This is a genomic window from Xanthomonas sp. F14 (assembly GCF_014199865.1).
The window spans coordinates 139,222-254,564 of the sequence record NZ_JACHOM010000001.1; the positions used below are offsets into that span (position 1 = coordinate 139,222).

Here is a 115,343-nt window from a genome sequence, read left to right on the forward strand (position 1 = left end):
GCTCGCCCCCCCCCCCCCCGCCCCCCCCGCCCCCCGCCCCCCCCCCGCCCGGCCCCCCCCCCCCCCCCCCCCCCCCCCCCCCCCCCCGCTCCTACGTCAGCGCTTCTTCGCTTACGGCGGCATCGCTGCGCACTGTCTTTTCGATGCGATGTAAGCGACACGCAAGGATCGTTTGGAAGACGATTGCGCACCGTGGCTCGCTACCTGATCGCCAACCCACTGCGCGCCGAGCTGGTCGAGCGGGTCGGCGATTATCCATTCTGGGATGCAATCTAGCTGCCGTAGGAGCGTGCTTGCGTGCGATTGGGCATCACCTGGAAAGCCTCATCGCGCGCAGGCGCGCTCCTACGCCAGCGCTTCTTCGCTTACGGCGACATCGCTGCGCACTGTCTTTTCGATGCGATGCCAGCGACATGCAGGGGTCATTTTTGCTGGCTACGGTGGCGTGCTTTCTCACAGGCGCGGCATTCCCGCTGCGCGATCTCGGGATTCCATGCAGCGCTCCGATTCTTACCGTTTGCACTTGTCCGTTCTCGCCGTTGCCATTGCGGCGTGTTCGCCAGCTCCGCAGGCTTGCGCACACGAGTGGGCGGCTATTGCAGCCGATGACTTCGCTCAAACGTCTGTTGCGGCCATGACCGCGACCGCGGGCGCATCAGCGAGCGCAGCTACAACTACAGATGCACCTACAGCTAATAATGACGAGGCATCCACGCCCGAGGCTGAAGTTGCGACTGCAAGGCAACGTTCTCCATTGCCAGCAGATGCATCCGCTGATTCCATAGACCCTGCATCCCCTGCATCCCCTGCATCGGCACAAGGCGAGGCATCCACTAGCGACGCACCGGCCACCCCCACCAAAACCGGCGTGCAGACTCTTGATGCCATGCAGGTCACCGGCGTGCGCCGTGCCAATGCCGCTGCGGTGGAAAGCAAGCGCGCGGCAACTAATATCACCGATGTGATCAGCGCCACCGATGTGCGCGCCTTGCCCGACAGCACCATCGTCGAAGCGCTGCGCCGCGTGCCCGGTCTGTCGGTATTGCCGGCCACCGACAACGAGCATCCGCGCGACGAGGCCGCTACACCGGTACTGCGCGGCCTGGGCCCGTCCTACAACAACGTCACCATCGATGGGCTGACCATTGCCTCGCCCGGCACGCCGAACGGCACGCTCGGCTCGATCACCCGCGGCGTGCGTCTGGACCTGCTGCCGGCATCGATGGTCAGCGAGTTGCAGGTGGTCAAGACCTTCACGCCCGACCTAGACCCCAACGCAACGGGCGGGGCCATCAACCTCAAGACACGCAGCGCGTTCGAAAACGGCGGCAAGCCCTTCTTCAGTGCCGAAGCGGCGCTGGGCCACGCCAACGATGTCGGCAAGCCGCGCGACCAGGACGACCCCCGCTATCGCCTGAACGCCACCGGCAGCCGCACCTTCGGCAGCGAGCAGCAGTACGGGGTCACCCTGTCGGCCAACTACCAGACGCTGAGCAGCTATACCGAAACCCATATGACCACCGACACGGTGCATTACGGGTTCTACGACAACAACGGCGTGCTGCAGACCGGCGCCAATCTCGGCAATGGCTGGGCGGTGCCGCAGCAGGACAAGTACTGGTACGTGCAGAACCAGCGCGACCGCTATGGCGTCACCGGCAAGTTCGAAGTGCATCCCAGTGCCGCACTGGAAGCCTATGCAACGGCCGGCTACTACTATTTCAAGGACAACATGGAGCGCAACGAGGTCATCATCGACCCGCGCAACCGTGGCCAGGTGTTCAATCAGACCGCCACCTCCGGCAGCTATCCCGGCGGCGATATCGAGGTGGGTTACTCGAACCAGATCGTCACCACGCGCACCAAGGTCGCGCAGCTGGGCACGATCTGGCGGCCCACCGATCGGCAACAGTTCTCTGCGCGCGGCGCGTGGTCGGATGCGACCTACGACGAGCCGATCCGCATGATCAAGTACGCCACCGGCATCACCCGCGCCGCACCGGTACCGGTGGGCCAGGCCGGCAGCGGTGTGACCATCAATGCCACGCCCAATTACGCATTCAACTACGACACCTCCGGCTTCGATCAGCGCTTCGGGGTGTCGCCGCAGGCCTACAACGATCTGGGCAACTACAGCCTGTCGTACTGGCGTCCGGACTACAAACGCACCGCGGCCGATCGCATCCTCACCGGCCGGCTGGATTACGGTTTCAACCAAGGCGAGAGCGATCAGGGCATCGGCTTTGCCGCGGGCGTGTCGTACACCACCGACAAACCGTCCTACGACATCTATCGCGTCGAATATCAGCCCAATACCAGTGCGCCGGCGTTTGGCCTGGCCGATGTGGCGGGTACCGGCCGGGCGCCGATGCGCTACGCCGGCCTGAACCTGATCACCATCGATCCAGACAAGGCCAATCGTGCATTGGCTGCAACGCCGTTGAGCGCGTTCAACAGCACCGACCAGCAGGCCTTCAGCAATCAGGACAACTTCACCCATACCGAAAAGACCTTCGGCAGCTATGGCCTGGTCAGCTATCGCAGCGAGCGTTTCAATGTGCAGGGCGGTCTGCATTTCGACAGCACCAGGCTCGATACGGTCGGCCGCCAGCGGCAGCTGGATGCCGCGACCAACCGCTATGTGTATGTCGATAACCCGACCAGTGCCGATTACCACTATCTGCTGCCCTCGGCCATCATGACCTACCACCTGACAGATGCATTGGACCTGCGCGCCGGCGCAAGCCGTACGCTCGGCCGCCCGCCATACGATGCGTACGCGGCGCGCACCTCGATCGGCTTCGTCAACACGGCCGATGCCGGCAACCCGAATGCGCAAGGCGTCACCGTCACCATCGGCAACCCGGACATCAAGCCGCGCGTGTCCAATAACCTGGATCTGTCGCTGGAATGGCGCCTGCCTGGCGACTTCGATGCGTTCGCGTCCACGGCCGTGTTCGACAAACGCATCCAGGACGAGATCTTTACGCTGTCGCGCACCGACAGCTTCACGTTCGACGGCACCACCTACGCCAACGCGCTGATCAGCACGCCGGCCAATGCCGCCAAGGCGCGTATCCGCGGGGTGGAGTTCAACGGCATCGTCAACACCCTGGCGCCGATCGCACCGTGGCTGAGTGGGGTCGGTTTCAGTGCAAATTTTGCGGTGCTCGATGGCAGCCTGGACGTGCCCTACAGCGTTGGCAGCGGCAGCAATATGAGCCAGCGCGAGCGCAAGCTCGACAACCTGGTCGGGCAGCCCGACTACACCGCCAATGCCACGCTGTTCTACAACACCGGCGGGCTGGAGCTGCGCGCGGCCTACAATCGTCAGGGCAAGGCCTTGCGTGCCATCGTCAGCAATATCGACTGGCAGGACCTGTATTGGTCGCCGCGTTCGCAGCTGGATTTCACCGCGACCTATGCGATCAGCAAGCAGCTCAGCCTGATCGGCCAGGTCAGCAACCTCACCCACAGCCGCATCACCAGCGTGACCGGCCCCGGGCAGAACCTGCTCAAGGACAGTTATTCGGTACCCACGACGTATTGGTTCGGTCTGCGCTTTACGCCGACGTTCTAGGCGCGGCGAAGCTGGCATGGCGAGCAGAGCTCGGGCAAGTGCGCGCGGTGCGTGGAAATCAGGATGTTCACCTGGCAGGGCGCCATGCTGAGTAACCGCCGCGCCTACCTGACCGACACGCAATAGTTCTGTTAATCCCTTCAATCGGAGTTGTTCGATGACCTTACGTACTGCCGCCACCGTCGCGGCCATGCTGTGCGCGGCACTGGCCACCCATGCGAGCGCGGCGCCCACCGGCGTGGCCGCAATCCAGGCCCGGCTGACCAATCCTGACGGCGGCATCGTGGTGGTGGCCCATCGCGGTTGCCATGCACCGGCACCGGAACATGGGTTCAAGGACAGCGCACCGGAGAACTCGCTGGCCGCGCTGGAGCGCTGCATCGCCATCGGTGCCGACGTGATGGAGACCGATGTGCGGCGCGCCGCCGACGGCACACTGGTGATGCTGCACGACGCCACCGTGGACCGCACCACCGACGGCACCGGCAAGCTGTCCGAGCTGACCTTGGCCGACCTGCAAAAATTGCGGCTGCGCAGCGACGAAGGTGGCGCGCAGGCGCCGCTGACCGATCAACGCGTGGTCACGCTCGAGCAGATGCTGGCCAGGTCCAAGGGCCACATCCTGCTCAACCTGGACGTCAAGGATGCGATCTACGTGCAGGTGGTCGATGCGGTTGCCCGTGCCGGCATGCAGCACCAGGTGATCGTCAAGGCCGAAGCCGGCATCGCCACGCCGCCGCTGGCGGCGATGCTGCCGTTCGACAAGGTGTATTTCTTCCCGATCCTGATCAACGCCCATGGCACTGCCGACCTGGCCGCGATCGCCACTGCGCAGACACGCAACGCGCATCCGGTCGCGTTCGAGCTGCCCAAGATGTCGGCAGCGCAATTGCCGGCGTTGGTTGCAGTGAGCAAGGCACACAAGGTGCGGCTGATGGTCAACTCGCTGTGGGAAGGCTTCATCGCCGGGTACGGCGGCGACGCCGATGCCGCGCGCGATCCTGACAAGGTGTGGGGCCGCCTGTACCGCGAAGGCGTGTCGATCATCCAGACCGATGCGCCGGAAGCCTTGCTGCGCTATCGCGCGTCGCTGGAGCAGCGGTGAGCGTCGCGTTGCATCATCGCATGCAGCTGGCCTGCGACGGGAGCGGATGTCGCCGCGCAATGTGATCCGTAGAACTGCGGCGGTGGTGTTGCCGTTATAGTCAGCGTTCGTTTGCACGCAAGGGCGTCTGCATGCCGCTCGATACATCCCTGCGCCGACTCACGCCGCATGTCGTCTGGTTGTTGGTGCTGCTGGTCGCGCTGCAGGTGCGTGATGTGGCTAAGGCCCTTGGTTTTCCAATCCCGAAAATTCCGGTGCCTTACGGCGGTGGGATTCTCGACAATCTGCTCAGCGTAGTGCTCGTGCTCGTCGCAGCGGCGTTGCTGCGTCCTGGCATGCCAGGCGAGCTCGCGGCGCGTCTGGGGTTGCGTTGGAACGGCTTACGCGGCCCGGCGCTGACGTTGCTGGCCACACTGCCGTGTTGGCTGGGGCTGTGGACGCAGTCCAGCTCGGTCGGCACCGACGATCTGCTTGGCCTGCTCTGGTTGGCGCTGCTGTTTCCGCTAGCGGAAGAAATCGTGTTTCGCGGTTTCGGTTTCGTCTTTGCCTGCCGTGCGCTGGCCTGGCGTCCGGCAGTCGCGGCGCTGGTGCAGGCGGTTGTGTTTGGCGGTGTGCATTGGCTCGGGGCCGGCGGTGGAGGTGGCGAGGCGTTATTGATCTTCGCCATTACCGGTATCGGTGCGCTGCTGTTTGCCATCGTGGACGCGCAGGATGGCTACACGATCTGGAGCGGCTGGGTGTTGCATGTCTCGCTCAACGCGGCCTGGACGGTCTTTGCGATCTCCGATTCGGCGGCCAGCGGCTGGCTCGGCATTGCGTTGCGCCTGTCTGCGGTATTCCTGGCGATGGGGTTGCTGCGGCTGTTCGTAAGGCCGCGTCGCTCGCCGCACGCGGACGTGGTGGGCTAGCGCACCTGTCGTCGCGCAAGCAGGAGCGTGCAGTCACGTTGATCGCTCAACGCCGCAGCTTGCCGCGCGCGATGGTGGCCGAAATGCGTTTTGCCCTGCATCCTTGGCAGGATGGATGAGCAGCAGCACGCGCAGGCAAGGATCGACCAGACGCAGGAACGCGTCGCTGGCAAGGAGGGTGTTGCTCGGCGCGGCCGGCGCTGGTTGACGGGGCTACGCTGGAGCGCCGTGGCCCTGTTGTCTGCGGTGTTGCTGCTGGACCTGGCCTTCCCACTGCCACTGCCCAGATCACGGGACACCTCCACGCTGGTGGTGGCACGCGATGGCACGCCGCTGCGCGCGTTCGCCGACCGCAACGGAGTGTGGCGTTATCCGGCCAGCCCGCAGAGTGTGTCGCCGCTGTATCTGCAGGCGCTGCTCAATTACGAGGACCGCTGGTTCTGGCGCCATCCCGGAGTCAACCCTTGGGGCCTGCTGCGTGCCGGCGGGCAATGGATCGGGCAGGGGCGCATCGTCTCCGGCGGTTCGACGCTGACCATGCAGGTGGCGCGCATCCTGGATCCGCATACGCGCACGCCGTGGGGCAAGGCCAAGCAGCTGCTGCGCGCGCTGCAGCTGGAAGCGCACCTGAGCAAGCGCGAGATTCTGACGCTGTATCTGGAGCGCGCGCCCTATGGCGGCACCATCGAAGGCGTGGAAGCGGCCAGCTGGGCGTACCTGGGCAAGCCGGCCAGGGCCTTGTCGCAGGCCGAGGCTGCGCTGCTGGCGGTGTTGCCGCAATCGCCCAGCCGCCTGCGCCCGGATCGCCATCCCGAGGCCGCGCAACGTGCGCGCGACAAGGTGCTCGATCGCATGGTGGAGCTGGGCGTGTGGTCGCGCGCGCAGGTGGACGATGCGCGGATCGAGCCGGTGGTGACGCGTTCGCTCAAGCCGCCGTTGCATGCGGCGCTGCTCGCGCAGCGGTTGCACAGTGCGCAACCGCGCGCGGCACGCATCGTGACCACGCTGGATGTGGAGCTGCAGCGCACCCTGGAAGAACGCGTCACCACATACTTTTCGCAGCTGCCCGAGCGCACCTCCGCGGCATTGCTGGTGGTGGACAACGCCACCATGGAAGCGCGCGCGTATGTGGGCTCGGCCAGCTTCGGCGATCGCAAGCGGCTGGGGCATGTGGACATGGTGCAGGCCTGGCGCTCGCCCGGTTCCACACTCAAGCCGTTCCTGTACGGCATGGCGTTGGACGATGGGTTGATCCACTCCGAAAGCCTGTTGGTGGATGCGCCGCAGAGTTTTGGCAGCTACCGGCCCGGCAATTTCGATGCGGCCTTCAATGGGCCGGTGAGCGCGGCGACGGCGTTGCGGTTGTCGCTGAACGTGCCGGCGGTGGACCTGCTCGACCGGATCGGCCCGGCGCGGTTTGCTGCGCGGCTGTCCAATGCCGGGATCGAGCTGCGCTTTGCGCACGGCAGCGTGCCCAATCTGGCGTTGATCCTGGGTGGCACAGGCGCGCAATTGCAGGAACTGGTCGGTGCATTTGCGGCGCTCAATCGTGGCGGTATCGCCGGGCGCGTGCGCTATACGCCGGACGATCCGCGCATCGAACGCCGGCTGATGTCGCCGGGTGCGGCCTGGATCGTGCGCGAGATCCTGCAAAGCAATCCGCGCCCCGGGTATGGCAGCGGTACCTTCGACACCGCCACGCGCCCGGGCGTGGCATGGAAGACCGGCACCAGCTACGGCTACCGCGATGCCTGGGCGATCGGCGGCACGCGCCGTTACACGGTCGGGGTATGGGTGGGGCGTCCGGACGGTACGCCGCTGCCGGGCCAGTACGGCGCCGTCACCGCGCTGCCGCTGATGTTCGAAGTCATAGACGCCTTGCCGCGCAGCGCTGGCGACAGCGCGCCGGTGCCGATGCCGGCCACCGTGCAGGCGCTGGACATCTGCTGGCCGCTCGGCGGCGCGGCCGAGCGCACGCCACCGGCGCAATGCGCACGCCGCGCCGACGCCTACGTGCTCGATGGCGCAGTGCCGCCCACCTTTGCCGAGCGCGACGCACGGCTATGGCAAAGCGGGCAGCTGCATTTCGACGTGGATGCGCGCAGCGGCCAGCGGCTGTCGCAGGAGTGCAGCCAGGCGCATGAACGCGTGCCGCATGCAGTGGCGCGCTGGCCGGCATTGGTCTCGCCCTGGCTCAGTACAGCCGAGCGCAATGCTGCGCAACTGCCGCCACTTGCGGCGGACTGTCTGCCGGATGGGCGCATGACCGGTGGCGGTGTGCTGCGTATCGACGGGCTGAGCGATCGCGCCACGCTGGCGCGTGCCAACGCCACCTCGCGTCCGGTGCGCCTGCAATTGCGTGCCCTGGGCAGCGACGCGCGCATCGACTGGTTGCTGGATGGCCGCTGGATCGCACAGACCAACGGACGCCAGGGATTTCAGCGCGAATTTGCCGAGGTCGGCACGCATACGCTCACCGCAATGGCCAGCGACGGTGCCTGGACGCAGCTGCGCTTTCGCGTATTGCGCTGACCGCGCACGTGCTGCGCCCGGCCAGCGTGCACACACCCGTAGGAGCGCACCTGGGCGCGACTGGGCGTTACCGGGAATGCCACGTCGCGCCCGGGTGCGCTCCTACCGCCGCAGGCAACCACACAGCATCCTGCGGCATAGAAAAAAGACAGGGCGCTCAAGGCGCCCTGTCTGCTTAAATCATCGAGTCGATTTCAACTTTCAACTTCAGTGTGAATGTCGATGCCGATCATCGATCACAACACATCGCTCCGTTGCAAGACTCAGCTCACTCGCCGATCCAGCCTTCCAGCAGGTCGGCGAACTCGTCGGCGTGCTCTTCTTCCTGGGCCAGGATGTCTTCCAGGATGCGCTTGGTGGTGGTGTCCTTGTCGCCGATGAAATCGATCATCTCGCGGTAGCTATCAATGGCGATGCGCTCGGCGATCAGGTTTTCCTTGACCATGTCGCGCAGGTCGCTGCCTTCCTTGTATTCGGCATGCGAGCGCTTGGTCAGCGTGTCCGGGTTGAGGTCCGGTTCGCCGCCCAGCTGCACGATGCGCTCGGCGAGCCTGTGTGCGTGCGCCTGTTCCTGCTGCGCATGCTCCAGGAACTCGCCCTTGACCGCGTCGGCAAGCATGCCCTTGGCCATGAAATAGTGGCGGTAATACCGCAGGGTGCACACGTATTCGGTGGCCAGTGCGGTGTTGAGCAGCTCGATCACCGCCTCGCGGTCGGCGTGGTAGCTCTCGGTGATGGCACCGTCTTCGATGCTCTGGCGTGCGCGGCTGCGCAAGGTGGCGGTATCGGTGATGCCGTCGGGGAGTTGCTTGGCTGGCTGGTTAGACATGGCTGGCCGGTTTCCTTCTGAGTGGTTGGGGGGAATCAATGCATCAATCGGGCAGGTGCTGCAGTACGTAATCGGCGGCAGACACCTTAAATTCGCCGGGTTCTTCGACGAACAAGGCCTTGACCACGGCGTCGTCGGCATACAGTGCGTAGCGGCGCGAGCGCAGGCCCATGCCCGAGCCGCTGGCGTCGATCTCCAGGCCCAGTGCGCGGGCCAGTTCGGCGTTGCCGTCGGGCAGCAGGTGCAGGCCGTCTGGGATCAGCTGGCTGCGGCCCCAGGCCTGCATCACGAACGGGTCGTTGACCGCGGTGCACAGCACCTCGATGCCGCGTTTGCGGAATGCGTCGAAGTGCTCCACATAGCCCGGCAGGTGCTTGGCCGAGCAGGTCGGGGTAAAGGCGCCCGGCACCGCGAACAGCAGCACCTTGCGGCCGGCGAACAGGCTGTGGGTATCGACCGCCTCGATGCCCTCGCGCAGGCGCTTGAGCACGACTTCGGGAATGCGGTCACCAACGTGGATGGTCATGGGGCGGGCTCCTGCGGCTGAACGAAGTCTAGAAAGGGGCGAGGGAAAAGCGCGTCAACGCGCTTGAAATCCGCAGCGGCACGCCTATCTGACGCACATGGCCGGCGCAACGGCGCACGCCGCGGCAGCCGGCCCCTCACCCAACCTTTTGGAGGCTCGCAATGAACATCGTTCGTTATCCACAGTGGCCCACCCATGCGCTGCAAAACGAGATCAAGCACGTGTTCGACCGTTTCTTCGAGCAGAACGGCGACACCGACGAATCGGCGGTGGTGACCGCGCAGTGGGTGCCGCGCGTGGACATCAAGGAAGAGGCCAACCACTTCGTGCTGTACGCCGACCTGCCGGGCATCGACCCCGCCCAGATTGAGGTGCAGATGGACAAGGGCATCCTGTCGATCAAGGGCGAGCGCAAGGGCGAGTCCAGCACCGAGACCGAGCGCTTCTCGCGCATCGAGCGCCGCTACGGCAGCTTCCACCGCCGCTTCGCGCTGCCCGACAGTGCCGACCCCGACGGCATCACCGCGACCGGGCACAACGGTGTGCTGGAAATCCGCATCCCCAAGCGCCCGGCGGCCACCCCACGCCGCATCCAGGTCGGCAACGGCCAGGACCCGGCCGGCAATACGGTGCAGTAAGGCAGCAAAACCTGGAGCGGAGCGGCATGCTTCGCTTCCCGGCGGCAACCGCACCGTAGAATAGGTGCGGTTGCCCGCCCGGCTGCGATATGACTGGCTCGTGGCCTCGGCTGCGGGCCGTTTTTTTCAGAGGTGATTAGATGGAATTCAAGGATTACTACGCAACGCTGGGCGTGGAGCCCAGCGCGGGCGATGCGGAGATCAAGACCGCCTACCGCCGGCTGGCGCGCAAGTACCACCCCGACGTCAGCAAGGAGGCCGGCGCCGAAGACAAGTTCAAGGCGATCAACGAAGCCTACGAGGCGCTGCGCGACCCGGCCAAGCGCAAGGCCTACGACCAGCTCAAGGCGCAGGGCTTCCGCCCGGGCGACGAGTTCCAGGCCCCGCCCAGCTACGGCGGTGGGCAGGGCTACGACTACGAGGAAGTGTTCGGCAACGGCGGCGCCGGTGGCGGCTTCAGCGATTTCTTCGAAAGCCTGTTCGCCGGCCAGCGCGGCGGCCGTCCGCGTGGCCCGGGCGCCGGCCCTGGTGCAGGCGCGGGTCCGCAGGCGCGCGGCGACACCCGCGCCAAGCTGGCAGTGCCGTTGGAAGCGGTGTATGCGGGCGACAGCGTGCGCATCACCATCAACGGCAAGCAGCTGGATGTGCGCGTGCCCAAGGGCGTGCAGCCTGGCCAGGTGATCCGCCTGAGCGGGCAGGGCAATGGCGGCGGCAACCTGCTGCTGGAGATCGAATACGCCGCGCACCCCCAGTTCGAAGTGGACGGGCGCAACATCCTGTACACCCTGCAGGTCATGCCCTGGCAGGCGGCACTGGGCACCACCATCAGCGTGCCGACCCTGGGCGGGTCGGTGGAGTTGAAGGTGCCGGCCGACTCGGACGCCGGGCGCAAGCTGCGCCTGCGCGGCCGCGGCCTGCCGGGCGCCACGCCGGGCGACCAGATCGTGGAGCTGGAAATCCTGGCCCCGGCCCCCACCGACGATGCGCAGAAAAAGGCCTACCGCAACCTGGCCAAGGCGTTCGGCGAATCGGTGTAGGCCGCGCGGGGTCGACGCGGGGATGAGGTGAGGGTTCGGCAGGCAGGTGGTGCGCCAGTGAACGTCGATCTGCGACGTTGAATCGCCGCCGTACCCTCATCCTGCGCTATGCGCCACCTTCTCTTGATGGGAGAAGGGAGCGATCGCCCTCTTTGTGGAGGGATTGGGGTGGGGGTTCGGCAGGCGAGTAGTGCGCCGGTGAACGTCGATCTGCGGCGTTGGATCTCCGCCGTCCCCTCATCTGGCGCTTTGCGCCACCTTCTCCGGGTGGGAGAAGGGAGCAATCGCCTTTCCTGTGGTGAGGGATTGAGTGCAGGGCGGCATGCACGCGTTGTGGCGGTGAACGACCTTCTGCAACGTTGTTGAATCCAGTTGCCCCCTGTGCAACGTAGTACGCGTTGACCAGGGCAACCGCAACGCGCCACCGGATCGCACGTCGCAACAGGATCTCCGGGCGCACCGCCTGGCCTGCTACCGAAAGCGCGGCCGGCGCACTACACTCGCCGCGCACACTAGGGGAAACACATGGCACGCATTCTGATCGTCGACGACTCGCCGTCGCAGCTGCTGGGGATTCAGCGCATCGTCGAGAAGCTGGGGCACGAAACCATCACCGCAACCGATGGTGCCGCCGGCGTGGAAGCGGCCAAGTCCTCGCTGCCGGACCTGGTGCTGATGGATGTGGTGATGCCCAACCTCAACGGCTTCCAGGCCACGCGCACGCTCAAGCGCGAGCCGACCACCCAGCACATCCCGGTGATCCTGGTAACCACCAAGGACCAGGACACCGATCGCATGTGGGGCATGCGCCAGGGCGCACGCGCCTACATCACCAAGCCGTTTTCCGAAGACGAGTTGCTGGAAGTGATGGAGCGCGTGTTCAACCAGAAAGACGAACCGCCGACCGTCTAAGCGCGTCGACGAGGTGCGACCGGGGCGCGGGTTCGCTCCGCAGTGCGATCAGCCGACGCGTTGACCGCGGCCGGTGCGATCGACGAAGACATGCGCACGGGGCCGCGTTCGACCGCGTCGGGCAGTGCCACTCGCCACCCGGGGCTGATGCCACCACCAACTGCGCGACCTTGCCATCTGCACGTGGGTGCTCTCTGGCCAACGGTTGCATTCCGCCCGATCGCCCGCGGGCGGCAGGTTGCTTGCATGCAGGTCCGGTCGTGTTGCTTGCCAGGGCCACGCGCGTCTGATGCGTGTCGGCCTCCAGGCGCGGCACTGCGGCGCGACATGCGCAAGGCGGCCCGACGGCGAGCGCGCTTCCGGCGCACGCGCATCAATAACTGACGGCAACGCATCCGTTGCGCAGCCTGGCCGTAGTCCTGTTTGATCCAGCTTCGCCCGACGTGCAATCGCTAGACCGGCAGGCGCCGCGGGCCTGCCCGCATCACGCGGTCACCGGCCGCAACGCGTATCGAAGGCCGCTCGCCTCCGGCCTTGCCTGCTCCCAACGCCAAGGTCATCACATGCGCGTCTTTCCGGCCCCCGGGACCGCGTCGACACGCGCCTGGACCGGACCGGGCCCTGCTGTCGCCCGATGCGTCGCCGCCCGATCCACCCCAGCGGCTAAACCGGGATGTGCCAATCGGGGCCTTTCAAAACGGTCGGTCTGCCCCATCTAGTAGAATCATCGAATCACACAACACGGCGGCACTGCGGGACTGGCCCGCACAGCCCCTCGATCATGGAGCGTGCATGGCCTGGAACACACCCGGCAACAAGGGCGGAGACGGCCCGGACCCCAACCGTCGCAGGTCCTGGGGCCCGCGCGGTGGTGGCAACGGTGGTGGCTGGGGCAATCTGCCCGCCCCGTTGAAGGAGCTGTTCGATGGCGGCGTGGGGCGCTGGATCCTGGTCGCGGTGGTGCTGATGGTGCTGTTCTCCAGCTTCCAGCTCATCGGCGAGCAGCAGCGTGGCGTGGTGCTGCGCTTCGGCCAGTTCTCGCGCATCCTGCAGCCCGGCCCGAACTTCAAGCTGCCCTGGCCGGTCGAGTCGGTGCGCAAGGTCAACGCCACCGAGATCAAGACCTTCAGCAACCAGGTGCCGGTGCTGACCCGCGACGAGAACATCGTCAACGTCTCGCTCAACGTGCAGTACCAGATCAGCGACCCGCGCAAGTACCTGTTCGGTTCGCGCAATGCCGACCTGGTGCTGGAGCAGGCCGCGCAAAGCGCCGTGCGTGAGCAGGTGGGTCGTTCCGACCTCAATACCGTGCTCAACAATCGCGGCCCGCTGGCCATCGCCTCCAAGGACCGCCTGCAGGCGGCACTGGATGCCTACAACACGGGTCTGTCCGTCACCGGCGTGACCCTGCCGGACGCGCGTCCGCCGGAAGAAGTGAAGCCGGCCTTCGACGAGGTCAACGGCGCCCAGCAGGTGCGTGAGCGCCTGATCAACGAAGCCCAGGCCTACGCCGCCAAGGTGGTGCCCGAGGCACGCGGCCAGGGTGCGCGCACCCGGACCGGCGCCGAAGGCTACAAGCAGGCGGTGATCTCCAAGGCCGAGGGCGACGCCGACCGCTTCACGCTGTTGCAGGAGCAGTACGCCAACGCCCCCGAGGTCACGCGCAAGCGCCTGTGGCTGGAAACGGTGCAGAAGGTGCTGTCGGAGAACCGCAAGGTGATCGGCAGCGATGGCCGCCAGGTCATCTATGTGCCGCTGCCGGCCGACGCCAGCAAGTCCGCCAGCAACAGCGGCACTGCGGGCAACGGCGGCATGCCGTCGATGGTGCCGCAGGATGTGCTGTTGAATCCGCCGCAAACCAGTGGCGGCAGCGAGGGCATCCGCAATCCGGAGCGCGGCCCGCGCCCGACCGGCCGTGAGGGAACCGAATAATGAAGAATTCGCTAGTCATCGGCCTGATCGTCGCCGTGTTGCTGACCCTGATGGGCTCGGTGTTCGTGGTGCGCGAGGACCAGACCGCCATGGTGCTCAACCTGGGCCGCGTGGTGCGTGCCGACCTCAAGCCCGGCCTGCACTTCAAGATCCCGGTGGTGGAATCGGTGCGCGTGTTCGATCGCCGCTTCCAGGTGCTGGACACCGCCCCGGCGCGCTACTTCACCGCCGAGCAGAAAGACGTCAGCGTGGACTTCTTCGCCATCGGCTACATCTCCGATGTGCGGGCGTTCTATCGCGCCACCGGTGGTGAGGAGTCGGTCGCCAATTCGCGCCTGGCCCCGATCATCACCGACTCGCTGCGCAACCAGATCAACTCGCGCACCCTGCAGCAGCTGGTCTCCGGCGACCGCAGCGAGTTGATCGCCAACCAGCTCAAGGGCATCAACGGCGCGATCAAGGGCCTGGGCATGCAGATCACCGACCTGCGCATCAAGCAGATCGACCTGCCGACCGATAGCCAGGTGATCACCGACGTCTACGAGCGCATGCGCGCCCAGCGCAAGCAGGAAGCCAGCAAGCTGCGCGCCGAAGGCGAGGAGCAGGCCCTGACCATCCGCGCCCAGGCCGACCGCGAGTCCACCGTGATCGTGGCCGACGCCGAGCGCGATGCGCAGAAGCTGCGCGGCGAAGGGGATGCCGACGCCGCCCGCATCTACGGCCAGGCCGGTGCCAAGGATCCGTCGTTCTACGCGTTCTACCGCAGCCTGGAGGCGTACCGCGGCTCCATGACCGACGGCAACGGCGTGGTGGTGCTGGACAAGAACGACCCGTTCCTGCAGTACCTCAAGAGCGATCGTTGATCGCTCTGCGCTGAATCGACAACGCCCGCGGAATGCGGGCGTTGTCGTATGTGCCTCTCGCTGCCGCGCGCCCACCGTAGGAGCGCACCCGGGCGCGACGGGCATGCCCGGTAAGGCGATCGCGCCCAGGTGCGCTCCTACGCAGGGCGTGCGTCAGCCGATGGATCGGGCGCACGGCGCTTCGTGCACTGCGATGCTGATGGTCACGTCTGGAATCCAACTGCCTAGAGCGCCTCTCCCGTAGTGTTGACTAGACTCGGCCCGGTAGGAGCGCACCCGGGCGCGACGGGCATGCCCGGTAAGGCAATCGCGCCCGGGTGCGCTCCTACGCAGGGCGTGCGTCGGCCGATGAATCGGGCGCACGGCGCTTCGTGCACTGTGATGCCCATGGGCATGTCCGGAATCCGCAGCTGCCTGGAGCGCCTGTCACGTCGTGTTGTCCAGACTCGACCCGGTAGGAGCGCACCCGGGCGCGACGGGCCTTACCGGCGGACCCCGCTGATTGCCGTTGATAGTCAGTCGCCATATGGATTCCCCCTAGCGCAGAACGCGGCAACCGCCGATATCCCGCGTGGTCCAAGGCCGCCAGCATCGCGCCATGGCCAACACCAACTCTCCAGGGCATCGCGCGCTGCGCCGCGGCAGGCAGTCTTCGCCTAACAGCGTTTACCTGCTGACCACCACGACATGGCAGCGTCGTGCCGTGTTCGCAGATTTTTTGCTTGCAGCAACCGCCTGCCGGGCATTCACCGCAGCAACGCCTTGCGATGCCAGGCTGCTGGCCTGGGTGTTGATGCCGGATCATGCACATTGGCTGTTGCAGCTGGGGAGCGTCACCGCGTTGGCCGACGCCGTGTCCCGCATGAAAGCGTGCGTAGCGCGTTCGGTGAACGATCAGTGGCAGCATCACGCACCGGTCTGGAGCCGCAGCTACCACGACCACGCGTTGCGCAAAGACGACGACCTGCACGCAGCCGCGCGTTACCTCATCGCCAATCCGCTCCGGGCCGGGCTGGTCACCCACATCGGTGATTATCCGTTCTGGGATGCGATCTGGCTCTGAGCGTCGAGCCGCCAGCAGGCCTAGTGCATGCCCACCGTTTGCCACGCGCCGCCGCGTAGGAGCGCACCTGGGCGCGACCGGCTTTATCGGGAATGCCTGTCGCGCCCAGGTGCGCTCCTACTGGGTGGGTTTGTCGGGGGTTGCCTGTGGTGGATCGGATGATGGTGCTTTGGGCGGTCTGCAGGTTTGACTAGGCTCGCTACGTTGCCGCGTAGGAGCGCACCTGGGCGCGACCGGCTTTACCGGGAATGCCCGTCGCGCCCGGGTGCGCTCCTACGGGGTGGGTTTGTCGGGGGTTGCCTGTCGTGGATCGGACGATGGTGCTTTGGGCGGTCTGTAGGTTTGACTAGGCTCGCCACGTTGCCGCGTAGGAGCGCACCCGGGCGCGACAGGCTCTACCGGGAATGCTTGTCGCGCCCGGGTGCGCTCCTACGCGGGGGGCGTGGAGGGCGCTGACGCGGCACACTGCAGTTCCCCACGTCCTGGTGTTGCTGATGCATGAATTTCTGTCCGCGTTGTGCCTGATCGCCGTCATCGAAGGCCTGTTGCTGTTTGCCGCGCCCACCGCCTGGAAACGCATGGTCGAGCAACTGTTCAGTCTGCCCACCGCGCAACTGCGTGCGATTGGTGGTGTGACGTTGGTGCTGGGCGCGATCGCGCTGTGGGTGGTGCGTCACTGAGTGGGTGGTCCATTCCGACTGCAGCGGGCAGCGTAGGAGCGCACCTGGGCGCGACGGCGTTACCGGTAATGCCGGTCGCGCCCAGGTGCGCTCCTACGAGCCATTGGGGTTGTCGCGACGGGATCTCCCGGGCTAGGGGCCGGCAGCGCTCGGAGCACCGCGTAACCGACGGCCAGCCGCAATCTGACCAGCCCCCGATCCGCCGGCCGCCAGGGGTAGTGCACGTCACCGGAAACCCGGATAATGCACAAAAGCCGGCCGGGCACGCTCACACAGGGCACCTCGTTCGGCTTTTTCCGTGTCAGGGCTTCACGCGCCGCTGCAACGCTCCCCGATGGAGCCGCGCGCCAGGCGGCGCCGCCAGCCGTGAACCGGTCCCATCCCGCGGCCCCGATGGCCGCAGCAAAACTCAGGAGTTCACCCGTCATGGGTCAGTCAGTTGTCGTGCTCGGTGCCCAGTGGGGCGATGAAGGCAAAGGCAAGATCGTCGATCTGCTCACCGAAGAGATCGGTGCGGTGGTCCGCTTCCAGGGTGGCCACAATGCCGGCCACACGCTCGTCATCAACGGCAAGAAGACCGTCTTGCATCTGATTCCGTCTGGCATCCTGCGCGACGACGCGCTGTGCCTGATCGGCAATGGCGTGGTGATCTCCCCGGCCGCGCTGATCAAGGAAATCAGCGAGCTGGAAGGTGCCGGCGTGGAAGTGCGCTCGCGCCTGAAGATCTCCCCGGCCGCGCCGTTGATCATGCCGTACCACATCGCCCTGGATCAGGCGCGCGAGAAGGCCGCCGGCGGCAAGGCCATCGGCACCACCGGCCGCGGTATCGGCCCGGCGTACGAAGACAAGGTTGCCCGCCGCGGTATCCGCATCGCCGACCTGCATTACCCGCCGCAGCTGGAAGAACTGCTGCGCACCGCGCTGGACTACCACAACTTCGTGCTGACCAAGTACCTGGGCGTGGAAGCGGTGGACTTCCAGAAGACCTTCGACGAAGCGCTGGCCTTCGGCGACTACGTGCAGCCGATGAAGTCGGACGTGGCCGGCATCCTGCATGACCTGCGCAAGCAGGGTAAGCGCGTGCTGTTCGAAGGCGCGCAGGGCGCGCTGCTGGACATCGACCACGGCACCTATCCGTACGTCACCAGCTCCAACACCACCGTGGGCGGCGCACTGGCCGGCACCGGCGTGGGCGCCGATGCGATCGACTACGTGCTGGGCATCGCCAAGGCCTACGCCACCCGCGTGGGTGGCGGCCCGTTCCCGACCGAGCTGGACGACGCAGTGGGCCAGGGCATCCGCGACCGCGGTGCCGAGTACGGCGCCTCCACCGGCCGCCCGCGCCGCTGCGGCTGGATGGACATCGTTGCGCTCAAGCGTGCGGTGGCCATCAACGGCATCTCCGGCCTGTGCATCACCAAGCTCGACGTGCTCGACGGCATGGAAAAGCTCAAGGTCTGCATCGCCTACGAATACCGCGGCAAGCGTACCGAATACGCCCCGCTGGACGCGCAGGGCTGGGAAGAGTGCACCCCGGTGTACCTGGAGTTCCCGGGCTGGACCGAAAACACCCACGGCATCACCGAGTGGGACAAGCTGCCGGTGGCCGCGCGTGCCTACCTGCGCGCGCTGGAAGAACTGGCCGGCTGCCCGATCTCGATCGTCTCCACCGGCCCGGATCGTGACCACACGATGGTGCTGCAGGATCCGTTCGCCTGATCGGCTGACGCCAGACGCGGCATCGTCCAACGGCCCGGCTTGTCCGGGCCGTTGGCATTTGAGGATTGCTGAGATTTGCCATGACTTCCGGCGGTGCCTGCGCGCACCGTTCCGGCGGATCATCCGCGGCCTGGCGCCGCTTGCCTGCCCACTTCGCCCACATCGAGAATTTCCCATGCGTCTTCCCCTGGTGACCGCCATCGCACTGGCCCTGGTCGGTACAAGTCCGGCCGCCTCCGTGCTCGCCGCCACGCCCGCGCCGCCGAGCGCCGCCGCCTCGTCCATCACCACCCAGTTGCCGCGCACGGCCAAGCCCACGCATTACGCGGTGGAGATCACGCCGCATGCGGACAAGATGACGTTCGACGGCAAGGTCGCCATCGACGTCAGCGTGCTGCAGGCCACCGATCGCATCGTGTTGCAGGCGGCCAACCTGAGCTTTGCGCGGGGCACGCTCACGCAAAAAGGCGGCAAGCCGCAAGCTGCCAAGGTCAGCACCGATGCCGAGGCGCAGACCGCCACGTTCGCGTTCGACAAACCGCTGGCAGTGGGCGAGTACGTGCTGTCCATCGACTACAGCGGCGTGATCAACACGCAGGCCAACGGCTTGTTCGCGCTGGATTACACCACCGCGCAAGGTGCGCGCCGCGCGTTGTTCACCCAGTTTGAAAACTCCGATGCGCGCCGCTTCATTCCTTCCTGGGACGAGCCCAACTTCAAGGCCACCTTCGACCTGGCGATCAATGCGCCGGCCGGGCAGATGGCAGTGAGCAACATGCCGGTGGCCTCGTCCAAGCCGGGCGCAAACGGGCGCACCCGCATCGCGTTCCAGACCTCGCCCAAGATGTCCACGTACCTGCTGTTCGTCAGCGTGGGCGATTTCGAACGTGCCACCGTCACCGCCGACAACGGCACCGAGATCGGCGTGATCGCGCAGAAGGGCAAGGTGGACCAGGCGCAGTTCGCGCTGGAATCCGGCCGCGACGTGCTGCACGAATACAACGCCTACTTCGGCATCCCGTACCCGCTGCCCAAGCTGGACAACATCGCCGCGCCCGGGCGCAGCCAGTTCTTCAGCGCCATGGAAAACTGGGGTGCGATCTTCACCTTCGAATACTCGTTGTTGCTGGATCCGGCGGTGGCCAACATCGACACCAAGCAAGGCGTGTTCACCGTTGCCGCGCATGAGATCGCGCACCAGTGGTTTGGCAACCTGGTGACCATGGCGTGGTGGGACGACCTGTGGCTCAACGAAGGCTTCGCCAACTGGATGGAAGCGCGCACCACGGCAAAACTGCATCCGGAATGGGATATCGACAAGACCGGCCCGGCGCTGAAGAGCCGCGCGGCGATGCGGCGCGATGCGTATGCGACCACCCACCCGGTGGTGCAGCACGTGGCCACCGTGGAGCAGGCCAGCCAGGCCTTCGACGCCATCACCTACCAGAAGGGCGAGGCGGTGATTGCCATGCTGGAAGACTACGTGGGCTCGGACCACTGGCGCACCGGCGTGCGCAGCTACATCAAGCAACACCAGTACGGCAACGCGGTGACCGACCAGTTGTGGCAGCAGATCGACGCGGTGGCCCCGGGCAAGCAATTCACCCAGGTGGCGCACGACTTCACGCTGCAGCCGGGCGTGCCGTTGATCAAGGCCAGTAGCCGCTGCGTCGGCGGCCAGACTGCGGTGACGCTGGAGCAGGGCGAGTTCACGCTGGACCGCCCCGACAAGCAGCCGTTGCGCTGGCATGTGCCGGTCGTCCTGCGCAGCGGCGATGGCGCGCCGGTGCGCGTGCTGGTAGACGGCACGGCCCAGGTGCAGGTGCCCGGCTGCGAGGCGCCGGTGGTGGTCAATGCCGGGCAAAAGGGCTACTTCCGCACCTGGTATGCGCCCGCGCAGTTCAAGGCGCTGACCGACAGGTTTGGACTGCTGCCGGTGGTGGACCAGGTGGGCGTGTTGAACGACACCAATGCACTGGCCGGTGCCGGCGTGCAGGCGCAGGCCGATGTGCTGGATCTCACCGCCCAGGTGGCGGCAGGCGCATCGCCCGATGTCTGGGACATGGTGGCCAGCATCTACGACGATGTGGATGGCAGCTTCGAGCGCGACCCGGCTGCGCGCGCCACGTGGCGTGCCTATGCCGTACCGCGCCTGTCGGCCGAATTCGCAACGCTGGGCTGGGACAACCGCGCTGGCGATTCGGCGCAGATCCAGCAGTTGCGTACCCGCCTGATCGCCACCCTCAGCCACATGGGCGATGCCGCCGTGATCGCCGAGGCACGCAGGCGCTTTGCCGCCTTCCAGGCCAACCCCGCCTCGCTGTCGCCGGAACTGCGCGACAGCGTGCTGGGCGCGGTTGCGCACAATGCCGACGCCGCCACCTGGGACGCCTTGCATGCCTTGGCCAGGCAGGAAACCTCGTCGATGGTGCGCGACACCTATTACGACTTCCTCTCCATGCCCAACGACGAGGCACTGGCCAGGCGCGCGCTGGAACTGGCGTTGACAGCCGAGCCGGGCGCCACCACCGGTGCGAGCATGATCGACCGGGTCGCTTCCCGGCACCCGGAACTTGCCTTCGACTTCGCGGTGGCGCATCGCACGCAGGTGGACACCCTGGTGGACTCCACCTCGCGTGCCCGCTACTACCCCGGCCTGGGCATGGACTCGGCCGAACTTGCCACCGCCGACCGGATCAAGGCCTATGCCGAGCAGTACATCGCGCCGACCTCGCGGCAGGCCGCAGACAACGCCGTCAACACGATCCAGACGCGGGTGAAGCTGCGGGCGGCGTCGCTGCCGCAGATCAAGGCATGGTTGAAGGCGCGCAAGCGCTGAGCGTTGCGGTCATCGCAGCACAGGAAACAGCCCGGTCTTGCCGGGCTTTTTCTTTGCCGCGCCGGCAGTCACCTGGAGGTGGGGAGCGAGGCCGCCGAGCAGCGTGATGCCGGCATCGTGGCGTCCGGGAAGACCATCGCCTGGGACGACATGCGTGGCCATCTGGAAAAGCGCATGGTCGGCGAGCCGGCAAAGCGTCCCACGGCTCGCAAACTAGCCCGGTAGCATGGTGCGTATCGCGCTGGCACCGGAGGTTGCACAAGATCTTGAGCGGATCTTCGACCAGCTCCAGCGCCATGAGGCCGCACATGTCGCAGCACGCCTGCACGAGATCATTGCGGCCATCGATGTGCTGGAAACCAATCCGCTGATCGGCCGGCCGGCGGCGGCAGGTGCGAACTGGTGATCGGTCACGGCGCGCACGGCAATCTGGCGCTGTACTGCCATGTCGCGCAGATCGACACGGTGTTTGTGCTGGCCGTTCGCTCGCAACGTGAGGCGGGCTTTGCGGGGCCGTGATGTTCGCAGTTCCCTCATCGCCGTAGCCAAGGCAGACGTCGCCGCGTCATGCCCCAAACGCACCATCGATCGTATGCATCGCCCCGGTGACAAAGCTCGCTTCCGGGCCAGCCAGCCAGGCCACCATGCCGGCCACTTCGTCGGCGCGGCCGTGGCGTTTGATTGCCATGAAGCTGTGCATCAGGTCTTTCATCGGCCCGTTTTCCGGGTTGGCGTCGGTATCGATCGGGCCCGGTTGCACCACGTTGATGGTGATGCCACGCGGCCCGAAGTCGCGGGCCAGCCCGCGCGCCAGCCCTTGCAGCGCGGATTTGCTCAGCGCGTAGGACGCCATGCCGGGCAGCGGCATGCGGTCGCCGTTGACCGAGCCGATCACGATGATCCGCCCGCCGGTCGGCATCTGCCGCGCTGCCTCCACGGCGGCGTGGTAGGGCGCGTGCACGTTGATGCGGAACAGCCGGTCCACCGCGTCCGGATCCTGGTCCAGCGCATCGCCGAACAGCGCGATGCCGGAGTTGACCACCAGCACATCCAGCGGCCCGCTGCGGCGCACCGTGTCGATGACCGCATCGCGGTCAGCGCTGTCGGCCAGCACCGCGGTGCTGCCGGTGTCACCGGCCAGGCGCTGCGCCGCCTCGGCAGAGCCGGCATAGGTAAACGTCACCCGCGCGCCCTCGGCCACAAAGCGCCGCACGATGGCGGCCCCAATCCCCCGGCTGCCACCAAGCACTAATACCGACTTGTCTTTGAACGCTGACATGCATAACCTCGCAATTAATGTAGCGAGTAATACATAATAGATTTCGCTTGCCGTCAAGATTTTTGTAACTATGACTACAGAAACCCCCCGGGCCCGCGGCCGGCCGCGCGCATTCGACCCGGACCAAGCGGTCGCCACCGCGCAGCAGCTGTTTCATGCGCGCGGCTACGACGCACTGAGCGTGGCCGACCTCACCCAGGCGCTGGGCATCAACCCGCCAAGTTTCTACGCCGCCTTCGGCAGCAAGGCCGGCCTGTACGCGCGCATCCTCGACCGCTACGCGCAGACCGGGGCCATCCCGTTGCCGCAGATTCTGGACGCCAGCCGCCCGCTGGCCGACGCCCTGGCCGACGTACTGGAGCAGGCCGCCCGCTGCTACGCCGCAGACCCCGCTGCCACCGGCTGCCTGGTGCTGGAAGGCACGCGCAGCAACGACGCGCAGGCACGTGAGGCCGCCTGCAGTTTTCATGTCGCAGCCCAGGAGTTGATTCGCTCCCACATCGCCAGGCAGTGCCCGCACGACGCAGACCGGCTGGCGGATTTCGTCAGCACCACCATGGCCGGGCTGTCCGCCAGCGCCCGGCATGGGCAGAGCCTGGAGCGTCTGTTGGCGAGTGCGCGGTTGGCGGGGGAGGCGCTTCGGGTGGCGCTGCGGGGAACTGGGTGAGCGTGTCTGGCTTTCGCTTTTGAGCGGTAGACCCTCGTTTAGTTAGAGCGCTCAGCAAAGATCGCTTGCAAAAACAGCTCGCTCGCTGGATATTCCATATTCCGGAATATGGAATAAGGCGGGCTGAGCTGTGGAACTGAAGCCCCAGGATCTGGTGGTGCTGTACAAGCGGGTCGCCCAGGCGGGTCAGGTCTGGACGTATGCATCCCTTGGAGAAGCGCTGGGCATGAGCCCGTCTCAGGTGCATCGCAGCGTCAAGCGCGCGGTGGCATCCGGCTTGGCGCTGGAAAAAGGCCGCGGCGAGTGGGAGACGGTACGCACGGCGCTGCATGAGTTCGCGGTTCACGGTGTGCGTTACGCCTTTCCTGCCGTCATCGGGCCGCTAAGGCGTGGCATTCCTACGGCCTTCGGCGTGCCCCCACTGTCCATTGCCATTTCCAGCTCCCCAGGGGATGCACCGGTGTGGCCAAGCGCGCAGGGCACGGCCAAAGGCCCCAGCTTGTTGCCGTTGTCGGCCGGTGTGCCCAACGCTGCGCTGGCCGACCCTGCCTTGCACCAACTGCTGGCGCTGCAGGACGCCCTACGTAGCGGGCGTGCCCGCGAGCGCACGCTGGCAGCAAGCTATCTCAAACAACTGCTGAGGCTTGGCGATGCGCTCTGACGATCCTAATTTGCCGCACCTGCTTGTGATTGCGAATGCATTGGGCGAGCTTTGCGAACACGTAGTCTTCCTCGGCGGAGCAGTCGTTGGCCTGCTGGTATCCGATCCATTGGCGGAAAGCGTCCGCGCCACCTATGGCGTCGATGCGGTGGTCAATCTTGATTGGTCCCGGTTCCGCGGTATCGAGGCGCGTGTGGAATCGCAGGGCTTTGCGCGCGAGATGCAGAGCGGTGTCGTCTGCCGCTGGGTACACGAAGCGTCGGGCGTCCTCTTCGACCTGATGCCGGTGGATGCCGGCGTGCTTGGCTTCTCCAACCGCTGGTACGCCCATGCTGTAGAGACGGCCCAAGTGGTGGCCTTGAGCGATCGCCTGTCCATCCGCTTGGTGACAGCCACAGCATTCGTGGCGACCAAGCTCGAAGCCTTCGTTACCCGAGGCAACAGTGACTTCCTTTCCAGTCACGACCTGGAGGACGTCCTCAATGTCGTCGATGGCCGGGCCGAGCTGGTAGAAGAGTTTGCCGTGGAGCATGCACACCTTCGGCATTGGGTGGCCGGCGTGTTTGTGGGGCTAGTGGATAACCCGGCGTTTGTGAATGCGTTGCCGGGATTGGTTGCCGAACCGGAGCGCGCAAGCGTCGTGCTTCAGCGCCTACGTACCATTGCATCAGCGTAGCTGCGACATCGTCGGCTTAGGTTTGCAAAGAAAACCTTGAAGCACCGCCGCCCGCTTGCGATGATGCATCGCAATTGCAACGCACTGGATCTGCCATGAAATCCGCATCTCTTCCATCGCTCCGGGTAGACCCGGCGCTGCGCCAAGCGGCCGAAGCCGTGTTGCAGGAGGGTGAGACGCTTTCCAGCTTTGTCGAGCACTCCGTGCGCGCCCAGGTGCAGCAGCGCCAGCAGCAGGAAGCCTTCATCGCACGCGGGCTGGCCTCGCGTGACAGCGCCAAGGCATCCAACCAGTACATCGACGCGAAGGATGTGCTGGCCGGGCTGCAGTCCAAACTGGACAAGGCGCGCAAGGGCTAAGCCAACGTGGGATTTTCTGTCCGCTTCACTCAGCAGGCGCGCGAGGATCTCGCGCGCCTTTACGACTGGCTGCTACAGCGTGCCGAAGGCGACCTCACCGTGGCCGAACGTGCGCTGCAGGCCATCGGCGACGGCGTCGCCGTGCTTGAACTGGCCCCTTTGAGCTGCCGCAAGGCGGGGGTGGCGGACCCGTTCTTGCGCGAGCTGGTGATCGGTTTCGGTGCCAGCGGCTACGTGCTGCTGTTTGAGGTGGAAAGCGATCAGGTCGTCACCGTTTTGGCAGTCAGGCATCAGCGTGAAGACGACTATTATTAAACACGGCGTTAGCGCCCACGTCGCGCCACAGGGGAAGTAGATGGCCAATATCAGCAGGCGCCGCACGGGGGAATTGACCCGTGCGCTGTTCCATATCCTCAAGACCCAGCCGGAGGGCATGCGCGCCGCAGACGCGCTGGCCGCACTGGAAAAGCAGGTCGTGCTCACCGAGTACGAAGCGGGCGACTACGAAACCGGCGGCCGTCGCTTCGAGAAGATCGTGCGCTTCAGCACCGTGGCGCCGGTCAAGGCCGGCTGGCTGGTCAAGGACAAAGGCATCTGGACCCTCACGCCAGAGGGCGAAGCGGCGCTGCACGCGTACCCCGATCCGGAGCAGTTCATCCGCACGGTGGGGCAGCTCTACAAGAAGTGGAAGAGCGCCCAGCCCGTCGCCGACGAGGTCGACGATCCCGAAGGCGAGCTCACCGAGGAATCGGCCAGCATCACGCTGGAAGAAGCCGAAGAAATGGCATGGGCCGAGATCGAGGCGTACCTCGCCGCGATGCCGCCGTACGACTTCCAGGAGCTCGTGGCCTCGCTGCTACGGGCGATGGGCTACCACGTCGCCTGGGTCGCACCGCCGGGCAAGGACGGTGGCACCGACATCATTGCCTACAACGACCCACTCGGCACCCGCCCGCCGCGCATCAAGGTGCAGGTCAAGCGCAATGCCAACTCGCCGAGGATCGATGTGACGGGCCTGCGCAGCTTTATGGCCGTTCTGGGAGATGGCGATGTCGGCCTGTTCGTGGCCCTGTCAGGTTTTACAAAAGATGCCGACTACGAAGCGCGCCAGTCGCATCGTCGGATCAACCTGATCGACGCGCGCCGGCTCGTGGAGCTATGGACCACGCACTATGCGCAATTGGACGATAGCGCGCGTACTCGCCTGCCGCTCAAGCCGGTGTGGTTCTTGGCTGGTGACGATTAGTAGCATGCCGGCTGAAATTTTTTTCGTCTGAATTAATCAGGCACGTCGTACAGAATATTGACTAGCAGGGCGCAATGAACAATCAGACTCACGAGGAACTCAAAGGGAAAATCTGGGAAATCGCCAATCGGTTACGCGGGCCTTATCGGCCGCCACAGTATCGTCTGGTGATGCTGCCGATGGTGGTGCTGCGCCGTCTCGATTGCGTGTTGGAGCCGACCAAGGCTGCAGTGCTGAAACAGCATGAAAAGCTGCTGGCGAAGGATACGCCAGAACCAGCAATGCACAGGCTCCTTGGCAAGGCGGCTGATCCAAAGCGGAAATTTCCGCTGTACAACGTCAGCGCGTACACCTTCGAGAAGTTGCTGGGCGACGCTGAGAATATCGCCCCCAATCTGTCGAACTACATCAATGGCTTCTCGCCAGAAGCGCGACGGATTTTCGAGCGTTTCAAGTTTGGCGATCAGATCGACAAGCTTGATGCAAGCAACCGGCTCTTTACCATCATCAAGGCGATGGCGAACATCGATCTGCATCCAGATCGCATCGACAACCTACAGATGGGTTACTTGTTCGAGCATCTAGTGATGCGCTTCAACGAGCAGGCCAATGAGGAGGCAGGTGACCATTTCACCCCACGTGAAGTGATTCGGCTGATGGCCAATCTGGTATACACCGGCGAGCAGGAGGTCTACAAGCCTGGCATCGTCCGCAGCATCTACGACCCGACCTGTGGCACCGGAGGCATGCTATCTGAGTCGGAGAAGTTCATCCTTGGGCAGAATGCCGCAGCGCATCTGCACCTGTATGGGCAGGAATACAACGACGAATCATGGGCCATCTGCTGCTCTGACATGTTGATCAAGGACGAAGACACGGCCAATATCGTCAAGGGTGACACCTTGGGCGATGGCAAGACCAAAGATGGTTTTGAGGGCGAGCGGTTTCACTACATGCTTGCTAATCCTCCATTTGGTGTGGAGTGGAAGGACCAGAAGACGGTTGTCGAGAACGAGCATGCCAATCACGGCTTCGCCGGTCGCTTCGGCGCCGGATTGCCGGCGATCAATGACGGGTCGCTGCTATTTTTGCAGCACATGATTGCGAAGATGCACCCTTACGACGAGGGGAATCCTGATAAGCCAGGATCAAAAATCGCAATCGTCTTCAACGGATCGCCCTTGTTTTCCGGCGACGCGGGGTCGGGACCATCCAACATCCGGCGCTGGATCATCGAGAACGACTGGTTGGACACCATCGTCGCGCTGCCTGATCAACTTTTCTACAACACCGGCATCTATACCTACGTCTGGCTGGTCACTAATCGCAAGCCGGAGGAGCGTCAGGGCTATGTGCAGTTGATCGACGGCACGCGTTTCTTCCGTAAGATGAAGAAAAGCCTCAACAACAAGCGCAACGAAATTTCTGATGAGCAGATTGAAGCGCTGACAGAGCTCTATGGCAACTACGGCGATGGCGAGAGCGCTGAGGTGGTCATCGATCACAAGACCAGCGAAACCGAAAATCGCGTAGTGTCGCGGGTTTTTGAGAATCGCGAGTTCGGCTTCCTCAAGGTGACCGTGGAACGGCCGCTGCGGATGAATTTCGAGGCCACGCCTGAGCGCATTGCGCGCCTGGACGGGCAATCCACATTTGCCAATTTGGCGACCTCAAAAAAGCGAAAGGACGAAAAAGCTGCGCGGCAGGAAATTGCCGAAGGCCAGGCCATGCAGCGGTCCATTCGCGAACTGCTCGCTGAGTTGGCGGCAAAGGGCATTTATAGCGATCGCGAAGTATTTGAAGCCGATCTTGAAAAGGCGGCGAAGAAAGCTGGTATCAAACTGCCCGCGCTCATCCGGAAAGCCATCTTCGCCGCACTGGGCGAGCGCGACCCGCACGCCGAGATCTGTCGTGATGCCAAGGGGCGCCCCGAGCCCGACAGCGAGCTGCGGGACACCGAAAACATCCCCTTGCCGGAAGGCACCGAGCTGCCGCTGCCCATGGCCTTTGGTCCGGACAAGCCCAACGATGACCTGGTGGAGGCATTCCGCGACACCATTGACGACTACATGCGCCGCGAGGTGCTCCCCCACGTGGCCGATGCCTGGGTTGATTTCAGCAAGACCAAGGTGGGCTATGAAATCCCGATCAACCGCCATTTCTACGTCTACAAGCCGCCGCGTCCGTTGCCGCAGATCGAGTCTGACATCCGGCAACTTGAAGGCGAGATCGCTGATCTGCTGAAAGGATTGCTGGCATGAGTAAGGGCGTGACTGCCACCAAAGAGGGCGAACTGCTGATCTATGCCGCAGGCGAAGGCGGCATCCGGGTGCTGTTGGCTGGCGAGACCGTCTGGCTGACCCAGGCCCAGATCGCCGCGCTGTACCAGACCACGCCACAGAACATCACCCAGCACCTGAAGGCGATCTATGCCGAGGGCGAGATGGACGAGGCGGCAACCTGTAAGGACTACTTACAAGTTCGCCAGGAGGGTGGGCGTACCGTCTCCCGTCGGCCCAAGCACTACAGCCTGGAGGCCATTCTGGCCGTTGGCTACCGGGTCCGGTCGGCGCGCGGCACCGAGTTCCGCCAGTGGGCCACGGCCCGGTTGTCCGAGTACCTGGTCAAGGGGTTCGTGCTGGATGACGAGCGCCTCAAGGGCAACGCCGGTCCGGCGGATCATTTCGACGAGCTGCTGGCGCGCATCCGCGAGATCCGCGCCAGTGAGGCGCGGGTGTACCAGCGCATCCGCGAGATCTTCGCCATGGCGGTGGACTACCGCGAGGGCGAGCAGGCCACGCAGCGCTTCTTCGCCATCATGCAGAACAAGGTGCATTTTGCTGCCACGCAGCTAACGGCGGCGGAGATCATCCGCCAGCGCGCCGATGCCACCAAGACCAACATGGGCGTCAACACGTGGAAGGGCAGCCGCGTGCTGAAGCAGGACGTGGGTACGGCCAAGAATTACCTGGATGCGCGCGAGATCGACACGCTCAACCGCATCACCGTGATGTTCCTGGACCAGGCCGAGTTCCGCGCCATGCGCCGGCAGGACATCCGGCTGGCGGACTGGGATGGCTTTCTGGACAAGTTCCTGCGCGATACCGAACTGCCGGTGCTGGACAACGCTGGCAAGGTCAGCCGCCAGCAGGCGCTGGACTGGGCCGAAGGGCAGTACGACGCGTTTGCGGAGCGGCGACGGCTGGAGGCGGAACAGGTCGCTGAAGCGCGATATTTGGAAGATTTGCGGGCAGTCGCTGAGGTAATCAAGTCTGGTAAAAGTGCAGAAGAGAATCGCGTCTCTAAAAGCAAGCGTAGGAGCAAAGAGAAATGAGCTACTTCGCTGGCAGTGATCAGTTGCCCGCCTGGGTTGGAAAGCCTCCGAAAGAGTGGAAGACGGATTGGCTTAAATGGCATGTTTCTCTATCTACAGAACGTCCTGACGAAGAACAACAGTCAAGACTGCCTTACCTTTCAAACGAAGACATTGCCTCGTGGACAGGGAAGCTATTGCGTGAGGAGTTGGAGCCATCCGAGGCGGACAGCAGGCTGTTTCGTTCCGGGGACGTATTATTCAACAAGCTGCGCCCGTATCTGGCCAAGGTCTTCAGTGCCAATTTCGATGGCGTGAGTTCCGGTGAGCTACTGTGCTTGCGTCCATCCGAGCGAGTCAATGCGCGGTATCTTTTTTATGTGTTGACGTCGTTTGGATTTATTGATGCTGTGGATTCTCAAACTTTCGGCTCAAAAATGCCGCGTGCGGATTGGGAGACAGTTGGACATCAGCCACTTCCTTTGCCGCGCATCGAAATCCAACAGCGCATCGCCCGCTTCCTGGACGACAAGACCGCGCGCATTGATGCGCTGATCGAAAAGAAGCAGGCGCTGCTGGAGCGACTAGCGGAAAAGCGGCAGGCCCTGATCACTTGCGCCGTCACCAAAGGACTGAATCCGGGCATGCCGATGAAGCCTTCGGGTGTGGATTGGATTGGCGACGTGCCCGAGCGATGGATGGTTGCGCCAGTAAAGCGGATCGCCAAACTGGAGAGTGGTCATACCCCTGACAAGAAGGTTGATGAGTACTGGCAGGATTGCGATATCCCCTGGGTGTCGCTGAATGACACGGATGCTCTGCGCTCAGGCGACTACATCGATGACACCGCCCTCAAGATCAACGAGCTTGGTCTGGCTAATTCATCGGCAAGAATGTTGCCACCACGAGCCGTTGTCTTTACCCGCGATGCCACGATAGGTGAGAGTGCTATCACTACGCGGTCAATGGCAGTGTCGCAGCATATTATCGCGTGGATATGCGATGTGGAGATGATGGTGCCCGAATATCTGCTATTCGCTATCTACAGTATGACTCAGGAGCTGATGCGGCTAACCAATGGATCAACTATCGGAACCATCGGCTTGACGGACGTGAAGAGCATCCACGTCCCTGTTCCGACTATTGATGAGCAGCGCGCAATCGTGCGGCACGTGTCGGAGGGGAAGGAACATGTTGGCCGAATTATTGTAGCGGCTCAGAGTTCGATAGACACACTGCGCGAGTATCGATCAGCTCTCATTTCCGCCGCCGTTACCGGTCAGATTTCAGAAATTAGCATGGAGACATTGGCGGGCAGTGATTCATGACGCTGGATGCGCTCACTTACCTGTCTCACCTCAAGGCTTACGTGAATCGAGAGTACGTGGTCCATGACGGAAGCGACGGCTTCGTCATTCTGAAGGAGAAATACTTTCGTGAAGGCGATACAAGGCCGCGTAATCGAGAGATAAAACTGCTACTTCCTGGTCCAGGAATCGCATTCAAGCTCGATAGCGACGATTTTGAGGCGGGCAAAGGAAATTCGAAACCGGCTCTATTCCACTTTTTGGACGACAACGCGAAACCGTGGTCAAAGAGATGTGATTTCGTGGTCTTTTATGTCAGTGGGCGGTTATTTCACGCCGACTGCATTGAATTTAAATCGAAAAGCCTCACTGCTGAAAAAATCGTTCCGCAGTTGAGGGTGGGGTTGTGCTGGGTCAGTAGCTTAAAAAAGACAATAGAAAATTACACGGGTGATAGTCGCAAAATTCGCATTAGAAAGTTCGTTTTCGCTGAGAATGAAAGCCCCGATGCATATCTGGATGCAGATAGGCAGCTAAACGCCGATCCTTCCATTCGTTATCATCACTTCGATGAAGTTGAGGGTCAGCAACTAGCTACGCTCAAAAACGTATCTTTTCAGGAGATTTGAATGTCCGGTCACACCGAGCGCGCCTTTGAAACCGCCATTGAAGTCGGCCTGCTCGCATCAGGCGGTTACCAGACGCGCCAGCCGGCTCACTACGACGAAACCCTGGCGCTGTTTCCGGCGGATGTGATCGGCTTCCTCAAGGACAGCCAGCCCTCGCGTTGGCAGCAGCTTGAAACGCTGCTGGGCGTGCGGACCCAGGCGACCGTGCTGGAGGCGCTGGCCAAGGAACTGGAGATCAAGGGCGCGCTGCACGTGTTGCGCCATGGCTTCAAGTGCTATGGCAAGACGCTACGCTTGGCGTACTTCCGTCCTAATTCCGGAATGAACCCCGAAGCAGCGGCAAAGTATGTGCACAACCGTTTGACCATCACTCGGCAGGTGTCTTTTACTTCGGTGCTCAAGCGGCCGGACGGCAAGCCAAAGCGTTGCGTCATCGACGTCACCCTGGCGGTCAACGGCTTGCCGGTGGTCACAGTAGAACTGAAAAATCCCTTGACCGGGCAGCCTGCAAGCGAAGCAATTCACCAGTATCAGCACAACCGCGATGAGCGCGATAGGTTGTTCGCCTTCAAGCAGCGGGCGCTAGTGCATTTTGCCGTGGACCCTGACGAAGCCTGGATGACCACCCGGCTCAAAGGCCGCGAGACCGTGTTTCTGCCGTTCAATCGCGGCCATGCGCACGGCGCGGGCAATCCGCCGGTGCCGGGCAACTGGAAAACCCATTATTTGTGGGATGAAGTGCTGAAGGCAGATAGCCTGCTGGACATCCTTCAGCGCTTCATGCACTTGGAAATCAAGGAACGCCAGATCACCACCGACAAGGGCGTGCGCACCGTGCGCAAGGAGACGATGATCTTCCCGCGCTACCATCAGCTCGATGCGGTGCGCCGACTGGTGGGCCACGCGCGCGCGCATGGCTCAGGCCATAACTACTTGGTGCAGCATTCGGCCGGTTCGGGCAAGTCCAACTCTATCGCCTGGCTGGCGCACCGGCTAGCCAGCCTGCATGACGCCAGGGAAGAGAAAGTGTTCCACTCCGTGGTGGTCGTAACCGACCGCCGCGTGCTGGACCAACAGCTGCAGAACACCATCTACCAGTTCGAGCACAAGACCGGCGTGGTTGAGAAGATAGACGAGGACACGCGACAGTTGGCGCGGGCTTTGTCTGGCGGCACGCCGATCATTATCAGCACCATCCAGAAATTTCCCTTCATCGCGCTTGCGCTGGCCCGGTTGGAAGCCGATGGCGAGGACGTCAAGCTTGATACAGCAGGCAAGCGCTTTGCGGTCATTGTGGACGAGGCCCATTCTTCGCAGAGCGGCGAAACGGCCATGACCCTGCGCGGCATGCTCAACCGCGATGGCATTGAAGCGGCGGTGGCCGCGCAGCTGTCCGACGAAGAAGATGACGAGCTTGATGAGGCTACCCGCGCGGCGATTCTGCGTGAGGCACAGAAGCGTGCCCGCCAGCCCAACCTCAGCTTCTTTGCATTTACTGCCACGCCCAAGTTCAAGACCAAGGTGTTGTTCGATACGCCGGGGCCGTCAGGCGAGTCGCCGTTCCACGAATACAGCATGCGCCAGGCCATCGAGGAAGGCTTCATCATGGACGTGCTGGCCAACTACACCACTTACAAGCGCTTTTTCGGCCTGATCAAGCAGGTGGAGAACGACCCGGAAGTATCGCGCAAGCAGGCAGCCAAGGCGCTGACCCGGTACATGGAGTTGCACCCGGTCAACATTGAGCAGGTGGTGTCCGTGATCGTGGAGCACTTCCGTCTGCACGTGATGCATGAACTGGGCGGCCGCGCCAAGGCAATGGTGGTCACGGGCTCGCGGCTGGCGGCAGTCAAGTACAAGCTGGCCTTCGACCGCTACATCAAGGACAACCACTACAACGGCATTCGCTCGCTGGTGGCGTTTTCCGGAACGGTGGAAGACCCGGAGGATCCGGGTGCGAGCTACACCGAGGTGGCCATGAATGACGGCTTGGCAGAAACCGAGCTGCCGGAAGCTTTTGAGCGCGACGACTATCGCGTGCTGCTGGTGGCCGAAAAGTACCAGACTGGTTTCGACCAGCCACTGCTGCAGACCATGTACGTCGTCAAGAAATTGGCTGGCGTGCAGGCGGTGCAAACGCTGTCGCGGCTCAACCGCATGGCGCCCGGTAAGAAGCGCACCTTGGTACTGGATTTCGTGAACAAAGAAGAGGACATCCACAAGGCGTTCAAGCCGTACTACGAGAGCACGCCGATCGGCGAGAATGCCGGGCCGGAGAAGCTGTCCGAACTCCAACACAAGCTGCTGGCGCCGGCGATTTTTACTCCGGCTGACGTAGATGCTTTCGCCCAAGTTTGGTACCGCCCGAAGCGCGAGCATTCCGGTAGCGACCACAAGCAGATGAACGCAGTGCTTGATGCTGTCGTGCAGCGCTTCAAGACGCAGTTAGAGGAGAAGCAAGACGAGTTTCGCGGGCTGCTGATGGCTTACCGCAACCTGTATGCCTTCCTTTCCCAGATCGTGCCTTATCAGGACAGCGATCTGGAAAAGCTCTACATATTCGTGCGAAACCTCATGACCAAGCTGCCGCCTGCCGACGATGGCAAGGCGTTCGTGCTGGATGATGAGGTGAGCTTGCGTTACTACCGCATGCAGCAGCTCACCGATGGATCCATTGATCTAACTCAAGGCGAGTTGTATTCGCTGAAGGGCCCCACCGATGTCGGCACGTCACGAGTGGCTGATGAAGCAGTTTCCCTATCGAGCCTAGTAGAAAAGCTGAATGTCAGATTCGGTACTGACTTCAACGAGGCTGATCAACTGTTCTTCGATCAGATCAAAGTGTCGGCCGAAGCCAGCGAGCAGATCAAGGAGGCGGCAAAAGCAAATAATCTCCGCGACTTCACTGCGTACCTGGGAAGGGTGCTTGATGAGCTCTTCATTGAGCGAATGGACGGCAACGAAGAGATTTTCTCGAGGATCATGACTGATCGTGAGTTCCGGTCTGCGGCCAGTGAGCATCTAGCTTTTGAAATTTTTGAAAAATCGCGCAGGCCCTTGCCTGGCGAAGGTGCTACTTCATAGGGTCAGCTGGGGAGAGCAGACGTGCTCAAGCATCTTGACGCGCCAGCCAACCAGTAGCACGATCACTGTACGGAGCCTCGAAACTCCGCAGACAGCGGTACCCACCTCCGACAAACCGGTGGGTTTTTTGTGCCTGCAACTTTGCAGGCGCAACCGACGCGATGCTCTGCGTCGGGAGGGCGGCTAATACAACACCCGCAAGGGGAATACGCCCGCCGGCTGTCTGCGGTTTCGAGCCTCCCGACTTCCCGTCCGTCGCTTTGCGGCGGGCGGGCTGATTCCATGGAATGAGGAGCAGGCCATGTCGGACGTTGTACGCGATGTGCAGTCACAGCCGGGCTACTACCTGCCAGAAGGCGCGCAGTACCGTTTGCAGCAGCTGCGCGACCACATGCGGTTTCTGGCGCGCCTGGCGCAGCCACGCACGCAGGCTGAAGAGCGGATGAGGCAGCCGGCCATTCGTATGGACGAGTTGGCGGTTTGTCTGGAGCTACTGGCGACGCAGGTGACTCATGTGCTGGATGAGGTGCAATGGCCTGCGGCGGTGGAGCGCAAGGTGTGATGGCTGGCAGACAAAAACGGCAGGCTGATTGCGCAACCTGCCGTTGATCTTCTACCGATGTCTACTCGCTTAGAAGCAGAATCTGCCGCCCAGGCTGATGGTGTCGACGTACACGTCGATGCCGTTGAACACACGCTAGTGGCAGGTGTTCCTGACGCTCAGCTCCTAGCTGCTGATGAAGTTGTAGCCGAGGTTGACGCTGTAGCGGCAGTAGAATGCGCATGGACTGTTGAAGCAGCCTTAATCGTAGAAAGAGGGCCAGCCATGCGCTGCGTAAAGGGCGCTTCATTGTCCGTCCTTGCGCATGTGCCTTGGTTCCCACGTGCTCTCAGGGGCGTAAGGACCAACAATCCATGATGCCGTCCCTGGTATGACGCGCTTGCCCACGATCAGGCGGCCCTTGTTTCCCTCAATCTCAAGAGTGAAAGATGGAGGAACCTCCGGGTCACTGGTATTCATGTACTTAGCACCGGCGCGTGTCATCGCCTTGTCCATGTAGTACTTCACTCCGTTGAAGGGTAGGCCCATGTGCTCGTAGCCCGGCCATGTGACCATTGCGCCCGCAATCCCGCCGCTTTCTTCGGAGCCGCCGCCGACGTAGAGCTCCACTTCGTATTGGTTGTCCGGCGTGTGGAAGGTGACTACCGTGCTCGTCGCACTGACCGACCAGCTGAAGACGGCAAGCGCTGCAAAAAGCGCTAGCGATCCAGCTCCCTTACTGAAGACTCGATCACGCATGGCATCCCTCCTTGGTATGTGGGGTGATCTTATCCGATCGATTCCCGGTGCCAAGCCATCCGCGCAGCGCTGTCCGTCAGATCCGGTGGCTTAGCGGCGCTACACCGGCGCAGACTTCAAAATCCCCGACAAACTCTCGCGCAGGATCAGCTGCAGATGCATGCGGTTGAGTTCCATGCCGCTGGTCATCACGCTGTGCAGGCCGCCGCACATGGCGGCGACGGCGAAGACGCGGGCCTGGAATTCCTGTTCGCTGCTGGCCGGGTCGGCGTGGCCGCGGAGCAGGCGTTTGAGCAGGGCGCTGAGGTGTTCGATCAGCGATGCGCTCTGCCGGCGCATGAAGGCGGCCAGCACCGGGTCGCGCAGGGTGGCCAGGTGCAGTTCCAGGTCGATGCGGGTGCGCTTGATGTTGATTTCCTGCAGCAGCCATTCTTCGAGCAGGCCGGCGATGAAATCCACCACGTGCACGTTGGCCGGGCGTTCCACCAGCCACATCTGGCGGATGGCGCGCATGTAGTTGCGCTCCAGCAATGCGCGCACCAGCGCGTCCTTGTCTTCGAAACGTTGCAGCAGGCTGCCGCAGCTGACCTTGGCGCGCTCGGCGATCAGCTCGAAGCTGGTGGCACTCAGGCCGATGACGTCGATGCACTGCTCGGTGGCGTCCAGCACCTCTTCCAGCAGCAGTTCTTCGCGCTCTTTTGCCGTGCGCAGCAACAGGACGTTGGACATGGGCAGCAGGGTGTCGGGGGGCTGCAGTATACCGGCGCGGCGTTACCCATCCGTTGCGTTCGCTTGTTGCTGTGCCATCAGTCATGGATGCGCGTGTGTATTGAAACACCGGTCACAGATGCGCTGGTCGACCATGTTTTCACGGCGGCTGTGCGACACGTGAGGTCGACGTTGTGCAGGAGAAGCATGTGAGTGAGAACAGTGCGGTAGCCGGTGTCTCGGCGCAGTGGCCGGCGCGGTTGTGGGTGGTGCGGCATGGGCAGAGCGCAGGCAATGTGGCGCGCGATGTGGCCGAGTCCAACGGGGCGGCCTTGATCGATCTGGAGCACCGCGATGCGGATGTGCCGTTGTCGGCGCTGGGCGAGCGCCAGGCCGAGGCGCTGGGGGCGTGGATGGCCGGTTTGCCCAAGCACGAGCGCCCGACGCTGATCCTGAGTTCCACCTATGTGCGTGCGCGCCAGACCGCCGCTGCGGTGGCGCGTGCGCTCGGGCAGCCGGCCGAGTCGGTCAGCGTGGACGAGCGTTTGCGCGAGAAGGAATTCGGCGTGCTCGACCGCTACACCACGGCCGGTATTCTTGCGACCTTTCCGGAGCTGGCCGAGCAGCGCAAGCTGGTGGGCAAGTTCTACTTTCGCCCGCCCGGTGGCGAGAGCTGGTGCGATGTGATCTTCCGCCTGCGCGGGGTGGTGGGCGATCTGCAGCGCAACCATGTGGGCGCGCGGGTGCTGATCGTGGGGCATCAGGTGATTGTCAATTGCTTCCGCTACCTGATCGAGCGGATGGACGAGGCCACCATCCTGGGCATCGACCGCGAGGGCGATGTGCCCAATTGCGGCGTCACCGAATATGCGGCTGCGGCCGATGGGCAATCGCTGGAATTGCTGCGTACCAAGTTCGTGCCGCCAGAGCTGGCCGACGAGCCGGTGACCACCGAGTCCGACCGCCCGGCCGGGGCGCGCTGATGGCCGCCCCGCGCATGCGCATGCTCACCGCCGCCGCCTTGCGGGCGATGCCGTTGCCTGCTCCGGGTGGCGACAAGGAGCAGCGTGGGCGCGTGTTGATCGTGGGTGGCTCGATGCGTGTGCCCGGTGCGGTGCTGCTGGCCGGCGAGGCGGCGCTGCGCACCGGTGCGGGCAAGCTGCAGATCGCCACCGCCGCCAGTGTGGCGCCGGGCATGGCCTTGGCGGTGCCGGAGGCGCTGGTGCTGGGGTTGGCGCAGAACGGGCAGGGCGAGATTGTGCGCGGGCATCGCGCGCTGGATGGGGCGATGGCGGCCTGCGATGCGGCAGTGATCGGGCCGGGGATGGCGTCGACGGCCACCACCACGGCGATGGTCAGGCGCGCCGCCGAGCAGGCGGTGTGCACCTTGGTGCTGGATGCCGGTGCGTTGTCGCGTGGCCTGCGGGCGCCGATCGGGCGGCCATTCGTATTGACGCCGCATGCGGGCGAGATGGCGACCCTGGCCGGCGACGACAAGGCGGCGGTGGAAGCGGCACCGGGCGCGTACGCGTTGAAGTTTGCGCAGAAGCTGCGCAGCGTGGTGATCGTCAAGGGCGCGGACAGTTTTATTGCCGGGCCGGATGGGGTGGTGTGGATGCATCGCGGGGGCGCATCCGGGTTGGGTACGTCCGGGTCTGGCGATGTGCTGGCGGGATTGATTGCCGGGTTTGCCGCGCGCGGCTGCGATGCGTTGACCGCTACGTTGTGGGGCGTGTTTGTGCATGCGGCGGCGGGCAGGCAGTTGGCCAGGCGGATTGGGCCAGTGGGGTTTCTGGCGCGCGAGCTTGGACTGGAAGTGCCTGGGATTTTGGATCGGTTGGCGCGCCGGTGATCGACGCTCGTCGCGTTGATGCGGCGCGCAGACCAAGCCCCTCTCCAGCGGGAGATGGATTGGGGTGAGGGTAGGTTTGCTGGAGTCGTGGGGCTGTCTTTCCAGTTGGGGTTTAGGTTGTTGCCTTGATTGCAGTGGGTTGGTTGCACTCTGAGCAGACGTACCCGCATCCGGCCCTTCGGCCCACCTTCTCCCGAGGGGAGAAGGGAATGTCCGACGGTGGAAGGGTGCATAGTTGCGCTCGTTTGTTGCGCGATGTTGCGCCGCGTTGGTCGGTTAGGCTTGGTCACCAACCTGGGAGGGTGCACGGTGAAGCGAACGATTGCGTGGTCGATGGTGGGGGTTCTGGGGGTTTGGGGTGCTGCGACTGAAACGGTGTTGGCATCTGCAACAGCGACAGCGATAGGAACAGCCGCAACGCCGATTCCGATGCTGGCATCGGCGGCATCGCCTGCATCGAAGGCGGTAGAAGCTGCGGTTGCGGATGCTGCTACTCCGCCAGCCGCCGTCGGCGCACTACGCGTTTACACCTCTGCCCAGGGCGCAACGCAGCAGATGCGTGTCAGCACTGTCGATGCGCCCACCGCCGGGCATGCGTTGACCGAGAAGGAGAACTCCATCTTCGTCAATCCGCAGCGGCGCTTCCAGGAGGTGCTGGGCATCGGCGGGGCAATCACCGATGCCAGTGCCGAGACCTTCGCCAGGCTGCCCAAGCCTGCGCAGCGCGCATTGCTCACTGCTTATTACGACCCGCAAAAGGGCATCGGCTATACGCTGGCGCGCACCACCATCCACAGCTCGGATTTCAGCAGCGGCAGCTACACCTACATCAAGGAAGGCGATGCGGCGCTGAAGAGCTTTTCGGTCAGGCACGATCAGCGCTATCGCATCCCGATGCTGCGCCAGGCCATTGCGGCGGCCGGTGGCGAGTTGACGACATTTGCCAGCCCGTGGAGCGCGCCGGCCTTCATGAAAGACAGCAACAACATGCTCAAGGGCGGCAAGTTGCTGCCCGCGTATGCGCAGGCCTGGGCCACCTACTACACGCGCTTTATTGCGGCCTACGAAAAGGCCGGCATCCCGATCTGGGGCATCAGCCTGCAGAACGAGCCGATGGCGGTGCAGACCTGGGAGTCGATGGTGTTTTCCGCCGAGGAAGAGCGCGACTTTTTGAAGAACCACCTCGGCCCGACGATGGAGCAGGCCGGCTATGGCGACCGCAAGATCATCGTGTGGGACCACAACCGCGACATGATGCTGCACCGCGCGCACGTGATCTTCGACGATCCGGAAGCGGCGAAATACGCGTGGGGCATGGGCTTCCACTGGTACGAGACCTGGGCCGGGTTCGCGCCGATGGTGGAGAACGTGGCGGCGGTGGCGCAGGCGTACCCGGACAAGCCGCTGTTGCTGACCGAAGCGGCGGTGGAAAAGTTCGACCCGGCAAAGCTGCAGTACTGGCCCAACGGCGAGCGCTATGGCACTGCCATCATCAACGATCTCAATCATGGTGCGGTGGGCTGGACCGACTGGAACATTTTGCTCGACCAGAACGGCGGGCCGAACCACGTGGGCAATTACTGCTTTGCGCCGGTGCATGCCGATACGCGCACCGGCGAGGTGATCTACACGCCGAGCTATTGGTATATCGGCCACTTTTCCAAGTTCATCCGCCCCGGTGCGCGGCGGGTGAGCGCGGCCAGCAGCCGCAGCAATCTGGCAACGACGTCCTTTCTCAACACCGATGGCAGCCTGGCGACAGTGGTGATGAATGCCAGCGATGTGGCGATCCGTTACAACCTGTACGTGGGCGAGGCATCGAGTGAGCTGGAGATCCCGGCGCATGCAATCCAGACGGTGGTGATGACGCAATAAGCGCAGGCCGTGGGCGGAGCGTTGGTGGGTTGCGTACCGTCATCCGCCCTTTGGGCACCTTCTCCCGGTGGGAGACGGGGAGCTTCACATGATCGAAGCCGTCTTTGCGTAGCTGGTCGAACTACCTTGCGGTTCGGTGGTGCTGATGCATCCGCATTCGAGACTGCCGCCAATACCAAAAACGCCATCGATGAGAACCCTGCGGACCGCTGCGCGTGCAGCGATCGGCAGGGTTCTAGTGGCATTACGCGAAAAAACGCGCTTTCAGCTTGCTTACGACAGCAGCAAGCCGCCGGTGGCACCAAACACTTCGCCGGTGACATAGCTGGATTCCTGCGAGGCCAGGATCACATACAGCGGCGCCATCTCCACCGGCTGGCCGGCACGCTTGAGCGGGGTTTCCGAGCCGAACTCGGGAATCTTTTCCGGCGGCTGGCCACCGCTGGGTTGCAGCGGGGTCCACACCGGGCCGGGCGCGACGGCGTTGACGCGGATGCCCTTCTCGGCGACCTGCTGAGCCAGGCCCTTGGTGAAGTTGACGATGGCGGCCTTGGTGGACGCGTAGTCCAGCAGCGTCGGCGAGGGCTGGTAGGACTGGATCGAGCCGGTGTTGATGATGGATGCGCCCGGGGGCAGGTGCGGGATGGCCGCCTTGCACAGCCAGAACATCGCGTACACGTTGGTCTTGTAGGTGGCGTCGAACTGCTCGGTGGTGATGTCGGCGATGTCTTTCATCGCGGTCTGCTTGCCGGCGATATTGACCAGCAGATCCAGCCCACCGAGCTCCTTGACCGCGCGTGCGACCAACTGGTTGCAGAAAGCCTCATCCTTGAGATCACCGGGGATGCTGATCGCCTTGCGGCCTTCGGCCTCGATCAACTTCACCACTTCCGCAGCGTCCTGTTCTTCTTCCGGCAGATAATTGAGCACGATGTCCGCGCCTTCGCGCGCGTAGGCGATTGCAGTGGCGCGGCCAATGCCCGAGTCGGCGCCGGTGATCAGCGCCTTGCGGCCCTTCAGGCGGCCGAAGCCCTGGTAGCTCTGCTCGCCGTGGTCGGCCTTGGGCTGCAATGCATGGATGGTGCCCGGCGCTTCCTGGGTCTGCTCGGGGAACTTGGGCTGCGGAAACTGGGTGAGCGGGTTCTGCATTTCGTACTGGTTCTTGGTGCTGGACATGCGCTGGCTCCTGCAGTGGGGGATGGCAGTGCCGCAGCGTGCTGCGGCCGATGCGGAGCAGTCTGGAAACCATGGCGATGCGTGCGGGTGAACGAATGTTGTGCATGATGTGAACGCGCCACGCAGATGGCGCGCGTGCGGTGCTGCTGCGCCGTACACGCAGGCCACGACCGGGAGGACCGCAATGCAGTGTGTAGGGATCGATGGCGCCGGCAGCGGCTGGCTGGCGGTGTGGCAGGCCGGCGATGGATTGCAGTTTGCCGGCTACCCCACGGTGGCCGCGGTGGCGAGCGCATTGGGGGACGTCGCTGTGCTGGGCGTGGACATTCCGATCGGTCTGAGCGAGCACGCGCCACGCGCTGCGGATGTGCAGGCGCGGCGCTTTGTGGGTGGGCGCCGCGCATCCAGCATCTTTGCCGCGCCCTTGCGCGGCATGCTGCATGCACCCACGCAGGTGGAGGCGTCTGCGTTGCATCGGGTGTTGGACCACGACGGGCAGCGCGGCTTTGGCGTGCAGTCGTTTGCGCTGCTGTCGAAGATCCGCGCCTGGGACGATGCCTTGCGCGCCGATCCGCCGTGGGCGGAGCGCGTGTTCGAGGTGCACCCGGAGGTGTCGTTCGCCGTGCTCGCCGGCGGGCACGGCCTGGCGGCGGGCAAGAAGAGCAGTGCGGGCCACCAACAGCGCGCCGCCTTGCTGGGCCAGTGCTATGGCGCCAGGCAGGTGGCCGCGTTGCTGGAGCGCGTGCCGCGTGCGCTGGCCAAGCCGGACGATGTGCTGGATGCCCTGGTGGCCTGCTGGAGCGCGCAGCGCATTGCCGCAGGTACCGCCGGCAGCCTGCCGGCGGTGGTGGAGCGCGACGCCTGCGGGCTACGCATGGGCATCCACTACTGACTCAGCGCGTCTGCGTCGACATCGAATACGGCCGCTGCGCCGGATCGGTGGCCCATTGCGTGTTCGGCGTGGCCTGCATGCGGAAGCGCAACTCGCCGCCGGCTTGAATTTCCTCGTGCGTGAGGTAAGCGCGGGTCAGCGGCTGGCCGTTGAGGGTGGCGCTGCCGACGTAGCTGCGCGCCTTGCTCAGGCCATCGGCAATCACGCTGAAGCGCTTGCCATTGGGCAGCTTGAGCGTGGCGCGCGGCAGGAACGGGCGGCCGATGATGTACTGGTTGCTGCCCGGTGCCACCGGATAAAAGCCCAGCGTGGTGAACACGTACCAGGCCGACATCTGGCCGAGGTCGTCGTTGCCGGCCAGGCCTTCGGGGCCGGCGTGATACTGGGTGTCCATGATCTGGGTCAGCCGCGCCTGGGTGCGCCAGGGCTGGCCGGCGTAGGCGTACAGATAGGCGACATGGTGGCTGGGTTCGTTGCCGTGCGCGTACCAGCCGATCAGACCGGTGATGTCTTCCATGTGCGCGAACACCTTGGGGTCGACCTTGGCGTCGAACACCGCATCCAGGCGTGCCAGCAGTTTGTCGTCGCCGCCATGTGCGGCGGCAAGCCCGGCGACGTCCTGCGGCACATACCAGGAGTATTGCCAGGCATTGCCCTCGGTGTAGTCGCTGCCGTAGCCGCTAGTGGATGGATCGAATGGTTCGCGGAAGTTGCCGGCACGCGTGCGTGCACGCATGTAGCCTGTAGCGGGATCGAAGGCGTGTTTCCAGTTGCCGGCGCGCTTGCCGAATTCTGCGGCGATGGCGGGCTTGCCGAGCTTGTCGGCCATGCGCGCGATGGTCCAGTCGTCGAAGGCGTATTCCAGCGTCTTGGAGGCGGCTTCGCCTTCTTCGTCGATGGGCACGTAGCCCAGCTCGCGGTATTGCGCGATGCCGTCGTAGGGGCCGTAGTTGGCGCTGGCGACCATGGCATCGAGCGCTTCGTCGGCATCGAAGCCGCCGATGCCTTTCATGTAGGCGTCGGCAATCACCGGCACGGCGTGGTAGCCGATCATGCACCAGGTTTCCAGGCCATGGAATGCCCACACCGGCAGGATGCCGTAGGCGCTGTCGCGGCGCGACGCGAGCAAGGAATTGACCATGTCGCTGCTGCGTTGCGGCGGCTGCACCAGGGTCAGCAGTGGATGCAGGGCGCGGTAGGTGTCCCACAGCGAGAAGGTGGAGTAGTTGGTCCAGCCATGCGCCTGATGCACGGCGTTGTCCGGCCCGCGGTATTGCCCATCGCTGTCCATGAACAGGGTGGGGCCGAGCAGGGTGTGATACAGCGCGGTGTAGAGCTGGGTGCGCTGTTGCGGCGTGCCTTGCGCATCGATCGCCGACAGCGCCTGTGTCCACTGCGCGCGCGCATCGGCGCGCACGCGGTCGAAATCGAAATCGGGCACTTCCGCGTCGAGATTGGCGATGGCGCCGGCCTCGCTGACTGGCGACAGCGCGACCTTGACCACCAGCGGCGTGCCATCGTTGGCAACGTCGAACACGCCGACCAGTTGCCGGCCTTCGATCTGTGCGCGCTGCGTGGGGTTCTTCTCGCCCGGCGGCGGAAAGCCCTTGTACGGGATGTCCTGCTCGGTGTCGTGCAATTGCGTGGCGGTGAGCGGGCGGGAGAAGCGCATGGCGAAGTACAGCTGGCGGCCGGGTGCCCAGCCGCGGGTTTCGCGAAAGCCGGTCACGGTGCCATCGCCGCGTACGCGCAGCCGCGACCACTGCACCTTGCCGGGGTAGTCGTACAGGCTGGTGCGCAGGTCCACCAGTACATGCGCCGGCGTGCCCTTGGGGAAGGTGTAGCGATGCACGCCCACGCGCGCACTGGCGGTGAGTTCGGCGCGGATGTTGCGGTCTTTCAAGGTCACCGCGTAATAGCCGGGCTGCGCCTGCTCGCTGGCATGGTCGAACTGCGCGGTATAGCCGCTACCCGGCGTGGCGGCGTCGCCGCGTTCGAGTCTGACCTGGCCGGTCTGCGGCATCAGCAGCACATCGCCCAGGTCCGAATGCCCGGAGCCGGAAAAGTGCGTGTGCGAGAAGCCGACAATCGTGGTGTCGCCATGCCGGTAACCGGCGGCCCAGCCATAGGCCTCCTTGCGCGGCTTGATCTGCGTGTCCGGGCTCAGTTGCACCATGCCGAACGGCAGCGTGGCGCCGGGATAGGTGTGGCCTTCGCCACCGGTGCCGATCAACGGGTCCACCGCGCTGAAACCCGCGTCGTCCCCACGTGGCGCCGCGTTGCCGGCGAAGCTGATGCAGGCGGCAAGCAGCGCCAGCCAACGCAGGGGAGAGAAGGCGATTGAGCGATGCTGCATGCGAACGGTTCCAGGCGGATGCAGCGCCGGACCGTAGCACAGCTGTCGGGCCTGATCGCATGACATCCATGCCTGCATCGTTGAGCTCGCTAACCCGTGCGCGGCGGGCGGCGGTGATGCGTGTGCCTGTCTTGGAGAGGTTGCCGGCGCTGCGCGCAGGAGACAGCGGATGCGCAGACCGGTCGCCTTTCTGCACGGAACGAGCGCAATGCCAGCAACTGCGACAGGGCGTGCGAATGCGGGGCTTCGGCTCCGGGCAATCGCAACGCCGGGCTGCTGAAATCGCGCAAACCGTCCGCATATCACCCGGATGGATCTGTTCGATACTCCCACCGCGCCCGTGCAGCTGCTGCACGATACGCAGGGCGGCGTGCGCTACTGGCCGCAGCTGCTGGCGCCTGCCGTGGCGCAGCAGTGCTTTGCCGCGTTGCGCCAGGCGACCGACTGGCGCAGCCAGCGCCGCGAGATGTACGACCGTGTGGTGGAGGTGCCGCGCCTGCTGGCCTCGTATCGGCTGGATGCACCGCTGCCGCCCGGACTGCCGTTGCAGGCGCTGCTCGATGCGGTGCAGGCGGTGTTGCCTGCGCCGTACAACGCGGTGGGCCTGAATCTGTATCGCGATGGCCGCGACAGCGTGGCGATGCATCACGACAAGCTGCAGACGTTGCTGGCGCCGTATCCGATTGCATTGGTGTCGCTGGGCGCGACGCGGCGGATGCAGCTGCGCGCAAAGGACGGCAATACGCGTGCGATCGGTGTGGAGTTGGCGCCCGGCAGCCTGCTGGCGATGAGCCATGCCTCGCAACTGAGCCACGAGCACGGCATCGCCAAGACCGCACGTGCGGTGGGAGAGCGCATCAGCGTGGTGTTTCGCGTGCGCCCGGCCGAGCGCATGGCCGCCGGCCAGCACGGGCCGCACTGGGAGGCGGTACAAGCGGAGCGTGGCTGACAAGGCGTGGTGTGGCTTCGTCGGCACGGTGCGAAGCAAGCCGGAGTCTCCCGGGCAACAGGAGCGACGGGATCACACGAGTGCCGCGTACCGGCTGCGGGCCCAGTGCCGTGTTCGCTTGACGGCCAGCGCGCCAGCTACGTCGGCCACCTTCTGCGCATACGGTTGCGGTTGATTGTGCCGATCACCGCTGGTGAGCCTGCGGTACCGCTGGCAGCCGCGTGAGGTGTTTTGCCTGTGCAAACACCGCACTGGTGCGCGCGCCGGTGCTGCTCGTGCATGCGCTCTGTCGCGCACGGCATGGCCCTTTCGGGTGATTGCCATCACCCTCACGGCTGGCCATGCTTGCATGTACTCCCCCCTCAGCGTCGCCACTCCATGTCCCTGGCCGATACCCGCCACCATCAGATGTTTCCCGAGCTGGACTCGGGCCAATTGGCGATCACGCGGCGGTTTGCCAGCGGGCCGGCGCAGCGTTTCGATGCGGGCGAGCTCGTCTTCGACGTGGGTGATGCGCACGCGCCGGTGTGGGTGGTGCTGGAAGGCGCCATCGAAGTGGTGCGGCGCGACGGGTTGGGCAACGAAAAGCCGATCACCTTGCAGACGCCCGGCCAGTTCACCGGCGAGGTCAGCCAGCTGGCCGGGCGCGCCTCACTCGCCGGTGGGCGTGCCGGGCCGCAGGGCTGCCTGGCGCTGCCGTTCGACACCGCGCATCTGCGCGCGCTGATGATCAGCTCGGCCGAAGTGGGCGAGGTGGTGATGCGTGCGTTGATCCTGCGCCGCGTCGGCCTGATCGAAGGCGATGCCTCCGGCTCGGTGTTGATCGGCGAGCCGGACGATCCGCATCTGACCCGTTTGCAGGGCTTTCTGACCCGCAACGGTTACCCGAACACGGTGATCGATGCCTCCGACGAGGAAGGCCGCGCGTTGGTGCAGCGCTTTGGCATCCAGGAGCAGGAACTGCCGGTGATGGTGTGCCCGAGCGGGCGGGTGCTGCGCCAGCCCAGCGATGCCGAAGCGGCGCATTGCCTGGGCATGACGCCAGACATCGACCCGGACAAGCGCTACGACGTGGCCATCGTCGGCGCCGGCCCGGCCGGTCTGGCGACGGCGGTGTATGCGGCCTCCGAAGGCCTGTCGGTGCTGGTGCTGGACCAGCGCGCCATCGGCGGCCAGGCCGGCGCCTCGGCACGCATCGAAAACTATCTTGGCTTTCCGACCGGCATTTCCGGCCAGGCGCTGGCCGGGCGCGCCTATAACCAGGCGCTGAAATTCGGCGCCGAGCTGGCGATTCCGATCGAGGCCGGCACGTTGGAATGCGGGCGCGACGACGGTGCGCTGAAGCTGGATCTGGCCGACGGCAAGCAACTGCTGGCCAGCACCGTGGTGGTCGCCTCCGGGGCGCGTTACCGGCGCCCGGAGATCGACGGGCTGGAGCGTTTCGAAGGCCATGGCGTGTCGTACTGGGCCTCGCCGGTGGAAGCGCGGCTGTGCGAGGGCGGCGTGGTGGCGCTGGTGGGCGGCGGCAATTCCGCCGGCCAGGCCGTGGCGTTTCTGGCACCGCGGGTGAAGGAACTGCACCTGATCATTCGCGGCGAAGGGCTGGAATCGTCGATGTCGCAATACCTGATCGACCGCATCGCCGTGCTGCCGAACGTGCAGCTGCATACCGGCACCGAAGTGTCCGCGCTGGAAGGCGACCCGGAGCGCGGCCTGCAGGCGGCGGTATTGCGCACGCGCGCCGATGGGCAGACCACGCGGGTGGAATTGCGGCACCTGTTCCTGTTCGTCGGCGCCGACCCCAACACCGGCTGGCTGCAGCAGTGCGTGGAGACCGATGCGCGTGGCTTCGTCGTCACCGGCAACGCACGCGGCGATGGCGTGCCGGCCTGCCTGCCGCTGGAAACCAACCGCCCCGGCGTGTTCGCCATCGGCGATGTGCGGGCCGGCTCGGTCAAGCGCGTGGCCGCGGCGGTGGGCGAGGGCGCGGCGGTCGTCGCGCAGATCCATCAATACCTGGCACACCAGGCCAACCCGGTGCCGGCATCCGAACTTGTCAGTTCCTCACAGGAGTCCACCACCTCATGAGCGACCAGTGCACACATACCGCGCAGATCAGCGAGGTCACGCCCAGCGCACGTGGCTGCGAAGACTGTCTGGCCATCGACAGCACCTGGGTGCATCTGCGCCTGTGCCGCAGCTGCGGCCACGTGGGGTGCTGCGATGATTCGCCGCACAAACACGCCACGGCGCATTACCACGCCACAAGCCACCCCATCATCGAAGGCTACGACCCGCCCGAAGGCTGGGGCTGGTGCTATGTGGACGAGGTGGAAGTGGAGTTGCCGGACCAGACGCCGCAGCTGGGGCCGATACCGCGGTATGTGTGAGGCGGCGCGGTGGTTTGGCGGGGTGTGGATGGGGGGCTGGGCGCCGCTGGGAATCGGGAATCGGGAATCGGGATTGGGGAATCGGGAATCGGGAATCGTAAAAGCGGTTTGCGTGCTGTTTGATTGGGTCGGGCGGGGATTTTGTGTGGGGCGATGGCAAGTCTGCTGAGGGGGACGGTTCGCTTGCTTCGCGGCGCCCACTTACTCCGGCCAGTGCACCTGCGGTAGTTCGCCGATCGTTGGGCGGGCGAACAGATAGCCTTGCTGCAGGTGGATGCCCATGTCGCGCAGGGTGCGGTATTCGTCCGGGTGTTCGATGCCTTCGGCGATGACGGCGATGCCGAGTTCTTCGCACATGCGGGTGGTGTGGCGGACGATGGCCTGGCGGCTGCGGTCGGCGTCGATGCCGCGCACCAGGGCGATGTCCAGCTTGAGCAGGTCCGGCTGGAAATCGGCCAGCAGGCCGAGGCCGGAATAGCCGGCGCCGAAGTCGTCGATGGCGGTCTTCAGGCCGCGCGCCTGGTAGGTGCGCATGATGTCGAGCAGATGCGCCGGCTCGGCCAGGTGTTCCTGTTCGCTGACCTCGAAGATGATGGCGTCCAGCGGCCAGCCGTACTGCGCAGTGGCCGAGAGCGTGGCGCGCAGGCAGTGTTCGGGGTTGTAGACCGCGTTGGGCATGAAGTTGATCGACAACAGGGCCGGCAGCGCGATCTGCGCGGCGCATTCGATCGCCTTGATGCGGCAGGCCTGGTCGAAGGCGTAGCGGTTGCGCTCATCCACGGCGGCCAGGATGCTGCCGGCCGATTCGCCGTTGACGCCGCGCACCAGCGCCTCACCGGCATAGATGCTGCGGGTGGACACGTCCACGATCGGCTGGAACGCCATGGTGATGGCGGTGGGAAAGTCCTGGCCGTCGCGGCAGGCGTTGCAAACGGGGAGCGTGGGCATGGCTGAGCAATCGTGCGGCGTGGAGGTAGCCTAGCGGTATCGGCCGCAACAGCGCGTCATTGAGTCTGCACACGCATCCTCGCGCCATCCTCACCTGGGGCGTCACCGGGCTCGGCGATAATGCGCCATTCCCCGCATCGGACGCCCCATGACCGCTCTCACCGAACGTTACGCCCTGGCCGTGGATTACGCGCGCATCGCCCATGCCGGGCAGGTACGCAAGGGCACGCAGATTCCGTATCTGAGCCATTTGCTGGGCGTGTCCACGCTGGTGCTGGAATGCGGCGGCGACGAAGAGCAGGCCATCGCCGGGCTGCTGCACGATGTGGTGGAAGACTGCGGCGGCGGTCATGAGGCCTCGATCCGCGCGCAGTTCGGCGATGCGGTGGCCGACATCGTGATGGCGTGCACCGATGCCACCGCCGAAGACAAGGCCGAGGTGGACAACACCGCCAGCGCGCGCAAACGCGACTGGCGCGAGCGCAAGCTGGCCTACCTGGAGCACCTGCGCAACACGCCCGAGCGCGCCTTGCTGGTGTCCGGCTGCGACAAGCTCTATAACGCGCGCACCATCGTGCAGGACCTGGAAAACCCGGACGTGGGCCAGGACATCTTCAACGTGTTCACCGCAGGGCGCGCCGGCACGTTGTGGTACTACGGCGAGCTGGAGGAGATCTTCCGCACACGTGGCGCGGCGACTGCACGGCTGTTCAGTGGTGTGGTGGCGCGCATGCAGGCGCTGGCGGAGACCGGCGAGCAGCCGGTGCCGGCGCACGCGCTGGGGTGATTGTGTTGTAGAGCGGCTGGTTTGTGAGTTGGCTGCGGGGCCCTTGCCCGCCCACCATCGCAGGACACGCCGCAAGTACGTCCCTGTAGGCTCTTACGCGGCGTCCATGCCGCGTAAGGTCCCGCGACGGTGGGCGGGCAAGGACCTGTCGGGATGGCCGGTGTGTGTGGTTTTCGATAAGGCAACCGACTGAGTTTCTGGTGAGGTGTTCTCGCCGCGCTCTTGGCGCTGTGGGTTTGCTGCAGGGCCCTTGCCCGCCCACCCTCGCAGGACACGCCGCAAGTACGTCCCTGTAGGCTCTTACGTGGCATCCATGCCGCGTAAGGTCCCGCGACGGTGTGCGGACAAGGACCAGTTGAGTTGGCCGGCGCGCATGGTTTTCAACAAAGCAGCCGGCAACTGTCTTGTGCGGTGTCCTCGCGGCTTGCGGGACCGTGTGGTGGCATGGATGCCGCCATCTAGCCCCCACGAACGGGTTTACGGCATAGCCCGCGAGCGGTGAGGGCGCCGCGCCTTCGACCGATGCATTCCAGGGTGATCAGCGGGTTGCTTGATTGAAGCACCGCAGGACTCGCTGTCAACACTGACACCGGCTGTATGCGGCACGCGGTAGGCTGGCGCATTGTCGAATGTCGGTGTGTCACTCATGTCCAGCGCAGCGTCGTCTTCCTCCGGCCTGGTGCGCGTGCGCGGTGCGCGCGAGCACAACCTCAAGAACGTGGACGTGGACATCCCGCGCGACGCGCTGGTGGTGTTCACCGGGGTGTCCGGCTCAGGCAAGTCGTCGCTGGCGTTCGGTACCGTATTTGCCGAAGCGCAGCGGCGTTACCTGGATTCGATCTCGCCGTATGCGCGACGCCTGATCGACCAGGTCGGCGTGCCGGAAGTGGATTCCATCGAAGGCCTGCCGCCGGCGGTGGCCTTGCAGCAGGCGCGCGGCGCGCCGAGTGCGCGCTCGTCGGTGGGCAGCGTCACCACCATCTCCAACTCCCTGCGCATGCTGTATTCGCGTGCGGGCAGCTACCCGCCGGGGCAGGACATCATCTACGCCGACGGCTTTTCGCCCAATACACCGGCCGGTGCCTGCCCTACCTGCCATGGCCTGGGGCGCATCTACGATGCGACCGAGGCGACCATGGTGCTGGATCCCACGCTGAGCATCCGCGATCGCGCGGTTGCCGCCTGGCCCGGTGCCTGGCATGGCCAGAACCAGCGCGACATCCTCACCACGCTGGGCCACGACGTCGACCTGCCGTGGCACAAGCTGCCCAAGAAGACCCGCGACTGGATCCTCTACACCGACGAGCAACCGGTGGTGCCGGTGTACGCCGGCTACAGCCTGGACGAGGCCAGGCGCGCGCTGCGCCGCAAGGAGGAGCCCAGCTACATGGGCACCTTCACCAGTGCGCGGCGCTATGTGCTGCACACCTTTGCCACCACGCAGAGCGCGCAGATGAAAAAGCGCGTGGCGCAGTACCTGATCAGCACGCAGTGCCCGCAGTGCGACGGCAAGCGGCTGCGGCGCGAGGCGCTGTCGGTGACCTTCGCCGGCCTGGATATCGGCGAGCTGTCGCGGCGGCCGCTGGACGAGGTGGCCGACCTGCTGCGCCCGGCTGCGGAAGGTGCCGGTGGCCAACGGACGCGCAACGACAGGCGCAAGCAGGCCGACACGCATCCCGAGCAGGCGATTGCCGCGCAACGCATCGCCGCCGACCTGCGCGCGCGGATCGAGGTGGTGCAGGCGCTGGGCCTGGGTTATCTCAGCCTGGAGCGCAGCACGCCGACGCTGTCGCCGGGCGAGCTGCAACGGCTGCGGCTGGCCACGCAGATCCGTTCGCAGTTGTTCGGCGTGGTGTATGTGATGGACGAGCCATCGGCGGGCCTGCATCCGGCCGATGCGCAGGCCTTGCTGGGCGCGCTGGATCAGCTCAAGGCCGCCGGCAATTCGGTATTCGTGGTCGAACACGAGGTGGATGTGATCCGCCACGCCGACTGGATCGTCGACGTTGGCCCGGCTGCCGGCGTGCACGGCGGGCAGGTGCTGTACAGCGGCCCGCCCGCGGGATTGGAGCAGGTGGAGGCCTCGTCCACGCGGCGTTACCTGTTCGGCACCCCGCCGCAGGTGCACAGCCATGCGCGGGCGGCCACCGGTTGGCTGCAGTTGCGCGGCATCACCCGCAACAATGTGCGCGAGCTGGATGTGGACCTGCCGCTGGGGGTGTTTACCACCGTGACCGGTGTGTCCGGCTCGGGCAAGTCGTCGCTGGTGAGCCAGGCATTGGTGGAGTTGCTGGCCGCCCATCTCGGACAAACCCAGGCAGAGGAAGACGAAGCGCTGGACCCGCTGGAGCGCGGCACGCAGGTGCCGCTGGGTGGGGCGATCGTCGGCGGGCTCGACCAGGTGCGCCGCCTGGTGCGGGTGGACCAGAAACCGATCGGCCGCACGCCACGTTCGAACTTGGCCACCTACACCGGCCTGTTCGATCCGGTGCGCAAGTTGTTCGCCGCCACACCGGCCGCGCGCCGCCGCCGTTACGACCCGGGGCAGTTTTCGTTCAACGTCGCCAAGGGCCGCTGCGCCACCTGCGAGGGAGAGGGCTCGGTGCATGTGGAATTGCTGTTCATGCCCAGCGTGTACGCGCCATGCCCCAGCTGCCACGGCGCGCGCTACAACGCCAAGACCCTGGAGATCGCGCTGCGGGGTCACAACATCGCGCAGGTGCTGGCGCTGACGGTGGACCAGGCCGCCAGCTTCTTTGCCGACGACCCCAGCGTGCTGCGCCCGTTGCAGGTATTGCGCGAAGTGGGGCTGGGCTATCTGCGGCTCGGCCAGCCGGCCACCGAGCTGTCCGGCGGCGAGGCGCAGCGCATCAAGCTGGCCACCGAGCTGCAACGCGCGCAGCGGCGCGACACCGTGTACGTGCTGGACGAGCCGACTACCGGCCTGCATCCGGCCGATGTGGATACCTTGATGCGTCAGCTGCAAGGCCTGGTGGAGGCCGGCAATACGGTGATCGTGGTCGAGCACGACATGCGCGTGGCCGCCAGCAGCGACTGGGTGCTGGACATGGGCCCGGGCGCGGGCGGCGCGGGTGGCGCTGTCGTGGCGGCGGGTGCGCCGGAGGCGGTGGCGCGGCAGCGCGGCAGCCGCACTGCGCCGTTCCTTGCAGAGGTGTTGCGCGGAAATAAGATCGGCTGACAAACCTTTCGAAGGTTGTAGCGATGGCGTCAGCATGTTGGCCAGACGCACCTTCGATGACGCGTGAATCGATGTCGGCATGGCAGCGAGTTGCTCGCATCGAAGAACTGATCAGACCGCACTGCATCGCATCGCATCGCAGGGCACGGCATCACCGCTCCTGACCACGCACACCGACCAACCCGATGGGTTCTTGCCCGCCTACCGTCGCGGGACCTTACGCGGCATGGATGCCGCGTAAGAGCCTACAAGGACGTACTTGCGGCGTGTCCCGCGAGGGTAGGCGGGCAAGGACCCCACAGCAAACCCGCAGATCGTCCGCTGCAAACCGAGGCACACGCACCGTCCAATCCCCCTCAAGACCCAGTTCCCTCTCAATGCGACCGAGAGCGTGAGCGCAATAGGGATGTGTTCCCGAGCCAACCTGGGCGCGATGCCCTCTGCGTGAGCGGGATACGCCGCATATCCATCCCCTGAGCTGAGCCATTCCGATTGCCGCTGGCGCTCAGCCCATCAATTCAAAACTCGCAGACACGCCCTCGGCCTCTGCAGAGGGCGCTACCCAGAGATCGAATACGCCAGGCTCTACCGTCGGCTTCAATGCCTGGCCGATAAACAGCAGGTCCTCACGGCGCAGCACGAACTCCACCACCGCGCTGCCGCCCGCCGGCACCGCCAGCTTGCGGAAGTCCTTCAGCTCGCGCACCGGGCGGGTGATGCTGGCGCTGCGGTCGCGGATGTAGAGCTGCGCCACTTCCTCGGCATCGCGCGTGCCGCGGTTGTGGATGCGCGCGCTGATGCGCAGGCTGCCGGCCGCCGCCATGCGTGCATCGCTCAAGCGCAGCTCGCCGTATTCGATGCGGCCATAGGTCAGGCCGTGCCCGAACGGAAACAACGCGGCATTGGGCGCGGTGCGGTAGCGGGTCTTGAACGGTTGCAAGGCATCCGGGCGCGGGTCGGCACGGCCGCTGGGCTTGTGCGCATAGCTATAGGGCACCTGCCCGGCGGTGTGCGGAAAACTCACCGGCAGGCGCCCGGACGGACCGTGCGCGCCAAACAGGATGTCCGCCAGCGCGGCGCCCGATGCCGAGCCCAGGAACCAGCCGACCAGGATCGCCGGCGCCTTGAGCACCGGGCCATCGATCACCAGCGCTCGGCCGTTGCTGAGCACCACCACCACCGGGGTGCCGGTGGCTGCCACTGCAGCCAGCAGCGCTTGCTGCACGGCGGGAATGACGATCTCGCTGCGCGATTGCGCTTCGCCGGAGTAGCGCATCGGCTCGCCGATCGCCAGCACCGCCACATCCGCGGACGCCGCTGCGGTGACGGCCGCCTGCACGCCGCCGGGCAGGCCATGTTCGAAGTCGCAGCCTTCCACCACCTGCAGGCTGTCCGGGTTGCCCAGCCGCGCGCGCACGGCGGTGGCCAGGTCGTTGCCGCTGTCGTCGCCGCCGAACAGCGTCCACGGGCCGGCGCTGTCGGTCCAGTTGCGTGCCATCGGCCCGATCAGCGCGATGCGTTGCCCCTGCGTCTTCAGTGGCAGCAGCTCGCCATCGTTCTTGAGCAGCACGATGGATTTGCGCGCCGCCTCGCGCGCCAGTGCCAGGCTGTCCGGGCGCCGCTGCCGCGCCTGTGCGCGTGCCGGCACGATGCGCAGGAACGGATTGTCGAACAATCCAAGCTCGGCCTTGAATTGCAGCACGCGCCGCACCGAGGCATCCAGCTGCGCCATCGTCACCTCGCCGGCGGCCACCAGCGCCGGCAGATGCTGCAGGTACAGCCCGCTCTGCATGCTGATGTCTACACCGGCCAGGAACGCCAGCCTGGTCGCCTCGCGCGCATCGCTGGCAAACCCGTGCCCGATCAGTTCCAGATCGCCGGTGTAGTCGGACACCACCAGGCCGCGGTAGTCCCACTCGCCGCGCAATACCTCGCCCAGCAACCAGCGATTGGCGGTGGCAGGGATGCCGGCGATCTCGTTGAAGGCCACCATCGTGGTCACTGCGCCAGCATCGAAGGCAGCCTGGAACGGTGGGAAATAGACCTCGCGCAGGCTGCGCTCGGAGATGTCGACGGTGTTGTAGTCCAGCCCCGCCTCGGCGGCGCCATAGGCCGCGAAATGCTTGGGGCAGGCCGCAAGTGCATCGGCATGATCCAGGCCCTCGCCCTGGAAGCCGCGCACGCGGGCCTGCGCAAAACGCCGGCCGAGCAGCACGTCTTCGCCGCTGCCTTCCACGCCGCGCCCCCAGCGTGCATCGCGCGCGATGTCCACCATCGGCGCGAAGGTCCAGTCGATGCCGACCGCACTGGCCTCCAGTGCGGCCGCACGCGCGGTGCGTTGCGCCAGCGCCGGCTCGAAGCTGGCGGCCTCGGCCAGCGGCACCGGAAACACCGTGGTGAACCCGTGGATCACATCGGCGGCAAACAGCAGCGGAATCTTCAGGCGGCTCTGCAGCGCGGCCTGTTGCAGTTGCTGATGCCACAGCACATTGGAGCCATTGAAGATGCCGCCGACCCGCCCGGCACGCGCGGCGGCAAGCTGGCCCTCGGCCGTGGGCACGGTATTGATTGGATTGGCCGCCGCGGCCGCATCGGTCTGCTGCGCCGAACCGGACAGCGTCAGCTGGCCGGCCTTTTCCTCCACGCTCATGCGCGCGATCAACGCATCGATAAAGGCCGGCGCCGCGGCCGCACGACGCGGCAGCGCAACTCCCACCGGTACCTGTGCCAACACTGCTGCCGAGGCGGTGCCCAGCAGCAACCCACGACGCGTGATCCCTTTCCGCATGCCCGCCATCCCCGTCTGTCCATGCCAGACGCTAACGGATCGCCAGCGAAAAGCCGTGATGCGCTGCACGATGGGTGCCGGGCGGGCGGACTCGGCAACGATGGCGACAGCACGGCGCCTTCACCGTTTCCGCACTAGCGTGCGCCATCGATCAACGGCGGTCAGGACACACGATGCTGGACGTGGAAACACGCGTGCGCTTTTACGAAATGATGCACCTGGGCATGCCGTGGTGGGAGTTCGTGCTGCGTGCGGTAGCGGTCTATACCGTGGTCCTGCTGTTGACGCGCATGACCGGCAAGCGCGCGCTGGGCCAATCCACGCCGTTCGACGTGCTGCTCATCGTGCTGCTGGGAACCGCGGTGCAGAACTCGTTGATCGGCAAGGACGTCTCGCTGCTGGGCGGCATGATCCTGGCGGCCACCTTGCTGGTGTTGAACTGGCTGGTGGGCATGGCCACCGCGCGCAGCCGGCGGATCGATACCTGGGTGCAGGGCACCCCGGCGCTGCTGGCGCGTGGCGGTGAGATCTACTGGAAGGAACTGGTCCGCCACAATGTCAGCTACGCCGATTTCGAAGTGGCAAAACGCAAGGCCGATTGCCGCGACGATGCCGATATCGACATGGCGATCCTGGAGACCTCCGGGGAGATCAGCATCCTGAAAAAGCGCTAGTGCGTCGGCAGACCGGCGTGCAGGCCGGCGGTGGCGCCGCACCAGCGTGGCAGCCAGCCTGGCGCATGCGCGCCACTGTGTGGCGACCGGCGGATCAACGGGCCTTGCAGAACAACGACAGGTCCACCGATTCGGCCATGCGCTGGTAACCGGCATCGTTGGGATGCAGGAAGTCGCGGGTCAGCGCGGCGGGTAGCCACTCCGGCCTGGCCGGGTCGCGCAGCGCGGCGTCGAAGTCGATCACCGCATCGAATGCCTGACCGTCGCGGATGAAGCCGTTGAGCGTCTGGCGCGTGGCTGCCGCCACCGGTTCGTAGCGGTCGGAGTTGCCGAACGGGGTCAGCGTGGCGCCGATCACCGCGATGCCGTGCTGCTGCAGCCGGGTCACGATCTGGCGATATCCCAGCACCATGTCGGCGGCATTGCGGCCGGCAATCGCATCCGGCGGACCGCTGTGGCGGATGTCGTTGATGCCTTCGAACAGGATCACCTGGTCCACGCCGGGCAGTGCCAGCACGTCGCGATCCAGCCGCGCCAGCGCGCTGGGGCTGCGGCCGTCGTCGAGCAGCTTGTTGCCGCTGATGCCGGCGTTGAGCACCACCACGCTGCCGGGGCAACGCTGCTCCAGCCGCCTGGCCAGCAGGGCCGGCCAATCGCCATTGGCGCCGCGTGTGGCGGTGGCGCCTTCGGTGATCGAATCGCCCAGCGCCACCACCACCGTCTGGCGTGGATGCGGTGGTTGCACGTAAAGGGCGGAGATGACGTTCTGGCGATACGCCAACGCCTTGCTGTCCGGCACCTCGGCCTGGCCCTTGACCACCCGCACCGCCGTGCGGCGTACCGCCGGGCGCGCCGGCGTGGGGAAATACAGGCTGACCGCCACCTCGCCCAATGCCGGTGCACGCAGCGGCACCGGGTCGCTGAGCAGCACGCCACCGGACGGCACGGTCACGCTGGCGCGCCCGTCGAAGCGCAGCGGTTGCGCGCCCCCGCCGCCGCCGAGCAGGCGCGCGGTGCCCGCAGCGATGGTCAGCGGTGCGGTGCCCAGCTCGTTGCTGATGCGCACGCGCAGGGCCACTGCCGCACTGCCCAGGCGCATGTCCTGGCGCACCGTTTCATCGGCAAATTGCAGCGGCGTGTCGGTACCGCCGTCGAGCCGGTCCGGCGTTGCGGAAGCGATCCAGGCCGGCACCCAGCGTGGCGCGGGGTGCGCCGTGGCCGGGCCTGCCAGCACCACACTCAGTGTCGCAGTCATCATCCATCGCCAGCGCATGCGCAGGACTCCTTTGTCGGTCAGGAAAAGAACACGCCGCCGTTGACGTCCAGGTTGGCGCCATTGATGAAGCTGGCCGCATCCGAGGCCAGGTACAACGCCGCATCGGCGGCTTCCTCCGGGCGGCCTTCGCGCCGCAGCGGGGTGGCATTGGCGACGAAGGCACGCACTTCCGGCTTGGTGAAGTCGTCATGGAAGCGGGTGGAGATCATGCCGCAGCACAATGCGTTGACGCGGATGCCGCGCGGGCCCAGTTCCTTGGCCATCGCACGCGAGAAGGTCATCACCGCCGCCTTGGCGGTGGCGTAGATGGCCGCGCCCGGCCCGCCGCCATCGCGCCCGGCAAGCGAGGCGAAATTGACGATCGCGCCGCCTTCGCGCATATGCGGCGCAACCGCCTGGGTGGTCAGGTAGACCGATTTGAGGTTGAGGTCCATCACCTGATGGAAGAAGGCCTCGTCGATGTCGGCCAGTGGCTTGCGCGCCAGCATGCCGCCGGCCACGTTGATCAGCACGTCGATGTGCTGGCCGAAGGCGGTGCGCGTGGCGGTCAGCAGGCCGGCCACGGCGGTGGCATCGGTGACGTCGGCGCGGTGCAGGATGCCCTGGCCGCCGGCGGCCTGCAGCTGTGCCAGCGTGTCGCGCGCGCTGGCGTCGTCGTTGGCGTAGTTGATGCAGACCTTGGCGCCGGCCGCGGCCAGCTTGAGCGAGATGGCGCGGCCGATATCGCGGCCACCGCCGGTGACGATGGCGACCTTGTCGTGGAAGTGCATGCGGGTGCGTCCTGTTGGTGTGGGGAAAGCGGGGTAGGCAGCGGGCACGCTCAGGTGTCCGCTGCGTCGAGTCGGTGGATGCGGCCGGTGACCAGCCACAGCGCGGCCAGCGAGGCCGGCACCAGCGCGGCGACCAGAATGAACATCGGTGCGTATGAGGTTGCGGTCATCACCGGGACCAGCCAGGTGGTGATCAAGGTGCCGGCCACCGCGGCCATGCCGCCGATGCCGGCCAGCGAGCCGACCGATTTACCGGCGAACAGATCGCCGGGCAGCGTCTGGATGTTGCCGATGGCGATCTGGAAGCCGAACAGCACGGCGGCAATCGTCAGCACCGCCATGCGCGGGTCGGCGGCCTGCACGGCGCCCAGCAGCGCCGGCGCCATGATGGCCCCGCCCAGGGTGATGGTCCATTTGCGCGCGCGGTCCACGCTCCAGCCGGCCGCGATCAGGCGCCCGGACAGCCAGCCGCCGCACAGGCTGCCCAGCATCGCGCCGACGAACGGCACCCAGGCGAATGCGCCGATCTGCTTGATGTCGAAGTGGAAGGTTTCGGCCAGGTAGATCGGCAGCCACGACACGAACAGCCACCAGATCGGGTCCAGGAAGAACCGCGCCAGCACGATCCCCCAGCTTTGCCGGTGCGACATCAGCTGGCGCAGCGTGGGCAGGTAGGCCGGCGGCGGCGCGCTGCCGGCGTCGGGCGCATCCAGGATCAACGCACGTTCGGCCGCGTCCACCCAGGGATGCCGGTCCGGCCCGGCGCGGTAGATCACCAGCCACGGCAGCAACCACAGCATGCCCAGCACGCCGATCAGCACGAACGTGCCCTTCCAGCCGAACGACAGGAACAGCAGCGCGATCAGCGGTGCCGAGACGATCGCGCCGATGGAGGCGCCGGCATTGAAGATGCCCTGTGCCAACGCACGCTCGCGCGCGGGAAACCATTCCGCATTGGCCTTGACCGCGCCCGGCCAGGCGCCGGCTTCGCTGATGCCCAGCAGCGCGCGCACCACCGAGAACGCCATGATGGAGTGGGTGACCGCATGCAGCGCGATGGAGAGCGACCACACCGCGATGGACAGGGCAAAGCCGAGCCGGGTGCCGATGATGTCGAACAGCCGCCCGAACACGAACTGCCCGGCGGCATAGAACAGCATGAAGATGGTGACCAGCAGCGCGTAGTCTTCCTTGGTGGCGCCGATGTCGCGCGAGATCGCCGGCCACATCACCGCCAGCGCGTTGCGGTCGATGTAGTTGATCACCGTGGCCACCGCGATCAGCGCCACGATCAGCCAGCGCACCGCCGAGCGCTTGCCCGTGGGGCGCGTGCGGGTGGAGGCGGTGCTCATTGCGCACCTGCAGTGCGATCGAAGCGCGCGTAGCCGCCGCGCCAGTTGTAGCGCTGACCGGCGGCCTGCACCTGGTGGCTGCGTTGTGCGTCGGCGTCGTCGGCCACCGCCAGCGCGATGCGCTGGCCGCCGACCAGGGTGAGCACGATCACCTCGGCATCGTCGCCGCGCACGCGCTCGATGGCGCGGATGCGGCTATTGGCGCCGTGCACGTATTCGGCGGTGCCGTTGTATTCGCCATGCGGTTCCAGCACGCCGAAGAAGCTGACATTGGCCTGCCCATCCACGCGCTGAATCAGCGCCGGTTCGCGGCGCAGGTTGAAGTTCGGGTCGTTGGCTCCGCTCTCCACCAGCAGGGCACGCGCCGGCGCGCTGCTGCCGAAGCGGTAGCTGTAGAAGCGGCCGGCGAGCAGCCAGCTCAGGCTGCGCGTGTCGGTGCTGGCGTCGCTGGAGGCGTCCACCCACAGGTGCTGATAGCCGTTGGCCTTGCCCAGCACCGGGCGTTGCGTCAGTGCGCGCTCTGCGGTGAAGCCGACCTGCATGATCTGCCCGTTGAAGTGCAGCGGCAGGTCGTAACGTGCCGGAGCGCTGGCGTTGACGCGCAGCAGGTCGATCACCACCGGCAGGGGCAGCTGCGGGTGCGACAGCAGCGCCTGGGTGCGGGTGAAGCTGACTCCGTCGTAGGCCTGCTGCATGCGCGCCGACACGATCTGGGTGTCGGCAGTGCTGGCGAACAGCAGCTGCGTCGGCGCGTGTTGCTCGCCCACCTTCCAGTCGCCGTTGAAGTGGCTGGTCTCGTTCACCACCAGCGTGTTGTGCGCAACGGTCTGCTTGGCCCAGCTGGTGTTCTCCGGTAGATAGATGCCGCCGGCCTTGGCTTCCACATTCAAGAAACGCGCCGCGCCGTAGTCGGTGACCACGCGCTGGCCGTTGTCGTAGAACAGCCAGTTCAACTTGTCGAAGTGGCCGTGGCCCATGCCTTGCGAGGTGTTCTTCATCACCAGCGTCTGGCCGTCTTCGCCGCCGCTGCGCAGGATCGCCAGCGCGCCCCGGTCGCCCTGTGCGCCATCGCGCAGCAACACGCTGCCGAAGGCGAACGGTTGGGCGCGGCCTTGCGCGAGCGCGGTGGCCACGGCCAGGCCTTCGGGGGTGAGCAGCACGCGGCGCTGGCGTTGCGCGATGGACAGCAGCTGCGCGTCGTGGGTCTGCGCGTAGGCGATGCCGATGCCGGCCACCAGTTCTTCGGTGTCCAGGCCCTTGTCGAGGATGGCGTCGTTGATCGGGAAGAAATAACCGCCGTAGCTGCTCTGCACCAGGCTGTTTACGGCCTTGAGCAGCACGCCGTCGCGGCGCTGGAAGATGTGCTGCTGCGGCTGGTTGCGCTCGATCGCATTGGCGAACAGCACGAACGGCGCCAGGGCATAGCGTTGGTAGTACGGGCCTTCGGCGTAGTAGCCGTCCGGCGAGAACAGCTGGTCCACCTGCGCCAGGAAGCCGGCCTTGCCATCGCGCCTGCTGCCGCGCAGTGCCTTGTCCACCAGCGCCTGGTCGCGCAGCACATAGCCGGTCATGCCGACTGCGGCCACTGCCCAGGTGGCGTGGTTGTGGATCTTGTCGAAGTTGTCGGCGCTTTCGTCGCACAGGAAGTGCGCCATGCGCGCGAACACGTCGCGGTCGATGGTGGCGCGGTCCTGCGCGCTGAGCGTGTCGCGGATGGCGTCGTAGCCCTGGCTTGCGTAGACCAGCCACACCGAGTCGTTCAAGGACTGCCAGAACAGCCGCCCCGGCACCTGGCCGCGCCCGGCCGGGTGTGCGCCCAGCGTGGGATACAGGCGTGCGTAGGCCAGCAGCACGTCGCGCGCATAGTCGGCATAAACGCGATCGCCGGTGAGTCGGTACAGCGCGCCGGCGGCCTGGATGGCCTGGTAGTTGCGTTTGTGCTGCTCGTGGCTGGCGCCGCCGCCGGGATCGCTGGGCACCGGCACGTCCACGCCGGCGCGCATCGCCGCGCGCACGCTGGCTTCTGCGCGTGCCTGTTCGCGGGCGAACACCGGCAGCCTGGCGCCGGCGCTGGCCATCTCGCGCCATTGCTGGGCGGTGACCAGCACCGGCGCGGCGTCGGTGGCGCGCGGTTGCGGCTGCGCTGCTTGTTCGGCCGCGGGTGACGGGGCGGCGCTACAGGGCAGGGCGCTACTGGCGCCTACCAGGACCAGCAGCAACAGGCGGGTGGAACGGGTCATAGCAGGGGCTCCGCTGCGTCGGCGTGCAAGGCCGGGGTGCCGACGAACTGATTGCCGCTGGCGATGAGGTGAGGTGTGCCGGTGGTGTGCTGCGCCAGGATCGCGGCGCTGTCGACGAAGCGGTTATTGCGCAGCGCAATGCGCTGCACGCCGTGCAGGCGCAGCGACGCACCTGCGTTGCGGCCGACCTGCGTGAAGTGCGAGTCGCTCACCTGCAGCACCGGGCCGAAGGTGCTTTCGTCGCGGCCGCCGCGATACAGGTCCAGCACCGGCCCGGCGACGCGGTGGAACTGCGACTGCTGCACCGTGACCTGTTCGACGTTGTAGGTGCCACGGTCGTCGGTCTCGGCGTGCGCGGACAGCACGCTGCCGGAGACGTCCTCGACCAGCAGCCGGTCCAGCAGGATGTTGTCGGCCAGGCTGCCCTTGCCGAGTGCGATCACATCGAAGCCGGGTTGCGCGTCCAGATGATGCAGGTGCGTGTCGCGCAAGGTGAGCTGGTACTGCGCCACCGCTGTGCCGGGTGCGGTGCGGATCACCGCATTGCCCGGCTGCGCGGGTGCGGCGCGGCCATCGATCTCGAGCCGGGCCAGGTGGAGCGAGCCGCCGGGCGCGATCTGGAACAGCGCCGGCTGCGAAAAGCGGATGCGCGCGCGGCCGCGTTGCGGGCCTTCCAGCGTCAGCGGCCGGTCCACGTCGAGGATGTCATCGACCTGGTAGCGGCCTGCGTCCAGTTGCAGGCGGTCGCCGGGGCTGGCCTGCGCCACGGCGTCGGTCAGGCTGGACTGCCCCGGCCGCACGCGGGTGCGGCGGCCGCTGTCGGCGACTGCCTGCGCTGCCTGCTTGGGGTACCAGCTCACGCCCACCTGTGCGCGCGCGATGTAACTCAGCGCCGGGTCGGCGCCGACGCCAGTGGCGTTGTCGGCGACCAGCAAGCCGGTGCTGGCGCGGGTCATCGTCACCTGGCGGCTGTTGACGCCGCCGGGCAGGCGGGTGGAGGCCAGCGGGCTTTGCAGGTTGCTGGTGAAGGCAATACCGGACAGGTCGCCCAGCACGCGCACCGGGTCGCTGGCGGCCACGATCAGGTTGCCGGCAAAGCGGCTGTTGATCGGCGCGGCGGTGCGCTCGGCATCCATGCCGGCACCGAAGTACAGCTGGTTGACGGTCACGAAGGTGTTGCGCTCGATGCGCGCCTGGTCCACCTGCACGTAGCGGTTGGCAGGCGAGTTGGGCACCCCGTACATGATGCTCAGCGCCGACGAATAGCCATCGCCGGCCAGGTTTTCCAGGTAGTTGTGGCGCACGGTCTGCTTGCGGTTGATCACGCGGATGCCGCCGGTGTTGGCCTTGCCGTCGCCGAAGAACACGTTGCGCTCGACCAGGTTGCCATCGCCGTGCCGCAGCACCAGCGCGCCGCGCGATTGCTTGAACACATTGCCACGGTAGGTGTTGCCGCCGGACTTGTTGGAGACAACCTCCACCTCGCCGTCGCAGCCTTCGAACCAGTTGTTGTCCACCACCGAGTTGGAGGCGCTGTCGGCATCGCTGCTGGTGCCGATGCGTAGCGTCTCGCCGCCATTGGCGCCCAGGTTGGGGCGTGGCCCGAACCAGTTGTGGTCGATGCGATGGCGATTGTCCAGGCCCTGGGTGGCGTCGCGCACCACCACCAGGGTGGGGCCGGCATTGGTCTTGCCGACCAGCTGGTTGTGGTCGAAGCGGTTGTCGCTGTCGTACAGCGCCACCCAGTTGTCCGAGTCACTGCGGGTGGGCTTGCTGAAGCCATCCACCACCACCCCGGTGATGCGGCTGTGGCGCGCGCGTTCCTTGCTGGAGATGCGGTACGACAGCACCGCATCGCCGGGGCTATGGCCGTCGCGGAACACCAGGTCCGACACCACCAGGTAGGTGCCGGCCATGTGCAGGTCGGAGGTGCCGCTGATGATCACCTTGCCCGGCGTTTGCGCGGTGAGGGTGATCGGCTGCTCGGCAGTGCCTTGCCCGCGCAGCACGATGGCGAAATCCCGCCACTGCCCATCGGCCAGCACGATGCGATCGCCGGCACGCAGCGCGGCCGCCGCCACGGCGTACTCGCTCTGGTCGTGCACCAGGTACGAGGTGGCCTGGGCCGAGCCGACCCAGGCGGGCGCACACAGCAGCAACAGGCAGGCAAGGGAGACGGGGGATCGCATCGGGATGCTCCTGGACGCTGGCGCGTCGGTGATGGCCGAGGGTAACAGTGCAAACTGGTTCGTCAACCAAAACGATAGTCCAGTTGGTCTGTATTGAAGCCCGCGATCGGCTCGATGTCATGCTGCAATTGCACAAAATAATCTACATAACTGGCCTAGTCAGGTGGCTCGTTGGATAAATTGCAGAAATGGTTGACTTGACGTTGATCCGCGTAGAGTCTCCACCTCGCTCGGTCTCGAGCGTCCTTTGGGAGGAGGAATTGTGCGGTATCTAAAACCAGTCCAATTGCGTAGACCAATTATTCGGAATGCCTTGGCCCAGGCGCTACTGACTGCCGTTGCACTGGCAAGCGCGCAGGCAGCCCTGGCCCAGCAAAGCGACGCGGCCCAGCAGGCACCGGAGCAAGCGCCCACCACGCTGGACCAGGTCAAGGTCACCGGCATCCGTAGCTCGATCCAGTCGTCCATCGACAGCAAGCGCGAGCAGACGGTGGTGGCCGACGTGCTGTCGGCCGAGGACATCGGCGACCTGCCGGCGCTGTCGATCGGCGAGGCGATCGAGACCATCACCGGTGCGGCCACGCATCGCGAAAAGGGCGGCGCGTCGGAGATCTCCATCCGTGGCCTGGGGCCGTTCCTGGGCTCGGCCACCTTCAATGGGCGCGAGGCCAGCAACGGCAGCGGCGACCGTTCGGTGAACTTCAACCAGTTCCCCTCCGAACTCATCAACACCGTGGCGATCTACAAGACCCAGCGCGCCGACTTCGTCGAAGGCGGCATCGCCGGCACGGTCAACATGCAGACCGTGCGGCCGCTGGAATTCGGCAAGCGCCGCGTGCAACTGGACGGGCGGGCGACCTATGCCGATGGCGACAGCAAGTTGCGCGATGCCGATGGTGTGGGCTGGCGCGGCACCGTCAGCTACCTGGACCAGTTCGATCTGCGCGGGGCCGGCAAGCTGGGGGTCTCGCTCGGCCTGCAGCGGCTGGAAGGCACCAACCCGGAAGAGGTGATGAGCAGCAGCTCCACCTGGACGGCCTGCAACGCCAACGAGGTGGTGGGCGCCAGCCGCAACTGCACCGCCGTGACCCCGGCGCAGGTGCAGGCGGGGACGCCGTATTACCTGGCGCCCGGCAGCCGCGTGTACCGCCAGATCAGCGAGCACGATCAACGCGACGCGGCCTTCGCCGCGCTGCAATGGCGGCCCTTCGACGGCCTGGAGGTGGCCCTGGATTACCAGGATTCGCAGCGCACCGTGACTGAAGACCGCGCCGAGCTCAACTTCTCCGAGACCCTGCGCAACCTCAACAACCGCCAGGTGGGCGACAACGGCGCCTTGCTCGGCCATACCGGCAGCAGCACGGTGGAATCCTCCACCGACTACAAGGTGCGCGACGAGCAGTACCGCGGTGGCGGGCTACGCGTGGAATGGCGCCCGAACGCGGCCTGGATGCTGTCCACCGACCTGTCGTATTCGCGCACCGAGCGCAGCGAAATCGACCGCCTGATGCGGCTGCGCTCCAATGCCACCGACATCAACGGCAACCGCGTGCCCGGGATCAACGGGCAACGCGTGGACTACACCTACACCTATGCCGGCGATGTGCCGGGGATCGTGGTCGATCCCGCGTTCGACCTGAACAACCCGGACAATTTCAGTGCCGCTGCGCGCGCGCGGCGCGACGAGTTGCGCCGCGAGCACACCATCCGGGCCTGGCGCTTCGATGGCGCCTTCACCCCGGAGAGCGGGCTGCTCACCTCCATCAAAGGCGGCGTGCGCCTGTCCGAGGCGACCTACCGCGACCTGGACGACCGCGTCGAACGCAACGTCACCGATCCGGCCACGATCCGCGCCGCCAACCTGGCCTGCCGGCAACCGTTCCCGCAGGAGGATTTCCTCTCCAGCGCCAGCGGCAACACCATCCAGCAGTGGGCCACCTTCGACAGCCGCTGCCTGTTTGGTGCCATCACCGGCGTGGACGACACCGGCCGCAATGCCGACCCGCGCGGCACCGCCGACTCCGACGTGGAAGAAAAGACCCGCGCGCTGTATGTGATGGGCGAATTCGCCAGCACGTTGTTCGGGCTACCGCTGGACGGCAACCTGGGCGTGCGCTGGGTGCGCACCGACGTCAGCTCGGTGGGGTTGCGCGGCGAGCTGGACGTGGTCGACAACCCCGACGGCACCATCCAGCTGGTGGAAACCGGGCGCTTCGCCGCGCAGACGGTGCGCGCATCCAACCGCGTGTTCCTGCCCAGCTTCAACGCCAACATCGGCCTCACCGAGCAGACCCAGCTGCGCTTCGGGCTGTACCGGGCCATGGCGCGCCCGGATCTGGTCGCGCTGTCTGCCGGGCGCACTTTCATCCTGGAGCCGGGGACCGAATTCACTACCGTCGGCGAGGCGATCGGCAGCATCACCGCCACCGGCAACCCACGCACGCAGCCGCTGCTGTCGTCCAATGCGGACGTGTCGCTGGAGTGGTATCCCAATGCCGACTCCCTGCTCAGCGCCGCGGTGTACTACAAGCAGTTCACCGGTGGCGCGGTGCCCACGGTGGTGGACGAGCGCTTCGTCATCGACGGCACCGCGGTGGTGGTGCCGGTGGTGCAGGACGTCACCACCCGGCAAAAGAGCGATCTCACCGGGCTGGAGCTGACCGGCACCCACCGCTTCTCCTACCTGCCGGCGCCGTTCGACGGCCTGGGCGTCAAGCTGAGCTACAACTACGCCGATTCCAACTACAAGACCCAGGATCTGCGCCTGGGCGACCAGATCGACCCGGCAACCGGCCTGGTGAGCAGCGGCATCGTCGCGCCGGCCAATATCTTCGGCCTGTCGCGGCACGTGTTCTCCGGCCAGCTGTATTACGCCATCGGCGCGGTCGACCTGCAGGCCATCTACAAGTACCGCTCCGAGTATTTCCAGAAGTTCGTCGGCGCCCCGGCGCAGAACCGCTACGTGCGCGACAGCGGCACCCTGGACCTGCGTGCCAGCTACCGCGTCAATGCGCAGCTGTCGGTGTCGTTGGAGGCTTCCAACCTGACCAACGAGCCGCGGATCTCCGACATGCCGGTGCCCGGCAGCTTCCGTGAGTACAACACTTACGGGCGACGTTATTATTTGGGGGTGCGCTACCGGTTCTAGCGTCGCCCACCTGTCCGGCACCCGTGTGCCGGGCCGATCACCCTGAGGGTTTGAGTCGCCGATGTCCGAAAACCGCCTGTACCACTCCGTTGCCGCCAAGATCCGCGCGCTGATCGACACGGGCGAATTCCCGGTCGGCTCGCGCCTGCCGGGCGAGCGCGAGTTGGCCGAGCGCTTCGGCGTCAGTCGCGTCACCGTGCGCGAGGCCGAAATCGCGCTGGAGGCGCAGGGCCGCATCGTGATCAAGATCGGCTCGGGCGTGTACGTCAAGCCACGCCTGGCCTCGGACGAGGGCGCATTGCCGGATGTCAGCGCGTTCGAGCTGACTGCCGCGCGCGCGGTGATCGAGGCGGAGGCGGCCGCATTGGCCGCCAGCCACGTCACCGATGCTGAGCTGGATGAGTTGAACGGCATGATCCAGGCGCTGTCCGCACCGGGGCTCAGCGATGCGGCCGCTGCCGACTACGACCGCGCCTTCCACCTGGCGATCGCGCGGATTAGCGGCAACCCGGTGGTAGCGCACTGCGTGCAGCTGATCTGGCGCATGCGCAACGAATTGCCGCGCGTGCGCGAGGTGTATGCGCGGGTCTGCCACGACGACGGCGCCACCCGCGTGGACGAACACACCGCCATCCTGCAGGCCCTGCAGCAACGCGACCCGGTGGCGGCACGCACGGCCATGCGCAACCATTTCCAGCGCCTGTTCGAATCCATGCTGGAAGCGACCGAGAACGATGCACTGGCGGAGATCCGCCGCCGCACCCAGCAGGACCGCGCGCATTTTCTGGCGGCCACGCGCACCTGAGTGCATCTAATGGCTGGTGGACGCGCTGCGTCGCCCACCAGCGGCACTTTCGTGCCGCTGACGCTGGAGCCTCCGAAAGACACATCCTCCAATCAGCTGGACGCGCCGTCTGCGCCGGTTCGGCGCCACCGACACGCGGCTGATCTGAGTGTCGCGCCTGCGGTCGTCGCGGACGCTGCAGCGACAACACGCTGCAGGCGCGTCCGCCCTCAGGCAGATCGCTCTACCTGATAGGGCGTAGGCACCTGCAAGTGCAGGTCTCAGTCCGCCATCACCTTGTCCGGCGTCATCGGGGTGCTGCGGATGCGTTTGCCGGTGGCATGGAAGATCGCATTGCAGATCGCCGCCGAAACACCGACTAGGCCGATTTCGCCCACGCCTTTCGCCCCCAGGCTGCTGACGATGCGGTCGTCCTCGTCGGCAAAGATCACATCGATATCGTGGATGTCGGCATTGGCCGAGACGTGATACATCGCAAAATCGTGATTCATGAAACGGCCGAAGCGGTGATCGGACTGGGTGTGCTCGTGCAGTGCCTGGCCGATGCCCCAGACCACGCCGCCGACGATCTGGCTGCGCGCGGTGATCGGGTTGAGGATGCGCCCGGCTGCAACCGCGCTGACCACGCGGGTGACGCGGACCGTGCCCAGCTCTTCGTCCACCCGCACTTCCACGAACACCGCACCATGGGTGGCACGGGTGTACTTGCGTTGCTTGAGCACATTGGGCAGCAGCAGGAACTTGTCTTCGATCTGTTCCAGTTCTGCTGCACGCAACAATTCGGTCAAGCCAATGGTGGTGCCGGCATCGGCGCGCAAGGCCAGCGTGCCATCGGCAAACACCACCTCGTCCAGCTTGGCCTTGGTAAAGCGCGAGTTCGGCAACGCCTGCGCCAGGCGCAGCAAGCGTGCGCGCAGCTTCGCGCACACCCCATCCACCGCCGAGCCCACCGTGGTCACATGCGACGATCCGCCTTCGATCGGTGCGACCGGCAGGGTCGAATCGCCGAGTTGGAAGGTGACCTGTTCCAGCGGCAGGCCCAGTGCTTCGGCCGCAATCATCGCCATCACCGTATAGGTGCCGGTGCCGATATCGCTGGCTGCGCTGCTCACCACCAGCCGGCCATCGGCGTGCAGCACCGCATGCGCGCGCGCAAACATCTGCATTGCATCCCATTGCCCGGTGGCCATGCCCCAGCCGACCCACTCGTTGCCTTCCTTGCGTGCGCGCGGCTGCAACGGGCGCTGCGCCCAGCCGAAGCGTTCGGCACCTTGCTGGTAGCACGCGCGCAGCGCCTTGGTGGAGTAGGGCTTGTCGTCGGCCGGGTTGACCTCGGCATAGTTCTTCAGGCGCAGCGCCAGCGGATCCATGCCCAGCTCATAGGACAGCTCGTCCATCGCCACTTCCAGCGCATGCACGCCGTGTGCGGCACCGGGTGCGCGCATGTCCATCGGGCTGAACTGGTCCAGGCTCACCAGGTTATAGCCCAGATGCACGTTGTCGCAGGCATACAGCTGCCCGCTCCAGTTGACCACCACCTCGACGTAATCCTCGATGCGCGAGGTCTCGGCAATGGCCTCGTGCCAGATCGCACGCAGGCTGCCGTCGCGGTCGGCGCCGAGCTTGAGCCGCTGCAATGTCTCCGGGCGATGGCCGAAGGTGAACATCTGTTGCCGCGTCAGCACCACGCGCACCGAGCGGTCCAGCAGGATCGACGCCATCACCGCCAGCGGCAACTGATACTGCGGGCGCAGCCCGGAGCCGAAGGCACCACCCACGTACGGATTGCGCACGGTGACCTTGCGCTTGCTCAGGCCGAACACATGCGAGACATACCAACGGCTGTTCTGCGAGCCCTGGGTCTTGTCGTAGATGGTGAAGTGGCCATCGGCATCGCGGATCACCGTGGAGGCAAACAGCTCCATCGGATTGTGGTGCTCCACGCCGCTGTAGTAGTCGGCCTGCACCTGGACAGCGGCATTGGCAAAGGCGGTGTCCGGCTCGCCCTTGTCCTTGGGCGGCGGCGAGAAACCAGCCTTCATGGCCTTGGGCTTGTGCGCGCGGTCCAGGTTGGTCATCAGGTTGGTGTCGTGCGGGTCCTGCAGCAGTTCCACCTCCACCAGGTGGGCCGCGTGGCGCGCCGCTTCAAAAGTGTCGGCCACCACCAGGGCGATCGGCTGGCCGCTGTACAGGATCTTGTTGTCGTACAGGGGCCGGAACGGCGAACCGGCCGGTGCGGTCATGTCCTTGTAGAACACATCCATGCCGCGCATATGCGGGCGGTTTTCATGGGTAACGATCTCCAGCACGCCCGGCACCGCACGCGCGGCATCAAGATGGAAGGCGACGATCTCGCCCTTGGCGATGCTGCTGTTGACCACCACACCATAGGCCAGATCCGCCACCGGCCATTCGGCGGCATAACGTGCCTGGCCGGTGACCTTGGCGCGTCCGTCGATGCGGGTGACGCCGGTGCCGGTGGGGCGATAGCCGGTGCCGCTGTCGGCAACCGGCGGGATCAGGTCGTTGTCGGGTAGATCGGTGCTGCGTGCGTTCATGGCGCTTCCTCCAGCGCGCTGGTTCGCCCGCGGTTGTCGATGGTGCCCTCGCGGGCGACGTCCAGGGCACGCACGATCGCGCGGCGTGCCATCGGCAGCTTGAAGGCGTTGTTGCCTTGCGGTTGCGCACCCTGCAGCAAGGCATCGGCCAGGCTGCCGAAGCTCTCGGCCGTGGCCGGTTTGCCCACCAGCTGCGCTTCGGCGTCGGGGTTGCGCCAGGGCTTGTGCGCCACGCCGCCCAGGGCCACGCGCACCTCGCGGATGCTGCCGTCCTCGGCCAGGTCCAGCGCCGCCGCCACCGACACCAGCGCGAAGGCATATGACAGGCGCTCGCGGATCTTCAGGTAGGCGCTGTGCGCGACGAAGCGCTGTGCATCGGGCAGGTCGATATGCACGATCAACTCGTCCGGGGCCAGGGTGCTGTCCAGCTCCGGGTGCTCGCCGGGCAGGCGGTGGAACTGCGCGAACGGGATGTCGCGCTCGCCGTTGGGGCCTCGCACGTGCACCACTGCGTCCAGCGCAGCCAGCGCGACGCACATGTCCGACGGGTGCGTGGCAATGCACTGCGCGCTGGCGCCGAGGATGGCGTTATAGGTGGTGAGCCCGCCGATCGCCGAGCATCCGGTGCCGGGCGCGCGCTTGTTGCATGGGGTGGCATGGTCGTAGAAATACAGGCAGCGCGTGCGCTGCAGCAGGTTGCCGCCATTGCTGGCCATGTTGCGAATCTGTGGCGAGGCGCCGGCCAGGATCGCCGCGCTCAGCAAGGGATACCGCGTCTCCACGTCGGGGTGATAGGCGGTGTCGGCATTGCGTGCGAGTGCGCCCAGGCGCAGGCCGCCTTCGGGGAGCGTACTGATGCTGTCCAGCGGCAGGCGATTGATATCGATCAGGCTGCCTGGCCGCATCAATTGCAGCTTCATCAGGTCGGTGAGATTGGTGCCGCCGGCGATCAGGCGCACCGGGGCTTCGGCGGGCACCGGGTGCGGGTCGCTGCCGCGCACCGACAGGGCAGTCAGCGCCGCATCGACACTGTCCGCGCGCGTATAGGTGAGCGGGATCATGCCGGCACCGTCCCTGGGGTCCACGGTGTGGCGGCGCTCTCGCTGCTGTCGCTGGGCTTGCCCATGACCTGCATCACCGCATCGGTGATCTGCGGGTAGGCGCCGCAGCGGCACAGATTGCCGCTCATCAACTCGCGCACCTGGTCGCGATCATGCGCCTTGCCTTCATTGATCAGGCCCACTGCCGAGCACAACTGCCCGGGCGTGCAATAGCCGCACTGGAAGGCATCGTTCTCGATGAAGGCACGCTGCAGCGGATGCAGCTGTTCGCCCTCGGCCAGGCCTTCGACGGTGGTGATCTCGGCGCCGTCCTGCATGACCGCAAGCGTCAGGCAGCTGTTGATGCGGCGCCCATCGACCAGCACCGTGCAGGCGCCGCATTGGCCGTGGTCGCAGCCTTTCTTGGTGCCGGTGAGGTCGAGCCGGTCGCGCAATAGATCGAGCAGGCTGACCCAGGCTTCGAGCTGCAATTGGTAAGGCTGGCCATTGATGCGCAGGTTGACCGGGTAGGTGGGCGCAGCAGTGGCGGTGGCCGGCGCCAGATGAGTGGCAGTGGCGGGTGTGGCATTCATGCGAACCCCGTGGCGATGGCTGAGAGGAGGACCCTCACCTTGATGCCTGCGTGGTCAAGGTGTGGTGTAGGTGAGTGAGGTCTCTTTCACGCGTGCGTGAAGCCTGAGCGTGGTCATGCGCGAAACATGGCGGCGTTGCTGCGCATGACATCGCTTGATCGCAGGCCGGTGCCATCGTCGGTGCGTCATCGTGGTGTCACCTGCATTGGCCAGGCTAGCCGGCCAAGCGCACAGGGGAACGCGCCCGCATGAAAGCCAACGCCACCCGCGCCTGGACGCAGGTGTTCACCCAGCACGGATCGGTGCTGCGTGGCTTTTTCGTGCGTCGCGGCGCCAACGAGGATGCCGAAGACCTGGTGCAGGAAACCTATCTGCGGCTATTGCGTGCGCATCAGGATCAGGGCGAGGCGATCGCCAATCCCGAGGCGTATCTGTACACGGTGGCGCTGAATCTGGCGCGCGAGCAGGCCGCGCGACGCAAGCAGGCGCCACTGCGCATCGACGAGATGGAACAGTTTTCGCAGCTTCTGGCCGCAGGCGACGACGTGGAAGACGCCGCGCACCGGCAGCAGCGTCAGCAACGCCTGCAGGCCCTGCTGGCCACGTTGCCGGAGCGCACCTGCGCGGTATTGGTGATGCAGTACCGCGACGGACTCAGCTACAAGCAGATCGCCGAGCGTATGGGGGTGTCTGCGCATATGGTCAAGAAGCATGTGGTGCGTGGCTTGTCGGCCTGCAGACGGGCGGTTGCCGACAGCGGGGACAGCTGGTGAGCAAGCCGGTGTTACCGAGCCGCAGCGTTGTCGGTGAAGCCGCGCACTGGCATGCGCTGCAACGCATGCAGGTGCTGGATGCGACGCAACAGGCAGGCTTTCTGCAATGGCTGACCGCATCGCCGTTGCATGTGCGCGAATACATGGCGGTGCTGCGTGTGGCCGGCGATCTGGGCGATGCCATGCGCGGCATGGACCTGGACGTGGATGCCCTGCTTGCTGCCGACCGGCGCAAGACTGCCGATGCCGCGCCGCCCAATGTGATTGCGCTGCCGCTGCGGTCACGAGGGCAGCCAGCACCGCAACCCGCTGCCCGGCCGCGCCGCAGCGAAGGCCAACCCAATGCACGCATGCGTAGCTGGCGCACGGGCCTGGCGGCGGCGCTGTGCGGCGTGGCGATCCTGACCGGCTGGGCCTGGCCACGCACGCAGACCTACGCCACTGCGCACGGCGAGCAACGTAGCGTGCAGTTGGCCGACCGCAGCGTGGTGCATTTGAATGGGCAAAGCAGCCTGCGTGCCACCATGACGCCGTGGAGCCGCCGCCTGCAGCTGCTGCGTGGCCAGGCCAGCTTCGTGGTCGCAGCGGACCGGCGCCCGTTGCAGGTGCATGCAGGCCATCTGCGTGTCGAGGATATCGGCACCACCTTCGATATCGCCCTGTATCAACACCAGGCACGCATCGAGGTCGCCGAGGGCCGTGTCCATGTCTGGCGCGACGCGCGCGATGGGCAGCCGATGCTTGCCAACCTGGGGGCAGGGCAGAGCGCACGGATCGATGCGGCCACCGGCAAGATCGAACTGGCCAGCGAAGAGGTGGCCGCCATGCATGCCTGGCGGCAGCGGCGCATCGTGTTCCGCGATGCGCCGCTGGCCACGGTGGCCGAAGACTTCAATCGTCTCAACCGCACGCGTTTGTCGATCGACGATGCTGCCGCCGGTGCGCTGCGGCTCACCGGCAATCTGCGCGGTGACGATCTCGCCGCGCTGCGTGCCTTCCTGGATGGCCAGCCGAACCTGCGCGTGGTCAGCGCGCCGGGGATGCTGCGCGTGAGCAGCCGGCCTACGCCGGTAACGGCGACACGATAGCCACGGCGCTGCACGACGCCGTGATGCCTGCAGCGGGTGCGCATGCCGCATCGCGCGCGTAGCGTACATGCATTGATCCTGCGCGCAGTGGATGGGGTTGCCGATGCCATTGCGCCGCGTGCATGCCGATGGCCGTCTGCGGCTGCGTCCACGCACATGCAAGACCTCACGTCCTCGTGCACGCAAGGCGCAGCGCGATGCAGATGCCGTGCGTCGTGCCCGCACCGTTCGGTGCCTGCGCAGATGTCACAGAAAATTCATCAAAAAACGGTGCCCGATCGTCGCTGTCGATGCTCGTAGTCCAGGTACAACGCAGCATTCCCCGCGTGGCGGGTGGTGTTGCGCATTGCTTCCTCCCCTACTGGATTTCACGATGCGCCGTACGTTGTTTCTTTCGATCGCTCTCGCCCTGCATGCCGGTACCGCTGGCGCCCAGACGGCTGCTGCCACCGTCGCGGTCGAGGCGATTCCGGCCCAGCCCCTGGCGCGCGCGCTCAATGCGCTGTCGCGCCAGACCGGGCTGCAGTTTGTCTATGCCGCCGGCGTGGCCGGCAACCCGCAGACCCGCGCCACCGCGGCCGGCGTCGCACCCGAGCAGGCCCTGCAGCAATTGCTCGACGGTACCGGCCTGCGCTACCGCTATCTCGATGCGACCACGGTGACGATCGAAACCGCCGAGCCGGCGCCCGGCCTGCCGCCAGCGGCTCCGGCAACGGCCGCGGTCGCCACGGCACAGGTGCCGCGTGCAGACGCGCCGGTGCAGGAACTGGACAGCATCCAGGTGCTCGGCAGTTACGCCGGCAGCCTCAGCGCCGCGTTGCGCCAGAAACGCTACGCCGACAGCGTGGTGGATGTGATCGCCGCCGAAGACATCGGCAAGCTGCCCGCGCAGAACGTGGCCGAGGCGCTACAGCGCGTGCCGGGCGTGTCGATCGTGCGCGACCGCGGCGAAGGCGTGTACGTGCGCGTGCGCGGCCTGGGTCCGAATTTCCAGGTCACCACGCTCAACGGCCAGACCATGGCGGTCAACGAGAACGTGCGCACCTCCGGCCAAACCGGGCGCCAGTTCCGCTACGACACGCTGCCGGCCGAACTGGTCTCCGGGCTGGATGTGATCAAGAGCCCCACCGCCGATCTGGACGAAGGCGCCATCGGCGGCATCGTCAACGTGCGTACATTCCGCCCGCTGGAGCTGGGCAAGACACTGACCAACGTATCGCTGGAATCCAGCCAGGCCCAGCGCACCCAGGCCAACGATCCGCGCGTCTCCGGGCTGTTCAACTGGGTCAATGCCGAGGGTACCTTCGGCATGCTGATCTCCGGTGCATATGCGCAACGCACGCTGCGCCAGGACCGCGTCAACGAGGTGAGCTGGGACTACTACCGCAACGGCGTGCCGGGTGTGCCCGGTGCCAATTATGTGCCGACCGGCCTGCGCCCGACACTGGAGCTGGAAGAGCGCGAGCGCACCGGCGTGGCGGCCTCGCTGCAATGGAAGCCCAGCGCGGCATGGGAGACCAATCTGGATCTGCTCTACGCCAAGCAGACCGTGCATTACGACGAATACAGCATGGGCGTGGGCTTCGACAGCCTGGCCAAGCTGAGCAATCTGCGGGTACAAAACGGCGGTATCACCGGCTTCGATTATCGCAACGGCCAGGTGCAGATCTCGCGCGAGACCTCCGGCATCACCGACGACAACCGCAGTGCACGCCTGTCCACTACCTGGAGCGGCGACCAGTGGACACTGGGCGCAGTGGCGTTCCACTCGCAGGCGCACAGCTACGACTCCGACCCGATCCGGCGCACCCGTCTGCGCAGCGGCACCAACCTGTCGATGCGCGTGGACATGCCGCAAGCCGACGGCGACAACGTACCGGACTGGAGCTTCACCAACGGCTTCGATCCGACCAACCCGGCCACCGTGGCAGGGCGCCGGCTGGAATGGCGCGAGATCGATGCGCGCGACAAGGAAGACGCGCTGCAGTTCGATGCCAGGCGCACACTCGACGGCAGCTTCTTCCGCGATTTCAAGGTGGGCGCCAAGTACCGCCAGCGCTCGCGCACCTACGATCGCGCCGACCTGCTGCTCAACAGCATTGCCGGGGTACGTTTCCCGGGCAGCTATTTCACCGCGTTGCCGGTGGGCGACATGCTGTCGGACGCCAACGGCAACCTGCCGCGGCAATGGCTGGCGCCGATCGAATCCGCGTTCTGGGGCAATTGGCCGACCAGCGCCGATCTGAGCAACACGCCCAACAGCGCCGACCTGCAGAATTCCTACGAGGTGCAGGAAAAGATTGCCTCGGCGTACGCGATGAGCAACTTCGCCACCCAGCTGGCGGGCCGGGAACTGCGCGGTAATGTCGGCGCGCGCGTGGTGCGCACCGAGCAGGCCACCGATGGCCATGCCGATGTCAACGGCAGCGCACAGCCGGTGCATTTCGAGCGCAGCTATACCAATGTGCTGCCTTCGTTCAACGCGGCCTGGGACGTGCGCGAGGACATGGTGCTGCGGACTTCCGCGGCCAAGGTGATCACGCGCCCGGACCTTACCGATCTGTCGTCCAAGCTGACCTTCAATTCCAGTGGCGAACGCCTCACCGCCAGCGGCGGCAACCCAGCGCTGCAGCCGTTCGAGGCATGGCAGTACGACCTGACCTTCGAGTGGTACATCGACGGCACCTCGGCACTGACTGGCGGTCTGTTCTACAAGGACATCTCCAGCTTCATCCAGACCCAGATGTCCAACCTGGTCTACCAAGGTCAGACCTATCTGCTGTCGTCCAAGACCAACGGCAGCAAGGCGATGGTGCAGGGCGCTGAGGTGGCGTATCAGCAGGTCTTCAGCGGCCTGCCGTCGCCGCTGGACGGCCTGGGCATGCAGCTCAACTACACCTGGACCGACAGCAAGGCGACCTATCACGACGGCACCGGCAGCTTCACCGACAGCCTGGAAGGCGTGGCCAGGAACACCTACAACGCCGTGCTGTTCTACGAGAAGGGGCCGTTGATGGCACGCGTCAGCTATAGCTGGAGCGACGACATCCTCAACGCGGTGGGCACTGCCAATGTGGCAACGCTCAACAGCGACCGGTTCGGCAGCCTGGATGCCAATGTCGCCTACAAGGTCAACGACACGCTGTCGGTGTTCGTCAACGCGATCAATCTCACCGGCGAAGTGCAGCGCCAGTTCGTTGGCGATCACCTGTTCGGCGGCTATACCGACTACGGCCGCACCTGGTCGCTGGGGTTGCGCGCGCGCTTTTGACAAGGGCTGGAGACCTGACGGGCAGTTGCCAGCGACGTGCGGTGTGCATCGGGGGCGCTGTGTTTGCGGGTGACATGCCGCCACGGAGGCCTTGCGACGAGCGCAGCCGTCGTGATCGCCGATCCAGTTTGTTGGCGGCAGCCAATGCCGCCACCGGGCGCCTTGCTGCAAGGCGCCATCTGCAAGGGCCATGGCTTCGGCTATGGCGCTGTTGCCAGCCGCACATCGCCGCGTATCGCGGTGTGCAACAGCTGCATCACGTGTTGAGACCACTCATGTCATTACTGCTTCGTAGCTGTATCGGTTTTTTTGTCTTGGTCGTGGCCGGCCTGGCCATGCCGGTAGCGCCTGCCGCCACCACGTCGGAGACGCTTGAGAAAGTCGTCATCCTCAAGCGCCACGGCGTGCGTGCGGCGATGTCCAGCCCGGAGCAACTGGGTCGCTATTCCGCACGTCCCTGGCCCCGCTTCGATGTGCCGGCCGGCCACCTGACCGCAAACGGTGCGCGTCTGGAGGCATTATTCGGTGCCTATTACCGCGCCCGTTACATGCCGTTGGGTCTGTTCGATGGTGATGGCTGCGCCAATGTCTACTACTGGGCCAATCGCACCCAGCGCACCATCGCCTCGGCGCGTGCGTTGGCAAGCACGCTCACCCCGGGGTGTACGAACACGGTGCACCACGTGGCCGATGACGCGTCCGATCCACTGTTTGACGGCGCGCCGGCATTGCGACAACCCGCTGCGGCGGCGTTGATGCGCGCGGCCATTGCCGGCCGCGTCGGTGGCGATGTGGTCGCCTGGAATGCGGCGCAACGCGATGCGATCGACAGCTTGCAGCAACTGTTGCTGCAATGCGCGCAGCGGCCGTGCCTGACCCAGGCCGGTGCCGGCAAGCAACGCCTGGATGCGGTGCCCGCAGGCATGGGCGCTGCCCACGACGGAATCGCCGGTGTCCAAGGCCCGGCACCGGCAGCTTCCGGCATCAGCGAAAGCCTGTTGATGGGCTGGGCCGACGGCCAGGACTTTGCCGCGTTGGGATGGCAAGGCGTGGACGAAGCCAGTCTGCTGCGCGCGTTCGCCCCGCATCAGGCCGAGTTCGCGCTGCGCCTGCGTGCGCCGACGGTGGCGCGCATGGCCAGTACGCCGCTGGCGGCGCGGCTGCTGGAGACGCTGCAGCAAGGCAGTGTCGCCAGTGGCAATCGCAATCCACCGCAGGCCATGCCGATCGGTGGCGATGCACGGCTGGTGGTGCTATCCGGTCACGACGGCACGCTGACGCTGCTGGCCGGCATGTTCGATCTGCATTGGCAGTTGCCCGGTTACCAACCCGACCAGACCGTGCCTGGAGGCGCCTTGGTGTTCGAACGCTGGCGGCGTGCCGATGGGCAGCGGGTGATCCGCCTGCGCTATACCGCGCAGACGCTGGCGCAACTGCGCGAACGCCGCGCGCTGACACCGCAGGCGCCGCCGCCGTCGTCGCCGGTGTTCATTCCCGGCTGCAGCAGCGCCACCCCGGAGTACGACTGCCCGCTATCAACCTTGGCGACGTTGATCGACGCCGCGATCGACCCGCATTACCTGAGCGAATGACGCCGCGCGCGCCGGCCGCGGTCGGCGCGCGTGGTTGCATCGGCGCATCGGCGCCGTTTCCCTGGCCACCGTGCCAGCCGCTGTTTCTCACCACTGCAAGAGGCGATTTATGCTCCACCAGCGACGTACTCTCGTCAGTCTCGGAACCGCTCTGAGAGCAACTACCAAAACTACTGCGCGTTCGCCAGGCGGGCGCGGCCGGTGCTCGGAATCCTCATGTACCACTCGTACACTGCGGTTCCTCCGCGCCGTCCGCACCCACCTGACAACCGCTCGCTACGTTTTGCTAGCTGCTCTCACACTTGCCTGTGCAGGCGTCGCACAGGCGCAAACGGACGTCGGCGTACTCGACGTACTGACCTACAACGTCGCCGGCCTGCCCGAAGGCCTGTCCAGCGGAACGCCGGCCACCAGCACCGCACTGCTCGCACCGAAACTGGCGCCTTACGGGCTGGTCAACGTGCAGGAAGACTTCAACTACCACGCCACGCTGTACGCCGGCGACGCGCATCCCTACCGCACTGCCACCAGTGGCGGTGCCGCGTTCGGCGACGGCCTCAACACGCTCAGCAACTATCCCTTCAACGACTTCACCCGGGTCAAGTGGAACCAGTGCAACGGCACCGACTGCCTGACCCCGAAGGGTTTCAGTTACATGCGCGTGCGTCTGGCAGACGGCGTGTTACTGGACGTCTACAACGCGCACCCCAATGCCGGGGTCGAAGCGGGCGACCTGTCCGCACGTCGCGCCAATATCGGCCAGCTCTCGCAGTTCATCCAGACCTGGTCGGCCGGCAATGCGGTGCTGGTGATGATGGATTCCAATACGCGCTACACCCGCAGCGACGACAACATCCGCGAGTTGATCGCTTCCAACGGTTTGACCGATCCGTGGGTGGAACTGATCAAGGGCGCAGCACCGGCGGCCGGCGCCGCACCGCTGTTGTGCGGCACGCCGCCGACCAACAGCTGCGAAGTGGTCGACAAGATCCTGTACCGCGACGCGCCGCAATTGACCCTGGTGGCCAACCGTTACCAGCTCGATGGCGGCGGCTTCTATGACAGCGCCGGCAAGCCGCTGTCCGACCACTACCCGCTGCATGCGCAATTCGGATGGGCCGTGGGCGACCGATTGCGTACCAGTGACCAGTTCGGTGGTCCGCATGGCGTTCCGTTCAACGATCTGGCCGGCAATCCTGGCGTGCGTCCGCTCAGTGGCGTGACCCTGCGCGGCGGTGCGCGCCTGGATGGCGTCGGCGTGATCCTGGACAGCGGCAAGCTGCTCGCGCACGGCGGCAGCGGCGGGCAGGCGACCACACTGTCGCTGGGTGCCAACGAAACGCTGTCCTCGGCCACCTTCACTGTGGGCAAGTACAACGACCGCACCCGCCTGTTCTCGCTGAGCCTGCGCACCAACAAAGGCCGCAGCGTGCAGGTGGGCAGCCCGACCAGCGAGAGCTACACGCTGACCGCTCCCAGCGGCTGGCATATCGCCGGTTTCACCGGTCGCGCGGGTGAGGAGATCGACAAGCTGGGGGTGGTGTATGCGAAGGACTAGGCGCTGACGCTGTTTTCAGTGGCAGCGGGCAGGGCAGCGATGCGCGCCATGGATGGCTGCTGCACTGTAGGCTTGCCGGGCTACCAGTCACTCATATGACGGCGCCGATTCGTGCACGCGGTCTGGATGCCGCAAGCGCAGGCGTGAGCGCAACCACGCGGCGCAGGCCGCTTCATCGAGTGAGCCATCGGCCAGGCCGATGTAGAAACCGTAGAGTTCCAGATCATCGGCGGCCAAGGTCGCTCCGTTGAGCACGATGAAGGTTTCGCAAGCGACGGCGGCAGTGCGCTTGTTGCCGTCGACAAACGGATGGTTGCGGCCCAATCCGTAGGCAAGACTGGCGGCAAGCGCAGCCAGGTCCGGTGGCGGCTCGCCGTAGGACCGCAGTTGCTTTGGCCTGGCAAGTGCCGAGTCGAGCAGGGCGTCGTCGCGCACGCCGCTGCCGCCGCCGTGTTCGGCCAGTTGGCGATCGTGGATGGCCAGGACAAGTGGCCGCTCGATCCAGACGATCATGGTCGAGCCTTATTGCGCCAGCTTGTGCAGCAACGCGCGGCGGTTGCGCATCACCTGCTCGGCCACATCCATCTGCGCGGCCAGGGTCGGGTCGAACGCGGTCAGCTTGATGCCGTCGGGCGTTTCCAGTGCATAGAGTTCATCGCCCTTGCCCAGGCGCAGGCGGGCGAGCAGTTCCTTGGGCAGGATGACGCCAGCGGAATTGCCGATGGAGGTGATCTTGAGCTTCATGGTCGACGCCCTCGTTAGTACGTAAGTTATAACTCCGTCTCCAGCCGATCACAAGCCTGTCCTGGCTGAAGCGGCTCAGCAACCTGCATGGGCCGATCTCGCCTGCTGCGACCGACAGGTGTACAAATGTACACCTTGTCCCGGCCGGCCGTTGCACTCCCATGGAACCTCTCTCCCCCAAGCGTCAGGCGGTGCTGGCTTTCCTGCAGGAACAGGCCCGTGCAGGGGTATCCCCCAGCCTGGCCGAGATTGCGCAGGCGTTCGGGTTCGCCTCGCGCAATGCCGCGCAAAAGCACGTGCAGGCGCTGGCCGAGGCCGGGTTGATCGAGCTGCAGCCCAATCAGAAGCGTGGCATCCGCATGCCGGGCGGGGCCGCGCGCGATGCCTTGCTGGCCTTGCCGGTGCTGGGCCGGGTGGCGGCCGGTGTGCCGATCGGGGCGGATATCGGCCTGGACCGGCAGTTGTGGCTGGACCGCACGCTGTTCTCGTTGCGCCCGGACTATCTGCTGCAGGTGCAAGGCGATTCGATGATCGACGACGGCATCCTGGACGGCGATCTGGTCGGCGTGCATCGCAGCAGCGAGGCGCGCAATGGGCAGATCGTGGTGGCGCGGGTGGATGGTGAAATCACCATCAAGCGGCTGGAGCGCGGTGCCGAACGCATCCGCCTGTTGCCGCGCAACCGCGCGCATGCGCCGATCGTGGTGGCGGCCGATGCCGACTTCGCGATCGAAGGACTGTACTGCGGTCTGATCCGGCAGGGTTGAGATGAGCCAGGAGCCCGCCCGCATCAGGCAGGACGGCAACGCGGCAATCGCCCTGCCGCTGGACGCCCTGCTGGCCGCGCGCACGGTGTGGCGCGCGGGTCGTGGCACCGCCATCGCCCATGGCGGCGAATCCACCGGGCATGCGGCGCTGGATGCGCTGCTACCCGATGGCGGCTGGCCGCGGCGGGCACTGACCGAGTTGCTGCTGCCCGCGCATGGCGTGGGCGAGATCGCCCTGCTGTTGCCCACGCTGGCGCGCATGACCGGCGCCAGCAGCCGGGTGGTGCTGGTGGCGCCGCCGTTCATTCCCTATGCGCCGGCCTGGCAGGCGGGCGGGGTGGTGCTGGAACATCTGGAAGTGGTGCAGGCCGAGCCGCGCGATGCCTTGTGGGCGTTCGAGCAATGCCTGCGCAGTGGCGCATGCGCGGCAGTGCTGGGCTGGCCGCAGACCGGCGATGCACGTGCATTGCGGCGGCTGCAGGTCGCCGCCGACAGCGGCAACTGCTGCGCGTTCGCGTTGCGCGATCGCAAGCATGCGGTCAATGCATCGCCGGCGGCGTTACGGCTGGAATTCCTGCCCGAGCGCGATGCCTGGCAGGTACGCAAGTGCCGCGGCGGGCAGGTCCCGTCGCAGCCGTTGCGGCTGGCGCATTGAGGCGCGCGCATGTTGTGGGCCTGCATCTTGCTGCCGCAGCTGGCGCTGGACGCCGTCCTCCGGCGTCTGGAAGATCCGGACGCACCGCTGGCGTTGGTGGAAGGGCCGGCGCAGTTGCGCAGCCTGCACTCGGTCAATGCAGCGGCGTCCGCCGCCGGCCTGAAAGCCGGCATGCGGCTGTCGGCGGCGCATGCGCTGATGGCCCATGTACGCACCATCGATTACGAGGCCCAGGCTGAGGCGCGCACGCAGCGGTTTCTCGCGGCGTGGGCGTACCGGCACAGTTCGTTGGTGAGCCAGCAATGGTCGCGTGCCATCGTGCTGGAGGCCGGTGCCAGTTTTCGGTTGTTCGGTCCATGGCCGCGTTTCGAGCGCCGCCTGCGCGATGAACTGCAGGCCTTGGGCTTCCGGCACCGGCTTGCACTGGCACCTACGCCGCGCGCCGCGCGCGTGCTGGCCGGTTTGCGCGATGGCATGGTGGTGACGCAGTTTCCGGTCTTGCACGCCACGCTGGACAAGGTGCCGGTACGCCGCGCCGCGTTGCCGGGCGATGCCGGCGAGCGCCTGCAACACATGGGCGTGCGCACGCTGGCGGCGGTGCGCGCGTTGCCGCGCGATGGGCTGCGCCGGCGGTTCGGCGCGGGCCTGCTCGAACATCTGGACCGCCTCTACGGCCAGGTCGACGACCCCCTGGAGTGCTACGCGCCACCGGACCACTTCGACCAGCGTGTGGAACTCGGCTACGAGGTGGAAATGCATCCGGCGCTGCTGTTCCCGCTGCGGCGCCTGATCGGCGACCTGTGCACCTACCTGTCCATCCGCGACGGCGGCGTGCAACGGTTCCTGCTGCGGCTGGAACACGAGGAAGGCGCCACCGATGTCGAGATCGGCTTGCTGACGCCGGAGCGCGCGCCGACGCTGTTGTTCGAGCTTGCGCGTAACCGGCTGGAGCGGGTGGAGATTCCACGCCCGGTAGTGGCGATGCGCCTGCTGGCGCGGCAGCTGCCACCGTTCGTGCCGGCCATGCGCGATCTGTTCGATCAACGTGCGCAGCAATCGGTGGAATGGCCGCAGCTGCGCGAGCGCTTGCGCGCGCGGCTGGGCGATGAGGCGGTGTATCGCGTGCTGCCGGCCGACGACCCGCGCCCGGAACGTGCCTGGCGGCGCGCCATTGGCGATGCGGTGCGCGACGTTGCGGCGCCGCCGCGTCCGCCGCGCCCGACCTGGCTGTTGCCGCAGCCGGTGCCCCTGCACGAGACGCAGCTGCGCATCATCTCCGGCCCGGAGCGGCTGGAAAGCGGCTGGTGGGACGACGACGAGGCGCGCCGCGATTACTACGTGGTGGAAACCGCGCGCGGCCGGCGTGGCTGGGCGTTCGCCGCTCCTGGCCGTGTCGATGGCTGGATGCTGCACGGGTGGTTCGCATGACCGGTTGCATGCCCTTGCAGCAGCGGTGCATTGCCTGCGGCGCTGGTCATCGCAGCGGTGCCGCACGCGTCCGATGCCACGGACCGAAGAGGCAAACGCAGCGCGTCGATCTGCAGCACATGTGCGGTGGCAGCACGATGTCGAAGAGGTGCGCGCATGAGCTGGGATGACGCCGTCGACGGCGTGGACCGCGATACCCCCGGTGGGCGCATGCCGCGCGCCTGGACGGTCGCCGCGCGGTTGCGCGCGGCAAACGACGACATCGCCCATGCCATGGTCGCCGATGGGCTGCCTGCCTATGCCGAGCTGCACTGCCTGTCGGATTTTTCGTTCCTGCGCGGCGCCTCCAGCGCCGAACAATTGTTCATGCGCGCGCACCACTGCGGCTACAGCGCCCTGGCGATCACCGACGAGTGCTCGCTGGCCGGCATCGTGCGCGGCCTGGAAGCCTCGCGCGCCACCGGCGTGCGCCTGATCGTCGGCAGCGAATTCACCCTGGTCGATGGCACCCGCTTCGTGCTGCTGGTGGAAAACGCGCACGGCTATCCGCAGTTGTGCGCGCTGATCACCACCGCGCGGCGTGCGGCAAGCAAGGGTGCGTACCGGCTCGGGCGTGCCGAGGTGGAGGCGCAGTTTCGCGCGGTGGAACCGGGCGTGTTCGCGCTGTGGTTACCCGACGCGCAGCCACAGGCCGAGCAGGGCGCCTGGCTGCAGCAGGTGTTCGGCGAGCGTGCATTCCTGGCGGTGGAACTGCACCGCGAACAAGACGATGCGGCGCGGTTGCTTGTCCTGCAGCTGCTGGCGCAGCAACTGGGCATGACCGCTCTGGCCAGCGGCGATGTGCATATGGCGCAGCGGCGCGAGCGCATCGTGCAGGACACCCTGACCGCCATCCGCCACGGCTTGCCGTTGGCCGAGTGCGGCGCGCACCTGTTCCGCAACGGCGAGCGCCATCTGCGCACGCGGCGTGCCTTGGGCAACATCTATCCGGATGCGCTGTTGCAGGCCGCAGTGGACCTGGCGCAGCGCTGCAGCTTCGATATCTCCAGGCTTGAATACACCTATCCGCGCGAACTGGTGCCGCAAGGGCATACGCCGGCGAGTTATCTGCGACAGCTCACCGAAGAGGGGATGCGTGAGCGGTGGCCGGATGGAACGCCGGCAAAGGTACGCGCCGACATCGAGAAGGAACTGGCGCTGATCGCGCATAAGAGCTACGAGGCCTTCTTTCTCACCGTGCAGGACGTGGTGCGCTTCGCCCGCGAGCAGCACATCCTCTGCCAGGGCCGTGGCTCATCGGCCAACTCGGCGGTGTGTTATGCGTTGGGCATCACCGCGGTCAACCCGGATGAAACGCGTCTGTTGATGGCACGCTTCCTGTCCGAAAAACGCGACGAGCCCCCGGACATCGACGTCGATTTCGAACACGAACGCCGCGAGGAGGTGCTGCAGTACGTCTACAACAAGTACGGCCGCGAACGCGCGGCATTGGCGGCGACGGTGATCTGCTATCGCGGCAAGAGCGCCGTGCGCGATGTGGCCAAGGCGTTCGGCCTGCCGCCGGACCAGATTGCGTTGCTGGCCAATTGCTATGGCTGGGGCAATGGCGAAACGCCGATGGAACAGCGCATCGAAGAGGCCGGGTTCGATCTGGCCAACCCGCTGATCAACAAGATTCTTGCGGTGACCGAGCAACTGCGCGATCACCCGCGCCATCTGTCGCAGCATGTCGGCGGATTCGTCATCTCCGACCAACCCCTGTCGCTGCTGGTGCCGGTGGAAAACGCCGCCATGGCCGACCGCACCATCATCCAGTGGGACAAGGACGATCTGGAAACCATGAAGCTGCTCAAGGTCGATTGCCTGGCGCTGGGCATGCTGACCTGCATCCGCAAGACGCTGGAGCTGGTGCGCGGCCACCGCGGGCGCGATTACAGCATTGCCACGCTGCCAGGCAATGACGAGCCGACCTACAAGATGATCCAGCGCGCCGACACCGTGGGCGTATTCCAGATCGAGTCGCGCGCGCAGATGGCGATGTTGCCGCGGCTCAAGCCTGCGGTGTTCTACGACCTGGTGATCGAAGTGGCGATCGTGCGCCCCGGCCCGATCCAGGGCGACATGGTGCACCCGTATCTGCGCCGGCGGCAGGGGCGCGAGGACGTGAACTACCCCTCGCCAGAGGTGGAGGACATTCTCAAGCCGACGCTTGGAGTTCCGCTATTCCAGGAACAGGTGATGGAGCTGCTGATGCACGCTGCCGATTACAGCGAGAGCGAAGCGGACAATCTACGCCGCTCGATGGCCGCCTGGCGGCGCGGCGGCGACATGGAACAGCACCGCGCGCGGGTGCGCGAGCGCATGCAGGGCAAAGGCTACGCCTCCACCTTCATTGACCAGATCTTCGAGCAGATCAAGGGCTTCGGTTCCTACGGTTTCCCGCAAAGCCACGCCGCCTCGTTCGCCAAGCTTGTCTACGCCAGCTGCTGGCTCAAGCGCCATGAGCCGGCGGCCTTCGCCTGCGGGCTGCTCAATGCGCAGCCGATGGGCTTCTACTCGGCCAGTCAGATCGTGCAGGACGCACGCCGCGGCAGTCCCGAGCGTGCGCGCGTGGAGGTATTGCCGGTGGATGTGCTGCACAGCGTCTGGGACAACACCTTGGTGGGCGGCCGGCCGTGGCGCAGCGCTACCGACCCTGGCGAGCAACCGGCGATCCGGCTGGGCATGCGCCAGATCGCCGGGTTATCGGAAGTGGTGGCCAACCGCATTGTCGCGGCACGCGCGCAGCGGGCCTTCGCCGATATCGGCGATCTGTGCCTGCGCGCCGCACTCGACGAAAAGGCGCGCCTGGCATTGGCCGAAGCCGGCGCCTTGCAGGGCATGGTGGGCAATCGCAATGCTGCGCGTTGGGCGATGGCTGGCGTGGAAGCGCGTCGGCCGTTATTACCGGGCAGCCCCGAAGAACGCACGGTGACGTTTGAAGCCCCGCGCGCAGGCGAAGAGATCCTGGCCGACTATCGCTCGGTCGGCCTGAGTCTGCGCCAGCATCCGATGGCACTGCTGCGCCCGCAGATGCAGCAGCGGCGCATCCTCGGCCTGCGAGAACTGCAGGGCCGCCGTCACGGCAGCGGCGTGCATGTCGCCGGCTTGGTCACCCAGCGCCAGCGCCCGGCCACCGCCAAGGGCACCATCTTCGTCACCCTGGAAGACGAGCACGGCATGATCAACGTCATCGTCTGGTCGCATCTGGCGCTACGCCGCCGCCGCGCACTGCTGGAATCACGCCTGCTGGCCGTGCGCGGCCGCTGGGAACGCGTGGACGGCGTGGAGCATCTCATCGCCGGCGACCTGCACGACCTCAGTGACCTGCTCGGCGAGATGCAGCTGCCCTCGCGCGATTTTCATTGAAACTTTGTCTGGTCTGCGATTGCTGGTAAATTTCGCGCTCAGTTTGCACACGACATGGAGCAGTACGTGCGGAAAAGGATTTTCATTGCGGCCTTGGGGTTGCTGATGGCTGCCGGCAATGCCGCAGCGCAGGTGGATGTTGGCGCCTATATCAAAAAAGACAAGTTTGCCGATATCAAGCTATCGCCCAGCGGCGCGTTTTTCGCCGCTACCGTACCGATGGAAGACAAGACCGCCCTGGCGATCGTGCGGCGTTCGGACAACAGCATGGGCGCGACCTTTGTGCTGGAGAAGAACACGTATGTGAGCGACTTTGCCTGGGTCAGCGAGACGCGTGTGTTGATCTCCATCGCACAGAAATACGGTCTGCTCGACAAGCCGTTGCCGACCGGCGAGCTGTATGCCATCAATGCCGATGGCACTGGTGTCGAGTTGCTGGTGGGCTATCGTGCTCGAGGCACCGGGCTTGGCACCAATATCAAGGTCAAGAAAACCGAAGCAGTTGCCGCATTCCTCACCGATACCTTGCCCGACGACGATCGCAACGTGGTCGTCGGCATCTGGCCGTTGTCAGGGCAGGACCCGTACACGCGCGCAGAAAAGCTCGACGTCAACACAGGTCGGCGCCTTCCGCTGGCGCGTGCCCCGATTCAGCGCGCCAGCTTCACCACCGACCACCATGGCGAGGTGCGTTTTGCGCAGGGCGCAGGCTCGGACAATGTCAGCAAGCTGTATTACCGCGTTGGTGGTGGAACCGAGTGGACGCTGCTCAACGACGAACAGGCCAGCGGCCGCATCGAAACCCCACTGGGCTTTTCGCAGGACGAGCGCATTGCCTACCTGCGCGTGCAGGCTGCCGATGGCCCCGATGCGATCGTGGCTTGGGACATCCAGGCCAATCGCCGTGAACAGGTGCTGCGTGACGCAGTGGCCGATCCCCTGGGCGTCATCTATCGCAACGGCACCACGATCCCGGTGGGTGCCATTTTCATGGCTGACCGTCCGCGCAGCCGCTTTTTCGACGAGCAGGGCCCCGAGGCGCGGATGTATCACAGCCTGGAGGCCGCCTTCGCCGGCAACGCCGTGCGTATCACCTCCAGTACCAGCGATGGCCGCTACGTCATGTTGCAGGTCGATTCGGGCAGCAACCCTGGCGATTTCTATGTGTTCGATACGCAGGAGAAAAAAGCCCAGCACGTGATCAGCCGACGCGACTGGTTCGATCCCGAGCGCACCGCGACCGTGCAGCCCATCGCGCTGCAGGCACGCGATGGCGTGCCGTTGCATGGCTACCTCACGCTGCCGCGCACCGGCGCGGCAAAGAACCTGCCGATGGTGGTGATGCCGCATGGCGGCCCGTTCGAGATCTTCGACAGCTGGCAGTTCGACGACGACGCGCAGTTGCTGGCGCAGGCCGGCTATGCGGTGCTGCAGATCAATTTCCGTGGTTCCGGCAATTACGGTCGCGCTTTCCAGTATGCCGGCGCGCGCCAGTGGGGCGGCACCATGCAGGATGACGTCACCGACGCCACGCGCTGGGCGGTGACGCAGGGCTATGCAGATGCGCGCAAGATCTGCATCTTTGGTGCAAGTTATGGTGCGTATGCAGCCCTGATGGGGGCAGCCAAGGAAGCTGGGTTGTATGCCTGCGCGGCCGGCTATGTCGGCGTCTACGACCTGCCCATGATGTTCACCAGCGGCGACATCCAGAAGCGCGGCTCAGGCGAAAACTATCTGAAGCAATGGCTGGGCGATCCGGCAACTCTGGCCGCACGCTCGCCGGTCCATCTGGCCAAGCAGATCAAGGTTCCGGTGTTCCTGGCGGCCGGTGGCGAGGACGAGCGCGCGCCGATCCAGCACAGCAAGCGAATGGAGGCGGCATTGCGCCAGGCCGGAACGCCGGTGGAGACCTTGTACTACGACACCGAAGGCCACGGGTTCTATACCGAGCCGCATCGGCGTGCGTTCTATACGCAGTTGCTGGCGTTTCTGGCCAAGTCCCTGGATGGTGCCAAGGCCAAGTAGTGGTGTCGACGCACGCATATCCGGATCTTGACGGCCGCGCTGTCCATGATGGCCGTCGCTACGCGACCGGCGGGGCAGCCCGCCGCAAGGCGATGACGCAAAAGCGCGGGTGAATAGCGGCCGTGACGGGGCAGCGTCATCCGGCCGGTCTGTGCTACACCATGCAGGCCGGCGCGGCCGCGCTGGCTTACCTTTCATCCACGAGGCGATCATGAAGTTGGAGGCGTTGTTCGACCAGTTGCACACCTTGCCCACCGTGCCCGAGGTGGCGCAGGACCTGATTGCCCGGTTCGACGATCCGGCAACCAACATCGATGTGCTGGCGCACACCATCGAGCGCGATCCGGTGATCGCCGCCAAGGTGCTGCGGCTTGCCAATTCGGCGCGCTTCCACGGCCTGCGCGACTCCACCAGCGTGGAAGACGCGGCCATGCGGCTGGGCTTCAACACGCTGCGCACCCTGGTGCTGGCCTCGGCGATGACCGGCGCGTTCCGCGCCGGCCCGGGCTTCGATCTGAAGGCGTTCTGGCGGCACAGTTTCGAGGTCGCCGGCATCTGCCGCCTGTTGGCGCGCCAGCACGGCGTGGATCCGGAAACCGCCTTTACCTGCGGCATGATGCACAACATCGGCGAGCTGCTGATCCAGTCCGGCGCGCCGGATTACGCCAGCCGCATCAATCACGACAGCTCATCGGCCGGCCATGCCGCCGAAGAAACCCTGCAGTTGGGCTTCGGCTACCCGGAAGTCGGCGCCGAGCTGGTGCGTCGCTGGCAGCTGCCCGCCGTCATCCAGGAAGCGATCGCCTATCAGGTCCGCCCGGCCGCTGCGCCGGAAGGTGCGCGGATGCCGCTGCTGGTCGCCCAGGCGGTGCAGGTATCCGATGCGCTGCGTGCACATGGTGGCGCCACGCCGGCGGCGTTGGAGGCGGTGCGCGGTCCGTTGATGGACACGGTGGATCTGGATGCCTTGTTCGCCGCATTGCCGGACGTGATCGAGGCCGACCGCGCGTTTGCCGAACTGCTGCATTGATTGGACAGCCGCGCCGACGCCGCCAGCGTCGGCGCAGCCGCTGACGCTGACGCACCATCGCCGGCAGCAGATCCCTGACGTGCAGGAAAAACGGCAACGCCCAGCAATCACGGCGACAGCGATATACGGCAACGCGTGCCCGCCGCTGCAGCAGCAGACCAGTCGGCCCTTACGGGCGCGCGGCCTCATCCGCGACCCCTCATCAGCGCATTGTCCCGCCAGCACGGGCGGCAGGCGACCGCCGGTACGAGCGATGGGCGTGATGACGAGTCCATCGCTCGTTGTCACCTGTCGGCCATGGCGCGCGTCGCTCATGGCGCCTCCGTCGGTCGACGAGCCGGAAGACCGCATCGCCGCACCCTGACGCCGTATGCCGCTGGTCTGCATGCCATGCAGCAGTGTCCGCCACCTCCATACCGTGCGACCTATGCGCTTGCAATCCGCATGCGCGATGCAGTCGCCGACACACGCTGGTACACGCCTATCGTCCCCGTCGCCACATCCCCGGGCATTCCAGCCGCCACAGCAGGCACAGTGTCACGCCGCGGCGCAGCTGGACGGAACCCCGTGTAGGCGCTAGCGTGGTCCGGATTTTTTGCCACAGGGGAACTGCCCATGAGCCATGACGCGCAGCCGCGCCAGCTCACCTTCCGCGCCGTCGTGCTGGCCATCGTGCTGGCGGTGGTGCTTTCGGCCGCCAACGCCTATCTCGGCCTGTTTGCCGGCCTGACCATCGCCACCGCCATTCCGGCTGCGGTCGTCTCGATGGGCGTGCTGCGCCTGCTCGGCGGCGGCACCATTCTGGAAAACAACATCGTCCAGACCGGTGCCTCGGCCGGTTCGTCGATCGCGGCCGGGGTGATCTTCACCATCCCCGCGTTGGTGATCATGGGCTACTGGCCGGACTTCAAATACTGGTGGGTGCTGGGCATCGCCGGTATGGGCGGCTTGCTCGGGGTGCTGTTCTCGGTGCCGTTGCGGCGCTCGATGATCGTCGAAGACCCGCTGCCGTTCCCCGAAGGCAAGGCGGCGGCCGAGGTGCTCAAGGCCGGTGAAAACCCCGGCCCGGGCCTGAAGATCCTGGCGATGTCCGGTGCGATCGGCGCGCTGGTCAAGCTGGGTGCGGCCAGCGGCCTGCGGGTGATCCCGGACACCTGGGCGCAGGCCACCTACCTGGGCAGCAGCCGCCTGGTCGGCTATCTGGGCACAAACCTGTCGCCGGCGCTGCTGGGGGTGGGCTACATCGTCGGCCTGAATGTCGGCATCGTGGTGCTGTCTGGGTCGATCCTGTCCTGGCATATCGCCATTCCGCTGTATCAGCAGTTCTTCATGGGCAGCGACCCGGCCCTGGCGCAAAGCCTGGTCGGTGCGCCAGCGGCCGATGCGGCATTCGGCATCTGGGGCGCGAAGATCCGTTACCTGGGTGTCGGCGCGATGCTGATCGGCGGCGTGTGGACGCTGTTCTCGCTGCGCAAGTCGCTGTTGTCCGGCGTCAAGAGCGGCTTTGCTGCCGCGCGCAAGAGCGGTGGCGGTGTGGTCGCCGAGACCGAGCGCGACCTGCCGATGAAGTGGATGCTGGCGGCGCTGGTGCTGTGCACCTTGCCGCTGCTGGGCCTGTACCAGGCGATCGTGCAGCAGTGGCACGTGTCGATCCCGATGACCATCATCATGATCGTGGCCGGCTTTCTGTTCGTGTCGGTGTCCGGCTATCTGGCCGGCTTGATCGGCTCGTCCAACAACCCGGTCTCGGGCATCACCATTTCCACCATTCTGTTCGCCTCGGCGGTGCTGGTGCTGTTGCTCGGCAAGGATGGTCTGGTGCCGGTCGGCATCGGCGCGGCGCCGTTGGGTGCGGTGGCGGCGATCATGATCGGCGCGGTGGTGTGTTGCGCGGCAGCGGTGGGCGGCGACAACCTGCAGGATCTCAAGGCCGGCTATCTTGTCGGCGCCACGCCATGGAAGCAGCAACTGATGCTGGGCATCGGCGCGTTTTCCTGCGCACTGATCATGGCGCCGGTGTTGAACCTGCTGGCGCAGGCCTACGGCATTGGCCCGGCCACGCCGCAGCACCCCAACTCGCTCGCTGCACCGCAGGCCACGCTGATGGCCTCGGTCGCCAAGGGCCTGTTCGGCGGGCAGCTGCCGTGGTCGATGATTGCCATCGGTGCCGCAGTAGGCGCGGCGATCATCGCGCTGGACGAATGGCTGAAGAAGACCGGCAAGCGCTTCCGCGTGCCGGTGCTGGCGGCGGCGATCGGTATCTACCTGCCGCTGGAGCTGATGGTGCCGATCTTCCTCGGCGGCCTGATCGCGCACCTGGTGGAGCGCTTCCACAAGATCCGCTCCGACGACGAAGATGGCCGCGACCGTGTGCATCGCCCGGGCGTGCTGTTCGCCGCCGGCCTGATCACCGGCGAGGCGTTGATGGGGATCGCCATCGCGGTGCCGATCGTGCTGTCGAGCCGCGCCGATGTGCTGGCGTTGCCGGCCAGCCTGCAGCTCAACCAATGGTTCGGCCTGGCGATTCTCGCCCTGGTCGGCTGGCTGCTGTACCGCGTCGGCAAGCGCGGCGAACAAACCGCCTGAGGGTGACGCTTCACCAAGGCATGCGCCTGCGCGCTGCCTCTCGACGGACACGCATCGCTGGATGCGTGTCCGTTTTTCGTTGTGGTGTTGCGACTGGATTGCCGCAGTTCTGATTGCCTTGCAGAAGGCGCGGTTCGAATGCGGCCCTGCTGCCGAACGCGCGAGTGCAGCAGCATGCCGGTAAGACACGGGGCACCAAATCGTCGCTGCGACCGCATAGCGTCATATCCAGTTCGAACATCCCTGCAAGCTGGTGCATTGCCACCGTGAGCGGACCTGCCTTGCCGCTGCAGGGCAACGTCATTGGCGCATCTGGCCAATCGGCTGACACGACGAGAGCAGCTGCACCGCGCCGACGCATCAAGCACCTGCCGATCGCACAGCGCACGCACAACGCTCAGGCCGTCGCGTCTGCACCACCGCAACGCCTTTGCGCCGGCTTTACGCCCCACCCAGGCCTCGTGCATAGCGACTTTATGCGGCTGCTCCGTATCGTGCCGTCTCCCGCACCGATGGGTGCACCACGGCGACCGCATGCCTCGATCGATCCCGGTGACGCGCCACGGCGCAGGTCATCGCTCCGCCTGACCCCCATTAATGATGGGTGTGGAAAAGCGACTCATATCACGCTGTGCGACATCCGCACACTGTTGAGGCCGCTTTTGTTACCGACAGCGTTTTCGGACCTGCCGACGCCTATAAGATCGATTGGCAACACGCCGCCCTCCAGCGGCCATGCAGTCGTTCGACATCCACGCGCATTCCCCCTCCCACTGCTGGCCGTTCACGCGATCTGGCCAGCGTCTTGCCATGGAAACCACTGCAATGCTGACTGCTGCTATCTCCCACCGTTCCACCCGCGCACGCCGTGCCCCCGTGTTTAGCATCGCCCTGGCCGGTGTGCTGTGCAGTCTTGCGCTGCAGGCACAGGCACAGGAGGCCACCGACGCGGCGCTGTGTACCGATCGCCCGACCAAGGCCAATTCCACCTGTACCGTGCCAACCGGCGCCTGGCAGCTGGAAACCGACATCGGCAGCTACACCCGCGACAGCCAGCCCGGCACGCGCATCGAAACCTCGGTGTTCACCAATCCCACGCTCAAATACGGCGTCAGCGACCGCATCGATCTGCAGCTCAACTGGGCGCCGCAGCTGCAGGTCAAGACCACCGACCGCGCCACCGGCGCACGCAGCAGCCTGAGCGGCGGCGGCGACATCTATCTGCGCATGAAGGCGCGTTTCTACGAAAGCGACACCGCCAGCGTGGCGTTGCTGCCGTTCGTCAAGGCACCGACCGCGCGCACCGGCCTGGGCAACGACGAGTGGGAAGGCGGCGTCGCATTGCCGATCAATTTCGCGCTGCCCAACAGCTTCTCGCTGACCTTCGGGCCCGAGGTGGATTGGTTGGCCGACAGCGATGGCAGCGGCAAGCATGTTGCGCTGATCAACGCGATCAACCTGGCGCATCCGCTCACCTCCAAGTTGTCGATGGCGGTGGAAGTGTGGTCCTCGATCAACCGCGATCCGGCGCAGACCATCGAGCAGTATTCGGCCGACATCGCCGCTGCGTATCTGCTCAATCCGCTGCTGCAGCTGGATGTGGGCGCCAATTTCGGCCTCAACGACCGCACCCCGGACGCGCAGGTGTATGTGGGCATGTCGCACCGTTTCTGACGCGCGAAGCGCGCGCTGCGCACACAAAACGCCACTGCGGTCCGCGTCTGTGCGGACTGCAGTGTTCCGCAGGAAACCGCTTCAGATATGTAATAAATACCCGGTGCGGTGCGACACTATGTCGTCAGTCTGCCGGGCATGCCGGTGCCGGTCTCGCCAGAGGTACGCGGGCCGGGGAGGGGAGTGACAGAAAGTGGGCAGTGATGCTGCCTCTACTGGCCGTCGTGCGTGCGCCTTGCAGCATCCAGATCGGAATGCCGGGCGCAGTGCAGCGCGGAATCTCCTGATCGAGGTGTTGCAACGTGGAAACGAAATCGAAGTTGCCGGTCCCGGGCCGGGCATTGCTGCTGGTGCTGGGCATGCTGGTCGCGCTGGTGGGGCTGATCTTTCTGCTGGGTGGCGCGAGGTTGGCCAGCCTGGGCGGCAGCTGGTACTTCCTGCTGATGGGCCTGGCGACCGTCGTGGCCGGGGTGCTGATCGTGCTGCGTCGGCCGGCCGGTGCGCTGGTGTACGGCGTCGCCTTCGCGCTGACGCTGGTGTGGGCGCTGTGGGATGCGGGGCTGGAGTTCTGGCCGCTGGTCTCGCGGCTGATGCTGCCTGCGGGGTTCGCCGTGCTGGTGGCACTGGCCTGGCCAGCGCTGCGGCGCAGCCGGGCGTTGCCGACCGGGCGCACGGCCTATGGCGTGGCGACGGTACTGGCGCTGGCAGTAGTGGCCGGAATCGGCGGCATGTTCGTGCCGCATCCGCCGGTCGCAGGCAACGCGGGGCCGGGCGTGACGGCGGTGCCGCCTGGAAGCGTGCAACAAAACTGGTCCGCCTACGGCAATACCGATGGCGGCAGCCGCTTCGCTGCGCTGGACCAGATCAACCGCAGCAACGTCGACCGGCTGCAGGTCGCCTGGACCTATCACACCGGCGAGATCGCCAACAGCGACGGCAACGGTGCCGAAGACCAGCTGACCCCGCTGCAGGTGGGCGAGAAGGTGTTCCTGTGCACACCGCACAACAATCTGATTGCGCTCGACGCCAGCACCGGCAAGCAGCTGTGGCGGCACGAGATCAATGCGACCTCGTCGGTCTGGCAGCGCTGCCGTGGCCTGGGCTACTTCGACGCCGACGCGGCGTTGCCGACGCCGAGCGTGGCCAACCCCTCGCCGATTGCCGCAGTGACGGTGGCGCAGGACGCCAACTGCCGTCGCCGCCTGTTCACCAACACCATCGATGGTCGCCTGATCGCGGTGGATGCGGATACCGGCGCGTTCTGCCAGGGCTTCGGCAGCAACGGTCAGGTCGATCTCAAGGCCGGCCTGGGTGCTGCGCCGGATCCGTTCTACCAGCTGACCTCGCCGCCACTGGTGGCCGGCACCACCGTGGTGGTGGGCGGACGCGTGGCCGACAACGTGCAGACCGACATGCCTGGTGGCGTGGTGCGCGGCTTCGATGTGGTCACCGGCGCGCAGCGCTGGGCCTTCGACCCGGGCAATCCGCACGACCGCCAGGCGCCGGCCGCCGGCAGCAGCTATGTGCGCAGCACGCCGAACGTGTGGGCACCGATGTCCTACGACGCGGCGATGAACACCGTGTTCCTGCCGCTGGGCGGGCCGTCGACCGATCTGTACGGCGCCGAGCGCACCGCGCTCGATCACCGGTACGGCGCCTCGGTGCTGGCGCTGGATGCCACCACCGGTGCGGAGAAGTGGGTCTACCAGACCGTGCACAACGATCTGTGGGACTTCGACCTGCCGATGCAGCCCAGCCTGATCGACTTCCCCAAGCAGGACGGCAGCCACACCCCGGCGGTGGTCATCGGCACCAAGGCCGGGCAGATCTACGTGCTCGACCGCGCCACCGGCAAACCGCTGACCGAGGTCAGGGAAGTACCGGTGAAGGACTCGGATATTGCGCGCGAGCAGTACGCGCCGACCCAGCCGTTGTCGGTCGGCATGCCGCAGATCGGCACCAAGCACCTGACCGAATCGGACATGTGGGGCGCCACTGCGATCGACCAGATGCTGTGCCGCATCGCGTTCAAGCAGATGCGTTATGAAGGCCTGTACACCGCGCCGGGCACCGATGTCTCGCTGAGTTTTCCCGGCTCGCTGGGCGGCATGAACTGGGGAGGCTTGTCGACCGACCCGGTGCATGACGTCATCTTCGCCAACGACATGCGCCTGGGCTTGTGGGTGCAGATGATTCCTGCCGACACCCGCAAGGCCGAGGCGGCCGGTGGTGGCGAGGCCGTCAATACCGGCATGGGCGCCGTGCCGCTGAAGGGCACGCCGTATGCGGTCAACAAGAACCGCTTCCTGTCGGCACTGGGCATTCCGTGCCAGGCGCCGCCGTACGGCACGCTCAGCGCGATCGACCTCAAGACGCGCAGCATCGCCTGGCAGGTGCCGGTGGGGACGGTGCAGGACACCGGCCCGTTCGGCATCAAGATGCATCTGCCGATCCCGATCGGCATGCCGACGCTGGGCGGCACGCTGTCCACCCAGGGCGGGCTCGTGTTCATTGCCGGCACCCAGGACTACTACCTGCGCGCGTTCGACAGTGCCACCGGCAAGGAACTCTGGAAGGGCCGCTTGCCGGTCGGCAGTCAGGGCGGGCCGATGACCTACGTCTCGCATAAGACCGGCAAGCAGTACGTGGTGATCAGTGCCGGTGGTGCGCGGCAGTCGCCCGATCGTGGCGATGACGTGATCGCCTACAGCTTGCCTGACGCGCACTGACACCGCCCACTCTTGACCACGTCGCCAGCTGCGTCGGCGTGGTCACGGAGCGGCCGACAAACCTCCGCGTGCCCGGCTGACCGCTGCGCACTCGCGTCAGCCGCTGTTGGCTGCAACCCGACGGCCGGGTGTCTCGCATATCCCGGCCAACGTTCCCGTTACCGCAGCGGCGCTTTGGCACACCGCCATGCATCGGCACCGCTGGCCGTGCACGCTGCCCCGATCAGAGAACCACGATGCATCGTCTGTCTTTCCTCCCGCGCCGCAGTGCGCTGGGCTACGCCTTGTTGCTGGCACTGCCGGCCACCGCAGTCGCCGCGGGCGATACCACGCTGACCGGCGACTGGGGTGGGCGCCGTTCCGCCTGGGCCGAGCAAGGCGTGAGCGTCCGCGGCGACTACGTGTCCGAGACGTTTGGCGTGGTGGACGGCGGCTACGAAAACACCAGCGCGCGCTATGCACAGCAACTGCGGGTGGGCGTGGATCTGGACATGGCCAAGCTCGCCGGCTGGGGTGGTGGCAGCCTGCATGTCACCATCAACGACCGCCGCGGCCGCAGCACCTCCGCCGACCTGGTCGGCAATCGCTTCCCCATCCAGGAAGTGTACGGAGGCCAGTACACCCGCCTGAGCGAGTTCAGCTACGACCGCAGCTTCAACCAAGGCAGGACGTATCTGAAACTGGGCTTCTATGCGATGGGCAACCAGTTCGCCTCGCACACGTTGCTGGTGAACTTCGTCAATGCCGCGTTCTGCGCGCATCCGCTGGCGTTTTCGGCCAATAGCGGCTGGTACAACTATCCGGCCGCGCGCTGGGGCATCGAAGGCGCGCAGCAGCTGACCCCGCAGCTCAACCTGCATGCCGGCTGGTTTCAGGTCAACCCGAATCTGGGCTTCGGTGCCCGCGACACCTACGCGTTCGAGCCGTTCGCCAGCGGCACCACCGGTGCGATCTTCCCGCTCGAATTTACCTGGAAGCCGGCCGCCGCGCGCTACCCGGGCGTGTACAAGTTCGGTGGCTACTACGATTCCTCGTCGGTGCCCAGGCGTGGGCTGGATACCAGCCGCAGCACCGGCCGCGACGGCGCCTATCTGCTGGTCGAACAGAAACTGTTCACCCCGGGAGCGGACCCCGGCATCGGCCTGACCGGATTCGCCCAGTACATGGCCAGCGACCACGACAGTGCGCTGATGACACGGTGGTATTCGGTCGGCGGGGTGTACCAGGGCATCGGCACACGCACGCAGGACCGCATCGCACTCGGCTATGTGGCCGGCAGGATCAATCATCGGCTGCTCGATGCACGCCGCGCAGAACTGATCGATGCCGGCGTGGCGGCCGATTCGCCATTGGTCGGGCTGAGCGCTGCCGAAGAGCTCTACGAGCTCGCCTACAGCGCGCAGATCACGCCGTGGCTGATGTTGCGCCCGGACCTGCAATACATCGTCAACCCCGGGACCTACGCCTATACCCACACGCGCAATGCAGTGGTGGTCGGGCTGCAGGCCAAACTCACGTTCTGAGTGCGTGCCCACAGCGTGGCGCGCCGTTGCCGCACGGCGCACTGCGCGCTGTGCGCATTCGGCGCCTTGCAGGGCGGCCACGTGCGGCGCCTGCGGGCGCATGACCTTGTGCCTTTGCGCGTGCGCCGCAGCAACGCCTACCATCGACGTTTTGCCGTTGCAGGAACTCTCGATGAAGCTTCGTTACGCCGTGCTGCCCCTGTGTCTGTTGACCGCCTTGCCAAGTCTTGCCGCTGCGCGCGGATTCGATGTGCGCGACATGGTCGCGCTGGACCGGGTGTCTTCGCCCACGCTCAGCCCCGACGGCAGCGTGCTGGTGTTCGCCAAGCGGCAGGCCAAGAGCAGCAACGGCAAGCCGGCCACCGGCCTGTGGACGCGCAATCTGCGTACCCGCGATGCCGCGCCGCCCAGGCGGCTCACTCCCGACGGCTGGAACGTCAACAGCCCGGCGCTGTCGCCGGACGGCAAGACGGTGTACTTCCTCAGCAGTAAATCCGGTACGCAGCAGCTGTACGCGCAGCCGCTGGCCGGCGGCGCTCCGCAGCAGTTGACCGGCTTTGCGGTGGATGTGGACAGCTACAAGCTCTCGCCCGACGGCAAGCGCATCGCCTTCAGTGCCGGCGTGTTCCAGGACTGCGGCTCGGACCTGGGTTGCACCAAGAGCAAGCTCGCCAACCTCAAGAGCGCCAAGGCCAGCGGCGTGGTCTACGACCAGTTGTTCGTGCGGCATTGGGATACCTGGAACGATGGCCGACGCAACACCTTGTTCGTCGCCGACCTGCCGGCTGCCGGCGGCAAGGCCGTGGCCGGTGCCTCGGCGATCAGCGCCACGCTGGCCGGCGATGCGCCCTCCAAGCCGTTCGGCGGCAACGACGATTACGCCTGGTCGCCCGACGGCGGCAGTGTGGTGGCCAGCGTGCGCGTGCCGCAGCCGCATGGACCGGAAACCGGCAAGAAGGCAAGCGCCGGCGCCAAGCCCACCGGCAACGACGAGCCGTGGCAGACCAACTTCGACCTGTACCGCCTGGATGCGGCCGGCAAGGCCGCGCCGGTCAATCTGACCGCGTCCAACCCGGCCTGGGATGCCGGCCCGGTGTTCAGCAGCGACGGCAAGACGCTGTACTACCGCGCGATGAAGCGCCCCGGTTTCGAAGCCGACCGCTTCGGCCTGATGGCGATGGACGTGGCCAGCGGCAAGAGCCGCGAGATCGCCCCCAAGTGGGACCGCTCGGCCGGCGAGATCGTCTTGAGCGCCGATGGCGCCAGCCTCTACACCAGCGCCGATGACCTCGGCGAGCATCCGTTGTTCAAGATCGACATCGCCAGCGGCCAGGCGACCAAGCTGGTGGGCGAGGGCAGCGTGCATGCGCCGACCCTGGCCGGCAACACGCTGGCGTTCACCCGCAACTCGCTCAAGAGCGGCGACCAGGTCTTTGTGAGCGACGTGCAGGGCCAGGGTCTGCGTGCGATCACCCAGAGCGCCGGCGAGTTGCTGCCGGAGGTGCAGTTCGGCGATTACGAGCAGTTCCAGTTCAAGGGCTGGAACAACGACACCGTGCACGGCTATGTGGTCAAGCCGTACAACTACCAGGAAGGCAAGACCTACCCGGTGGCATTCCTGATCCACGGCGGGCCGCAGGGCAGCTTCGGCAACGGCTGGAGCAACCGCTGGAATCCGCAGACCTACGCCGGCCAGGGCTATGCGGTGGTGATGATCGACTTCCACGGCTCCACCGGCTACGGCCAGGAATTCACCGATGCGATCAGCCAGCATTGGGGCGACCGCCCGCTGGAAGACCTGCAGAAGGGCTGGACCGCCGCGCAGAAGCAGTACGGCTTCCTCAATGGCGACAAGGCCTGCGCGCTGGGTGCCAGCTATGGCGGCTACATGGTCTATTGGATGGCCGGCAACTGGAATCAGCCGTGGAAGTGCCTGGTCGACCACGACGGCGTGTTCGACAACCGCACCATGGGCTACGCCACCGAGGAACTGTGGTTCAGCGAATGGGAAAACGGCGGCACGCCGTGGCAGAACCCGGCCGGCTACGAGAAGTTCAACCCGGTGCTGCACGTGGACAAGTGGAAGGTGCCGATGCTGGTCATCCACGGCCAGCAGGATTTCCGCATCCCGGTCGAGCAGGGTCTGGCCGCGTTCACCGCGCTGCAGCGCAAGGGTATCGATTCCAAGTTCCTGTACTTCCCGGACGAGAATCACTGGGTACTCAAGCCGGACAACAGCGTGCTGTGGCACGACACCGTCAACAGCTGGCTGAAGCAGCATATCGGCCAGTGAGGTCGCGACCGGCACGCCGCCTGGAGCGGCGTGCCGGTTGGTGCGGCGATGACGCGTGAGACCTCGGCCTTTGATGCGGGTCGCAGGGTTGTTCGGTTTGCTCAGTTCGGCAGCTGATCGCGTTTGGCCAACTGGCCTTCGACGATCTGCAGGATCTCCGCCACCGCGATGCCGAACGAGCCGGCATTGCCGGCATCGAAGGCGGCCTTCCATTCTGCATAACCCGGCAGGTAATCCTGATTGGGCGCGGCAGTGCCGACGTGTTCGGCAGCGCTGCGCTCCAGGGTCTGCGCGATCACCGGGATGTGCAGCAGCGCGTCCAGGATCCCAGCGGGCAATCCTGCGTGACGCACCTGGATGTCGCTGATGCTCACGTGCAGGATCTGGCCGCCGTGGGGGTGCACATCGATCTGGTTGATCAGCAGCAGCGGGGCCTCGGTTGCGGTGCGCCCGCGGCAGCGCCAGAGCTGGCCGACCGCATAGACGGGGGAGGTGGTGTCAGGCATCGGGTACTCCACGATCAAACCGCAATGATGCAACGCGCTTGCGGAGATGGCGACTCTGCCGGCATGCCGGGGTTGGTCCGGCGTTCGACCCGAGGTCTGCGCAATCGCGCTTCGCCCGTCAGACGATGTTCGCAGGTACGGTGTTGCGTGCTGGCAGCGTCCACGCGTGGATGAGTCCGCTTGCGGAGCGCGGAGAGGGCCTGGATCGCCGCATCTGGCTGAATGCCAGCATGAGCCAACAGTGCCGCAGTGCACGCAAGCCATGTCAAAATAGCGATTCTTTAACTTCCTCAACTCCCTGCCAGGATCGCAAGGACCGTTTGCATGCGCACCTTGTTCCGCCCCTCATTGTGGGCGCTCGCCCTCGTCTGTAGTCCTGCCTTGAATGCCGCATCGCGGCCCACGGCCGTGCCTGCGCGCGCGCCCGTGGCTGCGACTGCCGCAGTTGGCACCGATGCGGTGGCCAGTGACCCGGCCGTGCCACTGCCGGCCACGCTGAAGTCCGGCATGGGCTACCGCGCGTTTGCGCAGGCGGTGATGGAGCAGGGCTGGCAGCTGGTGGATCCGCTTGCCGCCGACAGCTGCATGGCCGCCGGCGATTGCGCCGTCGAGTTCATCGCACCCGGCGGCAGTGCACGCCTGCAGGTGCAGGTTGGCTCGCAGTCCGGCGCGGCGGTGGTCAGTGGCTGGCGCGCGCAGCAGGTGCCGCTGGATCGCATCGGCAACCCCACCGCAGCGGCGGTGGACAGCAAGGCTGCGCCGGCCGCGTCCAAGGTGGCCGACAACCCGCGTTAAGCGCAGTGCGCCGGCGTCTGAGGCGCGCGGCGTATCATGGCGCTGCATGCGCTGCGGCCTGCATCGGTGGCGCGCGTCAGCGCCAGCTGCGTCTTTCCTGATCCCGAGTCCAGTCCCGCATGACCTCCATGAAGAGCATCGATCCTGCCGATCTGGAAGCGTTGTTCGATGCGGTGCCGGACGTGCTGTTCTTCGTCAAGGATCGCGAGGGCCGCTATACCCACGTCAACCAGACCATGCTGCGGCGCCTGGGCCTGAAATCGCGCAAGGAATTGATCGGCAAGCGCGTTGCCGAGGTCTATCCCAGCGGGCTGGGCGCCAACTACGCCAATCAGGACGAGCAGGTGCTGGCCGGGGAAGTGATCGACAACCTGCTGGAACTGCATCTGTTCGCCAACCGCGAACCGGGCTGGTGCCTGACCTGCAAACGTCCGCTGCTGGTCGATGGCAAGGTGCAGGGCATCATCGGCATCTCGCGCGATCTGGGGCCGCAGGACGGGCACGAATCGCAGTACGAAAAACTGCGGCTCGCGCTGGCGTACCTCAACGCCAACTACGCGCAGAACGTGCGCATGCAGGCGCTGGTGGAGATCACCGGGTTTTCGATGTCCAAGCTGCAACGCTCGTTCCGCAAGGTGTTCCAACTCACCCCGCAACAGGTGCTGGCCAAGCTACGCCTGCAGATGGCGATGCATCTGCTGCACGGAAACAAGAGCCTCACCGAAATCGGGCATGCCTGCGGTTTCAGCGATCAGAGCGCCTTCGCACGGCAGTTCAAGCTGGCGGTCGGCATGACGCCACGCGAGTACCGCGCGCTGGCGAACGCGGCGCAGTTTCCTGCCGAACCGGCTTAGCGGATCCGACAAGACGACTGCTCAGCTGCTGAGTTAGCCGAGCACGGCTCCTCTGTAATGCTTGCGGGGAACTGCGTGAATCCATCGGGATTCCGGGTTGCAGTTTCGTTTGGTAGATGCAGTCGAAAGCTTGGTTCGTCGAGTGTGCGGCGCCCCCACCGCTTGCGGGACACGCCGTGAATCCGTCCATGGAGGCTCGGTGGCGGCATCCATGCCGCCACACGGTCCCGCAAGCGGCGAGGGCACCGCACCAGATAGTTGGTCGGCTGTTTTCCTGAAAGCTTGTTGCTCAGCCTGGGCAGAAGAGAAGTTGGTAGGTCACGTGTTGAAAGCCTGTCGGCTACCCCGCTTGCAACGGAGAGTCGTTAAGAGCTGGTCGCGCCCAGAGCAATCCGCCCAGCGCACTGCATGCTCTTGCTTGCAACCGTGCACACCGACCCTCTCGACGGGTCCTTGCCCGCCCGCCGTCGCGGGACCTTACGCGGCATGGATGCCGCGTAAGAGCCTACACGGACGTACTTGCGGCGTGTCCCGCGAGGGTGGGCGGGCAAGGGCCTCGCAGCCAAACCGCAGCCCGCCGCTCTACTGCCGACCTGGTCGCGCGCACCGACACCCCAAAGACACGACCGAGCAACGACATAAAGACAGCCAGGATTCCAAGTCGCAGCATCGTTTAGTAGACGCGGCCAAAAGAATGGCTGAAGGCCGGCCGTTGCACAGGACGCGTTGATCTACTGCTGAAGATGAGTTGCTACCCGCATCAACGACTTGGGCGCGAACGACGTGGAGTCGTTCGCGCCCAAGCCTGTGCAGCCTATGCGGATGCGGTTACGCCAACATGCGCACCTTTGGTTCGCGTGCCCACTGGCGGGTCTTGGCGGCAGTGATGAATGCCTTGGTATCTGCCGCCGCGATCACACCCGCGTCCTTACCGACATTGCCGGCCTTCAGCAGCAGCTGCGCGCCATCGTCGAAGGCGATTGCCTTCAGATGCGCCCACGCATTGCTGACAAAATCCAGCGCCGCCGATTCGCGTGTCAGCGCCTTGGCAGCTTCCGACGACAACACCACTGCCACTGCATCGAACACCACCGAGGGTGTGCCGGCCAATTGACCATCTGCAGCCAGTTGCTTGCCGTCGCTGAGCTTGGCGCCGCCCAGTTTCGGCGCAACGATCTTGACCGTAGCACCGGCGGCTTCGGCGGCCTTGCGCACCTCCTTGATCGTCGCTGCATCGGAGCCATCGTGAATCAGGATGCCGACCGTGCGGCCCTGCAAGGTGTCCTTCATCTTGCCGATCAGCTGCAAGGCAGGCGACAGCGGCATGTCGGTCGGTGCGACCGCAGCCGGCGGCGCCGGCGGCAACGTGGTCATGCCCATGCCATCGGCCACACGCTGTGCCAGCGTCGGGTCGATGTGACGCAGGTGACCGACGATGGCTTCACGCACGTGCGCGGTCTCCACCTTGGACAACTCGAACACCAGCGCCGATGCCATATGCGCCTGTTCCGGTGCGGTCTGGCTGCGGAAGAACATGCGTGCCTGGCTGTAGTGATCGGCAAAACTTGCTGCGCGTACGCGGCCCTTGGCGCCGTCTTCGGCCGGTGTCGCATGGCTGGGGAATCCACGCAGCGCCTCACGCGGTGCATCGGCCTGCAACGAGCTGGGTTCGTAGGCGACACGGCCCTTGGGGACGCCCATCTGCATATGGCCGTCGCGCTGGTTGTTGGCGAACGGGCACTTGGGCGCGTTGACCGGGATCTGGTGGAAGTTCGGTCCACCCAGGCGGCTCAGCTGCGTGTCCAGATACGAGAACAGGCGGCCCTGCAGCAGCGGATCGTTGCTGAAGTCGATGCCGGGCACGATGTTGGCCGGGCAGTACGCGACCTGCTCGGTCTCTGCGAAGAAGTTGTCCGGCCAGCGGTCCAGCACCATGCGGCCGACGATCTGCAGCGGCACCAGTTCTTCCGGAATGACCTTGGTCGAATCCAGGTGATCGAACGGGAATGCATCGGCTTCCGCCTCGGTGAACAGCTGCACGCCCAGCTCCCACTCGGGGAAGTCGCCGCTCTGGATCGATTCGAACAGATCGCGACGATGGAAGTCCTGATCGGCGCCGGCGATCTTCACTGCCTCGTCCCAGATCGTGGACTGCAGGCCGAGCTTGGGGCGCCAATGGAACTTGACGAAGGTGCTGTCGCCCTTTTCATTGAGGAAACGGAAGCTGTGGATGCCGAAGCCTTCGATCATGCGCAGCGAGCGCGGAATGGTGCGATCGCTCATCGCCCACATGATCATGTGCATCGACTCGGGGCTCAGCGAGATGAAGTCCCAGAAAGTGTCGTGCGCACTGGCAGCCTGCGGGAAACCGCGGTCCGGCTCCATTTTCACCGCGTGGATCAGGTCCGGGAACTTCATCGAATCCTGGATGAAGAACACCGGGATATTGTTGCCCACCAGATCCCAGTTGCCTTCCTTGGTGTAGAACTTCACCGCAAACCCGCGCACGTCGCGCGGCGTGTCCACCGAGCCGGCACCACCGGCAACGGTGGAAAAACGCGTGAACAGCGGCGTCTTTTCGCCGACTTCGGTGAAGATCTTGGCAGTGGTGTACTGGCTCAACGACTTGGTCAGCTCGAAATAGCCATGCGCCGCGCTACCGCGTGCGTGCACGATGCGCTCGGGGATGCGCTCGTGATCGAAGTGGGTGATCTTCTCGCGCAGGATGAAGTCTTCCAGCAACGTCGGCCCGCGCGGCGTGGCGCGCAGCGAGTTCTGGTTGTCGCCAACCGGAATGCCCTGGTTGGTGGTCAGCTGCGGATGCGTGCCGCCGGCCTTCTGATGCAATTCATCGCCCGTGCCGCGCAACGTTTCGGGAGTTGCGCTGACAGCAGCGGTGGACGGAAGTTGCGCGGACTTGCTGGGGGACTTGGGCATGGGACTCCACTCTGGCGGGCTTGAAATGCGGGCTGATCCACTGAGCCTGGGAGGGGCGCTGTTAAGTGCATGTGTCTGCATGCGAACGAATACTCACATGCAGCCGAAAGTTTGCACTGGATCGCAGCCGTCCGATGCGTCGGTCACGCAATGTGCCGACGCACGTCTGCAAGCGCATGCAGCGAACGCGACCGTTACATGCCGACTACAGCAGATCCAGCGGCTGCTTGCGCGTCGGTGGCGGGAACGCACGGTCCAGTTCGGCAAGGTCCTGCGCGTCCAGGTGCAGCGTGCACGCAGCTGCATTCGCGCGCACATGCGCGGGCGTTCCCGATTCGGGAATGGCAATGACCTGGCCGCTGCGGATCGCCCATGCCAGCGCTACCGCAGTTGCGGCCACGCCGCGTCGCTCGCCGATCGCGTGCAGTACCGGGTGATCCAGCAATGCGCGGCTGCCTAGCGGCGAATACGCCATTACCGTCACCTCGTGCTGTGCGCACCACGGCAGCAGATCGAACTCGATGCCGCGGCTACCGGCGTGATACAGCACCTGATTGACCAGGCAATGCTGCCCGCCCTCGATCTCCCACAGCTCCTGCATGTCCTCCACATCGAAATTCGATACGCCCCAGTCGCGGATCTTGCCGGCATCGCGCAAGGCCTCGAAGGCATCGACCACCTCGCGCAGCTCGCTGCCGCCGCGCCAGTGCAGCAGATACAGATCCAGCGTGCGCACGCCAAGCCGCTGCAGGCTGGCCTCGCAGGCACGCGCGATGCCGCGCGCGCTGGCATTGCTCGGCAGGACCTTCGATACCAGATAAGGCCGCTGCGCGCTGTCCATGGCCTGGCCGATCAGTTGCTCCGACCGTCCATTGCCATACATCTCGGCGGTGTCGATCAGGCGCATGCCCAATTGCTGGCCTGTCTGCAGCGCATCGATCTCCTGCTGCGGCGGGTGTCGTCCCTGGCCCAGGTTCCACGAGCCGAGCCCGAGTGCCGGCACGCTGCGTCCGTTGCGCAGGCGCACCGTGGGGCAGGGAGATGAGGTGGAAACGGACATGGGTGGCTCCTGATGATGCGATCAATGCGAGTGTGACTGTGCCGGCGTTGCTGTCGCGTGCGGTGGTGTCAGCGTTGCCTGTGCATCCCAGAACGTGCAGCGATGCCGTTGCGCGAAGTCGGGCGTTGCGCCGATCCTGCCGGGCGACAGCGTCAACGGAGCGTCGCCATCGAAGCGCGGCCATTGCGGACGGCCAGCCCCGTTCGGATCGCCGGTGCGCGCAAACGCGCCCCAGTAATCCTGCAGCGTATTGGCGAAGGCCTGCTGCGCCGGCGTGAACGCCGGCTCGCCACTGAGTACCCACGGACGCTGGAACAGGTACACCAGTTCGGACGCGTGATACGCGCCCAGCGCATGCGAGAACGGCAGGCGCAACAGGCCGTAAGGCGCCTGCGGGTCGTCGAATTCGTACGCATACACCGGCGCGCGGGTGTGCAAGGCCTGGCCCAGCCTACGTGTCGGGCAGGCGAATCCGCCATCGGTGACGATGTCGGCAAATGCATCCCAGCGCGATTGCGCGGCAACGTCCGCGTAGCGCGCCATGATCGCGCTAGGGTCGGCATGCATGCGCTTGAGGCGTGCCTCATAACCGCTGCGCAGGTTGAGCTTGCCGATGTAGGACAGCAACTGCGCAAACAGCCGCCCTTCGTTGCGGTTGGTGCCGATCAGCACCGGCACCTGCGCATGTTGCAGGTTGGCGATCGCCTTGGCGGGCGGCAACGGCAACACCTCGCCGCCGGACATCGGCGCCCACGCATCGCTGCCGGTCAGGCCACGTCGCTGCGGTTTTGCGTCGGCCACGCTGTCGGCAGGCAATGCGCGCAGGCACGCGGCAACATCGCCTGAGCGCTCGCAGCCAAGCGTCTGCGCCATACGCACACCGCCGCGCTCGGCTTCGGCACGCGGCAGGCTGGAATCGCTGGCCAGGCAACTGCCGCTCTGCAGGATTGCGCGTTGGAACAGACCGGCCGCGCCCGGTGCGGCCAGTTGATAGCAGATGCTCCAGGCACCGGCCGATTCGCCGAACACGGTGACGTTGTGCGCATCGCCGCCGAAGGCGGCGATGTTGCGCCTGACCCAACGCAACGCAGCCTGTTGATCGAGCAATGCATATGCGCCTTCGCCCTCGCCACGCAGCGCCGGATGCGCGAAGAAACCGAACACCCCCAACCGGTAATTGGGCGCCACCACGATGACGTTCTGCCGCGCGGCCAATGCACTCAGGTCGTAGTCGACATTGCTGCCCAGCTCCAGCGCGCCACCATAGATCCACACCATCACTGCGCGCGGATGCGCCAGCGCAGGGCCGGGTGGCGCATAGACGTTGAGGGTGAGGCAATCCTCGGACACCTGCTTCTGCCCGAAGCGATAACGCGGCAGGCACGCCGGCCCGGCCTGGGTGGCATCGCGGACTCCCTTCCAGGCGGGCGCCGCCTGCGGCGCGCGAAAGCGCAATGCGCCCACCGGCGGCGCGGCGAACGGCACGCCCAAGAAAACCCGCCCCTGCGCGCCGGCAACACCGCGGACTGCGCCGGCATCGGTCTGCACCACCTCGGCCTGCGCATCGGCCGCGTGCACCAGCGCCGGCACCTCGCCAGGGCGGCGTGGCGCACACGCGGCCAGCGTGCAGGCCACCAGCAGGAGGATGCCGAAGTGTTTCAGCTGAAGCATGCGCAGGTCTGCCGTGTGCGTGAGGACGTCCGCCATCATCTCCACCGCACGTGTAGGGCAGGCAAACGTGTGGTTGGTAGGGCGCCGGCATGAGATGGCCGGGTACACGTGTTGCTGGGGAGTGAGCGGGTATCGCTGCCTGCGGCGCATGTGTACCTACTGGCGCAGTCGTCCTGCATGAAGTGTTGATGCATCCGCCTGCGACGGGCAGATGGCATCGCTATCACCTGGTCGAGTGCGGTGCGATGAGCGCAGCACGCGTCGGAGGGCAATCGTTCATCGCTGCCCATGAAGAGCCGGCTATCGCCTTGGCTGTGGCAAACGCAAAACCTGTGTCGGCTGCAGCGCCGTCCCGTCCCGTCCCGGCAACAAAAAACCCAGCCATGTGACCGGCTGGGTTTCGCGTTTTTACCTGGTGGTGGCGCTTACGCCTCCACGTCGTCCTTGTACGCATCCACCGGGATGCAGGCGCACATCACGTTCTTGTCGCCGTAGACGTTGTCCACGCGTGCCACCGGCGGCCAGTACTTCTGCTGCTTGAGGCTGGGCAGCGGGAAGGCGGCCAGTTCGCGCGGGTAGGCGTGGGTCCACTCGCTGGCCGACACCTGGGTGGCGGTGTGCGGGGCGTGCTTGAGCGGGTTGTCGTCGCGGTCCAGGCGGCCGTCTTCGATGGCGCGGATCTCTTCGCGGATCTGGATCATCGCGTCGATGAAGCGGTCCAGTTCGTGCTGCGATTCGCTTTCGGTCGGCTCCACCATCAAGGTACCGGCGACCGGGAAGCTCAGCGTCGGCGCGTGGAAGCCGAAGTCGATCAGGCGCTTGGCGATATCTTCGGCACCGATACCGCTGGTCTTTTCCAGCGGGCGGATGTCGAGGATGCACTCGTGCGCCACCAGGCCGTTGCGGCCGGTGTACAGCGTCTTGTAGTGCGGCGCCAAGCGCTTGGCGATGTAGTTGGCATTGAGCAGGGCCACCTGGGTCGCCTTGCGCAGGCCGCCGCTGCCCATCATGGTCACGTACATCCAGCTGATCGGCAGGATCGAGGCCGAGCCGTAGGCCGCCGCGCTGACCATGCCGCCAATGCGCGAGGATTGTCCACTCCCGCTTTCGGAGTTGAGTCCGCCGCCATGGATGGCGGCAGTTTGACCTTCGCCGGCATGGATGCCGGCACGAGGCAGGTATGGCGCCAGATGCGACTTCACCGCGCAGGGGCCCACACCCGGGCCGCCGCCGCCATGCGGAATGCAGAAGGTCTTGTGCAGGTTCAGGTGCGACACGTCCGAGCCCCACTTGCCGGGTTTGGCCACGCCGACCAGGGCATTCATGTTGGCGCCGTCGGTGTAGACCTGGCCGCCATGCGCATGCACGGCTTCGCAGATCGCCACCACGTCCTCTTCGAACACGCCGTGGGTGGACGGGTAGGTGATCATCAACGCGGCCAGACGCTCGGAGTACTTTTCCGCCTTGGCGCGGATGTCGTCGACATCGACATTGCCGTTGGCATCGCACTTGGTCACGACCACGGTCATGCCGCACATCTGCGCCGACGCCGGATTGGTGCCGTGGGCGGATTCGGGAATCAGGCAGATGTCGCGATGCGCTTCACCGCGCGCGCGGTGATAGGCACGGATCGCCAGCAGGCCGGCGTACTCGCCCTGCGCGCCGGAGTTGGGCTGCAGGCTGACCGCGTCGTAGCCGGTGCATTCGACCAGCATCGCTTCCAGCTCCTCGATCAGCTGCGCGTAGCCGGCCGACTGCTCGGCCGGGGCCAGCGGATGGATCGCGCCGAACTCGGGCCAGGTCACCGGGATCATCTCGGCGGTGGCGTTGAGCTTCATCGTGCAGCTGCCCAGCGGGATCATGGTGCGATCCATCGCCAGGTCCTTGTCGGCCAGCGAGCGCATGTAGCGCAGCAGTTCGTGCTCGCTGTGGTGGGTGTTGAACACCGGGTGTGTCAGGAACGCGCTGCTGCGCAGCAAGCCCTGCGGCAAGGCGTCGGCGGTGGCGGCATCGAGCGCGTCCACATCCGCCTGCGCGCCGAACAATGCGGCCAGCGCGACCACATCGGCGCGCGTGCTGGTTTCATCCAGGCTGATGCCGACCGCTTCGCTGTCGATCGCGCGCAGGTTGATGCCGGCGGCGCGGGCCTTGGCGTGGATGGCGTCGGCATCGATCGCCTTGACGTGCAGGGTGTCGAAGAACTGCTCGCCCACGGTGACACCGGCGCCGCGCAGGGCAGCGGCCAGGATCGCGGCAAGGCGATGCGTGCGCCGCGCGATGCGGGTCAGGCCCTCGGGGCCGTGGTAGACCGCGTACATCGAGGCCATCACGGCCAGCAGCACCTGCGCGGTGCAGATGTTGGAGGTGGCCTTCTCGCGGCGGATATGCTGCTCGCGCGTCTGCAGGGTGAGGCGGTAGGCCGGGTTGCCGGCGGCATCGATCGACACGCCGATCAGGCGGCCCGGCATCGAGCGCTTGTAGGCATCGCGGCAGGCCATGAACGCGGCATGCGGGCCGCCGAAGCCGAACGGCACGCCGAAGCGCTGCGAATTGCCGACCACGATGTCCGCGCCCCATTCGCCGGGCGCGGCGATCAGGGTCAGCGCCAGCAGGTCGGTGGCCACCGCGACCAGGCCGCCTTGTGCATGCACCGCATCGGCCAGCGCGGCGTGATCGCCGATGTGCCCGAAGCTGTCCGGGTACTGCAGCAGCACGCCGAAGCACTCGGCCTGCAAGGCCTCTTCCGGCGTGCCGACGCGCAGCACGATGCCCAGCGGCTCGGCGCGGGTGCGCAGCAGTTCCAGCGTCTGCGGGTGCACCGCGTCGTGCACGAAGAAGGTGTCCGACTTCGACTTGGCCGAACGCTTGGCCAGCGTCATCGCTTCGGCCGCGGCAGTGGCTTCGTCCAGCAGCGAGGCGTTGGCGATCTGCATGCCGGTGAGGTCGGCGCACAGGGTCTGGAAGTTGATCAGCGCTTCCATCCGGCCCTGCGAAATCTCGGCCTGGTAGGGCGTGTAGGCGGTGTACCAGGCCGGATTTTCCAGGATATTGCGCAGGATCACCTTGGGCGTATGGGTGCCGTAATAGCCCTGGCCGATGAAGCTGCGCTGCACCTGGTTCTTGCTGGCGATGGCGCGGATCTTGGCCAGCGCCTCTTCTTCGGTGATCGCCTCGGGCAGCGCCAGCGCCGCTGGCGACTTGATGTTGCCGGGCACGATCGCATCGGTCATCGCATCCAGCGAGGCGTGGCCGACCACCTCCAGCATCTGTGCGATTTCTGCGTCGTTGGGGCCGATATGGCGTTCGACGAACGCACTGTGGTGTTCGAGGTCGCGCAAGGAAGACGTGGTCTGGGACATGGCGGGCATCCGGGGCAGGTGGCAGACGAATGGTCGACGGCCGCCGGACCGGCGTGACGCGCGCAGCGCATCACCTCCTGTCGCAGCGACAGTCTTCCTCGCGCCCCTCTGTCCTTTTGCCTGAGAGTTTAAGAACGCGGCATGGCGCTGGGCCTGCCTGCGTTCCGTGCCCCTTCGGCGCCGGCATCGGCCGGTCTCTCCAGAGTTGTACTGCGGATGGTATCGGGCCTGAGCGATTACGGGCTGTTGCGCCTTCGGCAGCGGCAGTGCCGCTTCTCCCACCGTGTTGCCGGCCGATTATAGCCTGCGTGCGCACGCGCCGGAGCGCACGCGGCAGGCTATGCGCTCGGGTTTGCTTAACCTTGCAACGGCGAGCGCCTATCATCGACGCCCTTGTGCTCATCCCGACGCCGCCCCCAGGGCGGCGCCGGCGTGCGTCCCCCCGATGCACCACGTTTCGGATCCCTGCATGACCCCCACCACGCCTTCCACCCGTCGCATGGCGCTCCTGCTCGCCGGGTTGGCGATGTTCGGCCCGTTTTCCATCGACACCATCTTCCCGGCGTTCTCGCGGCTCAGCCGCAGCCTGGCGGTGGACGAGGTGGCGATCCAGCAGACCATCAGCGTCTATCTGCTCGCCTACGGGCTGATGAGCATCGCGCACGGCCCGCTGTCCGATGCCTGGGGCCGCAAGCGGGTGATCCTGGGCGGGCTGGTGCTGTTCATCGCCGGCTCGGTGGGCTGCGCGCTGTCGCAGGACCTGCCCACCCTGCTGGCGTTCCGCGCGCTGCAGGGGCTGTCGGCCGGGGTAGGCATGATCGTCGGGCGGGCGGTGATCCGCGACCTGTTCCAGGGGGCGGATGCGCAACGGCTGATGAGCCAGGTGTCGATGATCTTCGGCATCGCCCCGGCAATCGCGCCGATCATCGGCGGCTGGATCCTGCTCAGCGGCGCCGGCTGGCCGCTGATCTTCTGGTTCCTGGTGGCGTTCGGGCTGGTGCTGCTGGTGGCCACGCTGACCTGGCTGCCGGAGACCCACCCGCCGGAGGCGCGCACGCCGCTGCAGCTGCGCCGCCTGATGCACGACTACGTGCGGATCGGCTTCAACCCGCGTTTTCAGCGGCTGGCGGCGGCCGGTGCGTTCAACTTCGCCGGCATCTTTTTGTACATCGCCTCGGCGCCGGTGCTGATCATGCGCCACCTGCACCTGGGCGAGGGCGACTTCGCCTGGCTGTTCATTCCCACCATCGGCGGCATGACCCTGGGCTCGTTCCTGTCCGGGCGCATGGCCGGCAGCATGGACCCGGTGCGGCAGATCCGCATCGGCTTCATCTGCTGCGGCGTGGCGGCGCTGGCGAACCTGGGCTACACCATGACGGCGGCGCAGATCGCGCTGCCCTGGGCGGTGCTGCCGATCTTCCTGGCCGGCGTGGGCATGGCGCTGATCTTCCCGATCCTGGCGCTGGCGGTGCTGGACATGTACCCGCACCAGCGCGGCCTGGCCTCCTCACTGCAGGCCTTCACCCAGCTGATGACCAATACGCTGGTGGCCGGGGTGCTGTCGCCGCTGCTGAGTGAACACCCGCGCCATCTGGCGATCGGCATGACCGGTTTTTTCCTGCTGGGCTGGCTATTCTGGCGCTGGGAACGCCGCAGCGGCCGCCGTCTGCGCCGCCGCCAGGCCGAGGAGGCAGTGCCTCTGGAGCCGGCCGACCATCTCTGACCTCACAGGAGCCTGCATGTCCACCGATTCCAAGCTGCGCCGCGACGCCCGCAAGCGCGCCGCCGAGCGCCAGCGCAACCAGGCCGCCGCCAATCCCGCGCCGGTTTCGCCGATCGAGCCGCATGCCGAACTGCGCGACCAGCAACGCACGCTACTGGCCGGCATCGTCCGCCGCGACGGCGAATGGGTGCTGGGCATGGACGGCCGCATCGCCGGCGAAAGCACCAGCGCCGCCCAGGTGCTGGCCCTGATCATGCGCGCAGCCGAGCTGCACGAGCGGCAGGGCACGCCGGTACGGCTGACCTATTCGGACGCGCTCAAGGACGCGGCGCATGCCGAGGCGGCCGCCGATGGCAGGGATTTCGAGGCGTTCCGGATCGAGTTCGCGCAGAAGCTGGTGCCCGCGCGCACCAACTGAGGTCATAACGCAGCGGTGTCGGCGACGCCGGCTCCGAACACGGCCCATTCCGCGTCAGCGGGCCGTGTTCGGTGCTGACCTGCGCCAGGGCTTGGCTGCGGATCAGCCGGCGCGCTGGATCAGCGCGCCGGAGCCTGTCGCTGGACGTCCTGCTGCTGCGCCTGTTCCTGCGCGGCGGCGTTGCGATCCTGCGCGGCGCCCACTGCCTGCGCGCGCTGCAGGCTGTGGTCCACCGGCGTCTGCTGCGCGGCCTGGGCATCGAAGGGTCCGCGCAGGTGCGCCGGCGAATCCAGCGCTCCCTGGACCACGAAGCCCTGTGCCGGGTCGCGGCCGAGCACCACGTGGTCGACGCGCTGCAGCCCGTGCTCGCGTGCGGCCACCAGCGCGCCGGCTGCCAGGCGCTCGCTGTCCGCATCGGGTACGCGGCCGCGCGCGGCCTCCAACTGCTCCACCGCTGCGGTGCATTGGCTCAGCAGCGCATGGTCCGGACTGGCCGGATTGCGCGGATCCGCCGCTGCGGTTTCCGCAGCCGGCTGGCGCGGAAGCGCCTCGGCGTCGATGCGCTGCAAGCGGCCGTCGTATGCCCCATCGGCGCCGTCGGCGATGCGCTGCAGCCGCTCGACGAAC

Annotated in this window: 84 protein-coding genes, 1 other RNA gene, 2 pseudogenes and 1 riboswitch (1 of these 88 running past the window's edge); of the genes and pseudogenes, 60 read left to right on the forward strand and 27 right to left on the reverse strand. The window is 65.9% G+C overall.

Features of this window, described 5'->3' with window-relative positions:
- Window positions 1-183: 183 nt before the first annotated feature.
- The 5 genes and pseudogenes from GGR73_RS00730 to pbpC all read left to right on the forward strand — a co-directional run.
- A pseudogene (locus tag GGR73_RS00730) lies at window positions 184-276 on the forward strand (REP-associated tyrosine transposase); the annotation flags it as partial.
- Window positions 277-826: 550 nt separating this feature from the next.
- Window positions 827-3,580: pseudogene (locus GGR73_RS00735) on the forward strand (TonB-dependent receptor); the annotation flags it as partial.
- A 157-nt stretch (window positions 3,581-3,737) separates the two neighbouring features.
- Window positions 3,738-4,685: a glycerophosphodiester phosphodiesterase family protein gene (locus GGR73_RS00740; RefSeq protein ID WP_184455219.1), complete on the forward strand. Its 948-nt coding sequence runs from the start codon at window positions 3,738-3,740 to the stop codon at window positions 4,683-4,685.
- Between the two features lie 131 nt (window positions 4,686-4,816).
- Window positions 4,817-5,593 (forward strand): CPBP family glutamic-type intramembrane protease, encoded by a 777-nt coding sequence (locus GGR73_RS00745; protein WP_184455221.1) that lies wholly within the window; start codon window positions 4,817-4,819, stop codon window positions 5,591-5,593.
- 111 nt (window positions 5,594-5,704) lie between these two features.
- A complete protein-coding gene (gene pbpC / locus GGR73_RS00750; protein ID WP_154831579.1) occupies window positions 5,705-8,125 on the forward strand; it encodes a penicillin-binding protein 1C in 2,421 nt (806 codons plus the stop codon).
- A 268-nt stretch (window positions 8,126-8,393) separates the two neighbouring features.
- On the opposite strand, the gene GGR73_RS00755 is transcribed toward pbpC, so the two are convergent.
- Both GGR73_RS00755 and GGR73_RS00760 read right to left on the reverse strand, forming a co-directional pair.
- Window positions 8,394-8,954: a ferritin-like domain-containing protein gene (locus tag GGR73_RS00755; protein WP_024938597.1), complete on the reverse strand. Its 561-nt coding sequence runs from the start codon at window positions 8,952-8,954 to the stop codon at window positions 8,394-8,396.
- A 43-nt stretch (window positions 8,955-8,997) separates the two neighbouring features.
- Window positions 8,998-9,480 (reverse strand): peroxiredoxin, encoded by a 483-nt coding sequence (locus GGR73_RS00760; protein ID WP_016903926.1) that lies wholly within the window; start codon window positions 9,478-9,480, stop codon window positions 8,998-9,000.
- A 161-nt stretch (window positions 9,481-9,641) separates the two neighbouring features.
- Between GGR73_RS00760 and GGR73_RS00765 the strand changes: the two genes are divergently transcribed.
- From GGR73_RS00765 to GGR73_RS00805, 9 genes are all read left to right on the forward strand, one after another.
- Window positions 9,642-10,118 carry an Hsp20/alpha crystallin family protein gene (locus GGR73_RS00765; RefSeq protein ID WP_039510602.1) on the forward strand — a complete coding sequence of 159 codons (477 nt, stop codon included), beginning with the start codon at window positions 9,642-9,644 and terminating at the stop codon, window positions 10,116-10,118.
- Window positions 10,119-10,258: 140 nt separating this feature from the next.
- A complete protein-coding gene (locus GGR73_RS00770) occupies window positions 10,259-11,155 on the forward strand; it encodes a DnaJ C-terminal domain-containing protein (protein WP_024938598.1) in 897 nt (298 codons plus the stop codon).
- A 525-nt stretch (window positions 11,156-11,680) separates the two neighbouring features.
- Window positions 11,681-12,067, forward strand: a complete 387-nt coding sequence (gene pilH / locus GGR73_RS00775) for a twitching motility response regulator PilH (protein WP_024938599.1) — start codon at window positions 11,681-11,683, stop codon at window positions 12,065-12,067.
- 792 nt (window positions 12,068-12,859) lie between these two features.
- A complete protein-coding gene (gene hflK / locus GGR73_RS00780) occupies window positions 12,860-13,999 on the forward strand; it encodes an FtsH protease activity modulator HflK (protein ID WP_039523936.1) in 1,140 nt (379 codons plus the stop codon).
- Window positions 13,999-14,862 carry a protease modulator HflC gene (gene hflC, locus GGR73_RS00785; RefSeq protein WP_039523939.1) on the forward strand — a complete coding sequence of 288 codons (864 nt, stop codon included), beginning with the start codon at window positions 13,999-14,001 and terminating at the stop codon, window positions 14,860-14,862. The genes hflK and hflC overlap by 1 nt, the downstream gene beginning before the upstream one ends.
- Before the next feature lie 598 nt (window positions 14,863-15,460).
- Window positions 15,461-15,925 (forward strand): REP-associated tyrosine transposase, encoded by a 465-nt coding sequence (locus tag GGR73_RS00790; RefSeq protein ID WP_184455223.1) that lies wholly within the window; start codon window positions 15,461-15,463, stop codon window positions 15,923-15,925.
- Between the two features lie 494 nt (window positions 15,926-16,419).
- Window positions 16,420-16,605: a DUF2065 domain-containing protein gene (locus GGR73_RS00795; protein ID WP_039510765.1), complete on the forward strand. Its 186-nt coding sequence runs from the start codon at window positions 16,420-16,422 to the stop codon at window positions 16,603-16,605.
- Window positions 16,606-17,031: 426 nt separating this feature from the next.
- Entirely contained in the window at window positions 17,032-18,324 is a 1,293-nt protein-coding gene (locus tag GGR73_RS00800; RefSeq protein ID WP_046341959.1) for an adenylosuccinate synthase, read from the forward strand.
- A 175-nt stretch (window positions 18,325-18,499) separates the two neighbouring features.
- Entirely contained in the window at window positions 18,500-21,163 is a 2,664-nt protein-coding gene (locus GGR73_RS00805; RefSeq protein ID WP_184455225.1) for a M1 family metallopeptidase, read from the forward strand.
- A gap of 9 nt (window positions 21,164-21,172) precedes the next feature.
- On the opposite strand, the gene GGR73_RS00810 is transcribed toward GGR73_RS00805, so the two are convergent.
- Complete coding sequence (locus tag GGR73_RS00810) at window positions 21,173-21,325, reverse strand: hypothetical protein (RefSeq protein WP_157935124.1); 153 nt, start codon at window positions 21,323-21,325, stop codon at window positions 21,173-21,175.
- A 67-nt stretch (window positions 21,326-21,392) separates the two neighbouring features.
- Here GGR73_RS00810 and GGR73_RS20240 point away from each other — a divergent pair, with 67 nt between their 5' ends.
- Window positions 21,393-21,569, forward strand: coding sequence for a type II toxin-antitoxin system RelE/ParE family toxin (locus tag GGR73_RS20240; RefSeq protein WP_456362900.1), 177 nt, complete (start codon window positions 21,393-21,395; stop codon window positions 21,567-21,569).
- Window positions 21,570-21,728: 159 nt separating this feature from the next.
- Here the strand turns inward: GGR73_RS20240 and bdcA are convergent, their stop codons facing one another.
- On the reverse strand, window positions 21,729-22,442 hold the full coding sequence (gene bdcA, locus GGR73_RS00820) for an SDR family oxidoreductase (protein ID WP_047125826.1): 714 nt from the start codon (window positions 22,440-22,442) through the stop codon (window positions 21,729-21,731).
- 70 nt (window positions 22,443-22,512) lie between these two features.
- On the opposite strand from bdcA, the gene GGR73_RS00825 reads away from it, so the two are divergent.
- The 12 genes from GGR73_RS00825 to GGR73_RS00880 all read left to right on the forward strand — a co-directional run bounded on the left by GGR73_RS00825 (window position 22,513) and on the right by GGR73_RS00880 (window position 34,946).
- The gene (locus tag GGR73_RS00825) at window positions 22,513-23,109 is read left to right on the forward strand and encodes a TetR/AcrR family transcriptional regulator (protein ID WP_184455227.1); all 597 of its coding nucleotides are present in this window, start codon (window positions 22,513-22,515) and stop codon (window positions 23,107-23,109) included.
- Between the two features lie 130 nt (window positions 23,110-23,239).
- The gene (locus tag GGR73_RS00830; protein WP_184455229.1) at window positions 23,240-23,770 is read left to right on the forward strand and encodes a MarR family transcriptional regulator; all 531 of its coding nucleotides are present in this window, start codon (window positions 23,240-23,242) and stop codon (window positions 23,768-23,770) included.
- Window positions 23,760-24,446: a hypothetical protein gene (locus GGR73_RS00835; protein ID WP_456362901.1), complete on the forward strand. Its 687-nt coding sequence runs from the start codon at window positions 23,760-23,762 to the stop codon at window positions 24,444-24,446. The genes GGR73_RS00830 and GGR73_RS00835 overlap by 11 nt, the downstream gene beginning before the upstream one ends.
- 95 nt (window positions 24,447-24,541) lie before the next feature.
- Window positions 24,542-24,805 (forward strand): YlcI/YnfO family protein, encoded by a 264-nt coding sequence (locus tag GGR73_RS00840; RefSeq protein WP_184455231.1) that lies wholly within the window; start codon window positions 24,542-24,544, stop codon window positions 24,803-24,805.
- 6 nt (window positions 24,806-24,811) lie between these two features.
- On the forward strand, window positions 24,812-25,120 hold the full coding sequence (locus tag GGR73_RS00845; RefSeq protein WP_184455233.1) for a type II toxin-antitoxin system RelE/ParE family toxin: 309 nt from the start codon (window positions 24,812-24,814) through the stop codon (window positions 25,118-25,120).
- Window positions 25,121-25,160: 40 nt separating this feature from the next.
- Window positions 25,161-26,051: a restriction endonuclease gene (locus tag GGR73_RS00850; protein ID WP_184455235.1), complete on the forward strand. Its 891-nt coding sequence runs from the start codon at window positions 25,161-25,163 to the stop codon at window positions 26,049-26,051.
- Window positions 26,052-26,125: 74 nt separating this feature from the next.
- Window positions 26,126-28,312, forward strand: a complete 2,187-nt coding sequence (locus GGR73_RS00855; RefSeq protein ID WP_184455237.1) for an HsdM family class I SAM-dependent methyltransferase — start codon at window positions 26,126-26,128, stop codon at window positions 28,310-28,312.
- Window positions 28,309-29,385, forward strand: coding sequence for a virulence RhuM family protein (locus GGR73_RS00860; protein ID WP_184455240.1), 1,077 nt, complete (start codon window positions 28,309-28,311; stop codon window positions 29,383-29,385). The genes GGR73_RS00855 and GGR73_RS00860 overlap by 4 nt, the downstream gene beginning before the upstream one ends.
- Entirely contained in the window at window positions 29,382-30,692 is a 1,311-nt protein-coding gene (locus GGR73_RS00865) for a restriction endonuclease subunit S (RefSeq protein ID WP_456362902.1), read from the forward strand. The genes GGR73_RS00860 and GGR73_RS00865 overlap by 4 nt, the downstream gene beginning before the upstream one ends.
- On the forward strand, window positions 30,689-31,300 hold the full coding sequence (locus GGR73_RS00870) for a hypothetical protein (RefSeq protein WP_184455241.1): 612 nt from the start codon (window positions 30,689-30,691) through the stop codon (window positions 31,298-31,300). Before GGR73_RS00865 ends, GGR73_RS00870 begins: the two co-directional genes overlap by 4 nt.
- On the forward strand, window positions 31,301-34,384 hold the full coding sequence (locus tag GGR73_RS00875) for a type I restriction endonuclease subunit R (RefSeq protein WP_456362903.1): 3,084 nt from the start codon (window positions 31,301-31,303) through the stop codon (window positions 34,382-34,384).
- A gap of 301 nt (window positions 34,385-34,685) precedes the next feature.
- Window positions 34,686-34,946 (forward strand): XAC0095 family protein, encoded by a 261-nt coding sequence (locus tag GGR73_RS00880; RefSeq protein ID WP_184455243.1) that lies wholly within the window; start codon window positions 34,686-34,688, stop codon window positions 34,944-34,946.
- A 285-nt stretch (window positions 34,947-35,231) separates the two neighbouring features.
- Here the strand turns inward: GGR73_RS00880 and GGR73_RS00885 are convergent, their stop codons facing one another.
- Window positions 35,232-35,684: a hypothetical protein gene (locus GGR73_RS00885; RefSeq protein WP_184455245.1), complete on the reverse strand. Its 453-nt coding sequence runs from the start codon at window positions 35,682-35,684 to the stop codon at window positions 35,232-35,234.
- 99 nt (window positions 35,685-35,783) lie between these two features.
- Window positions 35,784-36,413, reverse strand: coding sequence for a TetR/AcrR family transcriptional regulator (locus GGR73_RS00890; RefSeq protein ID WP_005920554.1), 630 nt, complete (start codon window positions 36,411-36,413; stop codon window positions 35,784-35,786).
- Between the two features lie 173 nt (window positions 36,414-36,586).
- Here GGR73_RS00890 and GGR73_RS00895 point away from each other — a divergent pair, with 173 nt between their 5' ends.
- The 3 genes from GGR73_RS00895 to GGR73_RS00905 all read left to right on the forward strand — a co-directional run bounded on the left by GGR73_RS00895 (window position 36,587) and on the right by GGR73_RS00905 (window position 40,119).
- Window positions 36,587-37,375 carry a histidine phosphatase family protein gene (locus GGR73_RS00895; RefSeq protein WP_184455247.1) on the forward strand — a complete coding sequence of 263 codons (789 nt, stop codon included), beginning with the start codon at window positions 36,587-36,589 and terminating at the stop codon, window positions 37,373-37,375.
- Window positions 37,375-38,244 carry an NAD(P)H-hydrate dehydratase gene (locus GGR73_RS00900; protein WP_184455249.1) on the forward strand — a complete coding sequence of 290 codons (870 nt, stop codon included), beginning with the start codon at window positions 37,375-37,377 and terminating at the stop codon, window positions 38,242-38,244. Before GGR73_RS00895 ends, GGR73_RS00900 begins: the two co-directional genes overlap by 1 nt.
- 429 nt (window positions 38,245-38,673) lie before the next feature.
- Window positions 38,674-40,119, forward strand: coding sequence for a glycoside hydrolase family 30 protein (locus tag GGR73_RS00905; protein ID WP_184455251.1), 1,446 nt, complete (start codon window positions 38,674-38,676; stop codon window positions 40,117-40,119).
- Window positions 40,120-40,392: 273 nt separating this feature from the next.
- Here the strand turns inward: GGR73_RS00905 and GGR73_RS00910 are convergent, their stop codons facing one another.
- Entirely contained in the window at window positions 40,393-41,295 is a 903-nt protein-coding gene (locus GGR73_RS00910; protein ID WP_039565280.1) for an SDR family oxidoreductase, read from the reverse strand.
- 184 nt (window positions 41,296-41,479) lie between these two features.
- Here GGR73_RS00910 and GGR73_RS00915 point away from each other — a divergent pair, with 184 nt between their 5' ends.
- Window positions 41,480-42,187, forward strand: a complete 708-nt coding sequence (locus tag GGR73_RS00915; protein WP_104628170.1) for a DUF429 domain-containing protein — start codon at window positions 41,480-41,482, stop codon at window positions 42,185-42,187.
- Between the two features lies 1 nt (window position 42,188).
- Here GGR73_RS00915 and GGR73_RS00920 read toward each other — a convergent pair whose 3' ends face one another.
- Complete coding sequence (locus tag GGR73_RS00920) at window positions 42,189-44,543, reverse strand: GH92 family glycosyl hydrolase (protein WP_184455253.1); 2,355 nt, start codon at window positions 44,541-44,543, stop codon at window positions 42,189-42,191.
- A 310-nt stretch (window positions 44,544-44,853) separates the two neighbouring features.
- On the opposite strand from GGR73_RS00920, the gene GGR73_RS00925 reads away from it, so the two are divergent.
- From GGR73_RS00925 to GGR73_RS00935, 3 genes are all read left to right on the forward strand, one after another.
- A complete protein-coding gene (locus GGR73_RS00925; protein WP_184455255.1) occupies window positions 44,854-45,492 on the forward strand; it encodes an alpha-ketoglutarate-dependent dioxygenase AlkB in 639 nt (212 codons plus the stop codon).
- A gap of 378 nt (window positions 45,493-45,870) precedes the next feature.
- A complete protein-coding gene (locus tag GGR73_RS00930) occupies window positions 45,871-47,580 on the forward strand; it encodes an FAD-dependent oxidoreductase (protein ID WP_184455257.1) in 1,710 nt (569 codons plus the stop codon).
- Window positions 47,577-47,882, forward strand: coding sequence for a UBP-type zinc finger domain-containing protein (locus GGR73_RS00935; RefSeq protein ID WP_016904212.1), 306 nt, complete (start codon window positions 47,577-47,579; stop codon window positions 47,880-47,882). Before GGR73_RS00930 ends, GGR73_RS00935 begins: the two co-directional genes overlap by 4 nt.
- 201 nt (window positions 47,883-48,083) lie before the next feature.
- Here GGR73_RS00935 and GGR73_RS00940 read toward each other — a convergent pair whose 3' ends face one another.
- The gene (locus GGR73_RS00940) at window positions 48,084-48,830 is read right to left on the reverse strand and encodes an EAL domain-containing protein (protein ID WP_024938629.1); all 747 of its coding nucleotides are present in this window, start codon (window positions 48,828-48,830) and stop codon (window positions 48,084-48,086) included.
- Between the two features lie 148 nt (window positions 48,831-48,978).
- On the opposite strand from GGR73_RS00940, the gene GGR73_RS00945 reads away from it, so the two are divergent.
- Together GGR73_RS00945 and GGR73_RS00950 are read left to right on the forward strand one after the other, a co-directional pair.
- Window positions 48,979-49,617, forward strand: coding sequence for an HD domain-containing protein (locus GGR73_RS00945; protein ID WP_016904210.1), 639 nt, complete (start codon window positions 48,979-48,981; stop codon window positions 49,615-49,617).
- A 646-nt stretch (window positions 49,618-50,263) separates the two neighbouring features.
- The gene (locus tag GGR73_RS00950; protein WP_184455259.1) at window positions 50,264-52,816 is read left to right on the forward strand and encodes an excinuclease ABC subunit UvrA; all 2,553 of its coding nucleotides are present in this window, start codon (window positions 50,264-50,266) and stop codon (window positions 52,814-52,816) included.
- A gap of 505 nt (window positions 52,817-53,321) precedes the next feature.
- Here GGR73_RS00950 and GGR73_RS00955 read toward each other — a convergent pair.
- The gene (locus GGR73_RS00955) at window positions 53,322-55,604 is read right to left on the reverse strand and encodes a glycoside hydrolase family 3 N-terminal domain-containing protein (protein ID WP_184455261.1); all 2,283 of its coding nucleotides are present in this window, start codon (window positions 55,602-55,604) and stop codon (window positions 53,322-53,324) included.
- Window positions 55,605-55,777: 173 nt separating this feature from the next.
- Here GGR73_RS00955 and GGR73_RS00960 point away from each other — a divergent pair, with 173 nt between their 5' ends.
- A complete protein-coding gene (locus tag GGR73_RS00960) occupies window positions 55,778-56,278 on the forward strand; it encodes a DUF421 domain-containing protein (RefSeq protein ID WP_046341982.1) in 501 nt (166 codons plus the stop codon).
- 94 nt (window positions 56,279-56,372) lie between these two features.
- Here the strand turns inward: GGR73_RS00960 and GGR73_RS00965 are convergent, their stop codons facing one another.
- The 5 genes from GGR73_RS00965 to GGR73_RS00985 are packed head-to-tail and all read right to left on the reverse strand — an operon-like array spanning window position 56,373 to window position 64,105.
- Window positions 56,373-57,536, reverse strand: a complete 1,164-nt coding sequence (locus GGR73_RS00965; RefSeq protein WP_184456449.1) for an SGNH/GDSL hydrolase family protein — start codon at window positions 57,534-57,536, stop codon at window positions 56,373-56,375.
- Between the two features lie 35 nt (window positions 57,537-57,571).
- Window positions 57,572-58,324 (reverse strand): SDR family NAD(P)-dependent oxidoreductase, encoded by a 753-nt coding sequence (locus GGR73_RS00970; protein WP_024938633.1) that lies wholly within the window; start codon window positions 58,322-58,324, stop codon window positions 57,572-57,574.
- A gap of 50 nt (window positions 58,325-58,374) precedes the next feature.
- Window positions 58,375-59,676 carry an MFS transporter gene (locus tag GGR73_RS00975; protein WP_184455263.1) on the reverse strand — a complete coding sequence of 434 codons (1,302 nt, stop codon included), beginning with the start codon at window positions 59,674-59,676 and terminating at the stop codon, window positions 58,375-58,377.
- Window positions 59,673-61,916: an oligoalginate lyase gene (locus tag GGR73_RS00980; protein WP_184455265.1), complete on the reverse strand. Its 2,244-nt coding sequence runs from the start codon at window positions 61,914-61,916 to the stop codon at window positions 59,673-59,675. Before GGR73_RS00980 ends, GGR73_RS00975 begins: the two co-directional genes overlap by 4 nt.
- On the reverse strand, window positions 61,913-64,105 hold the full coding sequence (locus GGR73_RS00985; RefSeq protein ID WP_456362904.1) for a chondroitinase-B domain-containing protein: 2,193 nt from the start codon (window positions 64,103-64,105) through the stop codon (window positions 61,913-61,915). The genes GGR73_RS00980 and GGR73_RS00985 overlap by 4 nt, the downstream gene beginning before the upstream one ends.
- Window positions 64,106-64,418: 313 nt before the next feature.
- On the opposite strand from GGR73_RS00985, the gene GGR73_RS00990 reads away from it, so the two are divergent.
- Both GGR73_RS00990 and GGR73_RS00995 read left to right on the forward strand, forming a co-directional pair.
- Window positions 64,419-67,253, forward strand: a complete 2,835-nt coding sequence (locus GGR73_RS00990) for a TonB-dependent receptor (protein ID WP_456362905.1) — start codon at window positions 64,419-64,421, stop codon at window positions 67,251-67,253.
- 61 nt (window positions 67,254-67,314) lie between these two features.
- Window positions 67,315-68,058: a FadR/GntR family transcriptional regulator gene (locus GGR73_RS00995; RefSeq protein WP_184455267.1), complete on the forward strand. Its 744-nt coding sequence runs from the start codon at window positions 67,315-67,317 to the stop codon at window positions 68,056-68,058.
- Window positions 68,059-68,318: 260 nt separating this feature from the next.
- Here the strand turns inward: GGR73_RS00995 and GGR73_RS01000 are convergent, their stop codons facing one another.
- Genes GGR73_RS01000 through GGR73_RS01010 form a run of 3 tightly spaced genes read right to left on the reverse strand, consistent with a single transcriptional unit; the run spans window position 68,319 to window position 72,249 of the window.
- Window positions 68,319-70,616, reverse strand: coding sequence for a xanthine dehydrogenase family protein molybdopterin-binding subunit (locus tag GGR73_RS01000; RefSeq protein ID WP_184455269.1), 2,298 nt, complete (start codon window positions 70,614-70,616; stop codon window positions 68,319-68,321).
- Window positions 70,613-71,701 carry an FAD binding domain-containing protein gene (locus GGR73_RS01005; RefSeq protein WP_184455271.1) on the reverse strand — a complete coding sequence of 363 codons (1,089 nt, stop codon included), beginning with the start codon at window positions 71,699-71,701 and terminating at the stop codon, window positions 70,613-70,615. The genes GGR73_RS01000 and GGR73_RS01005 overlap by 4 nt, the downstream gene beginning before the upstream one ends.
- Window positions 71,674-72,249, reverse strand: a complete 576-nt coding sequence (locus GGR73_RS01010; protein ID WP_024938641.1) for a (2Fe-2S)-binding protein — start codon at window positions 72,247-72,249, stop codon at window positions 71,674-71,676. Before GGR73_RS01010 ends, GGR73_RS01005 begins: the two co-directional genes overlap by 28 nt.
- Before the next feature lie 248 nt (window positions 72,250-72,497).
- Between GGR73_RS01010 and GGR73_RS01015 the strand changes: the two genes are divergently transcribed.
- From GGR73_RS01015 to GGR73_RS01040, 6 genes are all read left to right on the forward strand, one after another.
- On the forward strand, window positions 72,498-73,022 hold the full coding sequence (locus tag GGR73_RS01015; protein WP_024938642.1) for an RNA polymerase sigma factor: 525 nt from the start codon (window positions 72,498-72,500) through the stop codon (window positions 73,020-73,022).
- A 65-nt stretch (window positions 73,023-73,087) separates the two neighbouring features.
- The gene (locus GGR73_RS01020; protein ID WP_456362932.1) at window positions 73,088-74,110 is read left to right on the forward strand and encodes a FecR family protein; all 1,023 of its coding nucleotides are present in this window, start codon (window positions 73,088-73,090) and stop codon (window positions 74,108-74,110) included.
- A gap of 373 nt (window positions 74,111-74,483) precedes the next feature.
- On the forward strand, window positions 74,484-77,381 hold the full coding sequence (locus tag GGR73_RS01025) for a TonB-dependent receptor (protein WP_184455275.1): 2,898 nt from the start codon (window positions 74,484-74,486) through the stop codon (window positions 77,379-77,381).
- A 275-nt stretch (window positions 77,382-77,656) separates the two neighbouring features.
- Window positions 77,657-78,973, forward strand: coding sequence for a histidine-type phosphatase (locus tag GGR73_RS01030; RefSeq protein ID WP_184455277.1), 1,317 nt, complete (start codon window positions 77,657-77,659; stop codon window positions 78,971-78,973).
- A 216-nt stretch (window positions 78,974-79,189) separates the two neighbouring features.
- Window positions 79,190-79,265: non-coding RNA, sX9 sRNA (locus GGR73_RS01035), on the forward strand.
- Window positions 79,257-80,531: a jacalin-like lectin gene (locus GGR73_RS01040; RefSeq protein ID WP_184455279.1), complete on the forward strand. Its 1,275-nt coding sequence runs from the start codon at window positions 79,257-79,259 to the stop codon at window positions 80,529-80,531. Before GGR73_RS01035 ends, GGR73_RS01040 begins: the two co-directional genes overlap by 9 nt.
- 87 nt (window positions 80,532-80,618) lie before the next feature.
- Here the strand turns inward: GGR73_RS01040 and GGR73_RS01045 are convergent, their stop codons facing one another.
- Both GGR73_RS01045 and GGR73_RS01050 read right to left on the reverse strand, forming a co-directional pair.
- Window positions 80,619-81,044, reverse strand: a complete 426-nt coding sequence (locus GGR73_RS01045) for a type II toxin-antitoxin system death-on-curing family toxin (protein WP_184455281.1) — start codon at window positions 81,042-81,044, stop codon at window positions 80,619-80,621.
- 9 nt (window positions 81,045-81,053) lie between these two features.
- A complete protein-coding gene (locus tag GGR73_RS01050; protein ID WP_016903820.1) occupies window positions 81,054-81,275 on the reverse strand; it encodes an AbrB/MazE/SpoVT family DNA-binding domain-containing protein in 222 nt (73 codons plus the stop codon).
- A 161-nt stretch (window positions 81,276-81,436) separates the two neighbouring features.
- Between GGR73_RS01050 and lexA the strand changes: the two genes are divergently transcribed.
- The 4 genes from lexA to GGR73_RS01070 all read left to right on the forward strand — a co-directional run bounded on the left by lexA (window position 81,437) and on the right by GGR73_RS01070 (window position 87,533).
- On the forward strand, window positions 81,437-82,042 hold the full coding sequence (lexA, locus tag GGR73_RS01055; RefSeq protein WP_184455283.1) for a transcriptional repressor LexA: 606 nt from the start codon (window positions 81,437-81,439) through the stop codon (window positions 82,040-82,042).
- A gap of 1 nt (window position 82,043) precedes the next feature.
- A complete protein-coding gene (gene imuA, locus GGR73_RS01060) occupies window positions 82,044-82,697 on the forward strand; it encodes a translesion DNA synthesis-associated protein ImuA (protein ID WP_184455285.1) in 654 nt (217 codons plus the stop codon).
- A gap of 9 nt (window positions 82,698-82,706) precedes the next feature.
- A complete protein-coding gene (locus GGR73_RS01065) occupies window positions 82,707-84,125 on the forward strand; it encodes a Y-family DNA polymerase (protein WP_184455287.1) in 1,419 nt (472 codons plus the stop codon).
- A gap of 156 nt (window positions 84,126-84,281) precedes the next feature.
- Window positions 84,282-87,533 carry an error-prone DNA polymerase gene (locus GGR73_RS01070; RefSeq protein ID WP_184455289.1) on the forward strand — a complete coding sequence of 1,084 codons (3,252 nt, stop codon included), beginning with the start codon at window positions 84,282-84,284 and terminating at the stop codon, window positions 87,531-87,533.
- Window positions 87,534-87,679: 146 nt separating this feature from the next.
- Here the strand turns inward: GGR73_RS01070 and GGR73_RS01075 are convergent, their stop codons facing one another.
- Window positions 87,680-87,883, reverse strand: coding sequence for a hypothetical protein (locus tag GGR73_RS01075; RefSeq protein WP_080715734.1), 204 nt, complete (start codon window positions 87,881-87,883; stop codon window positions 87,680-87,682).
- 82 nt (window positions 87,884-87,965) lie between these two features.
- On the opposite strand from GGR73_RS01075, the gene GGR73_RS01080 reads away from it, so the two are divergent.
- From GGR73_RS01080 to GGR73_RS01110, 7 genes are all read left to right on the forward strand, one after another.
- The gene (locus tag GGR73_RS01080; RefSeq protein ID WP_054590965.1) at window positions 87,966-89,558 is read left to right on the forward strand and encodes an alpha/beta hydrolase family protein; all 1,593 of its coding nucleotides are present in this window, start codon (window positions 87,966-87,968) and stop codon (window positions 89,556-89,558) included.
- 211 nt (window positions 89,559-89,769) lie between these two features.
- Window positions 89,770-90,588: an HDOD domain-containing protein gene (locus GGR73_RS01085; RefSeq protein WP_054590888.1), complete on the forward strand. Its 819-nt coding sequence runs from the start codon at window positions 89,770-89,772 to the stop codon at window positions 90,586-90,588.
- A 615-nt stretch (window positions 90,589-91,203) separates the two neighbouring features.
- A complete protein-coding gene (locus GGR73_RS01090) occupies window positions 91,204-93,174 on the forward strand; it encodes an OPT family oligopeptide transporter (protein WP_104553291.1) in 1,971 nt (656 codons plus the stop codon).
- An 825-nt stretch (window positions 93,175-93,999) separates the two neighbouring features.
- Window positions 94,000-94,848 (forward strand): transporter, encoded by an 849-nt coding sequence (locus GGR73_RS01095; RefSeq protein ID WP_166771366.1) that lies wholly within the window; start codon window positions 94,000-94,002, stop codon window positions 94,846-94,848.
- 302 nt (window positions 94,849-95,150) lie between these two features.
- Window positions 95,151-97,577: a glucose/quinate/shikimate family membrane-bound PQQ-dependent dehydrogenase gene (locus GGR73_RS01100; RefSeq protein ID WP_326520410.1), complete on the forward strand. Its 2,427-nt coding sequence runs from the start codon at window positions 95,151-95,153 to the stop codon at window positions 97,575-97,577.
- Between the two features lie 236 nt (window positions 97,578-97,813).
- Complete coding sequence (locus GGR73_RS01105; RefSeq protein WP_166771031.1) at window positions 97,814-99,100, forward strand: carbohydrate porin; 1,287 nt, start codon at window positions 97,814-97,816, stop codon at window positions 99,098-99,100.
- A 172-nt stretch (window positions 99,101-99,272) separates the two neighbouring features.
- A complete protein-coding gene (locus GGR73_RS01110) occupies window positions 99,273-101,393 on the forward strand; it encodes an alpha/beta hydrolase family protein (protein WP_184455291.1) in 2,121 nt (706 codons plus the stop codon).
- Window positions 101,394-101,494: 101 nt separating this feature from the next.
- Here GGR73_RS01110 and GGR73_RS01115 read toward each other — a convergent pair whose 3' ends face one another.
- A complete protein-coding gene (locus tag GGR73_RS01115) occupies window positions 101,495-101,899 on the reverse strand; it encodes a hypothetical protein (RefSeq protein ID WP_221233945.1) in 405 nt (134 codons plus the stop codon).
- Between the two features lie 324 nt (window positions 101,900-102,223).
- On the opposite strand from GGR73_RS01115, the gene GGR73_RS01120 reads away from it, so the two are divergent.
- The gene (locus tag GGR73_RS01120; protein ID WP_184455293.1) at window positions 102,224-102,694 is read left to right on the forward strand and encodes a hypothetical protein; all 471 of its coding nucleotides are present in this window, start codon (window positions 102,224-102,226) and stop codon (window positions 102,692-102,694) included.
- A 128-nt stretch (window positions 102,695-102,822) separates the two neighbouring features.
- On the forward strand, window positions 102,823-103,548 hold the full coding sequence (locus GGR73_RS01125; protein WP_024939479.1) for an AraC family transcriptional regulator: 726 nt from the start codon (window positions 102,823-102,825) through the stop codon (window positions 103,546-103,548).
- Window positions 103,549-104,376: 828 nt separating this feature from the next.
- Here the strand turns inward: GGR73_RS01125 and GGR73_RS01130 are convergent.
- The 4 genes from GGR73_RS01130 to gcvP all read right to left on the reverse strand — a co-directional run bounded on the left by GGR73_RS01130 (window position 104,377) and on the right by gcvP (window position 112,575).
- Window positions 104,377-106,485 carry a catalase gene (locus GGR73_RS01130; RefSeq protein WP_160955129.1) on the reverse strand — a complete coding sequence of 703 codons (2,109 nt, stop codon included), beginning with the start codon at window positions 106,483-106,485 and terminating at the stop codon, window positions 104,377-104,379.
- A gap of 205 nt (window positions 106,486-106,690) precedes the next feature.
- On the reverse strand, window positions 106,691-107,545 hold the full coding sequence (locus GGR73_RS01135; RefSeq protein ID WP_024939477.1) for an aldo/keto reductase: 855 nt from the start codon (window positions 107,543-107,545) through the stop codon (window positions 106,691-106,693).
- Between the two features lie 21 nt (window positions 107,546-107,566).
- Window positions 107,567-109,216: a carboxylesterase/lipase family protein gene (locus GGR73_RS01140; protein ID WP_184455295.1), complete on the reverse strand. Its 1,650-nt coding sequence runs from the start codon at window positions 109,214-109,216 to the stop codon at window positions 107,567-107,569.
- Between the two features lie 425 nt (window positions 109,217-109,641).
- On the reverse strand, window positions 109,642-112,575 hold the full coding sequence (gene gcvP, locus GGR73_RS01145) for an aminomethyl-transferring glycine dehydrogenase (RefSeq protein WP_184455297.1): 2,934 nt from the start codon (window positions 112,573-112,575) through the stop codon (window positions 109,642-109,644).
- Window positions 112,576-112,673: 98 nt separating this feature from the next.
- A riboswitch (glycine riboswitch) is annotated at window positions 112,674-112,788 on the reverse strand.
- 256 nt (window positions 112,789-113,044) lie between these two features.
- Between gcvP and GGR73_RS01150 the strand changes: the two genes are divergently transcribed.
- Together GGR73_RS01150 and GGR73_RS01155 are read left to right on the forward strand one after the other, a co-directional pair.
- Window positions 113,045-114,298, forward strand: coding sequence for a multidrug effflux MFS transporter (locus GGR73_RS01150; RefSeq protein WP_024939474.1), 1,254 nt, complete (start codon window positions 113,045-113,047; stop codon window positions 114,296-114,298).
- Between the two features lie 16 nt (window positions 114,299-114,314).
- Window positions 114,315-114,716, forward strand: a complete 402-nt coding sequence (locus GGR73_RS01155) for a hypothetical protein (protein WP_016901679.1) — start codon at window positions 114,315-114,317, stop codon at window positions 114,714-114,716.
- Window positions 114,717-114,835: 119 nt separating this feature from the next.
- Here the strand turns inward: GGR73_RS01155 and GGR73_RS01160 are convergent, their stop codons facing one another.
- A protein-coding gene (locus tag GGR73_RS01160; protein WP_184455299.1) for an XVIPCD domain-containing protein crosses the window boundary here: on the reverse strand, window positions 114,836-115,343 show its 3' portion. 1,427 nt of this gene lie beyond the right edge of the window; 508 of the gene's 1,935 nt are visible here — the last part of the coding sequence; its start codon lies off the right edge, out of view; its stop codon occupies window positions 114,836-114,838.

Bases quoted from the DNA above. Each gene is read 5' to 3' on its own strand.
- GGR73_RS00900 (WP_184455249.1), top strand. From the start codon at position 37,375: ATGGCCGCCCCGCGCATGCGCATGCTCACCGCCGCCGCCTTGCGGGCG.
- GGR73_RS01155 (WP_016901679.1), top strand. From the start codon at position 114,315: ATGTCCACCGATTCCAAGCTGCGCCGCGACGCCCGCAAGCGCGCCGCC.
- GGR73_RS00915 (WP_104628170.1), top strand. From the start codon at position 41,480: ATGCAGTGTGTAGGGATCGATGGCGCCGGCAGCGGCTGGCTGGCGGTG.
- hflC (WP_039523939.1), top strand. From the start codon at position 13,999: ATGAAGAATTCGCTAGTCATCGGCCTGATCGTCGCCGTGTTGCTGACC.
- GGR73_RS01105 (WP_166771031.1), top strand. From the start codon at position 97,814: ATGCATCGTCTGTCTTTCCTCCCGCGCCGCAGTGCGCTGGGCTACGCC.
- GGR73_RS01125 (WP_024939479.1), top strand. From the start codon at position 102,823: ATGAAGAGCATCGATCCTGCCGATCTGGAAGCGTTGTTCGATGCGGTG.
- GGR73_RS01015 (WP_024938642.1), top strand. From the start codon at position 72,498: ATGAAAGCCAACGCCACCCGCGCCTGGACGCAGGTGTTCACCCAGCAC.
- GGR73_RS01150 (WP_024939474.1), top strand. From the start codon at position 113,045: ATGACCCCCACCACGCCTTCCACCCGTCGCATGGCGCTCCTGCTCGCC.
- GGR73_RS01140 (WP_184455295.1), bottom strand. From the start codon at position 109,216: ATGCTTCAGCTGAAACACTTCGGCATCCTCCTGCTGGTGGCCTGCACG.
- GGR73_RS01065 (WP_184455287.1), top strand. From the start codon at position 82,707: ATGTTGTGGGCCTGCATCTTGCTGCCGCAGCTGGCGCTGGACGCCGTC.
- GGR73_RS01135 (WP_024939477.1), bottom strand. From the start codon at position 107,545: ATGTCCGTTTCCACCTCATCTCCCTGCCCCACGGTGCGCCTGCGCAAC.
- GGR73_RS01090 (WP_104553291.1), top strand. From the start codon at position 91,204: ATGAGCCATGACGCGCAGCCGCGCCAGCTCACCTTCCGCGCCGTCGTG.
- GGR73_RS00800 (WP_046341959.1), top strand. From the start codon at position 17,032: ATGGGTCAGTCAGTTGTCGTGCTCGGTGCCCAGTGGGGCGATGAAGGC.
- GGR73_RS00795 (WP_039510765.1), top strand. From the start codon at position 16,420: ATGCATGAATTTCTGTCCGCGTTGTGCCTGATCGCCGTCATCGAAGGC.
- GGR73_RS01025 (WP_184455275.1), top strand. From the start codon at position 74,484: ATGCGCCGTACGTTGTTTCTTTCGATCGCTCTCGCCCTGCATGCCGGT.
- GGR73_RS00885 (WP_184455245.1), bottom strand. From the start codon at position 35,684: ATGCGTGATCGAGTCTTCAGTAAGGGAGCTGGATCGCTAGCGCTTTTT.
- GGR73_RS01085 (WP_054590888.1), top strand. From the start codon at position 89,770: ATGAAGTTGGAGGCGTTGTTCGACCAGTTGCACACCTTGCCCACCGTG.
- GGR73_RS00940 (WP_024938629.1), bottom strand. From the start codon at position 48,830: ATGCCCACGCTCCCCGTTTGCAACGCCTGCCGCGACGGCCAGGACTTT.
- GGR73_RS00745 (WP_184455221.1), top strand. From the start codon at position 4,817: ATGCCGCTCGATACATCCCTGCGCCGACTCACGCCGCATGTCGTCTGG.
- GGR73_RS00860 (WP_184455240.1), top strand. From the start codon at position 28,309: ATGAGTAAGGGCGTGACTGCCACCAAAGAGGGCGAACTGCTGATCTAT.
- GGR73_RS01000 (WP_184455269.1), bottom strand. From the start codon at position 70,616: ATGAACGCACGCAGCACCGATCTACCCGACAACGACCTGATCCCGCCG.
- GGR73_RS00835 (WP_456362901.1), top strand. From the start codon at position 23,760: ATGCGCTCTGACGATCCTAATTTGCCGCACCTGCTTGTGATTGCGAAT.
- GGR73_RS01115 (WP_221233945.1), bottom strand. From the start codon at position 101,899: ATGCCTGACACCACCTCCCCCGTCTATGCGGTCGGCCAGCTCTGGCGC.
- GGR73_RS00995 (WP_184455267.1), top strand. From the start codon at position 67,315: ATGTCCGAAAACCGCCTGTACCACTCCGTTGCCGCCAAGATCCGCGCG.
- GGR73_RS00790 (WP_184455223.1), top strand. From the start codon at position 15,461: ATGGCCAACACCAACTCTCCAGGGCATCGCGCGCTGCGCCGCGGCAGG.
- gcvP (WP_184455297.1), bottom strand. From the start codon at position 112,575: ATGTCCCAGACCACGTCTTCCTTGCGCGACCTCGAACACCACAGTGCG.
- GGR73_RS01110 (WP_184455291.1), top strand. From the start codon at position 99,273: ATGAAGCTTCGTTACGCCGTGCTGCCCCTGTGTCTGTTGACCGCCTTG.
- imuA (WP_184455285.1), top strand. From the start codon at position 82,044: ATGAGCCAGGAGCCCGCCCGCATCAGGCAGGACGGCAACGCGGCAATC.
- bdcA (WP_047125826.1), bottom strand. From the start codon at position 22,442: ATGTCAGCGTTCAAAGACAAGTCGGTATTAGTGCTTGGTGGCAGCCGG.
- GGR73_RS00965 (WP_184456449.1), bottom strand. From the start codon at position 57,536: ATGATGACTGCGACACTGAGTGTGGTGCTGGCAGGCCCGGCCACGGCG.
- GGR73_RS01075 (WP_080715734.1), bottom strand. From the start codon at position 87,883: ATGGAGATCAACACACGCGTCTCGCTGACCCAGGCAAAGTCGCTCACA.
- GGR73_RS00870 (WP_184455241.1), top strand. From the start codon at position 30,689: ATGACGCTGGATGCGCTCACTTACCTGTCTCACCTCAAGGCTTACGTG.
- GGR73_RS01070 (WP_184455289.1), top strand. From the start codon at position 84,282: ATGAGCTGGGATGACGCCGTCGACGGCGTGGACCGCGATACCCCCGGT.
- GGR73_RS00840 (WP_184455231.1), top strand. From the start codon at position 24,542: ATGAAATCCGCATCTCTTCCATCGCTCCGGGTAGACCCGGCGCTGCGC.
- GGR73_RS00855 (WP_184455237.1), top strand. From the start codon at position 26,126: ATGAACAATCAGACTCACGAGGAACTCAAAGGGAAAATCTGGGAAATC.
- GGR73_RS00945 (WP_016904210.1), top strand. From the start codon at position 48,979: ATGACCGCTCTCACCGAACGTTACGCCCTGGCCGTGGATTACGCGCGC.
- hflK (WP_039523936.1), top strand. From the start codon at position 12,860: ATGGCCTGGAACACACCCGGCAACAAGGGCGGAGACGGCCCGGACCCC.
- GGR73_RS00805 (WP_184455225.1), top strand. From the start codon at position 18,500: ATGCGTCTTCCCCTGGTGACCGCCATCGCACTGGCCCTGGTCGGTACA.
- GGR73_RS01020 (WP_456362932.1), top strand. From the start codon at position 73,088: ATGCAGGTGCTGGATGCGACGCAACAGGCAGGCTTTCTGCAATGGCTG.
- GGR73_RS00810 (WP_157935124.1), bottom strand. From the start codon at position 21,325: ATGGCCACGCATGTCGTCCCAGGCGATGGTCTTCCCGGACGCCACGAT.
- GGR73_RS00905 (WP_184455251.1), top strand. From the start codon at position 38,674: ATGCTGGCATCGGCGGCATCGCCTGCATCGAAGGCGGTAGAAGCTGCG.
- GGR73_RS00925 (WP_184455255.1), top strand. From the start codon at position 44,854: ATGGATCTGTTCGATACTCCCACCGCGCCCGTGCAGCTGCTGCACGAT.
- GGR73_RS00950 (WP_184455259.1), top strand. From the start codon at position 50,264: ATGTCCAGCGCAGCGTCGTCTTCCTCCGGCCTGGTGCGCGTGCGCGGT.
- lexA (WP_184455283.1), top strand. From the start codon at position 81,437: ATGGAACCTCTCTCCCCCAAGCGTCAGGCGGTGCTGGCTTTCCTGCAG.
- GGR73_RS00755 (WP_024938597.1), bottom strand. From the start codon at position 8,954: ATGTCTAACCAGCCAGCCAAGCAACTCCCCGACGGCATCACCGATACC.
- GGR73_RS00930 (WP_184455257.1), top strand. From the start codon at position 45,871: ATGTCCCTGGCCGATACCCGCCACCATCAGATGTTTCCCGAGCTGGAC.
- GGR73_RS00960 (WP_046341982.1), top strand. From the start codon at position 55,778: ATGCTGGACGTGGAAACACGCGTGCGCTTTTACGAAATGATGCACCTG.
- GGR73_RS01120 (WP_184455293.1), top strand. From the start codon at position 102,224: ATGCGCACCTTGTTCCGCCCCTCATTGTGGGCGCTCGCCCTCGTCTGT.
- GGR73_RS00770 (WP_024938598.1), top strand. From the start codon at position 10,259: ATGGAATTCAAGGATTACTACGCAACGCTGGGCGTGGAGCCCAGCGCG.
- GGR73_RS00985 (WP_456362904.1), bottom strand. From the start codon at position 64,105: ATGCGATCCCCCGTCTCCCTTGCCTGCCTGTTGCTGCTGTGTGCGCCC.
- GGR73_RS01045 (WP_184455281.1), bottom strand. From the start codon at position 81,044: ATGATCGTCTGGATCGAGCGGCCACTTGTCCTGGCCATCCACGATCGC.
- GGR73_RS00760 (WP_016903926.1), bottom strand. From the start codon at position 9,480: ATGACCATCCACGTTGGTGACCGCATTCCCGAAGTCGTGCTCAAGCGC.
- GGR73_RS00765 (WP_039510602.1), top strand. From the start codon at position 9,642: ATGAACATCGTTCGTTATCCACAGTGGCCCACCCATGCGCTGCAAAAC.
- GGR73_RS00975 (WP_184455263.1), bottom strand. From the start codon at position 59,676: ATGAGCACCGCCTCCACCCGCACGCGCCCCACGGGCAAGCGCTCGGCG.
- GGR73_RS00920 (WP_184455253.1), bottom strand. From the start codon at position 44,543: ATGCAGCATCGCTCAATCGCCTTCTCTCCCCTGCGTTGGCTGGCGCTG.
- GGR73_RS00880 (WP_184455243.1), top strand. From the start codon at position 34,686: ATGTCGGACGTTGTACGCGATGTGCAGTCACAGCCGGGCTACTACCTG.
- GGR73_RS01010 (WP_024938641.1), bottom strand. From the start codon at position 72,249: ATGAATGCCACACCCGCCACTGCCACTCATCTGGCGCCGGCCACCGCC.
- GGR73_RS00865 (WP_456362902.1), top strand. From the start codon at position 29,382: ATGAGCTACTTCGCTGGCAGTGATCAGTTGCCCGCCTGGGTTGGAAAG.
- GGR73_RS00890 (WP_005920554.1), bottom strand. From the start codon at position 36,413: ATGTCCAACGTCCTGTTGCTGCGCACGGCAAAAGAGCGCGAAGAACTG.
- GGR73_RS01030 (WP_184455277.1), top strand. From the start codon at position 77,657: ATGTCATTACTGCTTCGTAGCTGTATCGGTTTTTTTGTCTTGGTCGTG.
- GGR73_RS00875 (WP_456362903.1), top strand. From the start codon at position 31,301: ATGTCCGGTCACACCGAGCGCGCCTTTGAAACCGCCATTGAAGTCGGC.
- GGR73_RS00955 (WP_184455261.1), bottom strand. From the start codon at position 55,604: ATGCGGAAAGGGATCACGCGTCGTGGGTTGCTGCTGGGCACCGCCTCG.
- GGR73_RS00850 (WP_184455235.1), top strand. From the start codon at position 25,161: ATGGCCAATATCAGCAGGCGCCGCACGGGGGAATTGACCCGTGCGCTG.
- GGR73_RS00970 (WP_024938633.1), bottom strand. From the start codon at position 58,324: ATGCACTTCCACGACAAGGTCGCCATCGTCACCGGCGGTGGCCGCGAT.
- GGR73_RS01095 (WP_166771366.1), top strand. From the start codon at position 94,000: ATGCTGACTGCTGCTATCTCCCACCGTTCCACCCGCGCACGCCGTGCC.
- pilH (WP_024938599.1), top strand. From the start codon at position 11,681: ATGGCACGCATTCTGATCGTCGACGACTCGCCGTCGCAGCTGCTGGGG.
- GGR73_RS01050 (WP_016903820.1), bottom strand. From the start codon at position 81,275: ATGAAGCTCAAGATCACCTCCATCGGCAATTCCGCTGGCGTCATCCTG.
- GGR73_RS00935 (WP_016904212.1), top strand. From the start codon at position 47,577: ATGAGCGACCAGTGCACACATACCGCGCAGATCAGCGAGGTCACGCCC.
- GGR73_RS01130 (WP_160955129.1), bottom strand. From the start codon at position 106,485: ATGCCCAAGTCCCCCAGCAAGTCCGCGCAACTTCCGTCCACCGCTGCT.
- pbpC (WP_154831579.1), top strand. From the start codon at position 5,705: ATGGATGAGCAGCAGCACGCGCAGGCAAGGATCGACCAGACGCAGGAA.
- GGR73_RS00980 (WP_184455265.1), bottom strand. From the start codon at position 61,916: ATGACCCGTTCCACCCGCCTGTTGCTGCTGGTCCTGGTAGGCGCCAGT.
- GGR73_RS00910 (WP_039565280.1), bottom strand. From the start codon at position 41,295: ATGTCCAGCACCAAGAACCAGTACGAAATGCAGAACCCGCTCACCCAG.
- GGR73_RS00740 (WP_184455219.1), top strand. From the start codon at position 3,738: ATGACCTTACGTACTGCCGCCACCGTCGCGGCCATGCTGTGCGCGGCA.
- GGR73_RS00825 (WP_184455227.1), top strand. From the start codon at position 22,513: ATGACTACAGAAACCCCCCGGGCCCGCGGCCGGCCGCGCGCATTCGAC.